Genomic DNA, 105,352 nt, shown 5'->3' with positions numbered 1-105,352 from the left:
GTCCCAGAGATCTCGTGCCTCCGCACATCTCCATCCACCTTAATTATCTGGAGTAGAATCGATGTCCTCATCTCGCAAATCTGCGCCTGCACGCGAACCGCTCGACATAAATCTCGACTGCAAAGAATATATGATCGATTATCTGAAGACTGCCTTCCCGACTCGCATGCTGCGGGTGTTCACGGGCACTGATGGCGAACCCCGCTCGGAACTGATGTGCGATGACGCCGGAAACCCCGTTCATTCGCAGGAAGCGATCCGCGCCCGCGATGACCTGATCGAACGATTGTGCGCGATGCCGGCGATTCCATGCGCGCTCGACGCGCTCATCCGCCATTTTGGTCCCGACGATGTCGCCGAGGTCACCGGCCGCACCCAGCGCTTGCTCACGGATGCCGGTGGCCGACAGCGGGTTGAGCGCCGCAGCCCGCGATCCAATCTTGGCGAAGCCGACGCCTTCATGTCCGGCCGCAAGCAGGTGCTGATATTCTCGGACGCCGGAGGTACCGGCCGCAGCTATCATGCCGACCGTAATTGCGCGTCGGCTAACCGTCGCCGCGTCCATTTCCTGCTTGAGCCCGGCTGGCGCGCATCGAGCGCAATACAGGGGCTCGGACGATCACACCGAACCAATCAGGCCAGCGCCCCGATTTTTCGGCCGGTGACAACCGATTGCCGCGGCGAGCGGCGCTTCATCAGCACGATCGCGCGCCGGCTCGACAGCCTGGGTGCCCTGACCCGCGGTCAGCGCCAGACGGGTGGGCAGAACCTTTTCGATCCGGCGGACAATCTGGAAAGCGACTATGCGCGCGACGCGCTGACGCAGTGGTATCATCTGCTTCACCGCGGCAAGCTGATGAGCACCAGCCTTGCCGAATTCGTCGAGATGACTGGCCTCAAGCTGGTGGAAAGTGAGGGTGGCGCGCTGCTCGATAATCTTCCGCCGATCCAGCGCTGGTTGAACCGTCTGCTGGCGCTCCGAATCAACACGCAGAACGCCATTTTTGAGGAATATCTGGCGCTAATCGAAGCGCGCATCGACGCCGCGCGGGAAGCGGGGACGTTCGATGTCGGTGTCGAGACCATCATCGCCGAGCGGGTCTCCGTCCTCGAAGAGCAGTTGTTGCGGCGCGACCCCGTGACCGGCGCTGAGACCAAGCTGTGCCGGCTCGAGCTTCATCAACGCCGGCGCGCAACGCCGCTCAAGCGAGTCCTTGCCGAGTGCGCGGGCATCGCCAGCATTGCATATCTGCGCAACGAGCGCTCGGGTCGAGTGGCGCTACGCGTGCCGTCCTGGTCGATCCTTGACGACGAGGGGCGGTCAATCCCGGTCTGGCGCCTGGTGAGGCCGAACGGAAGCGAGCGCGTCAGGGATGAACGGCTTGCCGAGTCAAGCTGGCAGGAGGTTGGGGAGGACTTGGCGCAGCAGCTATGGCAGCGCGAATGCGAGGAGATCGTCGCGCATCTGGACGTGCAGACGATCAATATCGCGACCGGACTGCTGCTCCCGGTCTGGAACCGTCTGCCCGATGACGATGTAAGGGTCTGGCGCATTTCCGATATGCAGGGCGCGGCCATTATCGGTCGCATCGTGACGCCCGCTGGGTTCGAGAAGCTGGCGGCAGCCTTTGGCGTGTCGATGGCGATCAAGCTGTCCCCGGCGGAGATCGTCGCCGCCGGCCAGAACCGCGAAGGCGTTGCGATACCTGGCTTGGAACTCGCGCGGCTCGCACGCTCCCATGTGAATGACGATGTGCGATTGGAGATCAGGGACTTTCCGCCCGAGCGCCGGGAATGGCTCAAGTCGCTCGGATGCTTCACCGAGATCATCGCCTACAAGACACGGCTGTTCGTGCCGGCGCAGCGCGCGGAGGCGATCGTTACCGCCATCATGGATGCGCATCCAGCAGTTGGGGCCGCATGATTCTTGTCTGTGTGACAGACCTGGTTATATTGCACACAAAGGAGTCGAATATGGCAGCCCATGCAGCACCCCCCGCAACGGCCCGCAAAGCGTCCAAGGGTCACCCGGCGGCAAGTGGCCACATTTCGAGCGCGTCGGTCATTATGGAAGACGCGCGAAGGGCCGGGCTGCTCGATGGAGATTCGACGGAGCATGTGAGCTTCCGGGCCCCCAAGGCGTTGCTCGAAGCGGCAAAGCGGGAAAGCGGTGCGACCAGGCCAACCGAGCTTGGCCTGCTTGCCCTGGCTATGCTGGCCCAGCCAGATCCGGCGGCGAGCTTCCTGAAGAAGACTCGCGGTAAGCTCGGGGCGGATCATCAGCTTGACTATTGATCTGCGATCGCATCTGCGGCGCATTAAGTCAGAGAAGACGATCCGGCAGTTCTCGCGGCGGCCAGAAGATGAGCTTGTCGCCGCTGCCGACCTTGCTGGTGAAGGCCGTGCGGCGATCATGGCCGATACCAATGTCTATATCCGCTCCGCGGCGGGCACCTTGCCCGCTGCGGCCGAGGCTCTTGTTGAAAGGGGCCTGTTGTTTCACTGCACAGTCTGCGTCGCGGAACTGAGCACCGGCGTAGCAAATGCCGACCCTGAGCATTCTGGATGGAAGACCCTCCGGGATCACTATGCAGGCCTAATCGCCAGTATCCCGGCCACGCGGCTGCTGACGCCCGACCCGGAGATATGGGTCGAAGCTGGACTCATCGCCGGCACGCTAGCGCGGATCCAAAATTACCAGCGGCACCAGCGCAAGGAAGCGTTGAACGATGCGCTCATTTTTCTCACCGCTGCCAAAGCGGGGCTGCCGGTGCTCACTTCGAACCGCGACGAATTCGATCTTATCCAGCAACTCGCTCCCGGCGGCCGGTTCATCCATTTCTAGCACTCATTGTCGCATGCGACTATTCGTTCGCGCTGCCGCATAGAGCACACCCCGCTCACCTGTGGCTCGACTTGAACCATCATTTGGATCAAACTAAATCACATATTGGAGTTCGGGGATGAACGCGTGCAAGTGCCGCTCAGCGATGCCGAGAGCCAGCTAACCGAACTCGTTCGCCGTACCGAGGCGGGTGACGACGTCATCCTCACGCGTCACGGGCAGGCGGTGGTGCAGCTGGTACCGGTTAGCAAGGCCAGGAGCGAAATGGCTCGCCGGGACTTGATTGAAGCGGTTCGTCGGTCGGGTGGGGCAAAGGCGATACCGGGGCCTGACGCCGCCCACAGTCAGGACTTTCTCTATGGCTAGTCATCACTAATGCGCAATCACCCGGCACAAAACGCAGCCAGAAAGAACGGTCGCTTCATTCAGCGCGGGCCGATCCTTGTAAAGCCGGCGGGAGACTCCAAGGTCACCGCAGGAGCCGCCGATGCGGCACTTGAGGCGGTTCGTGAACGTGACGATGAAGGCTGCCGCAGCTCGAAAGCACGGAGCGCTTAAGCTGCGCTACGATGCGTGTGTCGCGCCCACGGAGCCGCTTGCCCCTTCGGAAACACTATCGTTGCGCGAACGCTGTCCGGGCTGAACCGCTTGCCGGCGGAGAACCTGCTTTGTTGCTCAATTCCAGCGCTCGCCGGTGGGTCGCCTGACACAGTCCGGCGGACGACGGCGTTTCCGCTGTCCCTCATCCAGCAGCCATCCAGACCTGTTTCACATCCGGTCACATCGTGATCGAGACGTCGGCAGCACGCTATAGAATGCCTCAGGATGCGTTTCTCGGTGGAACGATCGCCGCCGCCCCCACCATATGTTCGCCGCGACGACCAGAGGGGAGGGGGAAGGAAGGATGCGAGGTCCGGCGTGTGGATCTCATGACATTCAGGAGATCCTTCCATGAACATGCTCGCTCCCGTCGGCCACCCCGCCTCAGCGCCGTACAAGGTCGATATCAGCCGTGGCCACAATGTGAGCCGCGTTTCGTCTGAATGGTTCTCGCGGCCCGATGACGAGCGTTTCCTCTCGCTCGACAGCTTGTACGACCGCGTTCGCGCCCGTGCGGAAAGCGCCACCACGCGCATTGTCGAAAGCCGGGCAGTGCGGGTCGAGGCGCGCAGCGACGACCCCGAGCGGCTGACGCTCCATGTTCCCGACCGGGGCGAACCGATCGCGCCGACCAACTGGTCGTTCGGCCAGCTCTGCAGCCTCGTCGGCGCGCCGGCTTCCTATCTCCGAACGCTCCCTGCCGCGCTCGCCGGCATCAACATGCAGCATGGTCTCATCGCGCATCGCGGCGAGCAGGTGAAGCTGCTCGAGACGAGCGATGGCCGGGCCGAGCTGCGGGCGGTGACTGGGCCCGACTATGGCCGCATCTGGGACCATGAGCTCGTCGCGGCGGTGATGCGCATTGCCGGCAATGGAACGGGCGACACGCGCTGGAAGGTGCCCGGCGTGCTCGACTGGAGCACGATGCACTATAACCCGCATGTCGATGTCTCGCGCGACACCACCACCCTCTATGCATCCGACCGCGACGTGTTTCTGTTCCTCGTCGACGACACGCACCCGATCGAGGCCGGCAAGCTGCCGAATGGCGACCCGGATCTCTACTTCCGCGGTTTCTACTCTTGGAATTCGGAGGTGGGCTCCAAGACGCTTGGCATCGCTACCTTCTATCTCCGCGCGGTCTGCATGAACCGAAATCTGTGGGGCGTCGAGAATTTCGAGGAAATCAACATTCGTCACTCGAAGTTCGCGGCGAACCGCTTCGCCCATCAGGCCGAGCCGGCGCTGGCCCAGTTCGCGGACTCCTCGCCGGCGCGGTTCATCAGCGGGATCAAGACCGCCCGCGAACGCATCGTCGCTCGTACCGACGAGGACCGTTCAGTCTTTTTGCGCAATCGCGGCTTCTCCAAATCAGATGCCGGCAAGGTGATTGCCACAGTGCTGGCCGAGGAGGGTCATCCGCCGGAATCGCTCTACGACTTCGTTCAGGGCATCACGGCCATTGCCCGCGGTAAAGCACATCAAGATGACCGGCTCGATCTTGAAGGCAAGGCCCGCAAGCTGCTCGAGCGCGCCAACTGACGCCTTCGGGCGTGGTGGCTGGCGGCGCGGCACGGCTGAGCTGCCATTATTTCGGGTGCCTGGATCATGGAGAGCGACATGCAGGTCGGCCATTACGTCGTGCTGGGCACCATGCATGTCCGTTGCGCCACGGCTGAGCAACTGAGCGAGTGGGCAGGGTGGCCGGCGGTTGATCAGCCGCTGGCGGTTTCCATAACGCCTTGCGGCTGGTTCCTGCCGACCCGGGTGCCTGGGCGGGGCGACCCGCTGCCGGCCGAGCTTCATGCGATTCTCGCTTTCGGCCGGCGGCACGGCTGCGCCTATGTGCTGCTCGACTGCGACGGACCGCAATCCAGCGCACTTCCGGTCTTTCCGTGGTGACGGCGTCAGCTGGCGGAATGGTGCCGGCAGTCGGCTGATCCGTGCGGCGGTGACCCAGTAATGCCTCGGGCGAGCGCATTGAGTCGAGCCTGGCGCGGCAATCTGCCCCTCCCTTGTGGATAGTGTGATGAACCGTGATGACATTGCGGCGCGCTACCGCGCCGCGTTCCAGGCGTTGCCCGCCCGTACCAGGACGGTGTTCTGGCTTCATTGCATGCTCGGCCGGAAAATCTCTGTCGTGGCGCAGGAATTGACCATCCCTACTGTAGAGGTCGAGGACCACCTGGCTGCGGCCCTGGTGGCGATCGGTAGCGCACTGGACGCTCAGGCTGTTGATGCGCCTGTTGGAGAATAGGGACATGCCCACGTCGTACTTCTCGCCCTTGCGAGCGCGCCTTGCATCTTTCGAGCACGCTTATGCTGTCGCCACACGGCTGCGTCTCGCGACTGGCAAGGACCAGTTTGTTCTTCGGACCGGCGATCCGATACAGCCGGTGCGCGTCTCCGATACGTCACCGATGACGTCAGATGAGCTGATCGCGCGGGTGTTGTGATGGCGGCGCGTGGTGCGGACGGGCTGGACCTTGCGGACTGAGGCGCCGGCGTCGACTCGGCGGTGCTGATCTCGAAATCCTTCGCGAGCTGCTCCAGCGCCTGTTGGTTCCAAGCCACGCCATGCCGTCCTGTCTCAGGTGCGCGCTGGCACTCCGCTCGCGCTTGCGCGTGAGACCGCCGACGGCCCAGATCGCCGCTGCGTCCATCGGGCGGTTATATCGCGCTAAACCGCTCTGCCCGGTTTGGTGCGGGGTGGAGGAAAGGCGGGAAAAAGTGGCGTACCGCCGGGTCGTGCGGCACGGGACCTTTCGTGTTCGCACGCCGGATCTGGTGAAAAGCTGCAGCAGGACGCGCCTGAACGGGAAGGAGGGCGTGCCCCACCATCCGCCGCCGCGCCCCTGGGCGCGGCCGCCCCGGCTTTCACTCGGCGGTACATCGGGCGCGTGGAAGCGTCGCGCTGCAGCCATCGGCGTCGCGGCGCGGGCGAGGGCAGGCAGCAGAGGAGAGAGGAATCTTTGCGGGTGTCGCTTCGGATTGGCCGAGGTGGCGAACGTCAAAGGAACTGAGTCATGAACATCGGTGAGTTCAAGCAGAGCAATGGCCGTTTGATGGGTTCAATCGCGACCCGGACGATCGACCTGCCGCGTCTGGGGCTGCGCCCCGTCGAAAGCAGCAACGAGCGGGCCCCGGTTTTTGAGATCCTCGCGCTCAATGTCGGCAATCGCTGGGTGCAGGTCGGGGCACTGTGGCAGGCGGTGGCGAAGCACACCACTGGCGAGGTCTTCTTTCAGGGCACGATCGACGATCCGAGCCTCTCCGAACCGCTGCCGGTCGCGCTCTTCGGCACGGACGAGGAAGGCTATCGCGTCGCTTGGCGGCGGCCGCAGCGACGTGACGATTTCGGGACGTCGGTCCGGGGCAGCCGGGCAGACGACGCGCCGGATGGCCAGGGCGGGTTCGGCGAAAGCACCGCTGGCGGCGATGGCGGGCTGATGGACGCGGGCCCGGATCTCGACGACCACGTGCCCTATTGAACTGGGCTTGCCGGGCCGGGGGCGCTTGCCGTCCCCGGCCCATTTTTCGTCCATCGCGTTCGAGGAGCAGGATCATGTCCCGCCAGACCAGCAGCGTCGGCCGCTTCGCCGATTTGAAAGCGCTTTACGCCGAAGCCATCGCCACCCCCGAATTCCAGGCCGCCTTTGGCGAGCCCTTGCCCTTGTCGATCGTCGAGCCGGGCGAGGCGCCTGGCGAGCATGAAATGCCCGAGCCGATCGCCGCCCAGGCTGATTGTGCCGGGATCGTCGCGACGATCTTCGACCTGTTCACCGGCACGCGGCTGGAGCCGCTCGCCGCCGAGATCGCTTGGGGGTTCGTCAACTCCTTCCACTTCGTCGCGGGCAAGCTCGAGCGCCGTGAAGACGTGGTCGCGCAGGAACTTGGCGAGCTGGCGCGCGCGCCCGATCTCAGCGAAATCTACACACTCGAGGTCGAGGAGAAGCAGCTGCTCTGTCAGTCGTTCGCCGAGCAGCGCGAGGCGATCGAGTGCATGCGTGACTATGCCGCTGAAATGTACCGCGCCTGTTCCGGCTGGCCCTGGTCGCCGGCGCGGGGCACGCGAGCGTCCTCGGCCTCGTCGGCGAGCCAGATCGCAGCGCAGGATTTCCTGCGCGCCCGTGCCCTGGCCCAGCGCGAGCGGCACTTGCCGCAGGCTCCCATCGTGGTCGTGTCGGGACCGGCGCAATGGCATGACTGGGAGGCGATCTGGGCGCGGCTCGACCAGATCAAGGCACGGGTGCCGCATATGACGCTGGTCACCACAGGGCAGCGCAAGGGAGTCGATGCGATTGCCGCCGCCTGGGCGGCGAGGCCGGGCACCCATGTGCCGGTGGTCGCCTATGGGCTCTATGGGACGGGCAAGAAGGTCGCATTCACGCGTAACCGCAAGCTCGCCGAGCTCAAGCCGGTCGAGGCGCTGTTGTGCGAAGGATCGGGCCTGCAGGCCAATCTTTACCAGCTGCTGCGCCAGGTCGGCGTACCGATCCACGCCTTCAAGAAGGCCGATCAGGCGCAAGCGCCCGCAGCTGTGCTGCCGCGCTCGCGCAACGCGGCCTGATGGGAGACATGAGATGGCGATTCCCGAAGCCTATATCCGCAACTTCCGGACCATGATGCGTGCCGCCGCGAATGGCGACCTGTCGCTGATGGAGTGCACCGATGCCGCTACCGGCGTGCCGCGCTATGTGCTGTGCGCCGTGTCGCTGCAGGGCAATGATTATGTGATGACCCCGTTCGGGCATCTCCACGACGGCAACCCGTATGAGGCCTATGTGCCACCGGGCGGATCGCGGCTGGAGGCGCCGGCGCTGCCGGGCGGGTGATATGATCGGACGAGAAGCGCCGACTTGCCTGACGTGCAGCAATGAGCGACAGGATGGGCGGGCCCAAGGTCGGATTGTATGGCGAGCATCACCATCCGCGAAATCGATGACGCGCTAAAATCCCGTCTGCATCTCCAGGCCGCTCGGCACGGACGCTCGATGGAAGACGAAGCGCGCGATATTCTTCGTTCGGCGCTGTCGTCGGGATCAGGTCAAGGATCTCATCTTGTGGATCGGATTCGGGCGCGGGTCACGCGCATTGCCGGTGTCGATCTCGAGGAAGTTCCGCGCCAGCCGATTCGGGGACCCGTCGATTTATCGTGATTGTGCTCGACGCCAGCGGCGTCGGAACAGCTGACTATTCGGTGAGGAGCGCCAGTTTGCGCAGCGAGCTCGCCATGCCCGCCTCGTGATCGGCCTGCTCGATCCCCGGCGGGACATGGTCGGCAACCATCGTCACCCTGGTGCCATCCGCGACAGGGGCGAAGGTGGTGGTGAGGCGCATCTCACGGTCGAAGGCGGGATCGTCGCTGCGGAACTTGACAAGCTCGACGATTCGCTCCTCGGCAACCAGTTCGGCGAACCGGACTTCAACCGAATCGCTGTCGGGCGCAGTCTTGCCTCGGCCCGGCTCGGGGTAGCGCAGCACCATGCGATAACCGCCACCAGCACGCGGATCGAAGGCCGAGAGCGTCGCGCTCATGCCTTGCGGTGCCCGCCAGGAGGCGAGCATTTCGGGATCGATGAACGCCCGGAACAGGTTCCGCGGCGAGGCGAGGATCACGCGCGAGGCGCTATGCGCCTGCGCTTCGACTTCGATGGTCACGCAAACACCCCTGTTACGCGTGCGGCGGTCTGGCCGTCCCCTTCAGCTTCTGAGAGAACATCGCCTTCGCGGCAATGTGATTCGCGGGGGAGGGCAACGGTTCGTCGCAACAGGCTTCTCGCGCGAGCGAGGAGCCTGTTGTTATGTGGTCGAGAAGCAGGCGCGTGCGTCGCCTGGAACGATGGGCTGACGGGGGCATCGAGCCCCCGCCAGCCCAGCCTCTTCTCTTCTCTCAAGTCTTCTAAGGGTGGCACGGGGACGCGGCGGCCTCAAGGACGGCGGGGCCCCACCATTTTCCCTGGCGGATCGGGCGGCTGGACAGAGACCGCGAGCAATGTAGCCGCCAGAGAAAATCGTGACCCCCACCGCCGCTGCGCGGTCGGGCTGCGCCCGATCCTTGACCCCGCCGCTCGGCGCCCGTGCCGGGAAAATGACCTCTTATGAAAAGGAGGTTCAAATGACCAAGCTTGCACGATCCATCCGCTCTTTCACGGAGATTGCCGACCTTATCATCGCCGAGACAGCAGCGCCCAGCGACGGCTTCGCGACAGCCTTCACAGAAACCATCGACGGGTTCCGGATCGATGCCGGAACCGACGTGACTGATGCCGGTATGCCCGACGCGCGAGAGGTTGAACTGGCGACCGAGATGCTGGTCCGCACGCTGTTCGACGTGCTGCGCGACTCGCGGCTGGAAAGCCTTGCCGACCGGTTCGCCTGGGGGATCGTCCACAGCTTCCACCGGGTGTCCGGACAGCTCGACGGTGAGGCCGACAAGGCGGCCACCCGGATCAAGGCGCTGATCCGCGATGCCGATGGTAGCGAGGTGATGATGGCCGAGCTCGAGGAAGCGCAATTGCACTGTCAATCGCTCGACGAGGCCCGTGACGCGGCGGCCTGCATGCGGGATCATGCCGCGGCGACCTACCATGCCGAAACCGGACGCCCCTGGTCTTCGCCACGGGGGTCGCTGGTATCGAGCAAGCGTACCGCCTCGGTGGTGGCGGCAGCTGACTTCCTGGCCGCGCGACGCCAACGCAAAAACGAGGCACACGCTCCGCAAGGGCCGGTGGTGATCTTCTCTGGCGGACAGGCCTGGGAGGATTGCGGCCAACTCATCGACGCCCTGGATCAGGTGAGGGCGCGCATCCCGTCGATGGTCCTTGCGACGACCGCGCAGGACAAGGGCTGCGATGCGATTGCTGCGGCCTGGGCTGCACGGACGGGGACGCCGCTGATCGCGTTCACGCTCAACCGCAAGCTTGGACAACGAGCCGGGTTCGCGCGCAACGAACAGCTGCTGGCACTCAAGCCAGTGGAAGCGCTGGTCTGCGAGGGGTCGGGGTTGCAGTCGCATTTGGCGCGACTGGTGCGGGCCGCAGGGGTTCCGGCGCGATTCTTCCGGCTGGCGGGGCAGCGGCGCCACGCAGGATGATGGCGGGGACCGGTTCGGGATTTTCCGGACCGGTCCCCCATTTTTTGTGAGCGGTGGAGGTCGCTTCGCTCAGGGACCCCTGGCGGGGTCCGTCGCGGAGCGATGCTGCATCCCCTGTCGGGGATGCAGGCCTCCTGCGCGCGGCTCCGCCGTGCTCGTCGCAGGGACGCCCCTTCGGGGCGGCGAACGTTCAAATAGGCGCTGCGGGCAGCGCCTTAAGGGCGGCGATGGCGGGGCTGCCGCCAGCACGAATCGCATGGGTGAGGAGGTCGCGAAACTCCTTCTCGCTGATCCGTTCGACGGGGATGTCCGTAAGCATTGCGCCATAGCGGGCGCGAAGGCTTCGGCGCACTGACTCGGCCTCCTCGGACAGCGCGCGCTGGCGCTTGTCGAGTTCGGCCAGCTTTTCGCGGTCGGTCAGTTTGGGCATTGCGATCTCCTTCTGGATCGTCTGCCCGCCAGCGTCAGTCTCGCATCGCCTGGTGGAGTCTGCAATGGGCGCGATAGAAGGCCGGCTGTCGCCGGCGTCCCCTAAAAGAATCCCCTTGCGGGGAGCCCCGCGCCTTCCGGCACGAGGCTGCGCAGCGCAGCAAGGCGCTGCGAAGGCAGGACGCACGCCGCAAGGGCGTTTGTAATGCACCGTACGCACGGGTGCTGCGCAATATTTCGCAGTCATTGCAGCTCGTTATCGGAGACTACATGTCATCGGTTATGAAGTGAAAAGCGACTACACATCGTCTGCTCTCCAGCTCGTCCTGCGTAAACAGTTCTCGGGAAGGGATATTTGACCGACGACACGTCGTCGGCGCGAGCGCGCCTCGCACAGACCACGCCGTCTGTGTGCGTTGTATGCGCCGAACCGGCACTTCAGCGCCCCGACCCGTGCACCGCCATCGACGGGCGGCTAATACGGTCTTCGCCATGGCGGGCAGCTGAGACGGAGAGTTGCATGCCCGTGGTCTCGATCCGAATGGATGACGAGCTTTATCGACGGCTGAGGCTGCGCGCATATGGCGGCAATCTCAGCTTGTCCAAGTTTCTGCAACCGGTTCTCGAAGAAGCCGCTACCCCGGGCGGCAGATATCCGTTCACTGCGAACGACGAGATCCTCGGAATTGCCATCCAGATCTTCGCGCTGCTCTCCGAGGTCGCGCTCCACCAGTCGCCAGACCTCTGCAACAAGGCGCTCGATCGAGCCCGTGTGTTGCTGGCTGAGCGCGGCCTGCTTGATGAGATCGGCCGATGAGCATCTTCCGCAACGATACGCTCGGTTCCTGGACGAGGGGCGGGCAGGCGATCGTCCACAATGTCCGCATGACCACTCAGGTCTTCTATCAGACGATGCTGGCCGGGCTGGTTATCTGGGTGATTGGCACCGGCTGGTATGCGTTCGAGCAATCGTCGCCCTATGAGCGGTTCGTCCTCGCCAAGCTTGGCCAGGCCGCGGTGATGGGGGACGCGGTACCAGGCAACGCCACGCCGATCTTGTTCGAGACCCCGACCGGCCAACGCTACTGGACCAACCCGGAACTGTTGCTCAAATCGAGCCTTGCTCGCACGACGCTGCGGCGGTTGGAAAGAAACCTCCTGCGCGGCGCGCTGATCGCGGGCCTGTTCACCCTCGCGATGCTTGCCTGGGCTTGGTTCTACTTTACTCAGATGGGTCGCGGGCTCGGGTCCAACCAGTTCCTCCGAGGCGCCCGGTTCGGCAGCGCGCGGCAGGTTAGGCGGGCGCTTTGGCGGCATGCGCGCGGCAGCTTCGCGATCGGTGGCGTGGCAGTGCCCGAGAGCTTCGAGCCGGAACATATCCTGATCTGCGGCGCCCCCGGAACGGGCAAGACCAACATCATCGTCAAGATGCTGGCCGGCATCCGCGAGAAGCGCCGTCGAGCGATCGTCTATGACACCGCCGGGACCTTCGTCGAAAAATTCTACCGCCCCGGGATCGACGTGATGCTTAACCCGCTCGACGTGCGGTCCGACCGCTGGAGCCCCTGGGTCGATGTCCCCCGGGAATATCACTACGACCAGATCGCGGAATCGACGATCCCGGACAAGTCGGGAGACCCGTTCTGGGCGAAGTCTGCCCGCGGCACCTTGGTCGCGGTGCTGCGCAAGCTCGCTCGGCAGGAACGCATGCTGGTATCGCAGCTGCTCGACACACTGGTGCGTTCAAAGCTCAAGGACCTCGCCGCTTTTGCGCAGGGGACAGAGGCTGCTGCGTTCATCAGCATGGAAGGGGAGCGGACCTCGGCCGGCATCCAGGCTGAACTGGCTTCGGTGATGCGCAGCTTCTCCTATCTGGACGACACCAAGGACGGGTTCTCGATCCGCGACTGGGTCGCGAATGAGAAGGACGACAGCTGGCTGTTCGTGACCGTGAAGGCCGACCAGCTGCCCTCCCTGCGGCCGCTGATCACCGTCTGGCTCGATATCGCGATCAGTGCGATCATGAGCCTCTCTGCCGACCGCAACCGGCGTCTCTATTGCGTGATCGACGAGCTGCCGAGCTTGCAGAAGCTGCCGTCGCTCTCGGACTTTCTCGCCCGCGCCCGCAAATATGGTGGCTGTGGTATTCTCGGCTTCCAGAGCTATCCCCAGCTTGAAGCCACCTACGGCATTCAGGATGCCGCGGCAATCACCGGCTATTGCTCCACCTGGGTGGCGCTGCGCGCGAACGACACGCCGACCGCCAAGCATGTCAGCGAGAATCTGGGCCAGGTCGAGCAGATCGAAGCCAATGAGGGCATGTCCTATGGCGTGAACGACATGCGCGACGGGGTGAACCTGTCGCGGATGCAGGTGACGCGGCCGCTCGTGCTCCACACCGAGGTCACCAACCTCCCTAATCTCACCGGCTACCTCCGGTTCGGGCGCAATCTCCCGGTGGTCCGGTTCCAGGATATCTATCATGCCATGCCGTCGATCGCGGCGGCGTTTCAGGAGCGGACCGACCCGCCGCATCGGGTTGATCTGGCAGACGAACGACTCGCTTCCGCTTCAGTCCCGGCTCCATCCGGCAAATCCCGGCGCCGGGCTCCTCGCCCTCGCAGCGAAAACGTGAGCCCCGAACTTCCGCTGGAATGGGATGCGCCGACCGGGGATACCCCGCCTCAAGGCCCAGCTGAAGACGAGATCACCGAACCCTCTGAGGTGCCTGCCGCAGTGCAAACCGATTCAGCATCGGTGCCGCTGCTCATGCTCCATGGCAATCCCAACGGGTTCCGGCTGCGGCAGCATGGGCGCCAGGACGGCGCGCGTGGCCCGGCGAGGCCGGCATGATCCATCCGCGCCGCCTCAAGGGCACCGCCGCCAATATCGCCCGCTATTATTCGGTTGGGGACTATTACACCAAAGGCGCTGACGAGGGGTCGGCCTGGGGCGGTGCGCTCGCGGCCGATCTCGGGCTCGAGGGAACCGTCGATCCGGCGCTGTTCCAGCAATTGCTGGCTGGCAAGATTGGCGACCAGCAGCTCGGCCGGCACGGCAAGGCTGGCGTGATCGAGCATCATCCCGGCTGGGACTTCGCGGTCAGCGCACCCAAATCAGTGTCGGTCATGGCGCTGGTCATGGGCGACGACCGCATCGCTCAGGCCCACGAACGCGCTGTCAGCACCGCGCTCGGCTATCTTGAAGAGCATGCGATGCTGCGCCACCGGATGGCTGGCGAGATCGTCCATGAGACGACCGGCCGCCTCCTGTTCGCGCGCTTCACCGAGCATGCGTCGCGCGAGCTCGATCCGCATCTCCACACCCATGTGGTCGTGTTGAACATGACCAATCGGGAAGCTGACGCGCCCATGGCGAGCCTCGAAACGCGCGCGATGTACGCCGAGCAGATGACCGCGGGGCAGGTCTACCGCAACGAGCTGGCACACGGACTGCGGGAATTGGGCTATGGCATCGACCGCGATCCGCGGACCGGGCTGTTCGAGATTTCAGGTGTCCCTCAAGACTTGATCACGACGATGTCGCAACGCGCAGAGCAGATCGATGCGCATGCGGCGGAGAACGGCCTTACCGGGCAGGCAGCGCGGCGCATTTCATTTTACGAGACCCGAGGCGCGAAGGAGAAGCTCGGCCACGAATCGCTGCAAGCGCGATGGGCCGCTCGCTCGGCAAATCACCGCGAGGCACTGGATGTCGTTCGCACCGAGGCTTCGAGTCGGGAAGACGAAATGGTGGTGCCACACCGCGCGACTTCAGCTCGGGCGATGCTGTTTGGACTTCGTCAGGCGGAAGGGCGCGAAGCGGTCAGCAATCTTGGGCAGATGCTGCGCCTCGCCCTGTCATCGCACTTAGGAGAGGTCCGTCTTGCGGATATCCGCCCTTTGGCGGACGTTCACCTCGCGCGCCGCAAGCTTCTGGAGACACACGAGCAGACCGGTGACGCCGTGCTCACGCGCGGCCGGACCACGCGACGGGCAGCGCGTCTCGAACTCGCGCTTTCCGAGCATCTCGCCTTGGCCATCGATGACGCCAGGCCATTGGCGTCGCGCGAGCGGCTGCAGGAGGTGAGCGCGGATGCCGGCCTCACGCCGGCTCAGCGAGGCGCGCTGGTCCATCTCGGCTTGTCCAGCGACAGAGTGCTAGGGGTTCATGGGGTGGCAGGGGCGGGGAAGTCCACGCTGATCCGAGCGCTCCGCGAAGCGGCCGGTGAAGATACCGAATTGATCGCGCTGGCTCCGACCTCTTCTGCATCCGCCAATCTCGGCGCCACCGCGGGTATCCCATCACGCACCGTCGCAAGCCTTCTCGCGACCGGCGGACGAGGCATCGACGATCGCCACGTACTCGTGCTCGACGAGGCCGGACAGCTCGGCAATCGCCAAGCGCAGCGCATGCTGGAGATCAGCCGGATGACGGGCGCGCGTCTGGTCCTGCTCGGCGACAACAAGCAGACCGGCGCGATCGAGCAAGGCAAGCCATTCTGGCTGATGCAAGAGCTTGGGCTTTCGAAGGCAACACTCACCGAGTCAGTTCGTCAGGAAACGCGAGCGATGAAGGCGGCGGTGACCCAGGCGCGGGCCGGCGAATATGCCGCCTCGCTTGCCAGCCTGGATCGTGTCGTCAGTGGCAGCACCGCGGGTGACCTCGCCAAGGCGCTGGTTCACGAATGGACGCGGCTCAAACCCGAAAATCGGGCCAATACCAACATCCTTGTTCTCGAGAACGCGACTCGCCTGATCGTGAACGTTGAAGTGCGTAAGGCGCTAAAGGCGGAGGGTGCGGTCGCCGCGGAAGACAGCCGACTCGAGGTGCTGACGCCGGCGGGCATGACCGCGCAGGAGAAGTATTTCGCGCGCTTCTACTCCGGCGGCCAAGTAATTACTTTTTCCCGTGACAATGCCGGTCTCGGACTCACCCGAGATGCCGAATATCGTGTGCTCGGGATTGGAAAAGGACCCGGCGGGCGGCAGCTTGTCCAGCTCATCGACGAGCGTGGTCGGACAATCCGTTGGGATCCGCGGCTCGGGCGAGCGTCGCAGGTCAATGTCTTCCGGACCGAGCAGCGCGATCTTTCACAAGGCGATCGCATTCAGTGGCGTCTGGTAAGTCACGAGCTCGGCGTCAGGAATGCCGAGCGGGGGACGGTCGAGGCACTGCGCGGCCCCGTCGCGACGATCCGCTGGGACAGCGACGGAAGGGTCCAGCAAGTCGATCTCAGCCAGCACAAAAGCTGGGATCATGGCTATGCGGAGACCGTCTACTCGGCTCAATCCAAGACCTACGATCGCGTCTACGTGCTCGCGCCTGTTAACTCGCCGCTGGTGACCGGACAGAACTACTACACTGCGATCACGCGCGCCCGGTTCGGCGTCAAGCTGTGGACCGAGGACGAGAAGCGCCTCGTCGACAAACTGGAGCGGCGAACCGGCGAGAAGACCTCGGCGCTCGAAGGCTTGGGTCGCCTCGATCGCAGTTCGGTGCGTCAGCGCGAAGCACACCATGGTGACCGCTGGAACCGAATTCGCAGCGAGGACCGGGCGGCCCGCAAGGCCCGGAAGGCGGAGCTCGCAGCGATCCGCGAGGCCGAAGAGCGCGGAGACCAGTCGCTTGCCACGGTATTGGCAGGTCGAGCGGCAACTGTGGTCGGCGCTCTGGACCGATGGCTGACCTCACTCGCGGAACGGTCGCGGCTCGCTGGTCATCGCGAAGGCCAACAGTCCGCTCAACCTCATTCGGCCAACCCTGAACGAACGAACGGAGTTGGTGATCATGATCGCTAGGTTTCGCACCCTCGGCGCTGTGGCTGCCCTCGTAACGAGTACGGCTGCTGGCGCTGAGAAAAGCCAAATGTCCAAACATCGTGCGGCGCAAGAGCAATTGATCGGCCAGTGCATCAAAGCAGCGTCTGGTCATCATGGCTGGCTCGAGAAAACCCTGTGGGGACTACGTGATCAGGAAGGCGGCTGGATCGGGGCGAAAATCGCGAACCGTGACGGCAGTCACGACCTGGGACCCTTGCAAATCAACAGCTGGTGGATCTCGAAGTTCGCCGCCGCAACAGGGAAGCCGGCGCCGAGCATCCGTTGGTGGTTAACTCACGACGCCTGTTTCAATGTCAGTGCGGCACGTTGGATATTTCTGTCGGGCCTCGCCCTGACGAGCGACTATTGGAAGGCCGTCGGAACCTATCATAGCCCAACGGCCTGGCGGCAGCGGCGTTACGCCCTGAGCGTCGCTGCCAGACTCCGCAAACGATTCGGGCTGGATGTTTTCAAGCCTCGGCAAACGATACGAATCAAAGAAAGGACTGAGCTGTGAGGGCGCGGATCGTCGATGCCAGAGTAGAGCCGCTAGCCGTGCGGATCCCCCAAGCGGCCCAGATGCTCGGGATTGGAAAGTCAAAGCTCTACCAGTTCATCGCGGCCGGCGAGATCGAGACGGTTAAGGTTGGGCGCTCGACGCTTGTCCCGACCGATAGCTTGAAAGCATTCATTTCGAGCCGCCGGCGATCCACATAGCTGGTCAATGTGCTGAGGTGGGCTCTCCAGGTCCACGTTCAGCCGAGCGACTGACTATTCTCTCGCAAATCTCCCAAACGGCCCGATGCCAGCAAGGTCTCGCTTGCTGCATCGTGTCGCCGTGTTGACCCGGCCATCACGGATCTGTCGGTCGCTCCGACCAAATTAGCCGGAGAGAGGGGGGGGGGGCGGCTTAGTGGATCCTATAGGGAACCTATAGCAATTTCTAGGTTCCAGCCTCTTCCAGAGAAGGTTGCTTAGTCACCTATGCCATTGAATTTACTAAGGATTTTGGTGGACGCACTTGGGCTCGAACCAAGGACCCGCTGATTAAGAGTCAGCTGCTCTACCAACTGAGCTATGCGTCCATTCCGGAGCTTCGAGAAGTGCCGAGTGGCGCTTCCCGTCGTCGGGAGCGGCGCGCCTAGCACCCGGTTTTTGCGATTGCAACACCCTTCGCGCGGAAAATGCATTACCAGCCAGATGCGCTGGTCGCCTGGCGGTTGCGGCGGTCGATCGCCATGACGATGCCGAGCGCGATCATCACCGTCATCATCGACGATCCGCCATGGCTGATTAGGGGCAAGGGGATGCCCGTGACCGGCGCCAAACCCATCACCATCAGCAAGTTGATCGCGATGTAGAGGAAGATCATCGCGCCAATGCCTGCTGCCGTCAGTCGTTCGAACTTGCTCCGCGCGGCGACGCCGACGCTGATCGCCCACAGGCACAGCGCGATCAGGCCGGCAATCAGCGCCACCCCGCCGACCAGGCCAAACTCCTCTGCCACCAGCGCGAAGACGAAGTCGGTATGGCCTTCGGGCAGATAATCCAGATGCACCTGCGTGCCGTTGAGCAAGCCCTTGCCGAAGGGGCCGCCCGAACCGATCGCAATCTTTGACTGGGTGATGTGATAGCCGGCGCCGAGCGGGTCGTCTTCGGGGTTGAGGAAGATCAGCACGCGTTTGCGCTGATATTCCTGCATGCCGAAATTGACGGCGAGCGGGATCGCGATCGCGGCGGCAAAGCCCGCGCCGATGAACAGGCGCAGCGGCAGTCCCGCCAGGAACAGGAGGATGCCGCCGCCGGCGATGATCATCATCGCTGTGCCGAGGTCGGGCTGGACCAGCACCAGCGCGGCTGGGAGCAGGATGATGATTCCGGCCGGCCAGATCGCAGCGAACTTGCGAAGCTCGCCCGAGGGCAGCAGTTCGTAGAAGCGGGCAAGTGCGAGCACCAAGGTCAGTTTGGCCAGCTCGGACGGCTGGAGCCGGATAAAGCCGAGGTCCAGCCAGCTTTGCGCGCCGCCCGCGACGTGGCCGATCGCCTCGACCAGCAAGATCAGGGCAAGGGTGACCACATAGGCGGGAAAGGCCGCGATGCGGTACCAGTCCATCGGGATGCGCGACATGGCGAGCGCGACGGTGAAGAATGCGCCGAAGCGGATGCCGTGGCTCAACGACCAGGGCTGGAGCTTTCCGCCTGCGGCTGAATAGAGCATCAGCGCGCCGAACCCGCCAAGTGCGAGGATCAGCAGCATTGCTGGCCATGGCAGGCGCAGGACAGGCGCGGGGACCACGCCGGGGCTGATGCGGTTCATGCTGGGATTCCCGGCGATGGAGACGGCGATGGCGTCGCGGTGGGCGCTGGTGCGGGCGTTGCGGCGGGTGAGGGCGCTAGCGTCGGTGTCGCACTTGCGCCTGGCGTGGCTGAAGGTGCGATCGGTGCGAGGCCGTTCGAAGCGCGGAAGGCGGCTTCCTTTGCCGCCATGCGCGTGCGGATGTCACCGCCCCAGGCCCGTTCAAAGGCAGCGAGCGAATCGAGTGCCTTCTGCTTGTCGAACAGCCAGGTCAGCACATCCTTGGCGACCGGTGCCGCCGCGCGTGCGCCGCCCATGCCGTGTTCGATCACCACCGAAGCGGCGTAGCGCGGATTGTCGACCGGGGCGAAGCAGACGAACAGGCCATGGTCGCGATACTTCCAGTCGCCGCCCTGGCCGCGGTTGCGGTCCATGATGCGGCGGACCTGCGCGGTGCCGGTCTTGCCCCCCATGCGGATACCGTCGAGCTGAAGCTTCGAGGCGCCGGCCGTGCCGCGGCCGTTGACCACTTCGTCCATGCCGCCGCGGACGATCGCGAGATGCTCGTCCGGAAAGGCGAGATGCGGCGCCTGGGGGCGCTTGCCGGCGATCAGCGCGGGCAGCAGCGCCCGGCCGGAGGCGAGGCGAGCCGCGGAGAGCGCCAGCTGAAACGGACTGACCAGCACATAGCCCTGGCCGATCGACGCGTTGAGCGTGTCGGCCTGAGTCCAATCCTGTTTGTACCGTCGCATCTTCCAGGCCGTATCGGGAATGGTGCCATAGCGTTGCGAGGGCAGGGGCAGGTCGAACTCGGCACCGAAGCCGAGTTTGCGCGCGGCGGCCGCAATCGGTTCGATCCCGATCTCGCGCCCCAGCGTGTAGAAATAGGTGTTGCAGCTGCGCGCGATCGCGGTGTGCATGGTCATCGGCCCGTGCCGACCAAGGCAACCGAAGCGGCGGTTCCCAAGCGTATAACCGCCATTGCAATTGACGGTACGCCTGGGATCGATGCCGGCACCCAGGATCGCCAGCGCGGTCGCCGGCTTGAACGTCGAGCCGGGTGGATAGAGGCCCTGCAGCGTCTTGTTCATCAGCGGCAGATGGTCGTCCTGCGACAGCATCTTCCACTCGCTGCGGCTGATACCGTCGGAAAACGCATTGGGGTCGTAGGACGGCATCGACACCATCGCCAGGATGTCACCGGTCAGCACGTCAAAGACGGTGCACGAACCCGATTCGTTGCCGAGCCGTCGCGCGGTAAACTCCTGAAGCCCGGCGTCGACGGTCAGGCGTACCGTCTGTCCCGGCTCGTCGGGCCGCGTGGCAAGTTCGCGCACCAGCTTGCCGCGCGCGGTCACCTCTACGCGCTTGGCCCCGGCCTTGCCGCGCAGCTGGTCCTCCAGCATCTTCTCGAGCCCGTCCTTGCCGAGCTTGAAGCCGGGCGTTAGCAGTAGCGTGTCTTTTGTCGCCTTGAACTGTTCGGCCGTCGCCGTGCCGACATAGCCGACCAGATGGCCGACGGCAGCGCCCGCCGGATAGCTGCGGGCGAAGCCGCGCGTGGGCGCCACGCCGGGCAGTTCGGGAAGACGAACGCTAACGGCGGCGAACCGCTCCCAATCGAGGTTCTCGGCGACGGCAACCGGCTGGAAGCCTGACGCGCCCTTGAGATCATCCTCGATCCGCGCGACGTCCTCAGCCGTCAGCTTGAGCAGCTGGCTGAGCTGCGCAAGGACACGGCCCTTGTCCTCGAGCCGGTCGGGGATGATGTCGACGCGAAAGTCGGTGCGGTTGTTGGCGATCGGCGCGCCATGGCGATCGACGAGCCACCCGCGGCGCGGCGGGATCAGCGTCAGGTTGACGCGATTGCTCTCGGCCAGCAGGCGATATTTGTCATTCTCGTACACGGACAGATAGGTCATCCGCGCGGCGAGGATCGCGCCGAGGCCTGCCATGCTGCCGCCCAGCACGAAGGCGCGGCGCGAAAAGCTGAAGCCCTGTTGCGGTTCGGTGATCAGGCGGATCGGACCGCTCACCGTGCGCGCCCTTTGCCGTCGAGCCGCGCGACAAGACGCGAGAGCACTGGGAACAGCGCGATCGAGATCAGCACCTGCACCAGCAGCACAGTGTCGACGTGCGCGGTCAAGGGCGCCGCGACCAGCCGTCCGCCGATCAGGCAGAAGCCAATCGCGCCGCCCGCCAACAGCCAGTCCTGGAAAAAGTCACGCCACACGATGCGATTGTCTAGCACATCGATGAGGATGCACGACACCGTCCAGAACAGCATCCCGCTGCCGAGTGGCTGGCCGCTGACCAGATCGTCGGCAAGGCCCAGCAGCACCGGCGCCCATGGCTTGAGCAGATCGGGGCGGTGCAGCCGCCAGGCAAGCAGCATCATCAGCCCGAATGGCGGCAGGATCGGGAAGGACATCTTGAACGGCACCAACGTGACCAGCGAACCGATCACGATGCTCAACGGCGCGAGCCAGTTGGCGCGGGCCGAGACATCGGGCTTGCCCAACCCGGCAAAGGGCGATCCGCTCACCGTGGCGCCGCTTCCGGCGCGCGGACCTGGCCTGCTTCAGGCAGGAACATCTGCTGCACCAGCGCGAAGTCGAGCGTATCGGGGCTGGCGAGCGGCGCAGCCTCTGCCAAGTCGCGCGCGCGCCTACTGACGCGGCCGACCGCGATGTTGGGTGGGAAGACGCCGCCGACGCCTGAAGTGACGAAGGCGTCGCCCGCCTCGAACTGCGCCTGTGCCGCGCTGGCCGAGCGGATTTCGAGCAGCCCGTCGCCACGCCCGGCGGCGATGGCGGGCAGACCGTCGCGGACGCGACGAACCGGCACGATGCTTTCAGGATCGAGGATCAGCAGGACTCGCGCCGTGTTCGGGCTGACCTCGACCACCCGGCCGATCAGGCCGTTGGGGCCGCGCACCGGCATGCCGGTGCGCACGCCTTGCCACGAGCCGGCATTCAGGACCGCAAAGCGCCGCGTGCTGGAGGCCGAGGAGTAGACCAGCCGCGCCGCGACGACCGGTTCGGCGGTGCGATCGCGCAGCCGCAGCATCGCGCGCAAACGGCGATTTTCGTTGGTGATGGCGCGCGCCTGGTCGACCAGTGCGCGATCACGTTCGACCTGCGCCCGCAATGCGGCATTCTCGCTGCGAACGCCGAAATAGCTGGCGATGCCGCCGGGTATGCCGGAGACGCCCCGTCGCGTCCAATCCAGCCCCGAGGCGATCGGCGTGACGATCTCGGAAAAGAAGCCACGCACGGCGGCGAAGGCGGGCGGGTTGAACGTCGAGAGCAGCAACAGGCAGGCGCCGACCAGCGCGCCGCCGACCGCGACGACATAGCTGATGAACAGCCCATATTGCGCCCGCCGCGAAAATCCGGGGCGCCGATTGGGTGGCGGCGCCATCGTCCCGTCGCCTCAGACCGCGAGGAGAACGCCGGCGAAAATCGGATCCTCGAGCGCGCGACCGGTGCCGAGCGCCACGCAGGTCAGCGGATCCTCGGCGACCGTCACCGGAAGGCCGGTCTCGTCGCGCAGCACTTCGTCGATCCCCTCGAGCAGCGCGCCGCCGCCGGTGAGCACGATGCCCTGATCGACGATGTCGGCGGCGAGTTCGGGCGCGGTATTCTCGAGCGCGATGCGCACGCCCTCGACGATCGTGCCGACCGGTTCGCTCAGCGCCTCGGCGATCTGGCCCTGGTTGATCTGGATTTCCTTGGGCACGCCGTTGACGAGGTCGCGGCCCTTGATGTGGATCGTCTGGCCGATGCCGTCCGCCGGCGGCTTGGCGATGCCGACTTCCTGCTTGATCCGCTCGGCCGTGCTTTCGCCGATCAGCAGGTTATGGTTGCGACGGACATAGGAGACGATCGCTTCGTCCATCTTGTCGCCACCGACGCGCACGCTGGTGGAATAGGCGAGGCCACGCAGCGACAGGACGGCGACCTCGGTCGTGCCGCCGCCGATATCGACGACCATGCTGCCGATCGGTTCGGTCACCGGCATGTCGGCACCGATTGCAGCCGCCATCGGCTCTTCGATCAGCATGACCTGCGACGCGCCCGCATTCGACGCAGCGTCGCGGATCGCGCGGCGCTCGACACTGGTCGAGCCCGATGGCACGCAAATCACGATCTGCACCCCGAACACGCGGCGGCGGCCGCCATGCACCTTGCGAATGAAGTGCTTGATCATCTCTTCGGCGACGTCGATGTCCGCGATCACGCCATCGCGCAGCGGGCGAATCGCCTCGATGCTGCCTGGCGTTTTGCCCATCATCAGCTTGGCGTCGTCGCCGACCGCCTTTACCTTCTTGATCCCGTTCAGCGTTTCGACCGCGACGACTGACGGCTCGTTCAGCACCACGCCGCGCCCGCGCAGGTAAACGACCGTGTTCGCGGTGCCCAGATCGATTGCAAGATCATGGGACATGAACTTGAAGAGGCGGGAGAAAACCATTGTGTCGCACCGTCCTGTCGCGGCAGGGCCCTGGCCGCGGTTCGCACTAAAAAATAAAATCCAGACCCGCCCTGGACGGATCGACTCCGGCCTGGAGAAAATGGCGGATACGGGTCGCGGAATGCCGCCGATTGGGCTAGGCTGACGGCCATGTCAATACGCCGCTTGCCGGAGCATCTTGTCAACCGGATCGCCGCCGGAGAAGTGGTGGAACGCCCTGCCAGCGCGCTCAAAGAACTGGTCGAAAACGCGATCGATTCCGGTGCCAGCCGAGTCGCCGTCCGGCTGGGCGGCGGTGGGGTCGAGTTGATCGAGGTCACCGACGATGGCTGCGGCATGGACCGGGGTGAAATGGCGCTGGCGCTGGAGCGGCATGCGACGTCGAAGCTGCCCGATGACGCTATCGAAGCGGTCGTCACGCTGGGCTTTCGCGGCGAGGCGCTGCCTTCGATTGCAAGCGTCGCGCGGCTGACGATCGAGAGCCGGGTGCGCGGGGCCGAAGGCTGGTCGCGCGCCGTGGACAATGGCGCCGTCGTCGCTGAAGGGCTGGTCGCGCTTCCGCCGGGCACCCGTGTGCGCGTCGAGGGCCTGTTCGAGAAGGTGCCCGCGCGGCGCAAGTTCCTGCGCTCGACCCGCGCCGAATATGCCGCGTGCCTCGACGTCGTGAAGCGGCTGGCGATGGCGCGCAGCGATGTGGGCTTTTCGGTCGAGCATGACGGTCGGCGGGTGCTGCAGGTGCAGGAAGGCATGGGCCGGCCCGAGCGGGTCGCGGCGCTGACCGATCGCGACCTGGCGGCGAACAGCGTCGGCGTGGATTTCGAGCGGGAAGGGATCGTGTTGGGCGGCGTGGCGGGGCTGCCGACGTTCAACCGCGGGGTGGCGGGTCACCAGTATCTGTTCGTCAACGGACGGCCGGTGAAGGACCGGCTGCTGAATGGCGCGGTGCGCGGCGCTTATGCCGAGATGCTGGCGCGCGACCGGCATCCGGTCGTCGCGCTGTTCCTTGACGTGCCGCCGGACCAGGTCGACGTGAACGTGCATCCTGCGAAGACCGAGGTTCGGTTCCGCGACCCGCAGCTGGCGCGGGGACTGATCGTCAGCGGCCTGAGGCGAGCGCTGGACGAGGCCGGGCATCGCAGTGTGCAGCGGGCGGATGCGGCCGTGATGGGGCTGTGGCAGTCAGAGGCGGATCAACTCGGCCGTCATCCCGGCCAAGGCGGGAATCTTGGGCTGTATCCGCCCTCGACTGAGATCCCGGCGTTCGCCGGGATGGCGAATTGGGCGGGAAGCAGCCATTCGGTGCAGGAGCGCCGACCGACCTTCTTCGCGCCGCCGCCGCAAGCGCGGGCGGAACCGGCCGCCGCGCCGGTGCCGGGCGTCACCAGCTTTCCGCTGGGCGTGGCGCGGGGGCAGGTGGCCAAGACCTATATCGTCGCGGAAGCGGAGGACGGGCTGGTACTGGTCGACCAGCATGCCGCGCATGAGCGGCTGGTGCTGGAGCGGATGCGGCGGGCGATGAGCGATGGCGGCGTCGCGTCGCAGGCGCTGTTGCTGCCGCAGGTGGTCGAGCTGGACGAGCCGGCGTGCGACCGATTGGAGGCGCGAGGGGCGGAGCTGGCCGAGTTCGGGCTGGAGCTGGAGCGGTTCGGGCCGCGCGCGATGCTGGTGCGCGCAACGCCGGCAATGCTGGGCGGGGGCGACGTGACCGCTTTGGTCACCGACATCGCCGACGAGCTGGCGGCGTTCGACGAGGCGCTATCGCTGAAGGAGCGGCTCGACCATGTTGCGGCGACGATGGCGTGCCACGGATCGGTCCGCGCCGGCCGCGTGCTGTCGGTCGCCGAGATGAACGCCCTGCTGCGCGAAATGGAAGTGACGCCGCATTCGGGGCAGTGCAACCATGGCCGGCCGACCTGGGTGAAGCTGGCGCATGGCGATATCGAGAAGCTTTTTGGAAGAAAATGAGCGGCTTAAATGCGCGATGCGGCTGCGTTGCAGCTAAACCGCCCAAAAGTGATTGAATGACGGCTCACGACGCCATCGCTGTCGTTCAGCGCTCAGGTCTGACGGTAGATGGCACATAGCTTGTGCCCATCAGGGTCCCGCACATAGCTTAGATGCATAGGCCCCATTCCACCCTCGCGCACGCCTGGCGGGTCTTCGATAGAGGTGCCGCCATGGGCCACGGCAACGTCGTGAAAGTCCCTGACTTGCTCCGGACTGTCACAGGCAAAGCCGATCGTCGCCCCGTTTGCTGAGGTTGCAGGCTGTCCATCGATCGGTTGCGTAATCGCGAGCAAGCCGCCGCCATGGCGATAGTAGAGCCGCTGATGACCGCTTTCCGCAGTGTACGGAATAGCTTCCTTCGTCATCCCGAGGACGCCCAACACCTGGTCGTAAAAGCGTTTGGACCGCTGAAGATCATTCGATCCGATCATGATGTGGTTAAAGATGTCCGTCTCCTTCGCCTCAAGCTTGCCGCTTCTCAATATCAGTGTGCCGTTGCATCCGGATCAGTGCAACGTCTTCTTTCCACCCATTCCGGCTGTTCATTTCTATGGGTTGACCTTCGTGAAGCTGGCGCATGGCGATTTACGGAAGCTGTTCGGGCGGAAGTGAGGGGTAGGGTTTTGGTTGCCCTCACTCTTCTGCCGACTTCGTCGGCTGCCTCCCTCACTCGGTAGGAGAGGGATTGGCTTACCGCGCGCCGGTCTCGTTTCGCGCGAAGGTGACGACGCACATGATCTTGTAGCGTTTGTGCGGGCCGCAGGCGGCGCCGGCGTGAGTCCATTGCGGGTCGTAGAGGGTGCGGCGATGGCCACGCGTCGGCACGGCGTCGTCGACGATGAACTGGCGGACGACTTCGGTCGCGCTGGGCGGGCCGTAGGTGATGACTTCGGCAACATAATCGCCGCCGCCGCGCCGGACGAGGCGCTGGCGCGCGCGGTCGCCATTGGCCGAGGCGTGGCCTGTTGCGCCGCGTGGCCCCTGTTCAGTGACGTGATCGCGCGCGGCCCGGGCGAGGAGCGGGGCAGGGGCAAGCCCGGCGAGCGGGGCCTTTTGCCGGAGGCCCGCGATGGCTTCATCGACCGCCGCTACCCCCTCGGCGGTGCGCAAGCCGTCCGGGTTGCCGGGATAGCGCACGATCTTGCCGCTGAACTGGCCGCGATAGGTGACGAGGCCAGCCGCGTAGCGGGCCGGATCGGCGCGCGCGCGGTTGATCTCGGCGATGATGGCGCGTTCGAGCGTTGGGTTGGCCTGCGCCGGGACGGCGGGGGTGAGGACGGCGGCCGCGAGGGCGATTGCATCGCGGATCGGGTGCTGGCGTTTTTCATGTCGTTTTTCGATGTGCGGCATAGTGTTCTTATAACCATATCGGTTCGTGTAGGAAAGTTTGGTCATAAAGCGGTTTGTTATCAGTGCGTTGGGTAACGGCGATCGGGCGGGGCCGTGGCTTAAGGCCGGTACTGCGCGCAGGATCGGAATCCAACGAAGGGCGACCATGCCGACCAACTTCGTACGGTGGAGCGATGCGACGGTGTCGCGATTGCGTGGGCAGATGTCCACGATCGACACGGTCGTGTGCGACAAGCCGGCATCGACCGGCGCAACCATCGGCAGCGCGGCGCATTGTTAGCGATGAATGGAATTTTTTAAGTGAGGTCATGATGAGCAAGGTTGTGCCAGTGGTCCTGGCGGCTGCGCCATTGCTCGTGTTGCTGACGGCGATGGTTTCCGGTTAGATCGATCCCCCTTCGCGAGGGATGAAAGGCCGTCCGGCGCGATCCGGGCGGCCTTTTCTTGTGGCGGATGCGAGGGGATGGCGATGGCTTGCGCGTTCGCCCGGTGAACGTCGCTGGCATTGCTCGCCGCTCGGTGGACCCCGGTACAAGGGCGGGGTGACGGATGAAGGGCGGGGAGCGGGTCGAGGCCGGGTCGGGCCGACGACGCGCGATGCCGTCCGTGATCCCGCGGGGCCGGCGCCTTTCGTCAGGCTGCGCAATGTCGCCACCGTGGCAGGGCGGCATAGAAAAGGCCGCCCGCGGTTGCCCGGGGCGGCCTGTTCTGGTTGCCGGAACGGCGTAGGGGTTTAGCCCTGCGCTTCGTCCTGGGCGGGTTCGTCGCGGACTTCCGCGCTGGCACCCGGTTCGGCATTGGGATCGTAATCCTCGGTGAAGCCGGCTTCGTCCTTTTCGAACATCGCCTCCATCACGTTGACGCCCTGCGCCTGCATCTCGGCCTCTTCCGGCGAGCGTGCGACGTTGACCTTGACGGTCACGGCGACTTCGGCGTGGAGCGCGACGCGAACTTCGTAGAGGCCGATCGCCTTGATCGGCTTGTCGAGGACGACCTGCGCCTTGTTGACCTTGTGGCCATCGGCGTTGAGCGCTTCGACGACATCGCGCACCGCGACCGAGCCGTACAGCTGGCCGGTGTTCGACGCCTGACGGATCAGGGTGACCGAAACGCCGTCAAGGCCCTTCGACTCCTTCTCGGCGTCCGCGCGCTTGGCGGCGTTCTCGGCGACCAGGCGTTCCTTGTTCGCTTCGAAGACCTTGCGGTTGGCTTCGTTCGAACGAAGCGCCTTCTTGTTCGGCAGCAGGAAGTTACGGGCAAAGCCGTCCTTCACACGCACCACGTCGCCGATATGGCCGAGCTTTTCGACCCGTTCGAGCAGAATGACTTCCATGGGTTCCGCTCCTTACTTAACGATGAAGGGCAGCAGGCCCAGGTGACGGGCGCGCTTGATGGCGACGGCCAGCTCGCGCTGCTTCTTGGCGCTCACCGAGGTGATGCGCGACGGGACGATCTTGCCGCGTTCGGACACGAAGCCCTGAAGCAGACGAACGTCCTTGTAATCGATCCGGGGCGCGTCCTTCGCGGAGAAGGGGCAGCTCTTGCGGCGGCGGAAAAAGGGTCGTGCCATGATACTTTCTCCTTACTCGCCCTGCGCGCCGAAGCCGGTGCTGGTGTTGCCACCTTCTTCGCGGTCGCGACGCGGGCCACGGCCACGCTCACGCTCTGCACCCTTGCGCATCATCACGGTCGGGCCCTGCTCGAGCGCGTCGACACGGACGGTCATGTAGCGGATCACGTCTTCGTTGATCTGCGTCTGACGCTCCAGCTCGGCGACGACGCCGGCGGGCGCATCGATTTCGAGCATGACGTAGTGCGCCTTGCGGTTCTTCGCGATCTTGTAGGCGAGCGAACGAAGACCCCAGGTTTCGGTCTTCACGACCTTGCCATTGTTGTCCTCGACGATCTTGGTGGCGGTTTCCGCCAGCGTGTCCACTTGCGCCTGTGCCAGGTCCTGGCGCGCAAGGAACACATGCTCGTACAGAGCCATGCGTCTTTTCTCACTGTTGGCCGATCGCTGACGCCCGCACCATGCGAGACGCCCCTCCGGCTGTCGTTCATGCACTTGATCGCGGCAGGCGGACCTGTCGCGAAGCGGGGGCCATTACGCGGGATCGACCCGAAAGGCAAGCGGCGGCGCATCGCTGCGCCGCCGCCCGGAGGAAGCCTCTGGAAGGCTTAGCGGATCACGTTGGCGAGGACTGCCGCGATGATGCCGCTGGTGATGCCGACCAGCACCGCATCATTGCCCGACTGGACGTAGCGGTAGCCACGCGGCGGAGCCTTGAGCCCGCGATACTGGCGGTAGTCGATCTGCCGGTAGTTGCGGGCATAGCGGCTGTCGAAACGCTCACCGCGCTTCCAGTTGCGATGCTGATAGCGAACCGGGGTCTGCCGGACCGTCTTCTGCTTGATGACCGTGCGGCCGTTCGGCTTGTGCTTGACCACCGTGGTGGTGTGGCGCTGAGCCGCCGCGGCGGGGGCTGCGGCCAGGATCGGGCTGGCGACCAGCGTGGTGGCGAGCGCGGCTGCGATGAACTTCTTCATGGACTGTCTCCTCGTTGAACTGCTGCCCTGTGACTGGGCGACGAGTGCAATTTGGGGGCGGGGTGTCGCGAAGGTTTCCCAACGATACGGCAGAATGGTCGCGCTTTGTCGCAAGCCGTTCAGCTTCGTTCAGCTTGCGAGCGGCAAATCCCGGTCCTAGTGCGGCTGCCTGATTTCACGGGAGCCGAGTTCATGCGTGCATTCATCTTTCCAGGGCAGGGGAGCCAGTCGGTCGGCATGGGCCTGACCCTGAGCCAGGCGAGCGCGACGGCGCGCGAGGTGTTCCAGGAAGTGGACGAAGCGCTGGGCCAGAACCTGTTCAAGCTGATGAGCGAGGGGCCGGAGGATCAGCTGTTGCTGACCGAGAATGCGCAACCGGCGATCATGGCGCACGCCATCGCGGTGCTGCGCGTGCTGGAGCAGGAAGGCGGCGTGCGGCTGGCGGACAAGGCGGACTTCGTCGCCGGGCATTCGCTGGGCGAGTATACCGCCTTGTGCGCGGCGGGGGCGCTGGACCTGTCGACCACGGCGCGGCTGTTGAAGCTGCGCGGGCAGGCGATGCAGGCGGCGGTGCCGGTGGGCGAGGGCGCGATGGCCGCGCTGTTGGGCGCGGACCTCACCAAGGCGCAGGCAATTGCCGACGCGGCGGCGGAGGGCGAGGTGTGTTCGGTCGCGAACGACAACGATCCATCACAGGTTGTGATTTCGGGCGCGAAGGCGGCGATCGATCGTGCGGTCGGGCTGGCCAAGGACCATGGCGCCAAGCGTGCGGTGCTGCTGCCGGTGTCGGCGCCGTTCCACTGCCCGCTGATGCAGCCGGCGGCGGAGGCGATGGAGGCCGCGCTGGCGGATGTGGCGCTGCGCGCGCCGCTGGTGCCGGTATATGCCAATGTGACGGCGGCGCCGGTGAGCGATCCCGACACGATCCGCACGCTGCTGGTCGAGCAGGTCACGGGCATGGTGCGGTGGCGCGAGTCGGTGAGTGCGATGTTCGAGGCAGGCGTGGGCGAGTTCGTCGAACTGGGCGGCAAGGTGCTGGGCGCGATGGTCAAGCGCATCGCGCCGGACGCGGGCGTGACGAGCGTGGTGACGATGGATGACATCGAGGCGCTGGAGAAGGCGCTATAGAAAGCGAAGGTAAATGGTTCACGCAAAGGCGCAAAGGCGCGAAGATGGACGAGCTTGAGGCAGCGGCGGCCGATGTCATCGATGCAGCGCTTTTGCTGCATCGGCAACTTGGGCCGGGTCTGCTTGAGAGCGTCTACGAAGCGGTGCTCGCCGCCGAACTGCGTCGCCGTGGCCATTCTGTCATTCGGCAACAGCCGATCGACTTTACCTTCAACGGCATGCAGTTCGACGGAGCTTTCAAGGTAGATCTGATTGTTGGACCCGGATTGATCGTCGAGATCAAGTCGGTCGAGCGAGTGGGCGGCGTTCACGTCAAGCAGCTGTTGACCTATCTGCGTCTGATGGAGCAGCCCCTTGGGCTGCTCGTTAATTTCGGCGGCGAAACCCTGAAGGAAGGCGTGCGCCGCGTCATCAACAGCCACAACGGCTTTGCGTCTTAGCGCCTTTGCGCGAACCATTTTCTTCTTTCTCTATTTCGGAGTGTTTCAATGTTCGACCTTACAGGCATGACCGCGCTGGTGACGGGGGCTTCGGGGGGGATTGGGTCCTCGATTGCGAAGGCGCTGGCAGGGCAGGGGGCTCGGCTGGCGGTTTCGGGATCGAATGCCGAGAAGCTGGAGGCGTTTCGCGCGGAACTGGGCGGGGAGCATGTCGCGCTTGCCTGCAACCTGTCAGACGGGGCGGCGGTCGATGCGCTGGTGCCTTCGGCCGTGGAAGCGCTGGGGAAGATCGACATCCTGGTCAACAATGCCGGCGTGACGCGCGACAACCTTGCCATGCGGATGAAGGACGAGGAGTGGGATCAGGTGATCCGCGTGAACCTGGAGGCCGCGTTCCGCCTGATCCGCGCGGCCGCCAAGCCGATGATGAAGGCGCGCTATGGCCGGATCGTCTCGATCACCTCGGTCGTCGGCGCGACCGGCAATCCGGGGCAGGCCAATTATGCCGCGTCCAAGGCAGGGCTGGTCGGCATGTCGAAGGCGCTGGCGCAAGAGCTGGCGAGCCGCAACATCACGGTGAACTGCGTCGCGCCGGGCTTTATCCGGTCGGCCATGACCGACGTGCTGCCCGAGGCGCAGAAGACCGCGTTGCTCACCAAGATTCCGGCCGGCGATCTGGGGTCGGGCGAGGATATTGGGGCGGCGGTGGTGTATCTGGCCAGCAAGGAAGCAGGCTATGTCACCGGACAAACGCTGCACGTGAACGGCGGGATGGCCATGATCTGAGCGAATTTCTTCTCCCTGTGGGAGAGGGAGGAAGCGCCGCAGGCGCGGAAGGGTGAGGGTGATCGAGAGGCCGGTCGCCCTCACCCCTCCCACTCGCTGCGCGAGCGGGTCCCTCCCCTCTCCCGATGGGAGAGGGGGATTCCGCCTCTTGCGCAGGGCCGATTGCCGTTCTACCTGCGTTCAGGAAATTCCAAAAACGTCTCAATCTAGAAGGAACAGGGTATGAGCGAGACCGCCGATCGCGTGAAGAAGATCGTCGTCGAGCATCTCGGCGTCGAAGCCGAGAAGGTGACCGAGGACGCGAGCTTCATCGACGACCTGGGCGCGGACAGCCTCGACATCGTCGAGCTGGTGATGGCGTTCGAAGAGGAATTCGGCGTCGAGATCCCCGACGATGCCGCCGAGAAGATCACGACCGTCAAGGACGCGATCACCTATATCGACGAGAATCAGGGCTAAGCGGCCTCGCCGCCATGCCGGCCCGGCTGGGCAGGATTTGACGAACGGCTTCCGGTCCCGGAAAGGGGTTGGGAGCCGTTTCGTTGTGCAGAAGAGTTCGGAGAGAAGATATGCGCCGCGTCGTCGTGACTGGCCTTGGCCTCGTGACCCCGCTGGGTGCGGAGGTCGAAACCGCGTGGAAGAACATCATCGCGTCGAAATCCGGCGCGGGTACGATCACGCGATTCGATGCGACCGATTTCCAGAGCAACTATGCCTGCGAAGTGAAGCCGGCCGACCACGAATATGGCTTTGACGCGGGCAAGCGGGTGGATCACAAGATCCAGCGCCAGGTCGATCCGTTCATCGTCTATGGCATCGATGCCGCAGGTCAGGCGATCGAGGACGCGGGCCTCGTTGACATGACCGAGGAACAGCGGCTGCGCGCCGGTTGCTCGATCGGATCGGGCATCGGCGGACTGCCGGGGATCGAGAGCGAATCGCTGGTGCTGGCCGAGAAGGGGCCGAAGCGGGTTTCGCCGCACTTCGTCCACGGGCGCCTCATCAACCTGATCTCAGGCCAGGTTTCGATCAAGTACGGCCTGATGGGGCCGAACCACGCGGTGGTGACGGCATGCTCGACCGGCGCGCATTCGATCGGCGACGCCGCGCGGATGATCGCGATGGACGACGCCGACGTGATGCTGGCGGGCGGCGCGGAAAGCACGATCTGTCCGATCGGCATCGCGGGCTTCGGTCAGGCGCGCGCGTTGTCGACGGGGTTCCGCGACGAACCGTGGCGCGCGAGCCGGCCGTGGGACCAGGGCCGCGACGGCTTCGTCATGGGCGAAGGCGCGGGCATCGTGGTGCTCGAGGAATATGAGCACGCCAAGGCGCGCGGCGCGAAGATCTATGCCGAGGTCGTCGGCTATGGCCTGTCGGGCGACGCCTATCACGTGACCGCACCGCATCCGGAAGGGTCGGGCGCGTTCCGTTCGATGCAGATGGCGATGAAGAAGTCCGGCCTGGCGCTGAGCGACATCGATTACATCAACGCGCACGGCACCTCGACCCCGCTGGGCGACGAGTTGGAGCTGGGCGCGGTGCGCCGCCTGTTCGGCGACGCGATCGGCGGGCTGTCGATGAGCTCGACCAAGTCGGCGATCGGCCACCTGCTGGGCGGCGCGGGCGCGGTGGAGAGCATCTTCTGCATCCTGGCGATGCGCGACGGGATCGTGCCGCCGACGCTGAACCTGGACGATCCGAGCGAGAATTGCGCGGGCGTGGACCTGGTGCCGCACACCGCCAAGGAGCGGAAGGTGAAGGCCGTGCTGAACAATTCGTTCGGCTTTGGCGGGACCAACGCGTCGCTGGTCATGAAGGCGGTCGACTGACCCGATCGGGAGGGCCGGAGCAGTGGTGCGTAAACTCGGCTGCTTCGGTGTCCTCGTCATGCTCGCGCTGGCGGGTGCGGCGTTCTGGGCGGTCAGCCAATGGGGCGGAGCGGGGCCGGCAAAGGCGAATGTGACGGTCGAAGTGCCGGCCGGTGCGACGCTGTCGGCCGCGGCGCAGGCGATGGAAAAGGCCGGCGCGATCGGCGATGCCACCACCTTCCTGTGGATGGCGCGCATCTTTGGCGACGATGCGCCGATCCAGGCCGGCGAGTACCGCGTTCCGGCGGGGATCAGCCAGTCGGACGTGCTCAAGATGATGCAGGGCGGCAAGACGCTGCAACGCTTCGTCATGGTGCCCGAAGGGATGCCATCGATCATGGTGCACGAGCGGCTGATGGCCGCGCCGCACCTGGACGGGTCGGTCGCGGTGCCGGCAGAGGGATCGGTGCTGCCCGACAGCTATGCCTATGCGCGCGGCGACACGCGGGCGAAGGTGCTGGCGAGCATGCAGGCGGCGATGACGAAATATCTCGCGGCGGCGTGGGCGAAGCGGAAGCCAGGGATCGCGGTGAACACGCCGGAGGAGGCGATCATCCTTGCCTCGATCGTCGAGAAGGAAACGGGCAAGCCCGAGGAGCGGCGGATGGTCGCGGGCGTCTATTCCAACCGGTTGAAGCGCGGGATGCCGCTGCAGGCCGATCCGACGGTGATCTATCCGGTGACCAAGGGCAAGCCGCTGGGGCGCCGCATCCTGCGGTCGGAACTTCAGGCGAAGAACGGGTATAATACCTATGCCAGCGCCGGATTGCCGATCGGGCCGATCGCCAACCCGGGCCGGGCGAGCATCGACGCGGTGCTGGACCCCGAGCAGACGAACGCGCTGTATTTCGTGGCGGACGGCAGCGGCGGGCATATCTTTGCCGACACGCTGGAGCAGCATAATGCCAATGTGCAGAAATGGTATGCGCTGCGGCGAGCGCGGGGGGAGATGTAGGGTTTTGGTTCGCGGCGCTGGGTGTTCGGGATGGAGCCGCATGAGATCGCGGCTTTCGCCGGGATGACGAACAAGGGCCGAGTCCGTCATCCCGGCGAAAGCCGGGATCTCGGGCCACGAGCGCGACGGTAGGGACGACGGATGGCGCGCGGCGGTTGGGTGTATATCATGACCAACAAGCCGCGTGGGGTGCTTTACACCGGCGTCTGCGCCGATCTGGCAGCGCGAGTGACGCAGCATTGCGCGGGCGAGGGATCGAACTTCTGCAAGCGGTACAATCTGACGCGCTTGTGTTCGCGGAGCCGGCTGAGCTGATCGTCGATGCGATCGCTCGCTAGAAGATGATCAAGGAGTGGAAGCGGGATTGGAAGATCGCGTTGGTCGAACAGATCATCCCATCCCGGGTTGATCTGTTCGAGCGGATCAATGGGTAGCCGGCGAGGGCGGGTGTTGGCGGCCTGAGATCCCGGCTTCCGCCGGGATGACGGCTGGCTGGGATGGAGCCGCCTGAGATCCCGGCTTTCGCCGGGATGCCGGCTTACCTGAGTGCTGCGGCCGCGCGCGCCAGCTGCTCGACTTCCTCGTAGCTCGCGCCCTTTGGCGTGACCCAGCTGCCGCCGACGCACAGGACGGGGTCGAAGGCGAGCCAGTCGAGGGCGGTGGTCGGTGATACGCCGCCGGTGGGGCAGAATTTCGCTTCGTAGAAGGGTGCTGCGAGCGCCTTCAGCGATTTGAGGCCGCCGCTGGTCTCGGCGGGGAAGAATTTGAAGTGGCGCAAGCCCATGTCATAGCCGCGCATGATGTCGCCGGCGTTCGCGATGCCGGGGAGGAAGGGGACGCCGCTTTCGACGATCACGCTGCCCAGGCGTTCGGTGAGGCCGGGCGAGACGATGAATTCGGCGCCGGCGTCCATCACCTGCGCGAACTGGTCGGTGTTCACGACCGTGCCGGCGCCGACGATGGCACCGGTTACCTGCTTCATTTCGCGGATCGCATCGAGCGCGGCGGGCGTGCGCAGGGTGACTTCGAGCACCTTGAGGCCGCCGGCAACCAGCGCTTCGGCGAGGGGGCGCGCCGTGGCGACGTTGTCGATCACCAGAACCGGTATGACCGCGCTGGTCCGCATGATGGTTTCGATGTTCATTGTACATGCTCCTGCGCGAAAGCGGCCGCGGCGCCGTAAAGGCCTGGTTGCGGATGCGTGATGAGTTTGACCGGAATGCCGGCCATTAGCGACTGGAAGCGGCCCTTGGCAATGAAGCGCTGACCGAAGCCCGAGTCGAGCAAGCGATCCTTGAGCCGCAGGCCGAGGCCACCGGCAATGACCACGCCGGTCGGACCGTGTGCGAGTGCGAGATCGCCCGCGACCGAGCCGAGGGCGAGGCAGAAGCGGTCGAGCGCGGCGGCGGCGAGCGCGTCCTTGCCCTCCAGCGCCAGGGTCCAGATCGCCCTGTCGTCGAGGCGGGCAACCGAGCGCCCCTCGATCTCGGCAAGCGTTTCGTAGATGCCGACGATGCCGGGTCCGGCGACGATGCGCTCGGCCGAGACGCGGGTGTAGCTGGGGCGAAGGTGGCGGACCAGGCGATCCTCGATCTCGTCATGCGGGGCGAAGTCGATATGCCCGCCCTCGGTCTGGATGACGTGATAGCCGGCGCCCGGGCCGGGGCGGAACACCTGCGCGACGCCGAGGCCCGTGCCGGGGCCGCAGACGGTGATCGAGCCTTTTTGCGGGAAGGGCGTGTCGGGGCCGCAGAGATGGACGAAGTCGCTGTCGGGCAATTGGCCGACGGCATGGCCGACCGCGCCGAAATCGTTGACGATGGTGAAGGCGTCGACTTGCAGCCGCTCCTTCACCAGCAGCGGGCGGATGATCCAGGGATTGTTGGTGAGCTTGATCAGCTCGTCATTCACCGGCGAAGCGACGGCGATGGCGGCGGCACGAGGCAGGGGACGGTCGGCGATTTCCGCAAAGGCCTGCCATGCCAGTTGCAGGCTGGAGTGTTCGGCGGTCTTTTGCGTGACCGGCTCGCCGAGCGCGACGACGCGGCCAGCCTCGACCGTGGCGATGGCGAAGCGGGCGTGCGTGCCCCCGATATCGACTGCGACGACTTCCATTCGACCTCTAGCCCGTCATCCGGCGAACGCCGCGATCTGGTGCCGCAAGCGCGACGATGGAGCCGCCCGAGATCCCGGCTTTCGCCGGGATGACGGCTGTTGGGCGCGGCCGTTCACAGCCCCGCAGCGGCGAGCATGGCCGACGCGCCGGCTTCGGCCTCGCTGGCGGTGTGGCGCATGAGGGCGAACAGCTCGCGGCCGATGCCATGGTGCGCCGGGGGGGCCACGGCCTGCTCACGCGCGGCCCACTCGACCGGATCGACCAGCGCTTCGAGCACGCCCGCTTCGGCATCAAGTCGGACGAGGTCGCCGTTACGCAGCTTGCCGATCGGACCGCCGCCCAGTGCCTCGGGCGAGAGGTGGATCGCGGCCGGGACCTTGCCCGAGGCGCCCGACATGCGCCCGTCGGTGACGAGCGCGACCCGGAACCCCTTGTTCTGAAGCACGCCGAGCGGCGGGGTGAGCTTGTGCAGTTCGGGCATGCCGTTGGCGCGGGGGCCCTGGAAGCGGACGACGACCACGACGTCGCGATCGAGTTCGCCGGCCTTAAACGCGTCCTGCACGCCCTGTTGGTCATCGAACACGCGGCAGGGGGCTTCGATGATCCAGCGGTCGCGCTGCACGGCGCTGACCTTGATGCAGGCGCGGCCGAGATTGCCGGCGAGGATGCGGAAGCCGCCTTCGGGCGAGAAGGGCGCGTCGATGGTGCGCAGGATGCTGTCGTCGCCGCTGGTCTCGCCATGGTCGCGCCAGACCAGACGGTCGCCGTCGAGATCCGGCTTGCGCGTGTAGTCGGCGAGGCTGTCGCCGGCGACCGGGACGATATCGCGATGCAGGAGACCTTCCTTGAGCAGCTCCCGGATCACGAAGGTGGGGCCACCGGCATCCTCGAACCCGTTCACATCGGCCGAGCCGTTGGGATAGACGCGGGCGAGCAGGGGCACGGTGCGCGAGAGGCGGTCGAAATCCTCCCAGTCGATCAGGATTCCGGCGCAACGCGCGATGGCGGGCAGGTGGATCAGGTGGTTGGTCGAGCCGCCGGTGGCGAGCAGGACGACCGCGGCATTGACGATCGCACGTTCATCCACGGTGCGAGCAATCGGGCGGTAGTCATTGGTATTCCAGCCGATTTCCGGCAGGCGCTGAACCGCGGCGCGGGTAAGTTCCTGACGCAGCTTCGTGCCCGGATTGACGAAGGAGGCACCCGGCATGTGCAGGCCCATCGCCTCCATCATCATCTGATTGGAGTTGGCGGTGCCGTAGAAGGTGCAGGTCCCCTTGCCATGATAGGCCGCGATTTCGCTGTCGAGCAGTTGGTCGCGCGTCGCCTTCCCCTCTGCGAACAGCTCACGCACGCGTGCCTTGTCGCTGTTGGCGATGCCGGTGCGCATCGGTCCGCCGGGGATCATCACCATCGGCAGATGACCGAAGCGCAGCGCGCCCATCAGCAAGCCTGGCACGATCTTGTCGCAGATGCCGAGCAGGGCGGCGCCCTCGAACACATTGTGGCTGAGCGCCACGGCCGTGGAGAGCGCGATGGTGTCGCGGCTGAACAGCGAGAGTTCCATGCCGGCATAGCCCTGCGTCACGCCGTCGCACATCGCGGGCACGCCGCCTGCAACCTGCGCGGTGGCGCCTGCCTCCAGCGCCCAGACCTTCATCTGTTCGGGATAGCGATAATAGGGCGCATGGGCCGAGAGCATGTCGTTGTACGCGGTGACGATGCCGATGTTCATGCTGCGGCCGTCCTTCAGCCGCTCGCGCTGCTCGTTGGTGCCGGCAAAGGCGTGGGCAAGGTTGGCGCAGCCGAGGCCCGGCCGGCCGATGCCATGCTCGCGCTGTTCGTCCATGAGCGCGATATAGGCGGCACGGCCCGGGCGCGAGCGTTCGATGATGCGATCGGTGACGGCGGCGATTTCGGGATGGAGTGTCATACGCGGCCCTGCATTCTCATGTTGTCGCCCTCACCCTTCCGCCGCTGCGCGGCTCCCTCCCTCTCCCGGTGGGAGAGGGAAAGAAGGTTGGTCATTCGTGCCAGTGGATATCGACCGGCAGGTCGGTCTCGGCCAGTACGCGGCCGATCGGGTGGCTGGACGAGGGGCCTTGTTCGGCGGCCTTTTCCAGCACCTTGCGCTTTTCCGCGCCGGTGATCGCGATCATCAGCGACTTGGCGTTCGCTATGGCGGCGGCGGAGAGGGTCACGCGGGCGAGGGGTGCTTCCTTGGGCAGGGGATCGGGCATGACGCCGAGCGCGCGGCGCTCCTTGGGGCCGGCGAGCGCCTCGTCATAATCGGGGCCGGGGAAGATCGAGGCGGTGTGGCCGTCCGCGCCCATGCCGAGCAGGACGAGGTCGAGCGGCCAGTGCAGGTCCTGAAGCCGTGCGTCCGCGGCGCGGCCGGCGGCCTTATAGTCCTCCGCCTTGTCGCTGATCAGCGGGATGACGCGCGCGCCCTTGGGAATGAAGGTCTTGCCCAGCGCGGTGACGTTGGACAGCGGGTCGCCGAGCGGGACCAGCCGGTCATCGGTCGGGACGATCGTCACGCGCTTCCAGTCCAACTTGGCACTGGCGAGCTTGGCATAGATCGGCGCCGGCGTGGTGCCGCCGGGCAGCGCGATCACCGCGCCGCCACGCGCGTCGATCGCGCTTTCGATGATGAAGCCGATGTCGCCGGCGAGCGCTTCGGCCCATTCCTCGGCGTCTTCATAGTCCCACCATTCGATTTCTTCGGCCATCATTCACTCGCTTGTCTTGGGATATCGGTCAGCGCCCGAGCGCGCTTACTCGTTCCACGTTACACCGTCGCGTTCGGTCAGTCCGGCGGCAGCGGACGGGCCCCAGGTGCCCGCGGCATAGGGCTTTGGCTTGACGTCCGCGGCGTCCCAGCCGGCGCGGATTGCGTCGATCCAGTGCCATTGCGCCTCCACCTCGTCACGCCGCACGAACAAGGTAGGATCGCCCTCCAGCAAATCCAGCAACAGGCGTTCATAGGCGATGCGCCGGCGAGTGCTGGCAAATTCATGGTCGAGGCTCAAGTTCAGCGGCACTTCGCGCAGCCGCACGCCTTCCCGGTCGAGGCCCGGCTCCTTGGCCATCACTAGCAGGCGGACATATTCCTCAGGCTGGATGCGGATGATGAGGGTGTTGGATTGCAGCACCCCGCCGCGCTCGGCGAAGATCGAATGCGGCACCGGCTTGAACTGAACGACGATCTCGGACCGGCGCTCGGTCATGCGCTTGCCGGTGCGCAGATAGAAGGGGATGCCCTGCCAGCGCCAATTGTCGACATGCGCCTTGATCGCGACGAAGGTTTCGGTGCGCGAGGGCTTTTCCAGCTCCTCGGCATAGCCCGCCACGATCTTTCCGCTCGACGCGCCGCCGGTATATTGGCCCGTAACGGTGAGGTTGGCGGCGTCCTTCCCGACGATGGGCCGCAGCGAGCGCAGCACCTTCACCTTTTCGTCGCGGATCGACGTGCCGTCGAAGCGGGCGGGCGGCTCCATCGCGATCAGCGCGAGCAGCTGGAGGATATGGTTCTGCACCATGTCGCGCAGCGCGCCGACATCGTCATAATAGCCGGCGCGGCCTTCCAGCCCGACGGTTTCGCTGACCGTGATCTGGACATGATCGATGCCGGTCGCGTTCCACACCGGCTCGAACAGCGAATTGCCGAAGCGCAGCGCGAGGATGTTCTGGACGGTTTCCTTGCCCAGATAGTGATCGATGCGGAAGGTGCGGTTTTCGGGGAAGACGGCGGCGACGGCGTCGTTGATCTCGCAGCTTGAGGCAAGGTCGAAGCCGAGTGGCTTTTCAAGGCCGATGCGGACATTGTCGCCGGCAAGGCCAGCCGAGGCGAGACCCTGAATGGTCGGTTCGAACAGGCTGGGCGCGGTCGAGAGGAAGATGGCGAGGCCATCGGAAATGTCGCCGAGCTTTTCCGCGAGCGCACCAAAGCCGTCGGTCTTCGACGCATCGAGCGGCTGATATTGCAGACGATCGAGAAAGCTCGCAATCCTCGCCTCGTCCTTGCGATCTTCGGGCAGGTGCGTGGCCAGCGCCTTTGCGGCAAAGTCGCGATATTCGGCATCGGACAAGCTTGACCGCGCCGTGCCAGTGATCGTCAGACCCGGCGACAAAAGCGCATCGGCGTGCAGGCCGTAGAGCGAGGGCAGCAACATGCGCTGCGCCAGGTCGCCGGTCGCGCCGAAAAGCAGCAATTTGCCGAATGGATCCCGCATCGTGCCTCCGTTGAACGTGGCCGATCCCTAGCGGCCGATCGTCGCAGGGCAAGCGCGCTTTGGCTTTTCGAGCCTAAAGCACCAGGCCTGCGGTCTGGTCGAGCCCGGCCATGATGTTGAGGTTCTGCACCGCCGCGCCGCCGGCGCCCTTGCCCAGATTGTCGAGCGTCGCGACGAGGCGGGCGTGGCCGCGTTCCGGGTTGCCGAACACGCGCAGGTGCATGCGATCGGTGCCGGCGACTTCCTCGACGGTCAGCGCCGCCACGCCTTCTGTGGGCAGGACATAGACCACGGGAGAATCGCGATAGGCGTCGGCCAGCGCTGCCTCGATCGCCTGGACCGACGGCTTGCGCGGTAGGGCGTGGAGCGCGAGCGGCACTTCGATCAGCATGCCGCGATAAGCGCGTGCGACGGCGGGTTGGAAGATCGGCGCGTGTTCGATGCGCGCGTGCTTCTGCATTTCGGGCAGATGCTTGTGTTCAAGGCCAAGGCCATAGGCGCGGAAGGCGGTGTCGGTGCCACCGGCGTCGCTGGCGTTTTCGAACTCGGAGATCATCGCCTTGCCCCCGCCCGAATATCCCGACGCGCCGCTGGCCGATAGCGGCCAGTCGGGCGGGATAAGGCCCGCGCGGACCAGCGGGCGGACGAGCGCGAGGAATCCGGTCGGCCAGCAGCCGGGGTTGCTGACCAGCCGTGCGTCGTGGATCGCCGCAGCCTGCGATGGCTCAAGCTCGGCAAAGCCATAGGTCCAGCCGTCGGCAATGCGATGCGCCGTCGAGGCGTCGATGATGCGAGTGGCGGGGTTGGTGGTCAGCTCGACCGCCTCGCGCGCGGCGTCGTCGGGCAAGCAGAGGATCACGAAATCGGCAGCGTTGAGCGCTTGAGCGCGCTTCTTCGCGTTCTTGCGATCCTCGTCGGCGAGCGCGATCAGCTCGATCTCGGCCCGCCCGGCGAGCCGGTCGGCGATTTCGAGGCCAGTCGTCCCGGCGGCGCCGTCGATGAAAACGGTGATGGTCATGACAGCGGCTTCAACCGATCCGCCGCGACATAGCCCACCAGACCAAGCGCGGGCGCCCGGCCCCAGGCGATGCCTGCGGACAGTTCGAGCACTTCGAAGCGATCGCCCGTGTCAAGCTGGGCCAATGGTGCGGCGTCGGTCCCACGGCTTTCAAGCAGCGGGGCGGGGGCGGCCAGAACATAATCGACCGGCGCGGCATAATGCGGCGCGAACACGCGGTCGGCGAGGCGGACATCGGCCAGGTCGCGACGGGCCGCATCGTTGCGCGGATCGATCCGCACCGATCGCCCGGTCAGCGCGAATCGGCTACGCGGCGCCCCGGACCGCGTGGCCTGCGCCGAGTTCGCCGGTGACGAATTGTCCGAATTCTGCAAGAAACTCCGCCCCTTCCGATGTGCGCGCGACGAAGATGTTGCGTTTGTCGGTGTCGTCGCGCTGGCGGCGCAGATAGCCGAGGCTGCCCAATCTGTTCAAGGCGCGCGTCACGACCGGTTTCGAGACATTCAGCGCCTTCGCCAGCCCGCGTACCGTGTGCGGTCCCGAATCGAGATAGACCAGCAGCATGAGCGCCATCTGGCGGTTGGTAAGGTCCGGCTCGCCCGACCGGACATAGTCGATCAGCGTCGACTTCCAGTTGTACAGCGAATGGTCGCTCATCGCGTTCATCGCACGGCACTCGCGTTTTTGGTTGCAGTTCCGCAAGAAGCGGGGCTTTCGGGGACATTAACGTCCCGATAGGCAACGAGTTTCAGGCGCTTGGCGAAATGTTGCGCCAAGGTGACGATGCAGGCCCGAGCCGGTTCAGGCCCGCGCGGCGACGGACGGCGCATCGGACGCAGGGCGGCGTGATGCAGCATCACCCGGTTGATCCTTGCGCGCCGCTCCCCTATGTCGCCGCTTTCCCGCGAAAGACCGACATGCTGTTCACCTTCCTCCTCGTCGTCCATGCCATCATCGCCGCGCTGCTGGTGACGGTGATCCTGATGCAGAAGTCGGAAGGCGGCGGCCTGACCACCGGGGGCAGCCCGTCGGGGTTGATGTCGGCGCGCGGCGCGGCGAATCTGCTGACGCGTGCGACCGCCGTGCTGGCCGGCCTGTTCATCGCGATGAGCATCACGCTGGCCGTGATCGCGGCGACGCGCGGCGGTGACGAGATCGACACCAGCCGCGCGACCACGCCGACGCAGAGCGTGCCGGCGAGCGGCCCGCTGCCGGCCACGCAGCCGACCGGCGTTCCGGCAGCGCCGGCCGACAACAGCGCCGTCCCGCTCGCCAACTAACGGCGACACCGATCATTTAATTTGGCGGCGTCCGGAGTCGGGCGCTTGCCCCAACTTGTGCATAGAGGATAAGCGGTGACTCCCATGACGCGGTATATTTTCATCACCGGCGGCGTGGTCTCCTCGCTTGGCAAGGGCCTGATGGCCGCCAGCCTCGCCGCGCTGTTGCAGGCGCGCGGGTACAAGGTGCGCATCCGCAAGTTCGACCCCTATCTGAACGTCGATCCGGGCACGATGAGCCCGTATCAGCATGGCGAAGTCTATGTGACCGACGACGGGGCGGAGACGGACCTGGATCTGGGCCATTACGAACGCTTTACCGGCGTCGCGTCGCGCCAGTCGGACAACATCACGTCCGGCCGCATCTACAAGACGATCATCGAGCGCGAGCGGCGTGGCGATTATCTGGGCGCGACGGTTCAGGTCATCCCGCACGTGACCGACGCGATCAAGGATTTCGCGCAGGCCGAGACCGAGGGTCTGGATTTCGTGCTGTGCGAGATCGGCGGGACGGTGGGCGACATCGAATCGCTGCCGTTCATCGAGGCGATCCGCCAGTTGAAGAACGAGTTGGGCCGGGGCCGGTCGATCAGCGTGCACGTGACGCTGGTGCCGTACATCGCCGCGGCAGGCGAATTGAAGACCAAGCCGACTCAGCACAGCGTGCGCGAACTGGCCTCGCTGGGCGTGGCGCCGGACGTGCTGGTGTGCCGCGCGGAAAAGCCGCTGCCGGCCGGCGAGCGAGCCAAGATCGCGCAATTCTGTAACGTGCCGGCGAGCGCGGTGATTCCGGCGCTGGATGCCCGGAGCATCTATGCCGTGCCGATGCAATATCATGCCGAGGGGCTGGACCGCGAAGTGCTGCGCGCGTTCGGGATCGAGCCGGGCGCGGACCCCGACCTTAGCCGCTGGAGCGAGATTACCGAGCGGCTGTTCAACCCGGAGGGCGAGGTGACGATCGGCGTGGTCGGCAAATATGTCGGCCTGCCGGACGCGTACAAGTCGCTGCAGGAAGCGCTGGTGCATGGCGGCATCGCCAACAAGGTGAAGGTCAACCTCGAATGGCTGGACGCCGAATTGTTCGAGAAGGACGAGGCGGAGATCGCCGCGACGCTCGAGCCGATGCACGGCATTCTGGTGCCGGGCGGGTTCGGCGAGCGCGGCAGCGAGGGCAAGATCGCGTCGGTGCGCTTTGCCCGCGAGCGGAATGTGCCGTTCTTCGGCATCTGCCTTGGCATGCAGATGGCGTGCATCGAGGGCGCGCGGAACACGGCTGGGATCGGTGAGGCGTCCTCTACCGAATTCGGGCCGACGAGCGAGCCGGTGGTCGGCATCATCACCGAATGGATGAGCGAAGAGGGCATCCAGACGCGCGAGGAAGGCGGCGACCTGGGCGGCACGATGCGGCTGGGCGCCTATGACGCGAGGCTGGCCGGGAACAGCCAGGTTTCGGCGATCTATGGCTCGGGCGAGATCAGCGAACGGCACCGTCATCGTTACGAGGTGAACGGGTCGTATCGCGAGGCGCTGGAGCAGGGCGGCCTCATGTTCACCGGCATGTCGCCCGACGGGCTGCTGCCCGAGATCGTCGAACGGCCGGACCATCCGTGGTTCATCGGCGTGCAGTTCCATCCGGAGCTGAAGTCCAAGCCGTTCGACCCGCACCCGCTGTTCGCGAGCTTCATCGAGGCGGCGGTGAAGCATTCGCGGCTGGTGTGAGGTTTTGCGCCCGGCGTGAAGAAGAAATGGTTCGCGCAAAGGCGCTAAGGCGCGAAGAAGAAAGAAGTAGCTGGTTCACGCAGAGACGCGGAGGACGCAGAGATGCTGTATCCGGTGCGCAACGCTCACTCTTTTAACTAGCGTCGCGACAAGCTTAGCCGTTGCATGAATGGATGCCGCTAACGCGGCGGGCCACATCTCTGCGCTCTCCGCGTCTCTGCGTGAAAATCTCTTACTTCTTTGCGCCCTTCGCGCCTTTGCGTGAAACGACCTTCTTCTAAACGCTCTCCAACGCCCGCGCCTTCGCCTTCAACCGCCAGGCGTGCAGCAGCGGTTCGGTGTAGCCGTTCGGCTGCTCAAGCCCTTCGAACACCAGTGCGCGGGCGGCTTGATAGGCGAGGCTGTCGGGGTTGCCGGCCATCGGCTGGTAGAGCAAATCGCCTGCGTTCTGCGCATCGACCTTGGCCGCCATGCGCTCGAACGCCGCGTCGATCTCTTGCGCCGTGGTGACGCCGTGGAGCAGCCAGTTGGCCATGTGCTGCGAACTGATGCGCAGCGTCGCACGGTCTTCCATGAGGCCGATATCGTGGATGTCGGGCACTTTCGAGCAGCCGACGCCCTGGTCGATCCAGCGCACGACATAGCCGAGGATCCCCTGGGCATTGTTGTCGAGTTCGTCGCGGATCTCCTGCGCGCTCCAGTTCCGGCCGTTCGCCAGCGGGATGCTGAGCAGCGCGTCGAGCGAGGCGGCGTTGGCGGGTGCGACGTCCTGACGGCGGGCAAAGGCGTCGACGCCGTGATAGTGGGTGGCGTGCAGCACGGCGGCGGTGGGTGAGGGGACCCAGGCGGTGTTGGCACCGGTCTGCACATGGCCGACCTTCTGTTCCAGCATGTCGGCCATGCGATCCGGGGCGGCCCACATACCCTTGCCGATCTGCGCCTTGCCATCCAGGCCGCAGGCGAGGCCGATGGCGACGTTGCGCGCCTCGTACGACTTGATCCAGTCGGCGTTTTTCATGTCGCCCTTGCGCAGCATCGCGCCGGCGCGCATCGCCGTGTGCATCTCGTCCCCGGTGCGATCGAGGAAGCCGGTGTTGATGAACATCACGCGGTGGCGCACGGCGTGGATGCAGGCGGCGAGGTTGGCCGAGGTGCGGCGCTCCTCGTCCATCACGCCGACCTTCAGCGTATGGCGATCGAGGGCGAGCAGATCCTCGATGGCGTCGAACAGGTCGTTAGTGAAGGCGGCTTCGTCGGGGCCGTGCATCTTGGGCTTGACGATATAGACCGAGCCGGTGCGGCTGTTGCTGAAGCGGCCGTTGCCCCGGAGGTCGTGAAGCGCGATCAAGCTGGTGACGATGCCGTCCATTATGCCTTCGGGGGCCTCGGCGCCGTCAGGCAGGCGGATCGCGGGTGTGGTCATCAGGTGGCCGACATTGCGTACCATCAACACGCTTCGGCCGGGCAAGGTGAAGGGGGTGCCGTCTGTGGCGGTGTAGTGGCGGTCTTCCTCCAACGCGCGGGTGAGCGTCCTGCCGCGCTTGTCGAAGCTGGCGGTGAGGTCGCCCTTCATTAGCCCGAGCCAGTTGGCATAGGCGGCAACCTTGTCATCGGCGTCGACCGCCGCGAGCGAATCCTCAAGGTCGACGATGGTCGAGAGCGCCGCTTCGAGGATCACGTCGGCCAGGCCGATCGAGTCGCTGCTGCCGATCGGGTGCGCCCGGTCGATGACGAGTTCGATGTGCAGGCCGTTATGGCGCAGCAGGAGGTTGTCGCCGTTGCGGGCGACGAGTTGCGACGGGTCGGCGAGGGTGGGTTCGCTGGTCAATTCGGCCCAGCTGCCGCTGGCGAGCGGGGCGGCGCGGTCGAGGAACGCCTTGGCCCAGGCGATGACCTGCGCGCCGCGCGCGGGGTCATAGCCGTTGCCAGTCGGGGCGCCCGGGATGGCGTCGGTGCCGTAGAGCGCGTCGTACAGGCTGCCCCAGCGCGCATTGGCGGCGTTCAGGAGGAAGCGAGCATTGAGGACCGGGACGACGAGCTGCGGCCCGGCGGTGGTGGCGATTTCCGGGTCGACATTGGCGGAGGTCACTTCGAACGGCGCGGGTTCGGGGACGAGATAGCCGATGTCCCGCAGGAACGCCTGATACTCGCCCGCGTCGATGGGCTGGCCGGCGCGGGCCTGGTGCCAGGCGTCGATCCGCGCCTGAAGATCGTCGCGCGTGGCGAGAAGCTGTGCGTTGCGGGGGGCGAAGCGGGCGAAGATGTCGGCCGCGCCGCGCCAGAAGGCGGCGGGATCGATGCCAGTGCCGGGCAGCGCCTGCGTTTCGATGAAGTCGGCGAGATTGTCCGCGACCTGAAGCCCAGCCTTGTCGATCATGTGTCACCTGTCCGTTTGGACCGAGTGTAGCGATTGCGCGGCTGTGCGGTAGCGGATAAAGAGGCAAAACTCTTTTGCCGAAAAGGAACAATTGGTGGACCCCGACTATGCGCTGTTCGCAAGCGTGGTGGAGGCGGGGAACCTGTCGGCGGCCGGGCGCATGCTGGGCATGTCGCCGGGGCAAGTGTCGAAGCGGCTGGCAAGGCTGGAGGCGCGGCTGGGCGTTCGGCTGGCGCATCGCACCACGCGCGCGCTGACGCTGACCGAGCAGGGCGCAGCATTTCATGCCGAGATCGCCGATGTGCTGGCGCGGCTGCGCGCGGCGGAGGCGCGGCTGATGGGATCGCGCGACGTGCCGGCGGGGCGGCTGAAGGGGACCGCGCCGACATCGTTCGGGCGGCTGCATGTCGCGCCGCATCTCGACGCCTTCCTGCGCGCCTGGCCTGAGGTGCAGCTGGAGATCGAGCTGTCGGATGGCTTTGCCGACATCATCGCCGCCCGCATCGACGTCGCGATCCGCATCACCGCGACGCCCGACCCGCGACTGGCGGCGCAGCGGCTGGCGACGAGCGCCCGCATCCTGTGTGCCGCGCCCGACTATCTCAGCGCATGGGGCGAGCCGCGATCGGTGAACGAACTCGCCAGGCATCGGCTGCTGGCGGCAGACGGGCAGTTGCCGTGGCTGTTGAGCGCCGGTGGCCGCCGCGTGACGGTGGCGGGGACGAGCCATGTCCGCACCAATTCGAGCGAGCTGGTGCGCGAGCTGGCGGTGAGCGGGGTGGGGATCGCGCTGCGGTCGCTATGGGACGTGGCCGAGTTGATCCGGGACGGGCGGTTGGTGCGCGTGTTGCCGCAGCTGGCCGGATCGGACGACGTCGCAATCTATGCGATGCATGCCCCGGCACCCGCGCTGACAGCCGCGGCGGCACGGTTCGTCGAGCATATGCAGGTGGCGCTGGCGCGACCTGCCTGGGGCTAGAAGCTGGCGGTCAGGTTGAACGAGTGATAGCGCGTCGTGCCGCCGCCAGGCGCGTTGGGCGCGTCGCGCAGGAAGCGCCCCTTGGCGAGGATGAGACCGTCATATTCGAAGCGCAGTCGCGTGGGGATGAGCCAGTAGCGCAGCCGCCCCTCGATCTGATGGCCGGCAAAGTCGCCCGCTTGGCCCGATGCGTCGCGCACGCCGGTGGTCGAGAAGCTGTCGCGCCGATCCGCCAGCCAGAGCGCGCGATAGGCGGCGAAGAGGTCGAGGCGCTTGCCCGGCGTCGCTTCGAAGCGAAGGCCGGCGGCGGCGATGTTGGCGCGGCCGACCGCATTGTAGAGGCCGGATGGCGCCAGTTCGGCGCGGCGCATACCGAACAGCGGGTCGAAACGGCCGTAGCGACCGCCGGGGCGATCGCCGCTGGCGCGGTCGAACTCGGCGGAGAGACGCGGCTGCCAGGATGAGGCAAAGGTGTAGCCGAGATCGGCGTGGACGAAGCTGGCGCTGACGCGTTGGCGCGCGGCGGTGGGCGCAAGCGAGGCGCTGATGCTGCCGGCCTGATAGAGCGCTTCGACCTCGACATCGAACTTGCCGGGGCGCGGATCGGCGAGGATGCGGCCGCCGAACGTGTCGAGCGAACGGTCGCGCGTCGGCCGGCCGGGCGCGTCGCGCTCGCCAAGGTGGAAGTAGGTCGCCTCGAGCATCGCAGGGCCGATCGTCTTCGCGCGGGTGATCTGGCCGCCCCACAGGACGAGATCGAAGCTTTCACGGTCGAGGCGCAGCCTTGCGTCGCGCACCGCGGCGGGATCGTCGGGCCGGCGCTGTTGCGGGAGCATGTAGATGAGGGTCGCCTTCCAGCCCATGGGAGCCGATAGGTCGGTGCGCAGACCGGTATAGCTGTTGGTGGTGTTGCGATAATCGTCGGCCGCGACCAGGCGGCGCGAGCCGAGATTGAGCATCATGCGCCCGGCGGTGAGCGTCAATTTCGTCCTGGGCCCGAACGCATTGCCGAAATCTGCGGCGGCATAGGCCTGAACGGGTTCGAGCGCGTTGACTTCGTTGGTGGTGATCGGCGTGCCTGCGTCACCGCCCCACACGCGGCTGTCGTACAGCTCGACGGCGACGCGCAGGTCGACCTTCCGATATTCGGCAAGGAACGTGGTGCGCAGATTGAGCAGGTCGTCGCTGCGGTTGAACCCGACGCGCGGCTGGTTCTCGATCACTTCGTAGCGCAGTCGGCTGGAGCCGGTGAGCGTCAGGCCATCGACTTGTGCGCAGGCGAGGGTCGGGGTGACTGCGCCGAGCACGATGGCGATGAAGGCAGCGCGAGTCATGATACAGCTGTTCCAAACGTTCAAATCGTATGATACATATGAATCATGAAACCGGCAAGCACTGAACCTTGGCTGGCGTTGCTGCACCAGCTGCCGGCCAAGCCGCCCTATTTGCGCGTGAAGATCTGGCGGCGGTTGCAGGCGATCGGGGCGGTGCCGCTGAAAAATGCGGTGCATGTGCTGCCAGCGAGCGAGACGAGTGAAGCAGCTTTGCGCGAGGTGATGGACGAGATCGTCGATGGCGGAGGCGAGGCGACGCTGATCCGCGCCGCGCTGATCGCGGGCCAGTCCGATCGCGAGGTGCGCGCGCTGTTCGATGCGGCACGCGACGCGGATTATGCGGAGATCAGCGATACGGCGCGGCGGCTGTTGGCCAGCGGCCCGGCGAGCGGGGGCGAGATCGCGCGGCTGTATCGACGGTTGGAAGACACTGGCCGGATCGATTTTTTCGGCGCGTCGGGACGGCAGATCGCCGAGGCTGCGCTCACCGAACTGGTGCGCCTGCGGCACGTGCATCCGGACGTGGCGCGGAACGAGCCGGGACCGCTGCTGACGCGCGAGGCGCTGACCGGACGCGTGTGGGTGACGCGGGCGGGGGTGCATGTCGACCGCATCGCCAGCGCGTGGCTGATCCGCCGCTTCGTCGATCCGCGCGCGCGGTTCCGCTTCGTCGATGCACGCACCCATGAACCGGTCGCCGGCGAGCTCCGCTTCGACATGGCGGACGGGGAGTTCACGCACGAGGACGATCGCTGCAGCTTCGAGACGATCGTGCTCCGCGCCGGGCTGAGCGACGATGCAGCGCTGACCGCCATCGGCGAGATCATCCATGAGCTGGACATTGGCGACGGCAAGTTCGCGCGGCCCGAGGCGCCCGGCGTGGCCGCGATGCTGGCGGGGGTGTGCGCGTCGAGCGAGGACGATCTGGAGCGGATCGAGCGCGCCGGTGGGGCGCTGGACCAATTCTACAGTTTCTTTGCCAGCAGGAAGCAGGGCGGATGAGCGTTCCGGATCATGGCGTCAGCTTTGGCGACGCGGTGAAGGTGTGGGCACGGATCGCCGCGCTCTCGTTCGGCGGGCCGGCGGGGCAGATCGCCGTGATGCATCGCATCCTGGTGGACGAGAAGCGCTGGATCGGCGAGGCGCGGTTCCTGCACGCGCTCAATTACTGCATGTTGTTGCCCGGACCCGAGGCGCAGCAGCTGGCGGCCTATATCGGCTGGCTGCTGCACAGGACCAAGGGCGGGCTGGTGGCGGGCGCGCTGTTCGTGCTGCCGGGGTTCCTGGCGATCCTGGGGCTGAGCTATGTCTATGTGCTGCTGGGCAAGGTGCCGCTGGTCGAGGGAATGTTCTTCGGCCTCAAGGCCGCGGTGCTGGCGGTGGTCGTGCAGGCCGTCGTGCGGGTCGGATCGCGCGCGCTCAGGAACCACGTCATGCGTGGTATCGCGGCGGCGGCGTTCGTGGCGATCTTCTTCCTCGATGCGCCCTTTCCGTTGATCGTGCTGACGGCGGGCGCGATCGGCTTTGTCGGCGGGCGCCGCGGCATTGCGGCGTTCCTTGGCGGAGGCGGACACGGCTCGGCCGGCGGCGCGGTGGTGCAGGATCGAGACACGGCGCTGGGCGAGGGGTTGCCGGCGCACGCCTCGCCCGGGCTGGGCTGGTCGCTGCGGATCAGCGCGCTGTTCCTCGTCTTGTGGCTGGCGCCGGTGTTCGCGCTGCTCGCGCTTCTGGGGCCGGACCATGTGTTCACGCAGATCGCGAGCTTCTTCAGCCAGATGGCGGTCGTGACGTTCGGCGGCGCCTATGCCGTGCTGGCCTATGTCGCGCAGGCGGCGGTCGGAACCTATGGCTGGGTGACGCCGGGCGAGATGCTGGACGGACTGGGGCTGGCCGAGAGCACGCCGGGGCCGCTGATCATGGTGACTCAGTTCGTCGGGTTCCTGGCGGCGCTGCGCGAGGCGGGGGGCATGAACCCGCTGGTGGCGGCGACGCTGGGCGCGGTGCTGACGACATGGGTCACGTTCATGCCGTGCTTCCTGTGGATCTTTGCCGGGGCGCCGTACGTCGAGCGGCTGCGCGGCAATCGCGCGCTGTCGGCGGCGCTGGGCGCGATCACCGCGGCGGTGGTGGGCGTGATCCTCAACCTGGCGCTGTGGTTCGCGATCCATACGCTGTTCGGCGAGGTGCGGGCGGTGGCAATGCCAACGGGGTCGTTCGAGGTGCCGGTGCTGGCGTCGGTGAACTGGCCGGCGCTGGCACTGGCAGTCGGCGCGGGAATCGCGGTGTTCCGGCTGAAGATCAGGATGATCCCGGTGCTGCTCGGTTCGGCGGCGCTTGGCGCGATCTATGTCGTGGCCGGCTGACGGGCGAGCTGAGCGAGCGCGGCGCGTAGATCGGCCTGGCGGAACGGCTTGGCGAGTTGCGGCAAGCCGATGTCGAGGTCGCCGCCGGCATAGCCAGTCACGACGAGCACCGGCAGCGCGGGATGGCGTTCGCGGACATGCGCGGCGAGTGCGGCGCCGTCCATGCGCGGCATCATATAGTCGGTGACCACGATGTCGAAGGTTGCATCGTCGGCCAGCCGGGCAAGCGCTTCGCCGCCGCCGCTGGCCTGCGTGACGCGGTGGCCCATGTCGCGCAGCATTTCGGCCGTGCCGGCGCGGACCAGTTCCTCGTCATCCACCAGCAGGATGGACAGCGCCCGGAAGGATTCGTCCGTTGCGGTGACAGCGCGACGATCGGTGGCGTCGGCGGCCGCATCGGCGACAGGCAGCGCCAGATCGGCGCGCGTGCCGTGGCCGGGCGTGCTTTGCAGATCGAACGTGCCGCCCAGCTGCGCGGCGAGGCCATGCACCATCGAGAGGCCGAGGCCGGTGCCCTTGCCCAGTTCCTTGGTCGAATAGAAGGGCTCTACCGCGCGGGCGAGCGTCGCGGCGTCCATGCCGATGCCGGTGTCGATCACCGAGAGGCGCACGAAGCCGTCGGCCTGGTCCAGCGCCAGCGTCAGCGTCCCGCCATTCGGCATGGCATCGCGCGCATTGACGCACAGGTTGAGTATCGCGAGTTCGAGCTGGTTGGGGTCGGCGAGCGCGGCGGGCAGACCGGCAGGCGCGTCGATCACGAGCTCGATCGCCGGGCCGATCGAACTGGTGATGAGGTCGCGCATGTCGCCGATCAGCGCGGCAAGATCGACGGGACGGGTTTCGAGCGCCTGACGCCGGGCGAAGCCGAGCAGGCGCTGGACCAGCGTCTTGGCGCGTTCGGCCGATTGCAGCGCGCCATCGAGCAGCCGGGCCGAGCGCGGATCGTCGGCATAGCGGCGCCCGAGCAGGTCGAGCGCCCCGGTGATCGGGGTGAGGAGGTTGTTGAAATCATGCGCGACGCCGCCGGTCAGCTGGCCGATCGTCTCGAGCTTTTGCGCCTCGTGCAGCTGGGCCAGCGCGTTCTCGCGCTCGCTGACGGCGGCGGCAACGCGACGTTCGAGGCTTTCGTTGAGTTCGCGCAACGCGATCTCGGCCCGCTTGCGCTCGGTCACGTCCTGAAAGATGACGGCGACCTCGCGCCGCTCCGGCGGCTCGACGCGAAAGGCGGCGAGGTCCAGATGGCGGCCCGTCGCCTCGAGTTCGCGGCTGAAGCGGATCGGCTCGCCGGTCAGCAAAACCTTACGATAGAATTCGACCCAGGCGTCCGCTTCGTCGGGCACCATCTCCTGCACCTTTTGCCCGACGACGAAGGGAATGCCGGTATGGCGTTCATAGGCGGGGTTTGCCTGGACATGGATATAGTCGGTCAGCGGCCCCTTCGAGCTGTCGAGGAACTCGATGACGCAGAACCCCTCGTCCATCGTGTCGAACAGCGTGCGGAAGCGCGTTTCACTGTCATGCAGCGCGGCGAGTCGGGCGCGCGCATCATATTGCCGCCGCCGCGCGCGCAGGGCGGAGCGGGCGAGGCTGACGAGCGTGGTCGGGTGAAACGGCCGTTCGAGGAAGGTGACGTTGCCCAGCACTTCGAGATGGCGGGCGGCGGTCGGGTTGCGCTCAAGCCCGCCACCGCGCGTGGTGAGCAGGATAAACGGCATGTCGGACCATTCCTCCTGATCCGCAAGCCATCGCGCGAGCGGCTGCAGGTCCGCGCCCAGGATCGCCTCTTCGGTCACGATGATGAAGGCCGCGCCGCGGTCGAGCTCGGCCAGGATCGCCGGGAGCGAGGCGCATGGTTCGGCCTCCAATCCCGCTTCGCGAAGCATGGCGACGGCGATCGCCGCGTCGCGGCCGCGCGGCGCGAGGATCAAGGCGCGTTCGGAAACCGTGGTACGCTTCACGCGTCCTCGCGGCTGAGCAGATCGGCATCGCCGACAATCGTCGGCACGCCCCGCAGAATGCCCTGGAACCGGTCGAGCGGAGGCCCCAGCGTCACGCCGCGTGTGCCGATCTGATACTCGCGGATCGAATGCTCGTGTGCGCCGGTCCGCTTCTTGATGACTGAGACGGCGCGGCGGACGCGGCCGAGCGCCTCGAAATAGCGCAGCAGGATCACCGTATCGGCGAGGTAGGTGAGATCGACCGGTGACTTCATGTCACCGACCAGGCCGTGTTGCGCGACGTTGAGGATCGTCGTCGCGCCCTTGCGATTCAGATATTGCAGCAGTTCGTGCATGTGCAGCACCAGTGCGTGCTCGCCAGGCATTGCCGCCTGATAGCCGTTCAGGCTGTCGATCACCACGGTCCGGGCGCTGTTCACCTCGACACAGTGGCGCACGCGTTCGGAGAATTCGCCCGGAGTCAGTTCGGCGGCATCGACCTGTTCGAGGATCAAGTGATCGGCATCGATCATGGCCTGCAGATCGATGTCCAGCGCACGGGCGCGCTGGATCAGCAACTGTCGCTCTTCATCGAAGATGAACATCGCGGCGCGTTCGCCGCGCTGGATCGCCGTCTTGATAAAGGTGAGCGCGAGGATCGACTTGCCGGTACCGGCCGGACCCAGGACCAGCAGGCTGGATCCGCGGTCGATACCGCCCCCGAGCAAGGCATCGAGTTCCGGCGAGTCGGTCGTCAGCAGCGTTCGATCGAACGATGTCCTGTGCTCGGCGGCGATAAGGCGGGGGAACACGCGCACGCCGCCGGTATGGATCGCGAAATCGTGATAGCCGCCGCGATAGCGACGGCCGCGATACTTGATCACCCGCAGGCGGCGACGTTTGGCGCCATATTCGGGTGCGAGTTCTTCCAGCCGCAGCACGCCATGCGCCACCGAATGAACGGTCCGGTCGTTCACTTCAGTGGTGAGATCGTCGAGCATCAGGACCGTCGCGCCGCTGGTCGCGAAAAAATGCTTCAGCGCCAGGATCTGACGGCGATAGCGCAGCGAGTTTTGCGCAAGCAGGCGGATTTCGGAAAGGCTGTCGAGCACCACGCGATCGGGCTTGACCCGCTCGAACGCCTCGAAGATGCGGCGCGTGGTTTCCCCAAGCTCGAGGTCGGACGAATAGAGCAGGCTCTGCTGCTGTTCGTCGTCCAGCAGGTTTTCGGGCGGGATCAACTCATAGAGTTCGATCCCGTCGAGGGAGATGTCGTGCGAGGCGGCCGAGGCGCGCAGCTCCGCAGCGGTTTCGGACAGGGTGACATAAAGGCATCGCTCGCCAGCCTGTGCCCCGGCGACGAGGAACTGCATGGCCATGGTCGTCTTGCCGGTCCCCGGACTGCCTTCCAGCAGGAAGGTGCGGCTGCGTTCGAGGCCGCCCCCAAGGACTTCATCCAGGCCGGTTATCCCAAATCGGGCATCATGGGGCGTGGATTGCGTCATCGGGATGCTTTCGGGGTTCGAGTTCGGGCCGCGTTATAGCAGGTTGCGCGGCGTCGTCAGCCAATTCCGCGCGTGCCCATCGGGGCAACTGGCGGGGGGGGGGGCAAGGGCGTGCCGGGATCGATGGCGAGCGACCAGGGCGCGGGCAGGTAATCGAGCGACATGTAGAAATAGAAGGCGCACGAGCCGTCGCGCCGGAAGGTCGCCCCCTTGACGATGCCGAAGGCGGTCGTGCCGCTGAACACCGGGCCGCCGCTGTCGCCACCCTTGCAGGTCGGTCCGGCGACGGCGATCCACGTCGGCAGGCAATAGCCGCCGCACAGCTGGCCAGCCGGCGCGAAGTCGAGCAGTTCGACCTCCGCGCAGCTATAGCCGGTGCTTTCGCCGCGATGGCACACGAAGTCGCCGGCGCGCGTGCTCGCCTTCGTGCGCTGCGCTTGGACGGGACGAAGGCGTGAGCGATCCTTGTCGGCGTAGAACAGCGCACGATCCGGGGTCGGGCCGGTATGGATCTGGACGTCGTGATAGCCCCAGCCCCATTGGCCGACAAATGCGAGCGGTGTGGCCTGGCGATCGGGTCCGATATCGCTCAGCTGATCGAGGCAGTGGGCGGCGGTGGCGATGCCGTGCCGCACCCCGTCGGTAACGGCAAAGCCACCGGTGCAGCGATAGCGCTTGCGGCTTTCCGGATCGACGCCATCGAGACGCCCGCCGCCGGGCACCGACAGGTTGCGATCGACGCGATCGAATACGCGGATCTGCACCGGCACGCCGGTCAGCGCCTCGATCCGGGCGTCGAGCGTATCGGCGCCGCCCGCAGCCCTTGCCGCCGCATTGCCGACCACCACGACGAGTTCGCCGGTACGCGGATCGATGCCCAGCGACGGCTCGATCCCGCTGGCCTCGCGGATCGCGGCCTGATGATTGGTGAGGGCCCAGAGCACGCGTTCGCGCGTCGCCGTCGCGCCACTGCGAAAGGTGACCGGCACCAGCGATGCGCCGGCGCGGATCAGCGTGGGGGCCGGCGTCGTGGTGCCGGTGAGGACGATGACGAAGCGATAATCCGGGCGATGCTGGACGAAGATGCCGGCGAGGCGCGCGCGATAACGCGCCGCAAGTGCGTCGATCGCGGGCACGCTGTCGCCTTGCGCGGCGAGGCGGCGGACCGCTTCGGCAAGGGGAACGTCATAGCTGCGGGCATATTCGCCGGCGTCCTGCAGCAGCGCCGCCTCGCGGGTCTGGATGCCCGGTTCGTCCCGCGCGAACGCCGCCGGTGCGGAGAGCAGCAGGCCGATCAGAACGGAAAGCATCCAGCGCAACATTGCGAACGATCTAGGGGCGCAGGCCGCCGCCGCAAAGGCCCGGCGCAAACGCCCTCAGCCGGACAGGTCGCCGAGCGCCATGAGGCGCGCGAAATCCCCCTCGATCCAGCCCATCGGGTCGCTGCCGGTCCCGGGCAGCACATCGTCGACCGTGCCGATCAGCAGGTCGTGCGTACCGAACGGCTGGGTGTGAGCGATGGTGCAAAGGATGCTGACGAGTGCGCCGGGCAGATAGGGCAGCCCGTCAGTTTCGGCCCAGCGCGCGTCTTCGAACCGGGCGCCGCGCCGCGCCGGATCGGAGAACAGCGCGACGAGATCGGCCTGGCTGTTGCAGAGCAGGTTGATGCAGTAGCGGCCCGCGCGCACGATCGTGGCATGTGCGCTGGCGTTACGGTTGACCGCGACGAGCATGGAGGGCGGGTCCATCGACACCGGGATGACCGCGGAAGCGGCGAGGCCGGCACGGGCGCCGGTTTCCGGATCGGTGCTGGTGATGAGCGCGACCGGCCCCGGCATGCGGCGCATGGCTGCCTTTAGCTTCGTTGCGATCGCTTCCTGGTTCATTGCCACGCTCCGTCGCTGCAGCCCTTAAAGGGCAGCGACGCGGGTGCAAGCCCCGTGCGCGCCGCGGACGGTTGGCGGGACCGGGTGCGGGAGGTCGATAGACAAGCAAAATAGAAGATCGATCGGCTGATTCGGGAGATCACGGAAAGTTCCATCGAGTTTGACGAATGTCGGCTGTGATCTCAATCGAGTATGTTCGATCAACAATCGTTGAACAGGCTGGGGAAGCGCGGCGTATCTGACTTGTCCATTACATCGGTTATGATTGAAAAATCTTGTTTGAGCGCGTGGCCGGGCACCATGACGCGGCCGGCCAGTTGGTGCCGGGATTGGAGGTGCCGACATGTTCATGCACAACAAGCGTTTGCAATATACCGTCCGTGTGGCCGAGCCTAATCCCAAGCTCGCCTGCATGCTGCTCGAGCAATTCGGCGGGGCCGATGGCGAACTCGCCGCGGCGATGCGCTATTTCACGCAGGGGCTGGGCGAAGAGGATCCGGGCCGCAAGGACATGCTGCTCGACATCGCGACCGAGGAGTTGAGCCATCTCGAAGTGATCGGATCGATTGTCGCGATGCTCAACAAGGGCGCGCGGGCGCAATTGTCCGAGGCGCAGCAGGCCGAGGCCGAGCTGTTCGCGATGGTCGGGCAGACGGGCACGAGCGCCAAGGAGTCGATCCTGTTCGGCGGGGGACCCGCGCTGATCGACAGCGCCGGCGTGCCGTGGACTGCCGCCTATGTCGATACGCGTGCCGAGCCGACCGTCGATCTGCGGTCGAACATCGCCGCCGAGAGCCGCGCCAAGATCGTGTACGAGCGGCTGATCAACATCACCGACGATCCCGGCATCAAGGACGCGCTGGGATTCCTGATGACGCGCGAGGTGGCGCACCAGAAATCGTTCGAGAAGGCGCTGTATTCCATCGAGAACAATTTCCCGCCGGGCAAACTGCCGGGGATCGAGGAATATGCCAATGTCTATGTCAACGCCTCGCAGGGCGAGGGTGACATGCAGGGGCCGTGGAACTCGGGCGAGCAATGGGACCGCATCGACGATCTGGAGCAGGCCATGCCGATCGACGGAAGCACCGGCAATGCCAGCGTCGACCTTCCCGAAGCCGATGCGCAGGCATTGTCGCAGATGATGGCGCGCAATGCGTCCGATCCGACGCAGGACCCGACCACGGGCGCCGAATTAGGCGCTGGTCCGGGTGCGGGGCGGATCAAGGATATCGCGATGAAGGAATTGTGAGGACCACTGCCGCTGCGGGAGCGGGTCGCGGCCGTTGAGCGTTCGGCGCTGAATGGACCCGATCGTTTCCGCCGGGCTGCTGGGCAGCCTGCTTGCGGGGATGGCGACCGGCATCGGCGCCATCCCCGTCCTGTTCATGCCCAAACCAAGCGACGGGCAACAGAATCTGCTGCTTGGCTTTGCCGCCGGGGTCATGCTGGCCGCGTCGTTCTTTTCGCTGATCCTGCCAGGGATCGAGTTCGCGCGTGAGGCCGGCGCGTCACGCTTCATGGCCTCGGCACAGATCGTCGCCGCAGTGCTGCTGGGCGGGCTCGCGATCGCCAAGCTCAACGACTGGCTTCCGCCGCTCGACCGCATCGGCGTGGGGCCGCCGGGCATTGCGAGCGCGTCGGTGCGGCGCATCTGGCTGTTCGTCGCTGCGATCACCCTGCATAATTTTCCCGAAGGCATGGCGGTGGGCGTCAGCTTTGGCAGCGGCGACATGGATCAGGGGCGGGTGACCGCGCTGGGCATCGGGCTGCAGAATATTCCCGAGGGGCTGGCAGTCGCCGTCGCGCTGGGCAGTATCGGCTATCGGCGCGCGCATGCGGTGGCGATCGCGGCACTGTCAGGTCTGGTCGAGCCGCTTGCCGGGGCGATCGGCGTCACGCTGGTGAGCGTCGCCCATGCCTTTCTGCCATGGGGCCTGGGCCTTGCGGCCGGCGCGATGATCCATGTCGTGGCGAGCGACATCATTCCCGATGCGCACCACCGCATCAAGGGCGGGGGTCGCGTGACCACCGGGCTGATGATCGGGCTGGGTGCGATGATGTTCCTCGACACGACGCTGGGGTGACGGGCGAGCGGCGGGAAGGGCGTATCGCGGGCGATCAGCTTCCCTTGAGCTTCGCCGCCAGGAACGAGAGCACATCGACCTCGGTCGCTGCTTTTGCCGCGGCATTGGCGGCGACCGACTGGCGTGACCTGGTCGGCGTGTCGTAGCTGTGCGTCGCGCCGTCGAACATGCGCAGGTCGATGTCGCCGCCCATGCCCTTACTGCGCCCGATCAGCGTCTGGCACAATTTGGGCGAGACTTCCTCGTCCGCGGTGCCCATGAACACGCGAACGGGGTGATAGGGTTTGTAGCCGACCTTCTCGAACCGCTTCTGCATGCCGCAGCCGGGATAGAGCGAGACGCCGGCGGCAAAGCCGATCTTGCGCATGTCGCCGGGCTTGTCGTCGGCCATCGCCGCCAGCGTCGTGCTGCCCCCGTTCGACCAGCCGAGCAGCGCGACGCGCGTCGGTACGACGTCCGCGCGCGACTGAAGGAAACGCAGCGCGCCATAGGCATGGAGCGGGCGGTACTTCACCTCGTCCACCGTCTCGGGCCGGTCCTTGTAGGTGCCTGCCGCAAAGCCGGTGGGATAGCCCACCGCGCCAAAATCATCGACCATCAGCGCGGCATAGCCGTTGCGCGCCAGCAGCTGGCCCCACGCCTTGTGCCGGCTCGACAGGGTGGCCGCGTCGTACTTGCCCTTGGCAAGCGTGGAGTAGGCGCCACCCCGGCCGTGCATCATCACGACGGCGGGGACGCGGCCGGCCGCGTTCGCCGGCTTGAACAGATAGCCCTTTACCTCGGTCTTGCCATCGCGGCTGAGGAAGCTGACCGCCTCGACCTGTACCTCCTGCGCGGTAGCGGGGGTGGCGACGACAAAGGCGGTGGCGATGGCTGTGGCAAGGCGGTAGCGCATCTCAGTTCCTTGCCGGCAGGGTGATCGTGCGGGCGACGCCGTCGCGACGCGGATCCGCGCCGCCATCAAAGCCGCCGTTGCGGAGCATCACCCCGTGAAGCCCGGAATTCTCGCCCGATCCGCCGCGCACGGTGACGCCGCGCGCGCTCATCGCTGCGGCGAGCGGCGGCGCGAACTTGCTCGCTTCGCCATTGAACGCGGTGCCACGCGCGACGAGGTTGGGCAGTGCGAGGGCATCGGCGACGGGCATGTTCCATCCGACGATGCCGACCAGCGTCTTGGACACATAGGCGAGAATGGCGTTGCCGCCCGGCGAGCCGATCGCCCCGGCGAGGGTGCGGTCCGGATTGAGGATGATCGTCGGCACCATCGAGGATCGCGGCCGCTTGCCCGGTGCGATCGCGTTCGGCCCATCGGGAACGAACGAGAAGTCGGTCATCTGGTTGTTGAGGAAAAAGCCGTCGACCATCCGGCCGCTGCCGAACAGGCTCTCGACCGTAGTGGTCATCGACACCGCATTGCCATCGCCGTCGACGATGACGAAGTGCGAGGTGCCGGCGACTTCCTGCGTCGCGTCGATCCGGGCGGTGACAGCACCGGGCGGTGTGCCCGGTTGCGGCGCGGCACCGGCGCGCTCGCCGACCAGCGCGGCGCGGCTGGCGACATAAGCGGGATCGAGCATCCCCTTGACCGGCACCGTGGGCACGTCGCCGACATACGCGTCGCGGTCGGCGTACATGACGCGGCTCGCCTCGGCATATTTGACCCAGGCGACTGGATCGTTGGGGCCGCGCTTCGCGATGTCGGTCCGCTCGATCATCGCCATCAGCTGAAGCAGGCCGACGCCCGACGAGGGCGGGGGCGGGGCGCACAGGATATAGACGCGGAATGGATTGCAGACCGGCTGGCGCACGATCGGGCGATAGGCGGCGATGTCCGCTTCCGTCATGCTGCCGGCAAGGTCGCCCTGGCGCACGCGCGCGACGATGCGCCGGGCAGTTTCGCCCTTGTACATCGCATCCGGCCCCTCGCTCGCCAGTCGGCGGACGAAGGCGGCGTAAGCGGGATTGCGCAGCGTGTCGCCGGCCTTGATCTGCTGCCCCTGCGCATTGCGGAAATAGGCGACGGCATCGGCACCGCGCGCCTGGGGCGCCCGGCTGTCGATCAGCTGGGCGAGCCGATCGGTGACGGTGAAGCCCTGATCGGCGGTGCGCACGACGTCACCGAACAGATCGCGCCAGGCAAGCTTGCCCGCGTTGCGATGCGCTAGGCCAAGCATGGCGACGACGCCGGGAACGCCGGTCGCACGTCCCGAGACAACCGCCGTGCCAAAGGGCAACGGCTTCCCATCGGGGCCGAGCAGCATGTCGGGCGTTGCGCCGGCGGGGGCGACCCCACGCCCGTCATAGACGGTGATGCCCTGGGTCGCGCGATCGTAATGGACCAGGAACGCGCCGCCGCCGAGCCCGCTGCTCTGCGGCTCGACCAGGCTCAGCATCGCCTGCACCGTCACCGCGGCATCGACGGCCGAACCGCCGCGGCGCAGCACGTCCAGCCCAGCCTCGACCGCGATCGGGTGCGCGGCGGCGATGAACGCCTGACGCGGCGTGGCGCTTGAGTCCGGCGCGGGCGCGACCGGCGCCGGCGCGGCGGCGGGCAGGGTGGCGCGCGGCGCGCAGGCGGCGAGTGCGGCGAGGGCGACGGCCGCGACGAGCGGCTTGAACACCGGCTTCATGGCTCGACCGCCCGGGCGCCGGGACGGCGCGGATCGGCCGCGCCGAGGAACAGCTTGTCGGTAATCATGATCGACTGCGCACTTCCCATCGTTTCGTCCATGTCGATGCGATGCCCCTTTGCCTTCAGCGCGGCGACCGTATCGGGGTTGAAGTTCGGTTCGACGCGAAGCGCGGCGGTCGTGCCCTGATAGATGCGCGGCTGATGAGTCGCTTCCTCGACGTTCAACCCGAAATCGACCGTGTTCACGACCAGCTGCAACATGGTGGTGATGATCGTGCTGCCGCCCGGCGTGCCGATGATGAGCCATGGCTTGCCGTCCTTGAACACCATCGTCGGCATCATGGTGGACAGCATGCGCTTGCCGGGCGCCATCGCATTCAGCGGGGGTGGGGTGCCCTTACGCCGCGCCTGCCATGCCTGTTCATGGCTGAAGTTGTTCATCTGGTTGTTGAGCAGGATGCCCGTGCCGGCGATCATCACGCCTGAGCCGAAGTCCGATCCGAGCGTATAGGTGGTCGATACCGCATTGCCCTCGCTGTCGGCGACCGAGAAGTGCGTGGTCGAGGGGCTTTCGAACTTGAGCGGATCGCCGGGCTTCAGGTCGCGCACCGGCGTCGCCTTGCTGGGATCAATCAGCTTCACGCGCTGGGCGGCATACGCCTTGGACGTGAAGCCGCGCACGGGCGCGGTGACGAATGCCGGGTCGCCGAGTGACTGGTAGCGATCGAGATAGGCGAGCTTCATCGCCTCGGCCATCACGTGGAGCGACGCGGCGGACCCTGCCCCCATCCCCTTCAGGTCGAAATGCTCGAGCATGTTGAGCATGTTGATGAGCGTCGCGCCGCCCGCGCTGGCCGGCGGGGTCGTATAGACTTGCAGCCCGCGATAGGTGCCGACGAGCGGGTCGCGCTCGACCGGGGCGTAGCTGGCGAGATCCGCGCGGGTGATGAGGCCGCCATTGGCCTTCATGTCGGCCTCGATCCGGCGCGCGATCTCGCCGGTATAAAAGGCCTTGGCGCCGCCCTTGGCGATCTGTTCCAGCGTCCAGGCAAGGTCCGGCTGCCTGAGCAGTTCGTCCTTGGCATAAAGCGAGCCGTCGGGCTTGTAGAAGACCGCCTTGCCCGACGCGCTGCGGGCGAGGCGTTGGCGGCCCCAGCCGAACACGAAGGCTTCGTCGGCGGTCAGCTTCACGCCATCGCGGGCAAGGCGGATCGCCGGCTCGACAAGCTTCGCCCAAGGCAGCTTGCCCCATTTGCGGTGTGCCTGCTCCAGCCCCGCGACGGTACCCGGCACTGCGGGTGCGAGATAGCCATAGGAGGCGATGCCGCGCTCCTCGCCCTTTTCATCGACGAACATCGCCGGCGTCGCGGCACGCGGCGCGATACCGCGGAAATCGAGCACGCGAACCTGTTTGGACTTCGCGTCATAGACGGTCATGAACCCGTCGCCGCCGATATTGCCCGCGCGCGGCAGCGTGACGGCGAGCGCGAAGCCGACGGCCACCGCGGCATCGACCGCGTTGCCGCCCGCACGCAGGATCTGCGCGCCGACATCGCTGGCGATGGCGTTCTGGCTGACCACCATGCCGCGCGTGCCGACAGTGGGCGAGTGGATCGACGGGTATTCGAGCAGGTGCCGGCTCTGCGCCGCGACCGGCATTGGCAGGGCAAGGGCGAGCGCCGACAGCGCGAGGGTAAACTTACGGAACATCATGGTGCTCACACGTCCTTGGCGGAATGATAGACATCGACGTCCATCTCCTTCTCCCAGCGCGCCACGGCAGTGGCGATGGCGAGGTCGGAGGTGACGTTGGGAATCGTGCGGGTCATATCGAGGATGCGGTCGAACGGCAGCACGAAGCCGACCACCAGCGCGGTCTGTTCCGGCGTGATGCCGATCGCGTGCAGCACCGCCGCCAGCACGAACAGCGAGCCGGACGGGACGGGGGCCACGCCCATCGCCACGATCGTGGTCGTTGCGGCGATGATGGCGTAGTCGGCCCAGCTCAGGTCGACGCCGAACGCCTGCGCCGCGAACAGCGTGAGCATCGCGACGTACATGGCGGCACCATCCATGCCGATCGTCGCGCCCAGCGGCAGCACGGTCGAGGCGACCGGTTTGGACACACCCAGATTGCGTTCGGCCACGCGGATCGCGACGGGCAGCGTCGCCGAGCTGGACGAGGTCGAGAAGCCGACCATGATCGCGTCCGCAATGCCGCGGAAGAAGGGCAGCGGGGAAAGCCAGGCCATCAGCCGCACGACGATGAGACCGTGGATCAGCAGCGTGACGATCGCCGACCCGATAACGACGCAGATCGCGAGCTTGAGCACGGCAATGAAGCTGGACGGGCCGCTCGTGCCCATGACCACGGCGATCAGCGCGAAGACGCCGAACGGCGCGGTTTCCATGACGAAGCCGACGATGCGCAGCATGACTTCGGAGCCGGCGCTGAGTAGCTGGCGCACCGGCTCTGCACCCTTGCCCGCCGCGATCACGCCGGCGCCGACCAGCACGGCAAAGAAGATCACCGCAAGCGTCTTGCCCTCGGCCATCGCGCCGACCGGGTTGTCAGGAATGATCTCAAGGAACATGCGCGCGGTGTCGGGCGGCGTGCCCATCGCCTTGGGCACCGCATCGGCAAAGGACGCGCCGACGCCCGGGCCGATCAGCGTCGCGACGGCAAGGCCGGTGGTCACCGCCAGCGCGGTGGTGAAGACATACATCGCCAGCGTCTTGACGCCGATGCTGCCCAGCCGCTTGGGATCGGCCAGGGCGGCAACGCCCGAAGCGATGGTCAGGAACACCAGCGGCACGACCAACATGCGGATCAGCCGCACGAACACGTCGCCAATCCAAGCGATCGAGGTCGCGCCCTCACCCCAGGCAAGGCCGACGACCGCGCCGATCACCAGCGCCAGGAGGATGCGCTTCCACAGCGCGATGCGGAACCAGGCACCGAGCGTTCGGCGGATCGCTCCCGGTCGGCGCGCCGGGCTTTCCGGCGAGGACGAAGTCATGTCGGTCATCGCGGGCAATTCCAGTGCGGTTGGCGCGGCTTGGGCAAGGGGCGACCGGCGAATGCGCCGGTCAGCTGCCCATTGTCGACCGCGAGCGTGCCGTTGACCAGCACATATCGCACGCCGGCGGCGGGACGGTCGGGGGCGTCATAGGTTGCCTGCTCGCGATAGGCGGCGGGGTGGAACAGCGCGATGTCGGCGAAACTGCCGGGCGCGAGGGTGCCGCGATCGCGCAGGCCGAGCAGCTGTGCGGTCTGCGCTGACGAGCGCTGAACGAAGCGGGCTGGGGTCATAAGCCGCTGTTCGCGGACGAACAGGCGCCAGGCACGCGCGAAACTGCCCATCCGGCGGGGATGACCGTCGGTGGCGTCGGATGACCCGACGACCCAGGGCTGCCGGGCAAACGCATCGATGTCGCGCGCGATCATGTTGAAGCTGGCGATCTTGGCACCGGGCTCGGCGATCAGCAGGCGGATCGCGGCGTCGAGCGGCGAGATCCGCCAGGCGGCGGCGATGGCGTCGAGCCGCTGGCCCTTGTGTGCGCCGCTGACCAGCAGGATGGCGTTGGCGCCGCCACGAATGCGCAACTGCTCGGTCATTTGCTCGCGCAGCTTCGCGTCGGCGGCCTTGAGCTTGGCGACCATCGCGGCGTTGCCGCCATCCTGCGCGTGGCGCGGGACCAATGCGGCCGACAGCCCGGTGCTCGACGCCTCCCACGGATATTGATCAGCGGTGATTTGCATACCGCTCGCCCGAGCCCTGGCGATGCGAGCGATGGCTTGCGGCGCCATGCCCTGCGCATCGACGCCCAGCGCCTTGATATGCGCGACGTGCAGCGGAAGCTGACCCTGGCGGGCGATGTCGATGGCCTCGTCGATCGCTGCCATCAGGCCGATCGACGCGCTGCCCTCGTCGCGCAGGTGCGTTTCGTAAAGCCCGCCATAACGTCCGGCGACGCGGGCCAGTCCGGCGACCTCACCCGCCTTGGCGAAGCTTTGCGGCGCATAATAAAGGCCTGCGGAAAGGCCGAGCGCGCCGTCGCACATCGCCTGTGCCACGAGCCGCGCCATGCGCGCCTGTTCGGGGCCGGTCGGGACGCGATCGCGCTGGCCGACGACGGTGCCTCGCACCTCGCCGAAGCCGACGAAGCTCGCGACGTTGACGCCGGCCGGCTGCGTGGCGAGCCGGTCGAACAGCGCCTTGCTGTCGACGTCGCCGCCACCGTCATTGCCGATGACGATGCTGGTGACGCCTTGCAGGAGATGGTTGGCGAGGATGCGGCGCGCAGGCGCAGCGGCCAGCGCGTCGCCGCGGCTATGGGTATGCGGATCGATCAGGCCCGGCGCGACGATCAGGCCGCTGGCGTCCATCGTGCGGCGCGCAACCACGCCGGGCGACTTGCCGATGAAGATGATGCGGTCGCCGCGGACACCGATATCGGCGATCCGCGGCGCACCGCCGGTGCCGTCGATCACTTGCCCTTTCGCGATGAGCAGATCGACGGCGATGGGACGCTGCTCCTGCGCCGCCGTCGCAGGCAGGAGCAGGAGGGACGCCGCAATGAGGGGTGCGGCGTACCGCATCAGAAGCGCTTGTTGACCGAGAAATAGATCTGGCGGCCGCGATTGCTGTACAGATCGCCGATATAGCCGTTCGAACCATCGGCGATCGGTGCCAGCTGGTTGAACAGGTTGCGCGCCCCGACGCGCAGACGAAGATCGTCCATCGGCCCGCCATCGACCGTATATTGGGCGTAGAGGCTGTGCGACAGATAATCGTCGACCCGGAAGCGCGTGCCGTCGGCCAGCAGCGCCGACGTATCGTCGACCTCACCCACATAGCTTGCGAAATAGCCCAGGCCGAAGCCGTTGTAGCGCCACGTCACGCTGGCGCTGCCGCGCCACTTGGGACGACCGTTTTCCTCGACAATGCTTTGCGCGCCGGTGACGTTGATCGTGCGATCGATCGTTCCGGCCGCCTGCGCATCGATCAACGCCTGAGCCGCGGCCCCTGGCACCTGATAGAATTCGAGCAGCCGCGCGGCGTTCAGCCGGACGCTGAAGTCGCCGATGCCGGTATTCTTGACCTGATAATATACGCCCAGATCATAGCCGCGCACGTTGCGGGGCGAGAGATTGGTGTAATTGTCGATCACCTGAATGACGCGGCCGACCGGCGCGATGCCCGTGCCGGCAAAGTTGGCGATTTCGTCCGCGGTCGGATCCGCGCGCTGCACATTGGGGTTCGACGAACCGTTGAGGCGCAGCAGATAGTCGAGCACCAGCGCATTCGCGTCGCCGAACAGGCCGATGACGTTCTTTTGCCGGATTTCCCAATAGTCCGCGGTGAACGTGAGGCGCCCCGCATTGCCCATGTTGAGCTGATAGGTCGCGCCGACCGAGAGATTTTCCGATTCCTCAGGCGTCAGATCCTGGCTGCCCGAACGGTTGCTGACCACGCCCTGGCTGCGGGTGCAGTCGTCGAAGGCGACGAGCCGGCCTGCACGGCGATCGGCTTCGCACTTGACCCAGTCGGTGCGTGTGTTCGACCGCTGGATGCCGTTTTCGAACAGCTGCGGCAGGTTGGGCGCGCGGAAGCCCTGCGACCAGCTGCCGCGCAGCTGGAAGCCGGCGACCGGGAACCACGATAGCGCGACCTTCGGCTTTGCGACGGTGCTGAAGCCCTGATAGGATTCGACGCGACCGGCCAGCTGCAGATCGAGCGAGTGGATCAGCGGCACGTTCATGTCGCGATCGACCAGCGGCACTGCAAATTCCAGGAAGCCGGAAATGGTATTGCGCGCGCCGCCGCTGTCGGGAGTGGGGCTGGCGCCCATGGTGTCGCTGCCGTTGGACGAACCGTCGAGCGCCACGAAGCGGAGCGTGCCGTCGAGCCGTGCATCGCGGTCGTCGAAGAAGGTCTCGCGCCGCGCCTCGACGCCGGCCGCCATGCCGACCCGGCCCGCGGGCAGGGTGAACAGGTCGTTCTTGCTGAGCTTGAAGTCGGCCATCATCAGCTCGGTCGTGCTGATGCGGCCGATGTTCACCATGAACGTGTCGATGATGCTCTGGGCATTCGGGGTGCTGTCATAGCGGCTGGGGTTGAGCGGATCGCCGCCGTTGAACGGATTATAGGCGCTGGCATCGGTGCGCGAGAGCGCTTCCTGGAACTTGGTCAGGCTGACCGTGCGCATGCTGTCACGCGTGCGGGCCCGAGAATAAAGTGCCGCGCTGTCGAAATCGAAGCCGAGCAGCTTGCCGCGCAAGCCGCCCAGGAAACGCATCGTGTCGTTGCGCACGTTGACGACCAGGGGGCCGGCATCGACCGGGCGGTAGTCGATAAGCTCGATCGGCACGCCGGTGGTTGCGACGCCGGTAAGCCCGGGGATGCGGTAAGCGCTGCCGACCGGTCCGAACGGGTTGTAATAGCCATTCGCCGGGATGATCACGCGCTGGCTGGCGAGCGGGGTGTCCTGCTCACGCTGCGACTGATAGTCCGCGCGATACCAGCCTGCCTCGGCAACGAATTCCAACCCGCTGTCGAATTCATGGTTGAAGAAGCCGAACAGGTTGAGGCGATCGTTGCGGCCCTGGATAGTGCGGACGTCGTTCAGGTCGTAGCGCAGGTTGTTGTCGGTCGATGCGGTCGACAGCGAGCTGTTGTCGAAGCAGGTGCCGGCATAGCCGCTGGCGACGATGCAGCCCTCGTTGGTGTTGGGCTGAATGTGGAAGATGCCGCTGCTGGTGAGCGTGGTGCCGTTGACCGACGCCGCAGTGGTCGATGCGGCGTAACTGTTGGTGAGCCGCTGGAATTCGCCCCAGATCGTATCGTTGGTCCGATTGTCGAAATCGGTGTCGTTGGCAAAAGGCGTGCCGGCGACCAGCGGGCGCATGTCGGCCGAGCGCGAATTGCGCCGTTCGCGCGCCCACAGCGCATCACGATGGTTGTACGATCCGAACAGCGAGATGTTCGACTTGCCGCCGTTGAAGCGGTGGCCGGCCTCGAACGCGAATTCCGCTTCGACCTGGCCGCTATTCTCGGTGAAGCCGATCTCGGCGGTGGTGCGCAGGCCCTGGAAGTTGTCGCGAAGAACGGTGTTGATCACGCCGGCGACGGCGTCCGAGCCGTAGATGGCGGCCGCGCCGTCAAGCAGTACCTCGACGCGGCGGACGCCCAGCACGGGGATCGTGTTGGTGTTGACGCTTTGCACCGGAACCAGGTTTTCCGACTGTGTGCCAGGGTGCAGGACCATGCGGCGCCCGTTGAGCAGGACCAGGGTGTTGCCGGTGCCCAGTGCGCGCAAATTGATCGAGGCGGTATCGCCGCGCGCGTCGTTGATGCCGCCGGCATCGCGGCTTTCGTTGAACGCCACGTCGCCCGCCTGGGGGATCGCGCGGAACAGTTCATCGCCGGTGGTCGCGGCGGTGGCGGCGATGTCATCCTCGTTCAGCACGGTGACCGGCAGCGATCCCGCGACATCGGCGCCACGGATCTGCGATCCGATGACGACGATCTCGTCGCCGCCCTGCGCGGCGACGTCGGCCCCGGTCTGTGGTTGTTGGGCGGCCTGTTCCTGCGCCAGCGCGGCGCTGGCCGTGGCCAGCAGCGAGATGCCCGTCAACAGTGTGGCCGAGCGAAAAACGGTCTTCATCGGTCGTAAACCCCCTTTAAAACCCCTGATCCCAATGCTGCGGGCTGGTTTCCCGTCAGCCGTCCCTCTCCATCAATTGCGCCACGCGCCTTGCCGATCCGGCGGCATAGGTCCAGCCCAGCCCGCCATGTCCGGTATTGGCGATCACCCCCTGCGCGATGACGCGCGTGATGGGCAGCGAATCCGGCGTCATCGGGCGCAGCCCGGCCCAGCTGGTCTCGATCCGGCCGTAGTCGGCCGCGCCCGGCAATGCGTCGCGCGCGCTGGAGACCAGCGTGGCGAGGCGCGCCGGATCAACCGTGCGGTCGCGATTGCCGAGCTCAGCCAGGCCCGCGATGCGCATCCGATCGCCCAGTCGGCAGAAGACGACGCGATTGGCCACGTCAGTGATGCTGACCGTTGGCGCGGCGGTGCCGGGCGGTGCGGTGATCGAATAGCCCTTCACTGGCTGGATCGGCAGCGATGTGCCGAGCGCGCGCGCCAGGCGGGGCGATTGCGCGCCGGCGCACAGCACGATGCAGTCCGCGCGCCAGGTCTGGCCGGAGGGTGCGATGGCGCGCGGGTCGCCATCCGCCTCGATCCGGTCGATCGCGATATTGCCGATGACTTCCTGTCCGGCGCGCACCAGCGCGTCGCGGGCGGCAAGGCAGAACAGCTGTGGATCGCCGGATTCTTCGTCCGGCGTATGCAGCGCGCCGATGATCCTGTCGCCGATCGGGGCCAGCGCAGGCTCGACCGCCAGCGCCTCGTCAGGGGTCAGTGCCTGCTGAACGACCGAGACCGCCGCCGCCTTTGCCGCCGCGAGCGACCGGGCGGCAGCGAAGCTTTGCGGCGTCCGGTAAAGATGCAGCTTGCCCGGCGTGGCATGATCGAAGCGCAGGCCATGGCGCGCGATCAGCGCGTGCAGCGCGTCGCGCGACTCGCTGGCCAGCGTCAGCCCGGCCACGGTATTGCGCATGAACGCGTCGCTGCTGGTGTTGCGCAGGAAGGCGAGGCCCCAGCGGATGAAGTCGGCGTCGATCTGTGGCTTGAGCCGAAACGCCGGGTCCAGCGCCAGCAGCAGCTGCGGCAATTGCCGCCGCACGCCGGGGCTGGCCAGCGCGTCGGTATAGGCATAGCTCAGCTGCGCGCCGTTGGCGAAGGAGGTGCCGCGGCCCGGGGCCGGTTCGGCATCGAGCACGGTGACGCGGTGGCCGCGATCGAACAGCGTGAGCGCAGTGGCCATGCCGACCACGCCCGCCCCGATCACGATAATGTCCTGCCCGCCCATATGGACAAGCTATCGGCCGGCTACGTCACGAACACTATGGAATGCTTTGTTGCTCCATAGACGGAGGTTATATCCTTCCTTCTTCGATCGTGGCGTCGAGCGTGCGCAGGAACTGACGCATCGCGCGCGAGGGATGACGGTTTTCGAGCGTCACGTGCGACAGGGTGAAGCGCAGCGCTGGCTCGACCGGAAACCAGCTGAAGCCGGGCGCGGCGAAGGCGCGCGCGGTGAATTCGTCCACGACGGTAATGCCCCGTTCCAGCTGCGCCAGCCGCGCCGCGATGAAGAACGTCTGCACCGCGATGCTTTCGCGATAGGCAATGCCGCAGGCTTTGGCAGCTTCGATGAAGATGTCGCCAATCGGGCCGGTGGCGGAAACGCCGATGACGTCGCAATCGGCCAGCGCCGTGATCGGCAGCCGTCCCGCGACCGGCCCGAAATGTCCGGTGGGGGCCAGCACAACCAGCTCGCCCTTGGTCAGCAACTCGTTCTGAAGGCGGGGATGGGGCGGGGGCGTGAAGGCGATGGCGAGATCGGTCTCCCGCTCGATCAGCGAGCGGGAGAGATCGTCATGCTGGTTGATATGAACCTCGAACGTCACGCGCGGCCACTCGCGTCGGAATCGCGCCAGCGCGCGTGGCACCACGTCGAGCGCCAGACTGGGCACCGTGCCGAGCCGGATGTGACCGCCGCCGGCCTGGCCGAGATTGCGCGCGGTGTGCTGAAGCGACTCCAGCCGTTCGAATACGTCGCCCGCCTCGCGCATCAGCACATGCGCTTCGTCGGTCGGTACCAGGCGCCCGCGCGCCAGCTGGAACAGGGGCAGGCCCAACTGGTCCTCGGCATGCCGCAGCATCTTGGAGACCGACGGTTGCGATACCCCGAGCGCCCGGGCGGCCGCGCTAATCGAGCCGTGCGTGTAGACGGCGTGGATGATTTCAAGCTGGCGAAAGCGCATGATCGCTTCCCCTAACCGATTGCGGCGCACCCGGCGACATGGCTGTTCGCGTGGGGGCGCCGCGCCGGGGCGGCAGGTGCCGCCAGCGGTGAGCAGGGCGGGCGGCTCAGTCGCCCTTCGAGAGCTCTTCCCAATCTTCGTTGGTGCGGCGGATCAGATAGGCATGGACCGCATCGGTATCCCCCTCTGACAGCACATCGGCGAAGCTGACCATGCCCTTTTCCATCCGGGTGCCCTTGAGCACGATGTCCTTGAACTCGGCATGGGTCGCGCGGCTCATCCGGCGAAGATCCTTGACGCCGCCACGCGCGCGCTCAGCGTGGCAGCTGGCGCAATTCTGCGCGTAAAGCTGCTCGCCGCGTGCGATCACGGCCGCGTCTGCCGTGGTGTCGGCCGGCCGCTCAAGCTCGACTGCGGCGTTCGCCATGGCGGGCAGCTTGGCCGTCCCGCCAAGCTTGAAAACCAGCAGGCGTGGGGAGGCCAGTGCGAAGCTGAACGCCTTTGCACTGGCGGCGTGCCCCAGGCCGCCGCCCCATCCAGCATTGACGGCGATATATTGCACGCCGTCGATCATGTAGCTGATCGGAGCGGCGATCGGCACCTGGTTGACGGGCATGTCCCAAACCTTTGCGCCTGTGTCCGCGCGGTAGGCGGCCAAAGTGCCGTGGATCGTGCCCTGAAAGACGAGGTTGCCGGCCGTCGCCAGGATGCCGCCGCTGCCGCGCAGCGGATAGGGGACGCGCCAGCGTTCCTTTTGCGCGACCGGATCCCAGGCCGTCAGCCAGTATCGATTGTTCTTTGCGGCGTAATCGGCAGCAGCCTTTCGGGTGAGGTCGTACCCCGTGGTCGAGATACCGAGCTGGCTCATATTGCCGGGCGTCTGCTTGAACGCCGGGTTGATCGAGAACGCCATGTACATTTCGCTGACCGGAAAATAGGCAAGGCCGGTCTGCGGGCTATAGGCCATCGGATGCCAGTTGTGGCCGCCGCCCGGACCCGGGGTGATCAGCACCGGCACCTCGCCATAGCGCGCTTCGGGGTTCTCGATCGGGCGACCCGTCGCCTTGTCGATGCCGGACGCCCAATTCATCGTGACATAGGGTTCGGCCGAGATCAGCTTACCCGTCGCGCGATCGAGGACATAGAAGAAGCCGTTCTTCGGCGCCTGCATCAGCACCTTGCGCTTGCGACCTTCGATCGTGAGGTCGGCAAGGATCATCGACTGGGTGGCGGTATAGTCCCATTGTTCGCCCGGCGTGGTCTGATAGTGCCAGACATATTCCCCCGTCTTGGCGCGCAATGCGACGATCGAGGAGAGGAACAGATTGTCGCCGCCGCCCGGGCTGCGATACGCCTGCGGCCAGGGACCGCCATTGCCGACGCCGATATAGACCAGGTCGAGTTCGGGATCGTAGACGATCGAGTCCCAGACGGTGCCGCCGCCGCCGCGCCTCCACCACTCCCCAGTCCAAGTTTTGGCCGCCATGTCCATCGCCTTGTCGGCCTGCGGCTTGGCCGGGTCGCCCGGTACGGTATAGAAGCGCCACAGCTGCTTGCCGGTTTCGGCGTCATAGGTCGTGACATAGCCCCGCGCCGCGCCCTCTGCGCCGGCATTGCCGATGATGACCTTGCCATCGAACACGCGCGGCGCGCCGGTGATGGTATAGGGCCAAACCGGTTCGAGCGTGTCGACGCTCCAGGCCTGTTTCCCGGACTTGGCGTCGATCGCGATCAGCCGCCCGTCGAGCGTCGCGATGATCACCTTGTCGCGCCATGCCGCAAGGCCCCGCGTGACGATGTCGCAACAGGCGAGGCGCCCCTTTTCGCGATCCACCTTGGGATCGAACCGCCACAGCTCCCGCCCGGTCGTCGCGTCATAGGCGACCGTCACGTTCCATGGTTCGATGTTGTAGAGCACGCCGTCGATCATCAGCGGCGAGGCTTCGACTCCGCGATCGACCTTGATGTCCGCGAACCAGGCAAGGCCGAGCTTCGCGGCATTGTCGGCGTTGATCTGGTCGAGCGGACTGAAGCGCTGTTCGCCATAGGTGCGCCCCGGCGCCATCCACTCGCCGGGCGTCCGGTCCGCCGACTTGAGCCGCGCATGATCGACACCGCGCGCCGGCTTCGGCGCGGTCTGGCTTACGCCTTGAGCGGCGAGCGGCAGGCACGCCAACAACATCAGGAAGCGACGCACGCTGCTCATTCATCCACTCCAGGCTACCGCATCAATTGCATGTCGAATCGCGTTCCCCAGGGCCGCTCACCAGGCGCTGGCGCAAGACCTTGAGGTCGCGTTGGGAAGTCACCCCCAGTTTTTGATATGCCCTGCGCCGATAGGTGACCACCGTCGAAACGGACAGTTGCTTTGCCGCGGCGATGTCCGCTTGCGTTTCGTCCATCATCAGCGCGGCGACGACCTCCGCCTCGCGCATGCTGAGGCCGTAATCCAGCGCGACCAGCCGAGCCGCCAGCGTGGTCTCGTCCCGCGGGCAATCCATGGTGAGCGTTACCCACAGATGCTGGCGGAGCGCAGCAAGGAGCACGGGCGCGCATCGCTCAAGCTGCGTGACGTCGTCAGCGGAGAACGGCGCGCGGCCGGCGCTGCGGTAACCGTTGATGATGAAGCAGGGCCGTCCCGGCGACAGGATCGACACGCGACCGACGACGCCGGCCTGGTCGTAGCAGGCCGTGCGGTAGGCGGGATCGGCGATGTCGCTGGCGCGGCGTCGGACGACCACCGGCGTTCCGGGCAGGGTCCGACTGAGTTGGGCCAGCTGACGATCCGACTGCCAGTAGGTGCGGAGATAGGCCAGCGAAGCCTGCTGCGCGAAGCCGGGCCTGGCCGGCAGTTCGCCATGCGAGAAGATAAGCTCGATCCGCTGACCATTATGTCGCGCGAAGACCGAGCAGAGTTCGACATCCGCGAGGAATGACAGCGCGTCGAGCAGACAGCCCGGAAACGCAGCCGTGCCAATCGCGCTCACCAGATCGCCGAGCAGGCGGCCCGTCAGGGCATCCATTTCGCCGCCAAAGCCGCCCTGAACGGGCGGGCGTCGGTCGCGATGATCAGCGGATGCCAAGCTGAACCTCATGGGGAAAGCAGCCCCTTGCGTTTGCTCCAGTCGATGACAGACCCGATGCAGCGGGCGAGCAGCTCGGGTTGGCCGAGATAATAATGCGTCGCGCCTTCCAGCCGGACATATTCCTTGTCAGGCGTGGCAAGGGCGCCGAAGATCGCCGGGTTGTGGGTCGAGGGAACCGCTTCGTCGGCCGTGTTCTCGATCAGCAGCACGGGGCTCTTGTGAATTTTGGCGGCGTTCAATGGCCCCTTGGCATTGGATTCGTCATAGCTCCACTGGCTCAGCCACGATCGCAGCGTGGTGTAGCGCGCGAGGCCGACCGGCCCGACATTCACCGCGCGTGGATCGCCCATATAGGACCAGCCGACCCGCCGATCGGAAGGATCGACCGCAGGATCGAACCAGCGCACGTCGCACATCGTGCGGTGCACGACGAAGGCGCGCTCCTGCTCGACCCCGCCGGCGGCCTTCAGTTCGGCCAGCTTGGCATGAGCCCAGCGGGTGATGCGGCGATTGCGCTCCACTTGCGCCGCCCGAAACCGCGCCACGAATTCGGGTGAATAGGGCGGCTGGTTGGGGCAATCGGGTGAATAGATATCGAGTTCGGGATCGCGATTGTCAGGGTCCAACTCGTCGATGACCGACGGATCGAGCCATTCGGTCAGCGTTTCCGCGCGCGACAGATGCGCGGCGATGAAGATGACGCCGTCGGCCGGCTGAAGCCCGGCATTGACCAGATCGGCCGGATCGCCCGCCGGGGTATGCGTGATCGTCGGGGTCTCCGCCTGCGCTTGATAGAATAGCGACAGCGAGCCGCCGCCGGACCAGCCGAGCAGCACGACCTTTTCATAACCCAGCGCCTCGCGCGCATGTGCGATCCACTTCCCAAGGTCTATCGCGACCTTTTCCTGGATCAGCGCGGCGTCGTTACGCGGATAGCGGCTCGCGGCGCACAGCACGTCGAGCCCGGCATCGGCGAGCGCGACCGGCATCGGCAGCAGATGCAGCACCGAAGTCGGATGCATGAAGATATAGACGGTGCGTGACGTGGAGTCCGGGCTGCGCATCAGCTGGCCCTCCAGATTCACATGACCGGAGTTGCCGGCAAATCCATAGGTTTCGGTGAACTTGGGATTGTCGGGAAAGGAGAGGATCAGCGGCGTGCGCGTCCACTGCGTCTTGGTTTGGGTAGCGGTCATGCGTCTATCTCGAAACGGGGTCAGGCCGGCATCGCGAGCGGCACTCGCGTCGGATCATATTCGAACAGCCATTCATAGCGTTCGACCACCTTGTCGTGGGCCCATTGTTCGCGGACATAGATCTGCGCGCCCGCCGGGTCGGCAAGGGTGGGGTTGTGGAAGCGCTCGGCATTGGCGTTCGCACCTTCGACCGCGCGCGTGGTACGCGGGATGCGCAGGCGCTGATAGCTGTCGAGCGCTTCCTCGATCGTGTCGAACGCCTCGAACGTCCGCGCCAGAATGCATGCATCCTCCAGCGCCTGGGTGGCGCCCTGCGCGAGGAACGGCAGCGAGGGATGGCAGGCGTCGCCGAGCAGCGCGACACGTCCGTTGACCCATTCCGTCATCGGCGGCCGCGCGATCAGTGCCCATTTGAACGGCTGAGGGATCGCTTCGATATAGGCGTGAACATCCTCGTGCCAGCCGGGATAATCGTCGTGATATTCCTGATTGGTGCCCGCCGAAGTCCAGGATTCAGTCTTCCAGTCCTGCCGCTCGATCACGCTGGTGAAGTTGATCAGCTCGCCGCGGCGGATCGGGTAGTGGATCACATGCCCGCCCGGCCCGATCCAGTTGGTGCCGATCGGGCGAACCAGCCTTTCGGGCAGCAGCTCGGCCGGGATGACGCCGCGCCACGCCACGATGCCGGTGAACTTGGCCGGACCGGCGCCGAACAGCAGCTCGCGCATCTTGGAATGGACGCCGTCCGCGCCGATCACGGCGTCGAACGTCGCGTCCGGCTTGTCATGGAACGACAGCACGACCTTGCCCGCGCGTTGTTCGACCGCGGTGAACCGATGGTCGAGCCGGATCGCGCCGTGCGAAGCGGCTTCGACCGCCTTGACCAGCAACTGGTGAAGGTCGTTGCGGTGCACCGTAATGTAGGGAACGCCATAGCGTGCCTGCGATTCAACGCCGAGGTCGAAGAGCTTCCAGGTGTCGCCGGTGTTCCACAGCCGGATTTCCTTGCCCTCCGGCTCGAAGCAGATGCCGCGCACGGCCGTTTCCAGGCCGAGATCGAACAGCACGCGCATGCCGTTGGGACTGATCTGTAGCCCGGCGCCGACTTCCTGAAGCTGCGCGGCCTGCTCGAACACGGTCACTTCGTGCCCCTTGCGCAGCAGCGCCAGCGCAGCGGTCAATCCCCCGATGCCACCGCCGACGATGCCGATCCCCGGATTTTGCCTCAACTCCGATCCTCTCCATCAATGTCATCATGACGAACGGCATTTGTTATGTTCGTATAAGCCAGGCTGATGCTTTGTCTACCGATTTTGCGACCGGTGCCTGTTGCTTCGGCTCAGATCGCGATCGCGACCGACTTCGTCTCGGTATAAGCCTCGATGCCCTCGCGGCCGTTCTCGCGGCCCCAACCGGATTGCTTGAAGCCGCCGAACGGCAGGGCAGGGTCGAGGCCGCCGCCATTGACCCGCACCGTGCCCGCCTTGAGCTTGCGCGCCAGGCGATGGGCTGCCGAGAGATTGTTGGTCCACAGCACCGCGCCGAGGCCGTAAGCGGTGTCGTTCGCTTCGGCGGCGATGCGCTCGAGATCCGCGTCGGCGAACGACATGGCACAGAGCACCGGGCCGAAGATTTCCTCACGGCGGACGGCCATGTCGGCGCTCGTCCCCGTCAGCACGGCGGGGGATACGAAATAGCCGTCCCCGTCGATCGAGCTGCCACCCGCGCGCAGTGCGGCGCCTGCCTCGACACCCTGTGCGACATAGCCGCGCACGCGGTCGCGCTGCTGCGCCGAGATGACGGGGCCCATCTGGGTTTCGGCGTCGAGGCCGGAGCCGAGCTTGATCGATTCGGCGATGCGCCCGACGCCTTCGACCACTTCGTCGAACAACTGGTCGTGGATGAACAGGCGCGAGCCGGCGTTGCAGACCTGACCGGCATTGGTGAAGATCGCGCGGGCGGCACCTTCGATCGCGCGCGGGACGTCGGCATCGGGCAGGACGATGACCGGCGTCTTTCCGCCGAGTTCCAGCGTCACACGCTTGAAGTTGCCGGCCGCCGCGCGGAGGATCAGCCGGCCGACCTCGGTCGATCCGGTAAAGGTCACCTTGTCCACCCCGGGATGCGCGGTCAGCGCCGCGCCGGCGCTTTCGCCAAAGCCGGTGAGCAAGTTGAAGGCGCCGTCCGGGAAACCGACTTCCGCGATCAGATGGGCGAGCCGCAGCGCGGTGAGCGGGGTTTCCTCGGCTGGCTTCAGGATCACGGCGCAGCCGGCGGCGAGCGCCGGCGCGATCTTTGCCGCCGCCATAGCCATCGGCGCGTTCCACGGCACGATCTGTGCCACCACGCCGACCGGCTCGCGCAGCGTATAGGCGTGCCAGTCGCCCATGCCCGACAGGGCGATCGTCTCACCGGTCAGCTTGGTCGCCCAGCCGGCATTGTAGCGGATCGTCTCGATCGCATGCGCCAGATGGAAATGCCTTGCGTCGCGCAGCGGCATGCCGTTGTCGAGCGTCTCGAGCGCGGCAAGCTCGTCCGCATTCGCCTCCAGCGCATCGGCGAGGCGAAAGAGCAGGCGCGCGCGCGCCGCCGGCTTCATGCCCGCCCAGTCGCTGCTTTCCATCGCGCGCCGCGCCGCCGCGACGGCGAGGTCCACATCGGCTTCGCGCGCTTCGGCCACTTCGGCCAGTTGGTCGCCGGTCGCCGGATTGTGGGTTGCGAAGCGCCGCCCGTCCTGCGGTTCGACCCACTGGCCGCCGATGAACAGCTGATGCCGGCTTGCTGCAAAGGCCAATGCCTTGTCGAGCGATGCGATCCGGGGCCGCTCAAGCGTCGCCGCGTCGTTCATCTTCCTGTTCCTCTCGATCGTCTTCGTTCATTCGTGGACCGGCCACGCTGCCGCGACATGCATCATAACCAACGGCATTATATCTTGTCGAATGATATTTGACATGTCACAACGTGGTTGCCGGATCGCGGGAGCAACAATGCGGAATTCAGGAGAGGGGCCGCTGGTATCGCGCGGCGGGGCGAGGCGGCGCTGATGCAGGACGAGTTCGACTATATCGTCGTCGGCGGCGGATCGGCCGGCTGCGTCTTGGCCAACCGGCTGAGCGAGAGCGGCGCGGACTCGGTTTTGCTGGTCGAAGCCGGGGGACCGGACGATAACTGGCTGTTCCGCATGCCGCTGGGTTTCATGATGAACGCGGCCAACCCGGCCTATGACTGGGGCTATGCCAGCGAGCCGGACGACAAGCTTGCCGGCCGGTCGCTGCCAGTGCCGCGCGGACGCGTGCTGGGCGGCTCGTCGTCGGTCAACGGCATGATCTATATGCGCGGCCATTCGGGCGATTACGACGAATGGCGTCAGCTCGGCGCGGCCGGCTGGAGCTATGCCGACGTCCTTCCCTATTTCCGCCGTATGGAGTCGAGCTGGCGTGGCGGCGACCGCTTCCACGGCGATCAAGGACCGCTTGCCGTCACGCGCGTGCCGGGCGAGCATCTGCTTTCCGATCCCATCCGTCGGTCCGTTCTGGCCGCCGGGTTCGCGGAAAGCGCCGATCTGAGCGGCGAAGCGCAGGAAGGCTTTTCCGAGTGCGAAGTGACCGTCGACTCGCGCGGGCGTCGATCGAGTACGGCGGCGGCCTATCTGCGTCCGGCCATGAAGCGACCGAACCTGACCGTCTGGTCGCATACCCATGTCGGGCGTGTGGCGATCGCCGACGGGCGTGCGACGGGCATCGAATATCGGCGGGACGGCCGCGACGGGACTGCCCACGCGCGCAGGGAAGTGATCCTGAGCGGCGGCGCCTATAATTCGCCGCAGCTGCTGATGCTGTCGGGCATCGGGCCGGGCGATCAGCTGGCGGCGCACGGCATTCCGGTGATTCGCGACGTGCCGGCGGTGGGCCGCAACCTCGCCGAACATCCGCTAGTCTATATGAGCTATGCCGCGCGGGAGCCGACCACCTTCCTGCGCGCCCTGCGGTCGGACCGTGCCGCCTTGTCGGTGCTGCGCTGGGCGCTGACCGGCAAGGGTGCGTTCGCCAGCCAGATCACCAGCGGCGTGCTGATGCTGCGGACCCGGCCCGAACTCGAGCGCCCGGATATCCAGCTGGTCTTCCTGCCGGTCCGGCTGGACGCCAAGATGTGGCATCCCTTTGGACCACAGCAATCGCATGTCCTCTCGGTCATGGTCATGCAGCTTCATCCCGAAAGCCGCGGGCACGTCGCGCTGCGCTCGGCCGATCCGATGGCCGCGCCGCGCATCGACCTCAACCTGCTTTCGACCCCACGCGATTTCGCCGACATTCGCGGCGGGATCGAGGCGGTTCGCAGCATCTTTGCGCAATCGCCACTACGCGACATGGTGACGGACGAACTGGCGCCGGGCGAGGGCGCGGATCTCGACGACTTCATCCGCCGCAATCTGAAGATCACGCAGCATCCGGCCGGGACCTGCCGGATGGGCGACGACGCGGCAGCCGTGGTCGACAGCATGTTGCGCGTGAAAGGCGTCGCGGGGCTGCGCGTTGTCGACGCCTCGGTGATGCCGAGCGTGCCGGGCGCCAACATCAACGCCGCGGTCATCATGGTGGCAGAGCGCGCCTCCGACCTGATCCGCGGGATCGCGCCGCTGCCACGGGACGACTGATGGAACTGCGCTTCACGCAGGAAGAGCGGCTATTCCGAGACGAAGTGCGCGACTATCTGCGCGCGCATATGCCGGAACGCATCCGGCAGGCGGTGCAGGATGAATTGCCGTTGCCGCGCGCGTGGATGGTCGAGGCTCAGCAAATCCTCAATCGCGCCGGCTATGCCGTGCCGCACTGGCCGGTGGAATGGGGCGGCCGCGACTGGACGCCGGTACAGCGCGCGATCCTGACCGAGGAGATCGATCGGAACGCCTGCCCCAAGCCGCTGGCGTTCAACACCGCGCTGGTCGGGCCGGTCATCGCCGCGTTCGGGGACGACGCACAGCGGCGGCGATTCCTGCCGGCGATCGCGAACCTCGACATCTGGTTCTGCCAGGGCTTTTCCGAACCGGGGTCGGGATCGGATCTGGCCAGCCTCAAGACCGCGGCCGTCCGCGAGGGCGACAGCTATCGCATCAACGGCCAGAAAATCTGGACCACCTATGCCCAGCATGCCGACTGGATCTTCTGCCTCGTCCGCACCGATGGCAGCGGCCGCAAGCAGCAGGGAATTTCGTTCGTGCTGATCGACATGGCGACCCCGGGCATTTCGGTTCGCCCGATCCACACCATCGACGGCTATCATCACGTGAACGAGGTGTTCTTCGACGACGTGCGCATCCCGATCGAGAACCTTGTGGGCGAGGAGGGGCGCGGCTGGGACTATGCCAAATATCTGCTGGGCCAGGAACGGACATCGATGGGCAATGTCGGCTTCGTCCGCCGCCGGCTGGATCGCGTTCGCGCGATGGCGACCCAGTCCGGGCTGATCGCTAATCCCGCATTCCGCCGCCGACTGACGCTGGCCGAGGTCGAGCTGAAGGCGCTGGAGGTTACCCAGATGCGGGTCGCGACGGCGGATCGCGGACCGGGGGCAGGCGTGGATCCCACCGTGTCCGTGTTGAAGATCAAGGGTGCCGAACTGCTTCAGGCCGCGGCGGCACTGCTGCTCGAAACCTTGGGACCCGAGGCGCTGACTGCCGGATTCGACGAAGCGCCGGATGCGGCGTTCGACGGGCTGGACCCCCATTCAGCGATGCTGTCGGCCTATTTCAGTTCCCGCAAATATTCGATCTTCGGCGGTTCGGACGAGGTGCAGCGCAACATCCTGGCCAAGGCCGTGCTGGGGCTGGGGGGCGCGGCATGAACTTCGAGTTGGACGAGGGGCAGGCGCTGTTGCGCGAGAGCGTCACGCGCCAGTTCGAGGCGCTGGGACAAGCTCCAGCCGACGCGCAGACATGGCGCGCCTTTCACGATCTGGGCCTGCTTGCGCTGCCATTTGCCGAAGTATGCGGCGGTCTGGAACTGGGCAGCGAAGCGTTGATGCTGGTGATGGAGGCATTTGGCCGAACGCTCGGCCAGGCACCTTATCTTCAAGCGGTTGTTCTTGCCGGCGGCGTGCTCGCCGCGTGTGAAGGCGAGGCGGCAGAGGACGCGCTGGCCAGGTTGATCGCGGGCCAGTCGTGTCCCGCCTTATGCCTGTACGAGCCCGGCAGTCGCTATCGTTGGGACACGCCGAGCACGCGTGCGACGCGCACCGCTAACGGGTGGCGGCTGTCGGGCAGGAAGCTCGCCGTGCCCGATGGCGGCGAGGCCGACCTGCTGATCTGCCCCGCCGCGAGCGAGGACGGCCTGACCCTGTTGCTGGTGCCGGCGGATGCAGCGGGCGTGACGCGGCACATCCGACCCACGCCGGACGGGCGAACCGCCGCAGACATCATGTTCGCCGATGTCGAGTTGACCGTCGCACAGGCGATCGGCGACGTCAGGCGCAACCACGCGGTGCTGGCGGCAGCCATCGATCACGCGATCGTCGCAAGCTGTGCCGAGGCGGTGGGCGCTATGGCGCGGTTGATCGAGATCACCAGGGACTATCTTGCCGGCCGGTCGCAGTTCGGCGTGCCGTTGGGGTCGTTCCAGGCGTTGCAGCACCGCGCTGCCGACATGCTGGTCGCGATGGAGCAGGCCCGCTCGATCACCTTTCATGCCGTTGCGACGCTCGATGCGCCGGCTGCCGAACGGACCTGCGCCGCAGCTGCGGCAAAGGCGCTGGTCAACCGCGCCGCGCGCTTCGTCGGCACGCAGGCGGTGCAACTACACGGCGGCATGGGGCTGGCGAGCGAGTATCCCGCCGGGCGCTATTTCCAGCGTTTGACGGTGATCGAGACGCTGTTCGGCGATACCGATCACATGCTCGCGCTTGTCGAGGCGGGCGGCGACTGGCGCAAGTGAGTGGCGCGGGGGACGATGCCCCCGCGCGCTTAGTCGGCGGCGTCGCGCTGGCGGTTCACCACGTCGAGCAACATGCGCGATGCGGTCACCGATGCCGGCCATGACGCATAGAAGGCGAGGTGAAGCAGCGCCTCGCCCAGTTCCTCCTGCGTCACGCCGTTCTTGAGCGCGAGGGCGAGGTGCGCCTCAAGCTGCTGGTGCCGGTTGGCTGTCATCAGCGCCGCGACCGTCAGCAACGAGCGGTCGCGCTTGGACAAGCCGTCGCGCTCCCACACTTCGCCATAGAGAACGCGGTCGGTCATTTCGACAAAGGCGGGAACGACGCTGGCCAGTTCGTCGCCCTTCGCGGCGCTGGGACGCTTCATGCTTATTCGCTCCCGCGCTTGTAGGTGCCGTGGCCGGGCTTGTAGGTCTTTTCGTCGAGGAACTGGACCATGCCCTTTTCGCGGCCCTTCTCCTTGTCGACGAAGGTCGTCTGGTCGCCCTTGGCCGTCAGATATTCGGCCGCCAGCTCCCAGTTCATCTCGCGCGCATATTTATAGGCCATGCGGGCCTGACGCAGCGTGGTGGGGTTCTTTTCGAGCAGTATCTTCGCCAGCTCGCGCGTGCGGTCCTTCAGCCGGTCGGCCGGCACCGCTTCGTTGACCAGGCCCAGTTCCTTGGCGCGTTTGCCGTCGAACTTCTCGCCGGTCATGACGTAATAGAGCGCCTCACGATCGCCCATCAGCGTCGAGATCGCCTTCGACACCACGCCACCCGGGATGATGCCCCAGTTGATTTCGCTCAGGCCGAACGTCGCAGCCTCGTCGGTGACCGCAAGATCGCAGCAGATCAGCGGGGTGAAGGCGCCGCCGAAGCACCAGCCATTGACCATCGCGATCGTCGGCTTGGCGTAATACATCAGCGTGCGCCACTGCCACGCGCGGGTTTCGCGATAGGCGCGGTGACGCTCGACGTCGCTGACTGCATCGGATGCGCGGAAAAAGCCCTGAAGGTCCATGCCGGCCGAGAACGCCTCGCCCTTGCCCGTCAGCACGATGACGCCGCAGCGATCATCCAGCTCGAGCGCGTCGAGCACCTGGTTCATCTCGCGCGCGAGCTCGATGCTCATGGCATTGCGCTTTTCAGGCCGGTTGAGGTGCACCCAGGCGATGCCATCCTCGAATTCGACCAGCACATTGTTGCCGCCCGGAACGGGCTTGCTCTGCGTTGCTTCCATCGTCTGTTCCATTTCCTGTCCTTGGATCATGCGGCAGTGACGATCAGGGCGTCGAGCGCGATCGCGCCTTCGCCCACGGCCATCACCATCAGCGGGTTGATGTCGATTTCCTCGATGCCGATGCCGGCGCGCATGGCAGCGCCGACCTTGACCACCACGTCGGCCACGGCATCCACGTCGCGCGCCGGCCGGCCGCGGAATTCGCCGAGCAGCTTTGCCCCGCGCAGGTTGCGGATGCGTTCGACCGCGCGGGCGTGTGAGATGTCGGCGGGCAGCAGTTCGGCGGCGTCCAGCGCCTCGATCAGCACGCCGCCCAAGCCGACCATGACCGATGCGCCCCATTCGGGATGGTGCCGGGCGCCGACCACCATCTCCAAGCCCGGCGCCGACATCTGTTCGACCAGCACGCCGTCGATCGGTGCATCGCCGATGTTGCGCATCAGCGAATCCCATCCGGCACGCACCGCCGCCTCGTCGCGCAGGTTCAGCATGACGCCGCCGATGTCGCTCTTGTGGCTGAGCTGCTCGGCCTGCACCTTGAGAACGACGGGGAAGCCGATTTCGGCGGCGGCGGCGACGGCCGCATCGGCGCTGACCACCAATTCGCCATGCGGCACGCGCACGCCGATCTCGCGCAGGAACTGCTTGCCGACATATTCCGGTTTGACGCCCGCCGTCGCCCAGCCGGACAGGGAGCCGGCAGCAGGCGCGCGATCGGCGACGCTGGCCAGCGCGCGGGCATAACGCCGCGCGGCGCCGAACGCGCGCATCGCTCGCTCGGGCGAACGGAACAGCGGGGTTTCGCTGTCGCGCATCGCCGCCAGGAAATCGGGATCGAGCGTCGAGCTATCCCCGGTGATCGCCACGACCACCGGCTTGTCCGAGGCGAGCGCTTCGGGAATGATCGCCTCGGCCTTGGCGCGCTGTTGCGACGGGCCGCCGCCCGCCATCGGCAGCAGCACGCCGCCGACGGCCGGATCGGCGAGCATGGCGGCGGTCGACAGGCCGAAAATGTCCGCCTTGGCAAAGCCGGTGGTGCCGACATCCAGCGGGTTGTCGATCTCCATGCCGGCGGGCAGCAGCGCGGCGAGGCGCTCGAGCGTCTGGGGGCTCACCTGAGCGATCGGCAGGCCGATATCCTCGGCAAAGTCGAACGCCGTGCCGCGCAGCGCGCCCGAGTTCGTGACAACCCCGAGTTCGCCCGTCACCGGCCGCGGAAAACGGTGGAGGATCGCAACGGTGTCGAACAATTCGTCCATTGTGTCGACCATCACGACCGCTTCATTCTCGACCGCGACGCGCATCAACGCATAGTCGCCGACCATCGCGCCGGTGTGCGACTGCGCCGCTTCCTGGCCGCGCTTGCTGCGCCCCGGGTGCAGCACGACGACCGGGATGCCGGCTTCCCGCGCGCGGCGGGCGGCGGCGAGAAAGGCGAGGGGGTCGCGGATCTGTTCGATATACAGGGCGATGGCGGCCGCCTGACCGTCGGTCACGATCTGGTCGATCATGTCGGCGGCGCGGACCACGGCTTCGTTCCCGGTTGCCGCCTGCAACGCGACGGCGATACCGCGCCCCTGCATCGCCGCGCGGATGCTGGAGGCCATCGCGCCGCTCTGCGCGACCACTGCGACGCTGCGGCGGGTGCCGAGCGGCTGAGGGTGCGCCGGTTCGAACGTCAGCGCCATGCCGCCGGCATAGTTGACATAGCCCATGCAGTTCGGGCCCATCAGCGCCATGCCTGCCGCGCGGCAGATGGCGGCGATTTCATCCTGGTCGCGGCGGCCTTCATCCCCCGCTTCGGCAAAGCCCGAGGCGAAGACAATGATGCCGCCCACGCCCTTGCGCGCTGCCGCCTGGACGGCCGGCAGGATCGCCGCGCGCGGCACGTTGAGGACCAGCGCATCGACGCCGTCCGGCAAGGCATCGACCGAGGTGACGCAAGGCCGCCCGCCAATCTCGCTGCGCGTCGGGCTGATGAGGTGCAGATCGCCGGCAAAGCCGAATCGCTCGCAATTGGCGAGGATGACGCCGCCCATCGTTGCACCGTCCGGAGACGCGCCGGCAATCGCGATCGAGCGCGGCTGAAGCAGCCGTGACAAGCCGAGCCGCGGCGTTTCAGCCCGTTCGCGCCCACCCTCGTCCAGGCGTACCTCGATGCTCTGCGACAACGTCACCCTCCCGCTCGACCTATATCAGCTTGCCTGCTATCTTGGCGCGGTTCGGCAATGGGTCCAATGCTTATTTTGGGGTCTTACGATAGGATCACGATATGGGTTCGTTACGCGCCGATCGATGCCGTCGCGGCATCATTGGTTCGATGACAAGGAATTAGACGCGAGCTTTGCCGGGCAATTAAGTTGGACGAAATGCCGCAACTGTTCCGCGGCCGAGGGAGGGCCGATGTACGGGCGCAACGATCTCAGGGCGACGCTCGCCCCCAAGTCCGGCAAGCCGGCGCCGACCGCGTTCAAGCGGGCGAGCTATGCGGCCTTTTACGACACGCCGCCGCAGCAGGAGACGGCGTCGGCGCGAACCTGGCTGGCGCGAGGGCAGACGCTGATCGTCGCCTATAGCGAGGTCCAGCCGGGTGCCGTGTTCGAGCGGCGCGGGCAGGTCGACGAATATGCGGTCGTGCTGACCGAAGACGGCGTCGAGGTCGAGATCGAAATCCCCGAAGGCACGGTGACGGCTAGCGACAAGAGCATCGCCTTTGTGCCGCCCGGCGACAGCAAGGTCACGGTGGTTAAGGGCGGCCGTATCCTGCGGCTGTTCACGGTCCGCTCGGAAGACCTGGCGGCGCAATGCAGCAACGCGGACGCCTATGCCGAACCGGACCCCAATGTCGCGCCGTTCGAAGCGTGGCCCGATCCGGTGGGCGAGCGAAAGGTGCGGGTCTATTCCGGCAATGTCGCACCCGAGCAGGGACGGTTCGGCCGCATCTACCGCGGTTCGACGATCATGGTGAATTTCGGCGATGGCCGGGTCGGTCCCCGCGCCGCCGACAACCTGTCGCCGCATCATCACGACGATTTCGAACAATATTCGATCGCGCTCGACGGCGATTATATCCACCATCTGCGCTGGCCGTGGATCAGCGACTCCACGCAGTGGATCGACGACGATCACGAACGGATCGCTGCCCCTTCGCTTGCCGTGATCCCGCCGCCGTCGACGCATACGTCGCAAGGCGTGTCGGAGGGGCTCAATCGCCTGCTCGACACCTTTTGCCCGCCGCGTTTCGATTTTTCGGCCAAGCCCGGCTGGGTGCTGAACGCGGACGATTACCCGATGCCTCAACCCAAGGATGAAGCGCAATGAGCGACCGGATCACTGATCTGCTGAAAGGCGCGATCGACCTGCATTGCCACAGCGGCCCATCGGTCATGCCGCGCCGGCTGAACCATGTCGAGGCGATCAAGGAAGGCGAGGCAGCGGGGCTGCGCGCGATCCTGTTCAAGGATCATTATTATTCGGTCACGCCCGTCGCGGCGCTGCTGGACGAGATCATGCCCGGGCAGATCAAGCTGCTGACCGGCGTTCCGTGCAACAATACGACGGGGGGGATCAATCCTTATGCCGTCGAGCATGGCTTCAAGCTGGGTGCGCGGCTGGTGTGGATGCCCACCTTCTCGGCCGCCAACCATATCCGCCATTCGCATCGCCAGCAGTTCCTGCCGACCAAGGACAAGATGCTTGCACCCACGATGCTGACCGTCGTCGACGAACGCGGGCGCATCAGGGACGAGGTGCTGCCGGTCCTCGACCTGATCGCGGAATATGATGCGGTGCTGTCGGCCGGTCATCTCCACATCAGCGAGATCTGGCCCTTGTTCACCGAGGCCAAGAAGCGCGGTATCACGCGGTTGCTGGTCAACCACCCCACCTTCCTGATCGGCTGCACGCCGCCCGACATGGCCGAGCTTGCCAAGATGGGCGCCTATCTGGAGCATAGCTGCTGCATGTGGGCGGGCGTGCAGGGGCGCAATTACAGCCACGACAGCCTGAAAATGTGCATCGAGGCCGGCGGCGTGCCCAACACCATCATCGGATCGGACCTGGGCCAGGTCGGCAACCCGACGCCGGTCGAGGGACTGCGCTATGTCATCCAGATGCTGATCGACCTCGACTATGGCGACGACGATATCCGCGCGATGATCGGCGGCAATGCGAGCAAGCTGATGGGGCTGGACCAGCCAGGCGCCATCGTCGCGCCGGAATTGCAGGCGATTGCATGAGCGAGGCGCGCGGCTTCCACCTGCTGATCGACGGCGTGTTGCGTCCCGGTGTGTCGACCTTCCCGGTCATCAACCCGGCAACCGCGCAGCCCTTTGCCGATTGTCCGAAAGCTGACGAAACGCTGCTGGATCAGGCCGTCGCAGCAGCGGGGCGTGCCTTTCCGGCCTGGGCGGCCACGCCGGCCGGGGAGCGCGCTACGCTGGTCGCGCAAATCGCCGACGCGCTCGAGGCGCGAGTCGATGAATTCGCCGCGCTGCTGACCGCCGAACAGGGCAAGCCGCTGGATCAGGCCGCGCGCGAAATCCGAGGTTCCGCATTCGTGCTGCGCGCTTTTTCCACCATGACGATCGAACCCAAGGTGCTGCGGGACGATGGCACGAACCGCGTCATCGAACATCGCGTGCCATTGGGTGTGGTCGCTGCGATCACCGCGTGGAACTTCCCGCTCGTCCTGCTCGTCAACAAGGTCGGGCCGGCGCTGGTCGCGGGCAACACGATGGTGTGCAAGCCCGCGCCGACAACGCCGCTCACCACCTGTCTGTTCGGCGAATTGTGCCAGAAAATCCTGCCGCCCGGGGTGCTCAACGTCATCTGCGACGAGAACGAGCTGGGACCCATCCTGACCGGGCATCCCGACGTGGCGAAGATCGCCTTCACCGGATCGACCGCCACGGGCAAGCGCGTGATGGCGACCGCAGCGCAGACGCTGAAGCGCGTCACGCTGGAGCTGGGCGGCAACGACGCCGCGATCGTGCTGGACGACGTCGAACCCGCATCGGTCGCGGCAAAGATATTCGACGGGGCGATGCGCAACGCCGGCCAGATCTGCTTTGCGGTCAAACGGACCTATGTGCCTTCGGCGATCTACGACGAATTCTGCGACGAGCTGGCTCGACTGGCGGAAGCGATGGTGATCGATGATGGCGCGAACCAGGGCGCACAGATCGGCCCCGTGCAGAATCGTCAGCAGTTCGACAAGGTCGCGGCGCTGATCGAGGCAAGCGGTGGCGAGGGGCGGATCATCGCGGGCGGTCCGCCGCTCGACCGGCCGGGATACTTCATCCCGCCGACGATCGTGCGCGATATTCCGGACGAGGCGGAGTTGGTGCGGGAGGAGCAGTTCGGGCCGGTCCTGCCGGTTCTGAAATACGACGACATCGACGAGTTGATCGATCGCGTGAATGCGACCGACTATGGCCTGGCCGGCAGCGTGTGGGGCCGCGACGTGGCAAGGGCGACGGCGGTTGCCAAGCGAGTCGCCAGCGGCACCGTTTGGGTCAACCAGTTGACCTCGCTCGATCCGCGCATTCCGTTTCGTGGCTGGCGTCAGTCGGGCATGGGGACCGAGATGGGGCAGGAGGGGCTGGAGGAATATACCCAGGCCCAGGTCATCAACGCCGTCCCGCTGGATTGAGCAAGCGCCGCCGACGGGCGGCGCCGCGTACGGCCCTGGCCTAGAAGAAGTAGAAGCGCAGCGCCGCGTCGGACATCCGCCGGCGCACGCGTGCGTCGGGAATGATGCGGTAGAGCGTCTGGAGCGTGTCGGCATAGGACACGCGGTCCTCCGCCCCGACATAGGGCGCGTCGCTGCCCCAGAAGAGCCGCTCCGCACCCGCTTCGGCCAGCAAGCGCGCGGCATAGCTTTCCAGGCGATCGGCGGGCAGGCGGAACCCGGCCGAGATCTTGACGAAGGTGCGACCGAGCGCGATCGAGCGCAACATCGCCGTAAAGCCGGCGCCCGCCATCTCGCCCTCGCTGCGCAGCAGGCCGAAGTGATCGACCACCACCGGAATGGGGTGGTCTGCCAGTGCGGGCAACATCTGCGCCAGCTGCGGCCCGCTGAGGTTGAGCTCAAGATGCATGCCGGCATCGGCCAGGCGGGTCACGAACCGGCGGAAGCGATAGCCGGTCAGATCCGGCAGCGCAGCCGTCAGCGGGATCTGGAAGCGAACGCCGCACACGCCCTGCGCGCGCAGCGAAGCCAGTTCCGACGCGCTCGTATCGGGGTCGAGCATCACCGTCGCGCGCAGCCGCTTGTGCTGCGCCAATGCCGCCAGCGTATAGTCGTTATACTCGCCGAACAGGCTCGCCGCCGTCACCACGCCGAAGCTGACACCATGCACATCCAGGTCGGCCAGATAAGCTTCGACCGGATAGTCGTAATCCGGCCGGGTCCAGGCCGTGTCGGTAAACGGCATGGCGCGCGTGAAGATATGCGCGTGCGCGTCGACCACCGGCGCTTGCGGCATGTCGGTCATCCGCGCTTGCCTCCGAACAGTCGGGCGCCATTGTCGTGCAGCACGGCCGCGCGATCGGCATCGTCCAGCAGCGCCGTCGCCGCAATCGCCTGCTCAACCATTTCGGCATAGCTGTTTTGCGTGTTGCCGTAATCGGACCCCCACATCACGCGCGCCGCGCCGTACGTGTCGACCAGGCGCTTCACGAACGCCGCGGCATCGATCCCCGTTTCGGCGAAGCGGTTGAAATTGATCTGCGTGAACTTGAAGTGGATGTTGGGCACATCGACCAGTTCGAGATGTTCGGCGCCGATCGTGCCAGCATCGCCCTGTTCCACCCCGGGCCAGCCGCAATGATCGAGCGCGATCACCGTCTGCGGGTAGCGGCGGGCGAGCGCGATGATGCGGCGCAGTGCCGCGTGCGACGGCTTGCCGGGCGCGTACATCACGACCATGGCCAGTCCATGCGCGGCGGCGACATCCCATGTCGCAAGCGCCGCCGGCGAATCCAGCCACGGGTAATTGCCGTCGGCATCCGGATAGCCGAACAGCCGCAGTCCGCTCACGTTGCGCGATCCGGCAAGCGTGTCGAGCAGCGCGGGCGCGCCTGCCTCGTTCGCGCGCAGGATGAGGACGGCTGCTACGCGATCGGGATGCGCGTCCGCGACATCCAGCGTGTAGCTGTTATCGGTCTTGTACACCGTATTGTACTGTACCGCCGCCCCGCCGGTGACGCCGCATTCGTCCCATAGCGACAGCACGCGCGCCGCCGTCGAAGGATCGCGGTTCAGCCGTTCCATCAATGCTTCGGGCGTCTCGCGCGCGCCGGTCACATCGACCGGATAACGTTCGATGTCATTGGTAAAAAAATGGGCATGAGCGTCGAAAAGCTGGATCGATGACGGCGGCATCCCATTCTCCTGAAGCTGGCCGGTGGGTGATCGCATGGATAGAACCAGCCGGCACGGACGTATGTTGATATCTAATAAGGTTCGTCAATATGCGATTTTTCGCTTGTCTGCCAGGTTGGAGCGTCGCACACTCTGTTCCATCCAATTCGGGAGAGGCATGTGTTGCGTATCGTCATCGCCACAGCAATCGCGGCAGGGTTGCCGCTTATCGGGATTGCCGCGCCGGCGACCGGCAACGCGCCTGAGCCGGCGGCCGCCGCTCAGCCACCCGCTTTCGCTCAGTGCAAGGCGTGCCACAGCGTTGATCCGGCGGGGAAGTCGGGCATCGGGCCCAATCTCTATGGCATCGCCGGCAAGGTCGCCGGTGCCAAGCCGGACTACAGCTATTCCCCGGCGATGAAGGCTGCGCGCAAGAAATGGGATCGGGCTGGTCTCGATGCGTTCATCAAGGATCCCAAGGCAGTCGTGCCTGGTACCAAGATGATGGCGCCGCCCGTCGCCGATGCACAGAAGCGCAAGCAGATCGTCGATTACCTGCTCGCGTTGAACTAGGCCGACCGGCGTGGCCAGCATGCGGAGATATTCGATGAACCATGTGATCGCGGCGACCTTGGCGCTTGTTCTGGCGCAGCCGGTGCAGGCGCAGACCGCGCGACCGGCGCTGGATTATGCCAGCGCCGCGACGATCCGCGACACCTGCGTCAAATGGGCGCAGGCGCGGGGCATGAAGATGACGCTGGTGGTGCTGGACGCGCGCGCCATGCCGGTGACGCTGGCGCATATGGACGGCGTGTCGATGGCCGGCGGCGAGATCGCGCAGTGGAAGGCGAACGCCGCCGCCAAGTTCGGGCGGGCGACGGCCGATTTCGCGGCCACCCCGCCGCCGCCCGGCGTGCCCAATGTCGCGGCCATGCAGGGCGGGGTGCCGATCTATACGACCGCCGGCGTGCTGCTGGGTGGTGTGGGGGTTTCGGGTGGCAAGCCGACGGATGACGCCGCCTGCGCGGCAGCCGGTATCGAGGCGGCGGGCCTCACGCCCGCACGCCCCGTGCAGCCAGCTCAATAGGCATCGATTTCCTTCAAAGCCTCGGCTGCCAGCGCCCAGCTTTCGACGCCGCCGGCAACGCCGATATACATGGTCGTCTGTAACAGCGTCTCGCGGATATCCTCCTTGGTCGCGCCGTTCTGCACCGCGCACTTCACCAGCCGCTTGAGCGGGGTGTGGCGATTGAGGGCAGCGCAGATCGCCATCGTGATCAGGCTGCGCTCACGCACCGTCAGGCCGGGCCGCGTCCAGGTTTCGCCGAAGCAGGCCGAGGTCACGTAGTTTTCCAGCGGCTCGTGGAAATCGTCGGTCGTCTCCAGCCGCTCGACGCTCGCCGGGCCGAAAAGCTGCTTGCGCATGTCGCGTCCCGCCTCGAATGCCGGATCGCCGTTCTTGAGTGCCATGGTCAGTTCCTTGTTGATCGGTCGTGGTTGCGGAATGCCTCGCCAAGCCAGCGCATCTCGTCCCGCGCGGGTTGCGACATGCCGACAGCGCGCAGGAAGCCGTGGCACATCGCCGGGGCGATGCGAGTTTCGACGGATATGCCCGCCGTTCGCAGCCGGGCAGCATAGTCGACACCCTCGGCGAGCACGGCATCATGTTCGGCGCCCAGCATAATGGCGGGCGGCATGGCGGACAGGTCGGCGATCTCGATCGGCGGTGGCAACGGCTCCGCGTCGCGTGCCTGGCAGCTGTGATAAGTCGTGATCATCGCGCCGATGATCGGGCGGGTCAGCAGCGGGTCACGTGCGCTGAGATATGCCGCCCGCGCGCCGTTGAGGTCGTAGACGCCATAAAGCAGCAGCTGGCAGATCAGTGGGGGATGACCGGTGCGGGTGGCGCGCGCGGCAAGATGCGTGGCGATGAATGCCCCCGCGCTGCCGCCCGCCACCGCGATCCGCGCCGGATCGATGGCCAGTGCGCCCGCCATGGCATGAAGCCAGTCGAGCACGTCGAAAGCTTCGCGCACCATGCCCTGCGGCGTGGCTTCGGGCAGTCGCATATAATCGACGCTCACCACCACCGCGCCGCTCGCCTCGGCCAATGCCGTCGCCAGCCCGTCATAGCTTTCGACGCTGCCCTGGGTGAAGCCGCCGCCATGGAAGTAGAGGATCGCGGCCTGCGCGTCTGCAACGGGCCGATAGAGCCGCACGCGCGTTTCGCGCCCCTCGCTTACCACGTAGCTGTCGCAGACCGTCATGCCGGCTGGGCGCGGATAGGCGATGCGGTGCGCGTCGCGATCGGCCATCAGCCTTGCCGTTTCGAGCGACGGGGCAGGGCCGGGGGGCCTGCGCACCGTTGCCAGATATTGGGTCAGTCCATCGGCCAACTGTAGCGGTTCGGTCGGGAGCGGGATCGGCCCGTGGGTCACTGACGCTCCTATCGTGGCAGTCGGCTGACATGCTATCAACGCTTGGCTTATATCAATTGTGGTGCCATGTTGAACGGCATTTGTAAATAGCAACTGGATTGGAGAGGGCATGTTCAACTCGGCGGTGAAGCGGAAGCTGACGGCGGGGGAAACGGTGTTCGGCAGTTTCTTCAAAGTGGATTCGCCGGCGATTGCCGAGCTATATGGGCTGGCCGGATTCGATTTCCTGATCCTCGACGCCGAACATGGCTGCCTCAGCCATGCACAGATCGAAAATCTCGTGCGGACCTGCGAGCTGATGGGGATGAGCAGCGTGGTGCGCACGCCCGATGCGGAGGAGGCAAATATCCTCCACGTGCTCGACAGCGGCGCGAGCGGCATTCAGGTTCCGTCGCTGAAAAGCGCGACGGAGGTGCGGGAGGTCATCCGCAAGGCCAAATACTGGCCGCTGGGCGAGCGCGGATCGGCGCGCGCCTGCCGCGCGGCCGGCTATGGCACGATGGATGATTATGAGCAGCGAGCGAATGCCGAGACGTTGGTCAGCGTGCATGTCGAGAACAAGGAGATGGTGGAGGATATCGAGGCGCTGTGCGCGATCGATGAGCTCGACGTGCTGTTCATCGGCCCGGGCGACTTGAGCGCCTCGCTCGGCCACCCCGGCAACGCCAGCCATCCCGATGTCGTCGCGGCGATCGATCGGGTGATCGAAGTCGCCGCGGGGCGCAAGCATCTTGGCACCGTAGTCGGCAATGCCAAGGCGCTGGAAACCTATGTCGCGCGCGGGGTGCACTATATCGCCTGGCTTTCCGACCTGGGGCTGATGCGCGGCGCACTGGCGGGCGCGGCGGCGAACTTCACCACCTATCGCGGCGACAAGGCATGAAGCGCCCCGCCGGCGGCAAGGGCCGCGAACTCGCCAGCGTCGCGCCGCTGCTCGACCAGCTGACGCAAGAGGTGCTGTACGATCGCGTGTGGGAGCGCAGCGAGCTGTCGCCGCGCGACCGCAGCCTCATCACCATCACCTGCCTGATCGCGCTCAATCGCGACCAGACGCAGGGGCATATGGAACTGGGCCTGGAAAACGGACTGACGGTCGAGGAACTGGGCGAGGCGATCGCGCAGATCGCCTTCTACGCCGGCTGGCCGGCCGCGGTCAGCGCCGCGCGCAAGCTCAAGAACCTGGTGGATGCGCAACCGGCACAGGAATAGGCGAGGGGGCGTTTACCCCCGCCCGAGGAACGGAATCTTGTTCTGCACGACCAGCGCCTCATAGAAATTGAGGTGGTCGGGCAGGTCCGCCATGTGCACGATGACGTCGGCGGCATCTTCGGGCTGCGCCACCAGATCATCGGGCAGGCTGCTCAAGCCCCCGCCCAATTCCGTCGCGACGATGCCGGGATGGAACACCGAAACCGCGATATTGTCGGCGCGGCAGTCGATCGCCAGCGCGCGGGTCAAGCCGTCCAGCCCCCATTTGCTCGCGGTGTAGGCCGGGCTGTTGGCGCGCGGCACCTTGGCCGAGATCGACCCGACATTGATGATCCGGCCATGCCCCTGCCGCTTCATGATCGGGATCGCGGCGCGCGCGCAAAGAAAGGCGGAGGTGAGGTTCGTGTCGATTACCTTGCGCCACAGATCGAGCGGCATGGCGTCGGCCGGCGTGCTGTCGGCGATGCCGGCATTGTTGACCAGCACGTCGACAGTATCGAACCGGGTTTGCGCCGCATCGAACAGCGCGGCGACCGCCGCTTCGTCGGTCACGTCGGTCGAAACGGCGAGGGCCTGACCGCCGCCGCTTTCGATCCGCTCGACAAGCTGCGTCAGCCGCTCGGCGCGTCGCGCAGCCAGCACGACGCGCGCGCCCTTTGCCGAAAAGGCCAGCGCACAGGCCGCGCCGATGCCCGAGCTTGCGCCCGTGATGACGGCGACGCGGCCGGCCAGGATGCTCATCGTGCGGCGCGCTCCGCCTGGTTCGACACCAGCGCCAGCGGATCGTCGGCCACCACCGCGAGGCCGCCGCCACGATCCGAGCGGACATTCTCGAATGTCCCGGCCTGCTTTTTGCGAAGACCATAGGATTGGGTGGGCGCGATATCCTCCTTCGCGATCGGCGCCATGCGCGGCTTGCGCGCCAGTGCCGCCTCGATGAAGGGTGCGAGCTCGGCCTGCTTCTTCGCCAGCCGCTCGTCCTCGCCTTCCTTGAGGCGCGGCATCACCTTGTCCGCGAACAGGTTCAACGACTCGCAGATATGCTCGTGGTTCGCGGGGCCGGTCTGTTGCACGAAGATGATCTGGTCGACCCCGACATCGGCATAGGCCTTGCAATGTTCATAGACCTGATCGGGCGTGCCGATCCCGCCATTGCCGTGATTGTCCTCGATCCCCGCTTCGGCCTTCTTGAAGCCTTCCCAGATAGTCGAGTGGCCGGGCGTATGCGCGCCGAACGAAGCGTAGAAGCCGAGCGAGTAACCGAAATATTTGAACCCTTCGGTGCCGCGTGCGATCGCTTCCTGCTCATCCTCGTTCACCGACAGGGCGGTGACGATCGCGAAATTGGCGTTCACCGCATGGCCGATCGGCACGCATTCTTCCGACCGGATGATGTCGTAATATTCCTGCACCCATTTGCCCGCCTGTTCCGGCGCGGCAAAGCCGAACACCAGCGCGCCCATGCCGTTGCGCGCCGCGTGGAGGATCGTGTCGCGGCGCGAACAGGCGACCCATAGCGGCGGGTGCGGACCCTGGAGCGGCTTGGGCACGATGTTGCGCGTGGGCATCGAGAAATGCTCGCCCTCGAAACCGGGATAAGGCGTCATGGCCAGCATGTTGGCGGTCTGCTCGGTCGCTTCGCGCCACATGCCCTTCTTGTCGTCGGGATGGACGCCGAACCCTTCCAGTTCGATCGCGGTGCCGCTTTCCCCGGTGCCCCATTCGACGCGTCCGTTCGACAGGAGGTCGAGCGTCGCGATGCGTTCTGCGACTCGTGCGGGATGGTTGATCTTGGGCGGCATCACGCAGATGCCGTGGCCAAGGCGCATCCGCTTGGTGCGCTGGCTGAGCGCGCCGAGAAACACTTCGGGCGCGGAGCTGTGCGAATATTCCTCGAGGAAGTGATGTTCGACCAGCCAGGCGTAATCATAGCCCAGCCGGTCCGCCAGCTCGAGCTCGTCCAGCGCGTTGTGGAAGATCTGCCGATCCTTTTCCGCTGTGAACGGGGCGGGCGACTGGTGTTCGTAGAACAGGCCGAACTGCATGGGATTACCTCCGCTTCCTCTCCCGCCGCCCGACTTGTCGATGGGCCGGCGACAATGACAGCCTGGCTTATATCAGGGTCGCGCCGCCGTTCAAGGAAAAGCAGCCAGGCTGATAATATCGTGGCTCAGCGTGCCGCCTGGGCGAGGCGAAGCGCACGCGAATAGCCGCCGTCGAGGTAGATCAGCGGATCGGGGTCGCCCTCGATCACGACATGGCGGACGTTGCCGATGATCACGGCATGCGTGCCATGTTCGACATAGGTCGCATGGGTGCAGAAGAAGCTCGCCTGCGCGCCCTGCAGATAGGGGACGCCATCCGCGTCGGCCGACCAGCGCCCGGTCGCGAAGCGGTCTTCGCCCTTTGCGCTGGCGCAGGCGAGGGAGATGTCCAGCTGGTCGCGGTGCAGAATGTTGATACAGAACGCGGCGCCTGCGGTCAGCGGTTCGTACAGGCTCGCGCTGCGGTTAACGCAGGCAAGCAGCGAGGGCGGATCCATGCTCAGTTCGCTGACTGCCGTCGCGACCATGGCCCAGCGGCGATCCTCGTGCCACGCCGTGATCACGACCACCGCCTTGCCAAGCCGGCGCAGGCCCAGCTTCAGCTGGTCGGCGACGCTGGATTCGGCCGCCTTCAGTTCAGTCGTCATGGTCCAGCCCCTCTCGGCCGATAATGCGCAGGCCATAGCCTTCGATACCCGACAGCCGCGCTTCGCTGTCGGTGAGCAGCACCAGATCGCGAACGCCGAGATCGAGCAGGATCTGCGCGCCCACACCATAATCGCGGATCCGCTGTTCGCTGGTAGGCGTCAGGCCGTTGCTGCGCCGTTCGGAAATCGCCGTCACGGACGGGTCGCGGATGAACACGATGACGCCGGCACCATCATGCTGCCCAATCTTTGCCAGCGCGCGTTGGACGTAATGCCGGCGTTCGGTCCGCGGCCCCAGCATGTCGGACACGAAGTCGAGGCGGTGCATCCGCACGAGGGTCGGCTGATCGGGTTCGATCCGCCCGCGCCACAGGGCAACATGCTCGACATCGTCGATCGTGCTGCGAAAGACCGACAGGCGAAATCCGTCGCCATGCACACTGTCGAACGCTTCTTCGTGCACCCGCGCAACGCACCGTTCGGTGCGGCGGCGATATGCGATCAAGTCTGCGATCGTGCCGATCTTCAGCCCATGCAGCTGCGCGAAGGCAACCAGTTCGGGAAGGCGGGCCATCGTCCCGTCGTCGTTCATCACCTCGCAGATGACGCCGGCCGGGATCAACCCGGCAAGCCGCGAGATATCGACCGCTGCCTCGGTATGGCCGGCGCGGACCAGCACGCCGCCCGGCCGCGCGACCAGCGGGAACACATGGCCGGGCGAGACCACGTCCTCGCAATCCTTGGTCGGGTCGATCGCGACCGCCACGGTATGCGCGCGGTCCTGTGCCGAAATGCCGGTGCTCACCCCCTCGCGCGCCTCGATCGAGATCGTGAAGGCGGTGCCGTGGCCGCTGTTGTTCTCGGCCACCATCGGCGGCAGGCGCAGCTTGCGCGCGCGCTCGTCCGTCATGGCGAGGCAGATCAGCCCGCGGGCATGGCGCGCCATGAAGTTGATCTGCGCCGGCGTAGCGAACTGCGCCGGGATGATGACGTCGCCCTCATTCTCCCGCGCTTCGGCATCAATCAGGATATAGGGTCGGCCCTCTCGCGCCGCGTCGATGATGTCCTCGATCGACGAGATCGCGCCGTGCAGGGGCTCGTCGAACGCGGCGTTGTTCGGCTCAATATGCACCGGCGGCCTGCAAGGCTTCGCGGGCGTGGCGCCAGCTGTCGGAACCGGCGGGCAAGCCGACATAGATCGTCGCGTGCAGCAAGATCTCGCGGATCTCGTCCTTTGTCACGCCGTTGGCCAGCGCGCCGTTGATGTGGTTCTTGAGCTGATCGGGCCGCGACTGACCGATCAGCAGCGCGATCGTGAGCATCGAGCGCGTCTTGCGATCGAGTTCCGGCCGGCTCCACACATCGCCAAAGCACATGCGGGTGACCAGGTCCTGCAACGGTTCGTTGAAGTCGTCGGTCTTGTCCAGTGTTGCGACGCCCGGCTCGCCGAACATCTCGAGCCGCATCGCGCGGCCGCGGTCGTAGCTGTCGTCTTTCTTCATGGTTCGTTTCCTTTGAGGATGGCTTGCAGTGCGCCGGCCGCTTGACTGAGTTCGATGCGCGCCGCGTCGGACACGGCGAGCGCGCGCAGGAAGCCGTGGATCATGCCCGGCGCGACGCGGAGGGTGGCCGGCACGCCCCCCGCCTTCAGCGCCGCAACCAGCGCCTCTGCCTCGTCGCACAAGGGGTCGAGTTCCGCAGCGACGACGTGGGTCGGCGGCAATCCGCCAAGATCGGGGCGATCGACGGGCGCGGGATGCGCGACCAGGCCGCCCTTGTCGCGAAACAACGCGATGTACTGCCGCACGCGCTCGCCGGTGAGCAGCGGGTCGTGGCTGCGCGCATAAGCCGCGCGGGCGGGGTCCATCGCGAACGTTCCATAGAACAGCAGTTGGAAGGCGGGCATCGCGTGCCTCGCGTCGCGCTGATTGGCGGCGCAGCACAGCGCGAGCAGCGCACCGGCACTGTCGCCGGCGACACCGGTGCGGGCAGGGTCGATGTCCAGCACCTCGGCCTGCCGGATGGTCCATGCGAAGGCCGCATCGCAATCCGACTGGGCGGCGGCATAGTCCGCTTCGGGCAAGCGGCGATATTGCACGCTGACGACGACAGCGCCGCACTGTTCGGCAAGCGCCGCGCCGACCACGTCCAAACTCTCGATGCTGCCCATCGAGAAGCCGCCGCCATGAAAGTAGCAGATCGCCGGCCGGGCACCGGAATCGCCGGGATCGTAAACGCGCACGGGAATGCTGCGGCCACCGGCAGCGATGGTGGTGTCGAAACGCCGCGCTGTGGATGGCGCAGCGAATCGCCAGGCGCCAAGGTCGCCGTTCAGCCGCAGCGTCGCCAGATCGGACGCAGGCGGCGTGCGGCGGAACAGTTCGATATAGTGCGAGATGCCGCTGGCCAGCGGCGGCGCATGGCGGTCCGCCCCGCCGTCCGCTTCAGCCGACGGCCTCATACCGGATCTCGAACGGGATTTCGGGCAGGTCGGCGAGGCGTGGCGCGACTTCGCGCGCGACTAGGGTCAGGTTGTCGGCCGTATCGGCATGATCCAGTTCGCCGGCCTGACCCATCATCAGCAGGTTGCCGAACCCACCGGTCTCGCCATGGAACTGCGCGAGCTGTTCGTACACGTCGTCGGGCGTGCCGACGAAGAACAGCCCGGCATCCATATACTGCTCGATCGTACCATCGACTGGAAGCGGCTGGCCGTTGCGCATGCGCGGGCGCATCGCCGACGGGCCGGCCTGCAGCATCCGTACATTGGCCTCAACCGCGTTGAAGCCCCATGGATTGCGGAATTGCGGATCGAGCCGCGCCGCCGTCGTAAAATAGCTCTTCATCTGCTCGGCGCGGCGGAACGCGGTCGCGCGGTCGTTCGCGCAGGCGACGAGCGCCAGATAGGCGAGCTTATCCTGCGAGGCCTGGCGGCCATGCGCCTCCAGATAGGCTTCGCGGTAGCCGGTGAAGACGGACCGCGCGACGGCGCCGGACAGGAAGGTCGCACAGGTATAATCGCGCCGGCCATATTCGCGCGCGCTCGACGCGCTGGACGCCGTGCCCCACATCGGCGGGCGCGGCTGCTGGATCGGGCGCGGCCAAAGGCTGGCGGTGCGATAGTGGAAATGTTCGCCCTCCCAAGCGAAATTGTCGCCAGTATTACCCAGCGCATCGAGGATGAGGTCGTGCGCTTCCCAGAACCGGTCCATGAACCCGGTCGGCTGGCGGTTGGACATGAACAGCTCATACGCCGCGCCCTTGACCAGCCCGACCTCGAGCCGCCCGCCCGACAGGCAATCGACCATCGCGATCTCTTCCGCGACGCGCAGCGGGTTGGAACGGTTGGCGAGCGGAATGCCGAGCGCGAGAAGCCGCGCCTTGCTGGTCTGCCGCGCCAGAATGGCCAGCGTCGTCATGCACGAGGTCGACATGCAGGTTGCGGCGGCATGGTGTTCGTTCACCATGATGTTGAGGCCGAGTTCGTCGGCGAGAAGATATTCGTCCAGGTAGCGGTTGAGCAGTTGCCCCGCCTCGGCCGGATCGCAATGGTGCTGAGGCAGCGTCACGCGCATCGCCCCCGGCACCTGAAAGGCGGGGTGATATGCCTGTTCGCTGAACTGCCAGATCTTCATATCGTCTCTCCCGGAGGGGTCAGCGCGCGGCGAACTGTGCGACGCGATTGGCAAATGCGCCCGGCTGATCGGCGTGCAGCCGGTGGCCGGCATCGGGCATCGTCTCGACCGCCGCCTGCGGCATCGCATCCGCCCACGCCGCGCGATATTCGGCGCTGACGATGGCGTCGTCGCTGCCCCAGAGGATCAAGGCGGGCGGGGCGATGCGGTGCAGCCGGTCGCCCAGCTTGGGGTTGGCCATATAGGGCGTCCAGCCATACAGGCTCGCCGCCTCGTCATTGCGCATCAGGCGGCGGATGCGTTCTTCCGGCAGTCGCGTCAGCACGGCCATGTCGCTGCCGGGCGTCGGGTCGCCGAGCTGCATCCGCGCGCCCAGCTCCTGGCGGGAAAGCATAAAGATGTCGGCGACATGCTGTTCGCGCCGGTTCGCTGTCGGAAGGCCGAGCGGGGAGGCGAGCACGAGGTGCGCGGCGCGGCCCGGCTCCTTGGTGAGCATCTCGGCCGCGGCCCAGGCGCCGAACGAGACGCCGGCGATGACTGGCCGGTCGAGCGCAAGCAACGTCAGCAGGTCGAGATAGAAATAGCCGAGATCGTCGACCCGATCGAGCCGCGCGGGACGTTCCGACCCGCCAAAACCGGGATGTGACGGTGCATAGACGGTGAAATGCCGTGCCAGTTCGCGCAGTACGCCGGCCGATCCCTCAAGCCCGTCCAGGCCGTGCAGGAACAGGAGCGGCGCGCCGCTTCCAGCGGTCAGCATCTCGATCGCCGTGCCACGCACGCTGACTGTGGAGAGAGTGCCGAAATCAAGCTCGTCCAGGCCGCCGGTATCCATCATGCTCCACTCGTCTTGGGTCGTCCTGTCGACAGTGTTTCCGCACGACTGATAGGTCCAATTCTTTGTTCTTGAGCGATCGATGCCTGCCAAGTATGGGTTGGGCATGGAGCTCAGACATTTGCGGTATTTTCGGGCGATCGGCCGCGAGGAGCATTTCGGGCGCGCCGCCATTGCGCTGCGCATCGCGCAACCTGCGCTGACGCGGCAGATCCGCGATCTCGAGGCCGAACTGGACGTCGAACTGTTCGAACGCCTGCCGCGCGGGGTGCGCCTGTCCAACGCGGGCGGGGCGTTCCTGGAAGATGTCGAGGAGATCCTGCGTCAGGTCGATCGGGCAGTCGATCGCGCGCGGCGCATGGGCAGTGGGCATCTTGGCACGATCCGCGTCGGGTTGAGCGAGATCATGGCGACCTATGACTTCATCTCGCGCGGGCTGTTCGATTTCCGCGCCAACGAGCCCTCAGTCGAACTCGATTTGCGCTCGACCGGCTCACTTGCTCAGATTGCCGCGCTCAAGGATGGCGCGCTCGATGTGGGGATCGTCTACGACGCGCATCTGGAAGAACGCGATCGCGAGGCGCTGAGTTCGACAGCGATCGGCGCGGGCGAAACCATGCTGGCGGTCCATGAGAGCCATCGCTTCGCCCAGCGCGAGTCGGTCACGCTGGCGGAGATCGCCGACGAACCGGTACTTGGGCCGGCGCGCACATTGGCCGCGGGCTATTACGACCGGGTGGTCGGCGCGCTCATCCGCAACGGCAACGCGCCGCGGTTCGTTCAGGAGTGCACGACGAACTCGATCCTGTTCAGCCTGGTATCGGTGGGCATGGGCGTCGGTATCGTGACGACGGCGGGACCACATACGCCGGGCCACAATATACGACTGGTGCCGATCGCCGACCTGGGCCTCACGTTTGAGGTCATGCTGGTCTGGCGGACGCGGGACCGGTCGGCCGCGCTGCAACGCTTTCTCGACAAGATGCTGGAACACGCGTCCTTGTCATCCCGGCGGGAGGACAAGGACGACTGAACGCCGTGCTATAGGCTGGGCCGAAAGGAATTGCGCATGACCGATCCGCGACCGCTGAAGGGGCTTTACCATTTCGCCTATCCGTGTCGCGATGCGGAGGAAACGCGGCATTTCTACGAGGATATTCTCGGCCTTCCGCTCGTCAATTGCATGCTGTCGGAGCGTGTGCCGAGCACGGGCGAAGAGACGCCGTACGTCCATTTCTTTTTCGAGATGAGTGACGGCTCATACATCGCCTTTTTCGATCTGGGCGGGGACGAATTGCCCGCGCCGTCGCCGAACACGCCGGACTGGGTGCAACATTTTGCCATCGAGACCGACTCGGTGGAGAGCGTCGAGGCGATGCGGCAGCGGCTGGCAGCACATGGCGTGAAGACGACGCCGCTGGTCGATCACGAATTCGTCCGCTCGATCTATTTCTTCGATCCCAATGGCTTGCGCCTGGAAATTGCGGCCCGGACTGAAGCGCCCGGCTTCCTGGAACAGGCCGCTAGCGAGGCGCATCAGACCCTTGCGACGTGGAACCGGCGCAAGCACGGCTGAGTTTGGTCCAAACTCGCGTGGACAGCGCGAGCGCCGCTTGGCAGGAAGATCGCTGGATCAACGGCGGTCGAGGACCCAATGGCAGATACTGAGCAATCCAAGCGACGGGTTCAGTCGATCGAGGTCGGCTTTCGCGTGCTGCGCGTGCTGCGGATGGCAGAGGGGCCGCTGCCCCTGCGCGAGATTGCCGCGCGCGCCGCGATGCCGCCCAGCAAGGTGCATCTGTACCTCGTCAGCTTCGTGCGCGAGAACATGGCCTATCAGGATCCCCAGAACGGCCATTACGGCCTGGGGTCGTTCGCGATCCAGCTGGGCCTAGCCGCGGTTCGGCAGCTCGACGTCGTCTCGCTCTCGGCCGAAGCGCTGACCAGCTTGCGCGACAGCACCGACTGTGCCGTTTACCTGTCCCTGTGGGGTGATCGCGGGCCGTGCATCGTCGCCAAGGCGGACGGCACGCTGCAAGGCGCATTCTCGCTGCGACTTGGCTATATCCTGCCACTTACCACCAGCGCGACCGGCCTGGTGTTCCTGGCCCATCTCCCAAGTTACGAGTCCGATCTCGCCCGCGCGGCGCTTGCCGCGTACGAGGCCGATCGCGTCCCCAACGGCCCGGCAGCCGACGATGTCGCCGCCAGCGTGGATAAGGTGCGCAAGCTGGGATACGCCTCCACGGTGGGCAGCCTCAACCGCAACTTCGCGGGCATCGCCGCGCCGATCTTCGATTACAGCAACCGCATCGCGGCGACGCTGACCATTTTAGGTCCCAGCGATTATATGAGCCGCGGGCGGCACAAGGAGTTCGCCAAGCTGCTGCTGAAGGCTGCGCAGGACGTGTCGGAGAGGATGGGCGCGCTCGGCACGCAGGCTAGCTGAGGCGCTGGACCCCGGCGCGACGATATTCGGGCGCCAGCTCCTCGATTTCCCGGCCCTCGCTCGCTTCGTCGGTCTGATCGAGCGACACCAGCAGACGATGGAGATGGTCGCGCAAGACGTCCTGTTCGCCCTCATCCAGCGCGCTCAGCAATTGCCGCTCGAGCGCCCGCGAATCCTTTTGCACCTGCTTGAGCGTAGTGGCGCCGCGTTCGGTCAGCCGCACCTCCAGCAGGCGCTTGTTCGAATCGCTGACCCGCCGCTCGATCAGCCCCTTCGCCTCGAGGAGCGC

102 protein-coding genes and 1 tRNA gene (1 of these 103 cut by a window edge) are annotated in these 105,352 nt (G+C 66.1%); 46 read left to right on the top strand and 57 right to left on the bottom strand.

Annotated features, from left to right (window positions below; all coding sequences use genetic code 11):
• Window positions 1-61 precede the first annotated feature (61 nt).
• The 11 genes from BFL28_RS18300 to BFL28_RS18245 all read left to right on the top strand — a co-directional run bounded on the left by BFL28_RS18300 (window position 62) and on the right by BFL28_RS18245 (window position 8,604).
• Window positions 62-1,924: a strawberry notch C-terminal domain-containing protein gene (locus BFL28_RS18300; RefSeq protein WP_079247289.1), complete on the top strand. Its 1,863-nt coding sequence runs from the start codon at window positions 62-64 to the stop codon at window positions 1,922-1,924.
• Between the two features lie 194 nt (window positions 1,925-2,118).
• Window positions 2,119-2,295 carry a hypothetical protein gene (locus BFL28_RS18295; RefSeq protein WP_206599149.1) on the top strand — a complete coding sequence of 59 codons (177 nt, stop codon included), beginning with the start codon at window positions 2,119-2,121 and terminating at the stop codon, window positions 2,293-2,295.
• The gene (locus tag BFL28_RS18290) at window positions 2,285-2,845 is read left to right on the top strand and encodes a type II toxin-antitoxin system VapC family toxin (RefSeq protein WP_241527397.1); all 561 of its coding nucleotides are present in this window, start codon (window positions 2,285-2,287) and stop codon (window positions 2,843-2,845) included. Before BFL28_RS18295 ends, BFL28_RS18290 begins: the two co-directional genes overlap by 11 nt.
• A gap of 126 nt (window positions 2,846-2,971) precedes the next feature.
• Window positions 2,972-3,211: a type II toxin-antitoxin system Phd/YefM family antitoxin gene (locus BFL28_RS18285; RefSeq protein ID WP_069321968.1), complete on the top strand. Its 240-nt coding sequence runs from the start codon at window positions 2,972-2,974 to the stop codon at window positions 3,209-3,211.
• A 585-nt stretch (window positions 3,212-3,796) separates the two neighbouring features.
• Window positions 3,797-4,987 (top strand): DUF932 domain-containing protein, encoded by a 1,191-nt coding sequence (locus tag BFL28_RS18280; protein ID WP_069321933.1) that lies wholly within the window; start codon window positions 3,797-3,799, stop codon window positions 4,985-4,987.
• 78 nt (window positions 4,988-5,065) lie between these two features.
• Window positions 5,066-5,347, top strand: a complete 282-nt coding sequence (locus tag BFL28_RS18275) for a DUF5983 family protein (protein ID WP_069321967.1) — start codon at window positions 5,066-5,068, stop codon at window positions 5,345-5,347.
• Between the two features lie 127 nt (window positions 5,348-5,474).
• Window positions 5,475-5,702, top strand: coding sequence for a sigma factor-like helix-turn-helix DNA-binding protein (locus BFL28_RS18270; protein ID WP_131818690.1), 228 nt, complete (start codon window positions 5,475-5,477; stop codon window positions 5,700-5,702).
• A 769-nt stretch (window positions 5,703-6,471) separates the two neighbouring features.
• Window positions 6,472-6,936 carry a DUF736 domain-containing protein gene (locus tag BFL28_RS18260; protein ID WP_069321931.1) on the top strand — a complete coding sequence of 155 codons (465 nt, stop codon included), beginning with the start codon at window positions 6,472-6,474 and terminating at the stop codon, window positions 6,934-6,936.
• 74 nt (window positions 6,937-7,010) lie between these two features.
• Window positions 7,011-8,015 carry a DUF2493 domain-containing protein gene (locus BFL28_RS18255; RefSeq protein WP_069321930.1) on the top strand — a complete coding sequence of 335 codons (1,005 nt, stop codon included), beginning with the start codon at window positions 7,011-7,013 and terminating at the stop codon, window positions 8,013-8,015.
• A 13-nt stretch (window positions 8,016-8,028) separates the two neighbouring features.
• Window positions 8,029-8,280, top strand: a complete 252-nt coding sequence (locus BFL28_RS18250; protein WP_069321929.1) for a DUF6117 family protein — start codon at window positions 8,029-8,031, stop codon at window positions 8,278-8,280.
• A gap of 78 nt (window positions 8,281-8,358) precedes the next feature.
• Entirely contained in the window at window positions 8,359-8,604 is a 246-nt protein-coding gene (locus BFL28_RS18245; protein ID WP_069321928.1) for a FitA-like ribbon-helix-helix domain-containing protein, read from the top strand.
• Window positions 8,605-8,638: 34 nt separating this feature from the next.
• On the opposite strand, the gene BFL28_RS18240 is transcribed toward BFL28_RS18245, so the two are convergent.
• Complete coding sequence (locus BFL28_RS18240) at window positions 8,639-9,106, bottom strand: SRPBCC domain-containing protein (RefSeq protein WP_069321927.1); 468 nt, start codon at window positions 9,104-9,106, stop codon at window positions 8,639-8,641.
• 457 nt (window positions 9,107-9,563) lie between these two features.
• Between BFL28_RS18240 and BFL28_RS18235 the strand changes: the two genes are divergently transcribed.
• Window positions 9,564-10,541: a DUF2493 domain-containing protein gene (locus BFL28_RS18235; protein ID WP_069321965.1), complete on the top strand. Its 978-nt coding sequence runs from the start codon at window positions 9,564-9,566 to the stop codon at window positions 10,539-10,541.
• A gap of 190 nt (window positions 10,542-10,731) precedes the next feature.
• Here the strand turns inward: BFL28_RS18235 and BFL28_RS18230 are convergent, their stop codons facing one another.
• Window positions 10,732-10,971 carry a hypothetical protein gene (locus BFL28_RS18230; protein WP_069321926.1) on the bottom strand — a complete coding sequence of 80 codons (240 nt, stop codon included), beginning with the start codon at window positions 10,969-10,971 and terminating at the stop codon, window positions 10,732-10,734.
• 540 nt (window positions 10,972-11,511) lie between these two features.
• On the opposite strand from BFL28_RS18230, the gene BFL28_RS18225 reads away from it, so the two are divergent.
• The 5 genes from BFL28_RS18225 (at window position 11,512) to BFL28_RS18205 (ending at window position 17,509) form a co-directional block, all read left to right on the top strand.
• Complete coding sequence (locus BFL28_RS18225; RefSeq protein ID WP_131818689.1) at window positions 11,512-11,787, top strand: CopG family transcriptional regulator; 276 nt, start codon at window positions 11,512-11,514, stop codon at window positions 11,785-11,787.
• The gene (locus BFL28_RS18220) at window positions 11,784-13,823 is read left to right on the top strand and encodes a type IV secretion system DNA-binding domain-containing protein (protein ID WP_069321924.1); all 2,040 of its coding nucleotides are present in this window, start codon (window positions 11,784-11,786) and stop codon (window positions 13,821-13,823) included. Before BFL28_RS18225 ends, BFL28_RS18220 begins: the two co-directional genes overlap by 4 nt.
• On the top strand, window positions 13,820-16,771 hold the full coding sequence (mobF, locus tag BFL28_RS18215) for a MobF family relaxase (RefSeq protein ID WP_069321923.1): 2,952 nt from the start codon (window positions 13,820-13,822) through the stop codon (window positions 16,769-16,771). The genes BFL28_RS18220 and mobF overlap by 4 nt, the downstream gene beginning before the upstream one ends.
• 67 nt (window positions 16,772-16,838) lie before the next feature.
• Complete coding sequence (locus BFL28_RS18210) at window positions 16,839-17,309, top strand: lytic transglycosylase domain-containing protein (protein ID WP_069321964.1); 471 nt, start codon at window positions 16,839-16,841, stop codon at window positions 17,307-17,309.
• The gene (locus tag BFL28_RS18205) at window positions 17,306-17,509 is read left to right on the top strand and encodes a helix-turn-helix domain-containing protein (RefSeq protein ID WP_069321922.1); all 204 of its coding nucleotides are present in this window, start codon (window positions 17,306-17,308) and stop codon (window positions 17,507-17,509) included. The genes BFL28_RS18210 and BFL28_RS18205 overlap by 4 nt, the downstream gene beginning before the upstream one ends.
• A 292-nt stretch (window positions 17,510-17,801) precedes the next feature.
• Here the strand turns inward: BFL28_RS18205 and BFL28_RS18200 are convergent.
• The 6 genes from BFL28_RS18200 to BFL28_RS18175 form a co-directional block, all read right to left on the bottom strand.
• Window positions 17,802-17,877, bottom strand: a tRNA-Lys gene (locus BFL28_RS18200).
• A gap of 104 nt (window positions 17,878-17,981) precedes the next feature.
• Entirely contained in the window at window positions 17,982-19,109 is a 1,128-nt protein-coding gene (gene rodA / locus BFL28_RS18195; RefSeq protein ID WP_173655797.1) for a rod shape-determining protein RodA, read from the bottom strand.
• Complete coding sequence (mrdA, locus tag BFL28_RS18190; protein ID WP_069321921.1) at window positions 19,106-21,121, bottom strand: penicillin-binding protein 2; 2,016 nt, start codon at window positions 21,119-21,121, stop codon at window positions 19,106-19,108. The genes rodA and mrdA overlap by 4 nt, the downstream gene beginning before the upstream one ends.
• The gene (gene mreD / locus BFL28_RS18185) at window positions 21,118-21,630 is read right to left on the bottom strand and encodes a rod shape-determining protein MreD (RefSeq protein WP_241527396.1); all 513 of its coding nucleotides are present in this window, start codon (window positions 21,628-21,630) and stop codon (window positions 21,118-21,120) included. Before mreD ends, mrdA begins: the two co-directional genes overlap by 4 nt.
• A complete protein-coding gene (mreC, locus tag BFL28_RS18180) occupies window positions 21,627-22,508 on the bottom strand; it encodes a rod shape-determining protein MreC (RefSeq protein WP_069321919.1) in 882 nt (293 codons plus the stop codon). Before mreC ends, mreD begins: the two co-directional genes overlap by 4 nt.
• A gap of 12 nt (window positions 22,509-22,520) precedes the next feature.
• Window positions 22,521-23,561 (bottom strand): rod shape-determining protein, encoded by a 1,041-nt coding sequence (locus BFL28_RS18175; RefSeq protein WP_069321918.1) that lies wholly within the window; start codon window positions 23,559-23,561, stop codon window positions 22,521-22,523.
• Window positions 23,562-23,711: 150 nt separating this feature from the next.
• On the opposite strand from BFL28_RS18175, the gene mutL reads away from it, so the two are divergent.
• Window positions 23,712-25,526, top strand: coding sequence for a DNA mismatch repair endonuclease MutL (gene mutL, locus BFL28_RS18170; RefSeq protein WP_069321917.1), 1,815 nt, complete (start codon window positions 23,712-23,714; stop codon window positions 25,524-25,526).
• A gap of 92 nt (window positions 25,527-25,618) precedes the next feature.
• Here the strand turns inward: mutL and BFL28_RS18165 are convergent, their stop codons facing one another.
• Window positions 25,619-25,999 (bottom strand): VOC family protein, encoded by a 381-nt coding sequence (locus tag BFL28_RS18165; RefSeq protein WP_241527395.1) that lies wholly within the window; start codon window positions 25,997-25,999, stop codon window positions 25,619-25,621.
• Between the two features lie 13 nt (window positions 26,000-26,012).
• Between BFL28_RS18165 and BFL28_RS21340 the strand changes: the two genes are divergently transcribed.
• Window positions 26,013-26,180: a hypothetical protein gene (locus tag BFL28_RS21340; RefSeq protein WP_206599152.1), complete on the top strand. Its 168-nt coding sequence runs from the start codon at window positions 26,013-26,015 to the stop codon at window positions 26,178-26,180.
• Window positions 26,181-26,258: 78 nt separating this feature from the next.
• Here BFL28_RS21340 and BFL28_RS18160 read toward each other — a convergent pair whose 3' ends face one another.
• The 5 genes from BFL28_RS18160 to BFL28_RS18140 all read right to left on the bottom strand — a co-directional run bounded on the left by BFL28_RS18160 (window position 26,259) and on the right by BFL28_RS18140 (window position 29,465).
• Window positions 26,259-27,137, bottom strand: coding sequence for a CAP domain-containing protein (locus BFL28_RS18160; protein ID WP_206599148.1), 879 nt, complete (start codon window positions 27,135-27,137; stop codon window positions 26,259-26,261).
• 514 nt (window positions 27,138-27,651) lie between these two features.
• Complete coding sequence (gene rplI / locus BFL28_RS18155; RefSeq protein ID WP_069321916.1) at window positions 27,652-28,251, bottom strand: 50S ribosomal protein L9; 600 nt, start codon at window positions 28,249-28,251, stop codon at window positions 27,652-27,654.
• Window positions 28,252-28,263: 12 nt separating this feature from the next.
• A complete protein-coding gene (rpsR, locus tag BFL28_RS18150; RefSeq protein WP_069321915.1) occupies window positions 28,264-28,488 on the bottom strand; it encodes a 30S ribosomal protein S18 in 225 nt (74 codons plus the stop codon).
• 12 nt (window positions 28,489-28,500) lie between these two features.
• Window positions 28,501-28,908, bottom strand: a complete 408-nt coding sequence (gene rpsF, locus BFL28_RS18145) for a 30S ribosomal protein S6 (RefSeq protein WP_069321914.1) — start codon at window positions 28,906-28,908, stop codon at window positions 28,501-28,503.
• Window positions 28,909-29,096: 188 nt separating this feature from the next.
• Window positions 29,097-29,465, bottom strand: a complete 369-nt coding sequence (locus BFL28_RS18140) for an RcnB family protein (protein WP_069321913.1) — start codon at window positions 29,463-29,465, stop codon at window positions 29,097-29,099.
• 192 nt (window positions 29,466-29,657) lie between these two features.
• Between BFL28_RS18140 and fabD the strand changes: the two genes are divergently transcribed.
• The 7 genes from fabD to BFL28_RS21900 all read left to right on the top strand — a co-directional run bounded on the left by fabD (window position 29,658) and on the right by BFL28_RS21900 (window position 34,960).
• Complete coding sequence (gene fabD / locus BFL28_RS18135) at window positions 29,658-30,593, top strand: ACP S-malonyltransferase (RefSeq protein ID WP_069321960.1); 936 nt, start codon at window positions 29,658-29,660, stop codon at window positions 30,591-30,593.
• 44 nt (window positions 30,594-30,637) lie between these two features.
• Window positions 30,638-31,033 carry a GxxExxY protein gene (locus BFL28_RS18130; RefSeq protein ID WP_069321912.1) on the top strand — a complete coding sequence of 132 codons (396 nt, stop codon included), beginning with the start codon at window positions 30,638-30,640 and terminating at the stop codon, window positions 31,031-31,033.
• A 48-nt stretch (window positions 31,034-31,081) separates the two neighbouring features.
• On the top strand, window positions 31,082-31,819 hold the full coding sequence (gene fabG / locus BFL28_RS18125; RefSeq protein WP_069321911.1) for a 3-oxoacyl-[acyl-carrier-protein] reductase: 738 nt from the start codon (window positions 31,082-31,084) through the stop codon (window positions 31,817-31,819).
• Between the two features lie 222 nt (window positions 31,820-32,041).
• On the top strand, window positions 32,042-32,278 hold the full coding sequence (locus tag BFL28_RS18120; protein ID WP_066575645.1) for an acyl carrier protein: 237 nt from the start codon (window positions 32,042-32,044) through the stop codon (window positions 32,276-32,278).
• A gap of 110 nt (window positions 32,279-32,388) precedes the next feature.
• Window positions 32,389-33,651 carry a beta-ketoacyl-ACP synthase II gene (gene fabF, locus BFL28_RS18115; RefSeq protein WP_069321910.1) on the top strand — a complete coding sequence of 421 codons (1,263 nt, stop codon included), beginning with the start codon at window positions 32,389-32,391 and terminating at the stop codon, window positions 33,649-33,651.
• A gap of 25 nt (window positions 33,652-33,676) precedes the next feature.
• A complete protein-coding gene (gene mltG, locus BFL28_RS18110; RefSeq protein ID WP_069321959.1) occupies window positions 33,677-34,645 on the top strand; it encodes an endolytic transglycosylase MltG in 969 nt (322 codons plus the stop codon).
• A 168-nt stretch (window positions 34,646-34,813) separates the two neighbouring features.
• Window positions 34,814-34,960 carry a GIY-YIG nuclease family protein gene (locus BFL28_RS21900; RefSeq protein ID WP_420911779.1) on the top strand — a complete coding sequence of 49 codons (147 nt, stop codon included), beginning with the start codon at window positions 34,814-34,816 and terminating at the stop codon, window positions 34,958-34,960.
• Window positions 34,961-35,183: 223 nt separating this feature from the next.
• Here BFL28_RS21900 and eda read toward each other — a convergent pair whose 3' ends face one another.
• The 8 genes from eda to BFL28_RS18065 form a co-directional block, all read right to left on the bottom strand.
• A complete protein-coding gene (eda, locus tag BFL28_RS18100; protein ID WP_069321909.1) occupies window positions 35,184-35,789 on the bottom strand; it encodes a bifunctional 4-hydroxy-2-oxoglutarate aldolase/2-dehydro-3-deoxy-phosphogluconate aldolase in 606 nt (201 codons plus the stop codon).
• Window positions 35,786-36,760, bottom strand: a complete 975-nt coding sequence (glk, locus tag BFL28_RS18095) for a glucokinase (protein ID WP_069321908.1) — start codon at window positions 36,758-36,760, stop codon at window positions 35,786-35,788. The genes eda and glk overlap by 4 nt, the downstream gene beginning before the upstream one ends.
• A 113-nt stretch (window positions 36,761-36,873) precedes the next feature.
• A complete protein-coding gene (edd, locus tag BFL28_RS18090) occupies window positions 36,874-38,694 on the bottom strand; it encodes a phosphogluconate dehydratase (RefSeq protein ID WP_069321907.1) in 1,821 nt (606 codons plus the stop codon).
• A 91-nt stretch (window positions 38,695-38,785) separates the two neighbouring features.
• Window positions 38,786-39,493 (bottom strand): 6-phosphogluconolactonase, encoded by a 708-nt coding sequence (pgl, locus tag BFL28_RS18085; RefSeq protein WP_079247299.1) that lies wholly within the window; start codon window positions 39,491-39,493, stop codon window positions 38,786-38,788.
• 45 nt (window positions 39,494-39,538) lie between these two features.
• On the bottom strand, window positions 39,539-40,996 hold the full coding sequence (gene zwf / locus BFL28_RS18080) for a glucose-6-phosphate dehydrogenase (protein ID WP_069321905.1): 1,458 nt from the start codon (window positions 40,994-40,996) through the stop codon (window positions 39,539-39,541).
• A gap of 73 nt (window positions 40,997-41,069) precedes the next feature.
• The gene (gene argC, locus BFL28_RS18075; protein WP_069321904.1) at window positions 41,070-42,014 is read right to left on the bottom strand and encodes an N-acetyl-gamma-glutamyl-phosphate reductase; all 945 of its coding nucleotides are present in this window, start codon (window positions 42,012-42,014) and stop codon (window positions 41,070-41,072) included.
• The gene (locus BFL28_RS18070; RefSeq protein ID WP_338152264.1) at window positions 42,011-42,295 is read right to left on the bottom strand and encodes an SH3 domain-containing protein; all 285 of its coding nucleotides are present in this window, start codon (window positions 42,293-42,295) and stop codon (window positions 42,011-42,013) included. Before BFL28_RS18070 ends, argC begins: the two co-directional genes overlap by 4 nt.
• A 25-nt stretch (window positions 42,296-42,320) precedes the next feature.
• Window positions 42,321-42,680 (bottom strand): MarR family transcriptional regulator, encoded by a 360-nt coding sequence (locus BFL28_RS18065; protein ID WP_069321903.1) that lies wholly within the window; start codon window positions 42,678-42,680, stop codon window positions 42,321-42,323.
• 254 nt (window positions 42,681-42,934) lie between these two features.
• On the opposite strand from BFL28_RS18065, the gene secG reads away from it, so the two are divergent.
• The gene (secG, locus tag BFL28_RS18060) at window positions 42,935-43,294 is read left to right on the top strand and encodes a preprotein translocase subunit SecG (protein ID WP_069321957.1); all 360 of its coding nucleotides are present in this window, start codon (window positions 42,935-42,937) and stop codon (window positions 43,292-43,294) included.
• Window positions 43,295-43,378: 84 nt separating this feature from the next.
• Window positions 43,379-45,013: a CTP synthase gene (locus BFL28_RS18055; protein WP_069321902.1), complete on the top strand. Its 1,635-nt coding sequence runs from the start codon at window positions 43,379-43,381 to the stop codon at window positions 45,011-45,013.
• 277 nt (window positions 45,014-45,290) lie between these two features.
• Here BFL28_RS18055 and BFL28_RS18050 read toward each other — a convergent pair whose 3' ends face one another.
• Window positions 45,291-47,390 carry a malate synthase G gene (locus BFL28_RS18050; protein ID WP_069321901.1) on the bottom strand — a complete coding sequence of 700 codons (2,100 nt, stop codon included), beginning with the start codon at window positions 47,388-47,390 and terminating at the stop codon, window positions 45,291-45,293.
• A 94-nt stretch (window positions 47,391-47,484) separates the two neighbouring features.
• Here BFL28_RS18050 and BFL28_RS18045 point away from each other — a divergent pair, with 94 nt between their 5' ends.
• The gene (locus BFL28_RS18045; RefSeq protein WP_119184642.1) at window positions 47,485-48,369 is read left to right on the top strand and encodes a LysR family transcriptional regulator; all 885 of its coding nucleotides are present in this window, start codon (window positions 47,485-47,487) and stop codon (window positions 48,367-48,369) included.
• Here the strand turns inward: BFL28_RS18045 and BFL28_RS18040 are convergent.
• Window positions 48,366-49,703 carry an alginate export family protein gene (locus tag BFL28_RS18040; RefSeq protein WP_079247286.1) on the bottom strand — a complete coding sequence of 446 codons (1,338 nt, stop codon included), beginning with the start codon at window positions 49,701-49,703 and terminating at the stop codon, window positions 48,366-48,368. The two genes, BFL28_RS18045 and BFL28_RS18040, sit on opposite strands and share 4 nt — an antisense overlap.
• Window positions 49,704-49,748: 45 nt before the next feature.
• Between BFL28_RS18040 and BFL28_RS18035 the strand changes: the two genes are divergently transcribed.
• Window positions 49,749-50,705 carry a chromate resistance protein ChrB domain-containing protein gene (locus tag BFL28_RS18035; protein ID WP_079247285.1) on the top strand — a complete coding sequence of 319 codons (957 nt, stop codon included), beginning with the start codon at window positions 49,749-49,751 and terminating at the stop codon, window positions 50,703-50,705.
• Entirely contained in the window at window positions 50,702-52,066 is a 1,365-nt protein-coding gene (chrA, locus tag BFL28_RS18030) for a chromate efflux transporter (RefSeq protein WP_069321899.1), read from the top strand. The genes BFL28_RS18035 and chrA overlap by 4 nt, the downstream gene beginning before the upstream one ends.
• Here the strand turns inward: chrA and BFL28_RS18025 are convergent.
• The 4 genes from BFL28_RS18025 to BFL28_RS18010 are packed head-to-tail and all read right to left on the bottom strand — an operon-like array spanning window position 52,048 to window position 57,394.
• Window positions 52,048-54,024, bottom strand: a complete 1,977-nt coding sequence (locus BFL28_RS18025) for an ATP-binding protein (protein WP_069321898.1) — start codon at window positions 54,022-54,024, stop codon at window positions 52,048-52,050. The genes chrA and BFL28_RS18025 overlap by 19 nt on opposite strands.
• Window positions 54,021-55,508, bottom strand: a complete 1,488-nt coding sequence (locus tag BFL28_RS18020; RefSeq protein ID WP_069321897.1) for an ATPase domain-containing protein — start codon at window positions 55,506-55,508, stop codon at window positions 54,021-54,023. The genes BFL28_RS18025 and BFL28_RS18020 overlap by 4 nt, the downstream gene beginning before the upstream one ends.
• 56 nt (window positions 55,509-55,564) lie before the next feature.
• Window positions 55,565-56,830: a chymotrypsin family serine protease gene (locus BFL28_RS18015; protein ID WP_069321896.1), complete on the bottom strand. Its 1,266-nt coding sequence runs from the start codon at window positions 56,828-56,830 to the stop codon at window positions 55,565-55,567.
• Window positions 56,831-56,884: 54 nt separating this feature from the next.
• Window positions 56,885-57,394, bottom strand: a complete 510-nt coding sequence (locus BFL28_RS18010) for a flavin reductase family protein (RefSeq protein ID WP_069321895.1) — start codon at window positions 57,392-57,394, stop codon at window positions 56,885-56,887.
• A gap of 343 nt (window positions 57,395-57,737) precedes the next feature.
• Between BFL28_RS18010 and BFL28_RS18005 the strand changes: the two genes are divergently transcribed.
• Both BFL28_RS18005 and BFL28_RS18000 read left to right on the top strand, forming a co-directional pair.
• Window positions 57,738-58,646, top strand: coding sequence for a manganese catalase family protein (locus BFL28_RS18005; RefSeq protein ID WP_069321894.1), 909 nt, complete (start codon window positions 57,738-57,740; stop codon window positions 58,644-58,646).
• 52 nt (window positions 58,647-58,698) lie between these two features.
• The gene (locus BFL28_RS18000) at window positions 58,699-59,481 is read left to right on the top strand and encodes a ZIP family metal transporter (protein ID WP_069321893.1); all 783 of its coding nucleotides are present in this window, start codon (window positions 58,699-58,701) and stop codon (window positions 59,479-59,481) included.
• Between the two features lie 34 nt (window positions 59,482-59,515).
• On the opposite strand, the gene BFL28_RS17995 is transcribed toward BFL28_RS18000, so the two are convergent.
• The 13 genes from BFL28_RS17995 to BFL28_RS17935 all read right to left on the bottom strand — a co-directional run bounded on the left by BFL28_RS17995 (window position 59,516) and on the right by BFL28_RS17935 (window position 79,142).
• Window positions 59,516-60,376 (bottom strand): dienelactone hydrolase family protein, encoded by an 861-nt coding sequence (locus BFL28_RS17995; protein WP_069321892.1) that lies wholly within the window; start codon window positions 60,374-60,376, stop codon window positions 59,516-59,518.
• Between the two features lies 1 nt (window position 60,377).
• Complete coding sequence (locus BFL28_RS17990; RefSeq protein WP_069321891.1) at window positions 60,378-62,111, bottom strand: gamma-glutamyltransferase family protein; 1,734 nt, start codon at window positions 62,109-62,111, stop codon at window positions 60,378-60,380.
• Window positions 62,108-63,823: a gamma-glutamyltransferase gene (ggt, locus tag BFL28_RS17985; protein ID WP_241527394.1), complete on the bottom strand. Its 1,716-nt coding sequence runs from the start codon at window positions 63,821-63,823 to the stop codon at window positions 62,108-62,110. The genes BFL28_RS17990 and ggt overlap by 4 nt, the downstream gene beginning before the upstream one ends.
• Before the next feature lie 8 nt (window positions 63,824-63,831).
• The gene (locus tag BFL28_RS17980) at window positions 63,832-65,142 is read right to left on the bottom strand and encodes a dicarboxylate/amino acid:cation symporter (protein WP_069321890.1); all 1,311 of its coding nucleotides are present in this window, start codon (window positions 65,140-65,142) and stop codon (window positions 63,832-63,834) included.
• Window positions 65,139-66,716, bottom strand: a complete 1,578-nt coding sequence (locus BFL28_RS17975; RefSeq protein ID WP_069321889.1) for an N-acyl-D-amino-acid deacylase family protein — start codon at window positions 66,714-66,716, stop codon at window positions 65,139-65,141. The genes BFL28_RS17980 and BFL28_RS17975 overlap by 4 nt, the downstream gene beginning before the upstream one ends.
• Window positions 66,716-69,784, bottom strand: a complete 3,069-nt coding sequence (locus BFL28_RS17970; RefSeq protein WP_069321888.1) for a TonB-dependent receptor domain-containing protein — start codon at window positions 69,782-69,784, stop codon at window positions 66,716-66,718. The genes BFL28_RS17975 and BFL28_RS17970 overlap by 1 nt, the downstream gene beginning before the upstream one ends.
• A 55-nt stretch (window positions 69,785-69,839) precedes the next feature.
• Window positions 69,840-71,033 (bottom strand): FAD-dependent oxidoreductase, encoded by a 1,194-nt coding sequence (locus BFL28_RS17965; RefSeq protein ID WP_241527393.1) that lies wholly within the window; start codon window positions 71,031-71,033, stop codon window positions 69,840-69,842.
• An 88-nt stretch (window positions 71,034-71,121) separates the two neighbouring features.
• On the bottom strand, window positions 71,122-72,012 hold the full coding sequence (locus tag BFL28_RS17960) for a LysR family transcriptional regulator (protein WP_069321886.1): 891 nt from the start codon (window positions 72,010-72,012) through the stop codon (window positions 71,122-71,124).
• A 106-nt stretch (window positions 72,013-72,118) separates the two neighbouring features.
• Window positions 72,119-74,218 carry a PQQ-dependent dehydrogenase, methanol/ethanol family gene (locus tag BFL28_RS17955; protein ID WP_069321885.1) on the bottom strand — a complete coding sequence of 700 codons (2,100 nt, stop codon included), beginning with the start codon at window positions 74,216-74,218 and terminating at the stop codon, window positions 72,119-72,121.
• 22 nt (window positions 74,219-74,240) lie between these two features.
• A complete protein-coding gene (locus tag BFL28_RS17950; RefSeq protein ID WP_158011683.1) occupies window positions 74,241-75,095 on the bottom strand; it encodes a helix-turn-helix transcriptional regulator in 855 nt (284 codons plus the stop codon).
• 8 nt (window positions 75,096-75,103) lie between these two features.
• Window positions 75,104-76,294, bottom strand: a complete 1,191-nt coding sequence (locus tag BFL28_RS17945) for an alpha/beta hydrolase family protein (RefSeq protein WP_069321883.1) — start codon at window positions 76,292-76,294, stop codon at window positions 75,104-75,106.
• A gap of 20 nt (window positions 76,295-76,314) precedes the next feature.
• The gene (locus BFL28_RS17940; RefSeq protein ID WP_069321882.1) at window positions 76,315-77,523 is read right to left on the bottom strand and encodes an FAD-dependent monooxygenase; all 1,209 of its coding nucleotides are present in this window, start codon (window positions 77,521-77,523) and stop codon (window positions 76,315-76,317) included.
• Window positions 77,524-77,633: 110 nt separating this feature from the next.
• Complete coding sequence (locus BFL28_RS17935) at window positions 77,634-79,142, bottom strand: aldehyde dehydrogenase family protein (protein WP_069321881.1); 1,509 nt, start codon at window positions 79,140-79,142, stop codon at window positions 77,634-77,636.
• A 195-nt stretch (window positions 79,143-79,337) separates the two neighbouring features.
• Here BFL28_RS17935 and BFL28_RS17930 point away from each other — a divergent pair, with 195 nt between their 5' ends.
• Genes BFL28_RS17930 through BFL28_RS17920 form a run of 3 tightly spaced genes read left to right on the top strand, consistent with a single transcriptional unit; the run spans window position 79,338 to window position 83,220 of the window.
• The gene (locus BFL28_RS17930) at window positions 79,338-80,948 is read left to right on the top strand and encodes a GMC family oxidoreductase (protein WP_069321880.1); all 1,611 of its coding nucleotides are present in this window, start codon (window positions 79,338-79,340) and stop codon (window positions 80,946-80,948) included.
• Window positions 80,948-82,135, top strand: a complete 1,188-nt coding sequence (locus BFL28_RS17925) for an acyl-CoA dehydrogenase family protein (protein ID WP_069321879.1) — start codon at window positions 80,948-80,950, stop codon at window positions 82,133-82,135. The genes BFL28_RS17930 and BFL28_RS17925 overlap by 1 nt, the downstream gene beginning before the upstream one ends.
• The gene (locus BFL28_RS17920) at window positions 82,132-83,220 is read left to right on the top strand and encodes an acyl-CoA dehydrogenase family protein (RefSeq protein ID WP_069321878.1); all 1,089 of its coding nucleotides are present in this window, start codon (window positions 82,132-82,134) and stop codon (window positions 83,218-83,220) included. Before BFL28_RS17925 ends, BFL28_RS17920 begins: the two co-directional genes overlap by 4 nt.
• A gap of 29 nt (window positions 83,221-83,249) precedes the next feature.
• Here BFL28_RS17920 and BFL28_RS17915 read toward each other — a convergent pair whose 3' ends face one another.
• The 3 genes from BFL28_RS17915 to BFL28_RS17905 are packed head-to-tail and all read right to left on the bottom strand — an operon-like array spanning window position 83,250 to window position 86,610.
• A complete protein-coding gene (locus BFL28_RS17915; protein ID WP_069321877.1) occupies window positions 83,250-83,585 on the bottom strand; it encodes a carboxymuconolactone decarboxylase family protein in 336 nt (111 codons plus the stop codon).
• Window positions 83,586-83,587: 2 nt separating this feature from the next.
• A complete protein-coding gene (locus BFL28_RS17910) occupies window positions 83,588-84,451 on the bottom strand; it encodes a p-hydroxycinnamoyl CoA hydratase/lyase (RefSeq protein WP_069321952.1) in 864 nt (287 codons plus the stop codon).
• Window positions 84,452-84,465: 14 nt separating this feature from the next.
• Window positions 84,466-86,610 (bottom strand): acetate--CoA ligase family protein, encoded by a 2,145-nt coding sequence (locus BFL28_RS17905; protein WP_206599147.1) that lies wholly within the window; start codon window positions 86,608-86,610, stop codon window positions 84,466-84,468.
• Window positions 86,611-86,842: 232 nt separating this feature from the next.
• On the opposite strand from BFL28_RS17905, the gene BFL28_RS17900 reads away from it, so the two are divergent.
• From BFL28_RS17900 to BFL28_RS17890, 3 genes are read left to right on the top strand one after another with little or no spacing between them, the layout of a single operon-like run.
• Complete coding sequence (locus BFL28_RS17900; RefSeq protein ID WP_069321876.1) at window positions 86,843-87,760, top strand: hypothetical protein; 918 nt, start codon at window positions 86,843-86,845, stop codon at window positions 87,758-87,760.
• Window positions 87,757-88,677, top strand: a complete 921-nt coding sequence (locus BFL28_RS17895; RefSeq protein ID WP_069321875.1) for a DUF6282 family protein — start codon at window positions 87,757-87,759, stop codon at window positions 88,675-88,677. The genes BFL28_RS17900 and BFL28_RS17895 overlap by 4 nt, the downstream gene beginning before the upstream one ends.
• Window positions 88,674-90,092 carry an aldehyde dehydrogenase family protein gene (locus BFL28_RS17890; RefSeq protein ID WP_069321874.1) on the top strand — a complete coding sequence of 473 codons (1,419 nt, stop codon included), beginning with the start codon at window positions 88,674-88,676 and terminating at the stop codon, window positions 90,090-90,092. The genes BFL28_RS17895 and BFL28_RS17890 overlap by 4 nt, the downstream gene beginning before the upstream one ends.
• A gap of 40 nt (window positions 90,093-90,132) precedes the next feature.
• On the opposite strand, the gene BFL28_RS17885 is transcribed toward BFL28_RS17890, so the two are convergent.
• Both BFL28_RS17885 and BFL28_RS17880 read right to left on the bottom strand, forming a co-directional pair.
• Entirely contained in the window at window positions 90,133-90,936 is an 804-nt protein-coding gene (locus BFL28_RS17885; RefSeq protein WP_069321873.1) for an amidohydrolase family protein, read from the bottom strand.
• On the bottom strand, window positions 90,933-91,862 hold the full coding sequence (locus BFL28_RS17880; RefSeq protein WP_079247283.1) for an amidohydrolase family protein: 930 nt from the start codon (window positions 91,860-91,862) through the stop codon (window positions 90,933-90,935). Before BFL28_RS17880 ends, BFL28_RS17885 begins: the two co-directional genes overlap by 4 nt.
• A gap of 123 nt (window positions 91,863-91,985) precedes the next feature.
• On the opposite strand from BFL28_RS17880, the gene BFL28_RS17875 reads away from it, so the two are divergent.
• A complete protein-coding gene (locus BFL28_RS17875; protein WP_241527392.1) occupies window positions 91,986-92,378 on the top strand; it encodes a c-type cytochrome in 393 nt (130 codons plus the stop codon).
• 34 nt (window positions 92,379-92,412) lie between these two features.
• The gene (locus BFL28_RS17870; protein ID WP_158011682.1) at window positions 92,413-92,892 is read left to right on the top strand and encodes a heme-binding protein; all 480 of its coding nucleotides are present in this window, start codon (window positions 92,413-92,415) and stop codon (window positions 92,890-92,892) included.
• Here the strand turns inward: BFL28_RS17870 and BFL28_RS17865 are convergent.
• Together BFL28_RS17865 and BFL28_RS17860 are read right to left on the bottom strand one after the other, a co-directional pair.
• Window positions 92,886-93,275 carry a carboxymuconolactone decarboxylase family protein gene (locus tag BFL28_RS17865; protein ID WP_069321871.1) on the bottom strand — a complete coding sequence of 130 codons (390 nt, stop codon included), beginning with the start codon at window positions 93,273-93,275 and terminating at the stop codon, window positions 92,886-92,888. The two genes, BFL28_RS17870 and BFL28_RS17865, sit on opposite strands and share 7 nt — an antisense overlap.
• Before the next feature lie 2 nt (window positions 93,276-93,277).
• Window positions 93,278-94,243, bottom strand: coding sequence for an alpha/beta hydrolase (locus tag BFL28_RS17860; RefSeq protein ID WP_158011681.1), 966 nt, complete (start codon window positions 94,241-94,243; stop codon window positions 93,278-93,280).
• Window positions 94,244-94,352: 109 nt separating this feature from the next.
• On the opposite strand from BFL28_RS17860, the gene BFL28_RS17855 reads away from it, so the two are divergent.
• Together BFL28_RS17855 and BFL28_RS17850 are read left to right on the top strand one after the other, a co-directional pair.
• On the top strand, window positions 94,353-95,126 hold the full coding sequence (locus BFL28_RS17855) for an HpcH/HpaI aldolase family protein (protein WP_069321869.1): 774 nt from the start codon (window positions 94,353-94,355) through the stop codon (window positions 95,124-95,126).
• Entirely contained in the window at window positions 95,123-95,452 is a 330-nt protein-coding gene (locus tag BFL28_RS17850) for a carboxymuconolactone decarboxylase family protein (protein ID WP_069321868.1), read from the top strand. The genes BFL28_RS17855 and BFL28_RS17850 overlap by 4 nt, the downstream gene beginning before the upstream one ends.
• Before the next feature lie 12 nt (window positions 95,453-95,464).
• Here the strand turns inward: BFL28_RS17850 and BFL28_RS17845 are convergent, their stop codons facing one another.
• The 8 genes from BFL28_RS17845 to BFL28_RS17810 form a co-directional block, all read right to left on the bottom strand.
• The gene (locus BFL28_RS17845) at window positions 95,465-96,193 is read right to left on the bottom strand and encodes an SDR family oxidoreductase (protein ID WP_069321867.1); all 729 of its coding nucleotides are present in this window, start codon (window positions 96,191-96,193) and stop codon (window positions 95,465-95,467) included.
• Window positions 96,190-97,497, bottom strand: coding sequence for an LLM class flavin-dependent oxidoreductase (locus tag BFL28_RS17840; protein ID WP_069321866.1), 1,308 nt, complete (start codon window positions 97,495-97,497; stop codon window positions 96,190-96,192). Before BFL28_RS17840 ends, BFL28_RS17845 begins: the two co-directional genes overlap by 4 nt.
• A 125-nt stretch (window positions 97,498-97,622) precedes the next feature.
• Window positions 97,623-98,144 (bottom strand): flavin reductase family protein, encoded by a 522-nt coding sequence (locus tag BFL28_RS17835; protein ID WP_069321865.1) that lies wholly within the window; start codon window positions 98,142-98,144, stop codon window positions 97,623-97,625.
• On the bottom strand, window positions 98,134-99,276 hold the full coding sequence (gene ribB, locus BFL28_RS17830; protein ID WP_241527391.1) for a 3,4-dihydroxy-2-butanone-4-phosphate synthase: 1,143 nt from the start codon (window positions 99,274-99,276) through the stop codon (window positions 98,134-98,136). The genes BFL28_RS17835 and ribB overlap by 11 nt, the downstream gene beginning before the upstream one ends.
• Window positions 99,266-99,646, bottom strand: coding sequence for a carboxymuconolactone decarboxylase family protein (locus tag BFL28_RS17825; protein ID WP_069321864.1), 381 nt, complete (start codon window positions 99,644-99,646; stop codon window positions 99,266-99,268). The genes ribB and BFL28_RS17825 overlap by 11 nt, the downstream gene beginning before the upstream one ends.
• Window positions 99,643-100,605: an alpha/beta hydrolase gene (locus BFL28_RS17820; protein ID WP_069321863.1), complete on the bottom strand. Its 963-nt coding sequence runs from the start codon at window positions 100,603-100,605 to the stop codon at window positions 99,643-99,645. Before BFL28_RS17820 ends, BFL28_RS17825 begins: the two co-directional genes overlap by 4 nt.
• Window positions 100,589-101,779: an LLM class flavin-dependent oxidoreductase gene (locus BFL28_RS17815; RefSeq protein WP_069321862.1), complete on the bottom strand. Its 1,191-nt coding sequence runs from the start codon at window positions 101,777-101,779 to the stop codon at window positions 100,589-100,591. The genes BFL28_RS17820 and BFL28_RS17815 overlap by 17 nt, the downstream gene beginning before the upstream one ends.
• Before the next feature lie 19 nt (window positions 101,780-101,798).
• Entirely contained in the window at window positions 101,799-102,617 is an 819-nt protein-coding gene (locus BFL28_RS17810; RefSeq protein WP_158011680.1) for an alpha/beta fold hydrolase, read from the bottom strand.
• 103 nt (window positions 102,618-102,720) lie between these two features.
• Here BFL28_RS17810 and BFL28_RS17805 point away from each other — a divergent pair, with 103 nt between their 5' ends.
• From BFL28_RS17805 to BFL28_RS17795, 3 genes are all read left to right on the top strand, one after another.
• Window positions 102,721-103,647 (top strand): LysR family transcriptional regulator, encoded by a 927-nt coding sequence (locus BFL28_RS17805; protein ID WP_069321861.1) that lies wholly within the window; start codon window positions 102,721-102,723, stop codon window positions 103,645-103,647.
• Between the two features lie 36 nt (window positions 103,648-103,683).
• Window positions 103,684-104,190: a VOC family protein gene (locus BFL28_RS17800; RefSeq protein WP_069321860.1), complete on the top strand. Its 507-nt coding sequence runs from the start codon at window positions 103,684-103,686 to the stop codon at window positions 104,188-104,190.
• Window positions 104,191-104,268: 78 nt separating this feature from the next.
• A complete protein-coding gene (locus tag BFL28_RS17795; protein ID WP_069321859.1) occupies window positions 104,269-105,063 on the top strand; it encodes an IclR family transcriptional regulator in 795 nt (264 codons plus the stop codon).
• Here BFL28_RS17795 and BFL28_RS17790 read toward each other — a convergent pair.
• Window positions 105,056-105,352 carry the 3' portion of a MarR family winged helix-turn-helix transcriptional regulator gene (locus tag BFL28_RS17790; RefSeq protein WP_069321858.1) on the bottom strand. It continues 216 nt past the right edge of the window, so the window shows 297 of its 513 coding nt (coding positions 217-513); its start codon lies beyond the right edge, outside the window — the gene reads right to left on this strand; the stop codon is at window positions 105,056-105,058. The two genes, BFL28_RS17795 and BFL28_RS17790, sit on opposite strands and share 8 nt — an antisense overlap.

It is taken from the genome of Sphingomonas turrisvirgatae (genome assembly GCF_001721295.1).
Classification (GTDB): Bacteria; Pseudomonadota; Alphaproteobacteria; order Sphingomonadales; family Sphingomonadaceae; genus Sphingomonas; species Sphingomonas turrisvirgatae.
Note: the sequence above shows the minus strand (reverse complement) of the source record. Positions and strands in the feature narration are given on the sequence as shown.

Coding starts and splice junctions, on each gene's coding strand:
- BFL28_RS18255 (WP_069321930.1), top strand. CDS start 7,011: ATGTCCCGCCAGACCAGCAGCGTCGGCCGCTTCGCCGATTTGAAAGCG.
- BFL28_RS17800 (WP_069321860.1), top strand. CDS start 103,684: ATGACCGATCCGCGACCGCTGAAGGGGCTTTACCATTTCGCCTATCCG.
- BFL28_RS17795 (WP_069321859.1), top strand. CDS start 104,269: ATGGCAGATACTGAGCAATCCAAGCGACGGGTTCAGTCGATCGAGGTC.
- glk (WP_069321908.1), bottom strand. CDS start 36,760: ATGGAAGTCGTCGCAGTCGATATCGGGGGCACGCACGCCCGCTTCGCC.
- BFL28_RS17910 (WP_069321952.1), bottom strand. CDS start 84,451: ATGGAACAGACGATGGAAGCAACGCAGAGCAAGCCCGTTCCGGGCGGC.
- pgl (WP_079247299.1), bottom strand. CDS start 39,493: ATGGCCGAAGAAATCGAATGGTGGGACTATGAAGACGCCGAGGAATGG.
- BFL28_RS18140 (WP_069321913.1), bottom strand. CDS start 29,465: ATGAAGAAGTTCATCGCAGCCGCGCTCGCCACCACGCTGGTCGCCAGC.
- BFL28_RS18015 (WP_069321896.1), bottom strand. CDS start 56,830: ATGTTGCGCTGGATGCTTTCCGTTCTGATCGGCCTGCTGCTCTCCGCA.
- rpsF (WP_069321914.1), bottom strand. CDS start 28,908: ATGGCTCTGTACGAGCATGTGTTCCTTGCGCGCCAGGACCTGGCACAG.
- BFL28_RS18065 (WP_069321903.1), bottom strand. CDS start 42,680: ATGAACGCGATGAGCGACCATTCGCTGTACAACTGGAAGTCGACGCTG.
- rpsR (WP_069321915.1), bottom strand. CDS start 28,488: ATGGCACGACCCTTTTTCCGCCGCCGCAAGAGCTGCCCCTTCTCCGCG.
- mobF (WP_069321923.1), top strand. CDS start 13,820: ATGATCCATCCGCGCCGCCTCAAGGGCACCGCCGCCAATATCGCCCGC.
- BFL28_RS17970 (WP_069321888.1), bottom strand. CDS start 69,784: ATGAAGACCGTTTTTCGCTCGGCCACACTGTTGACGGGCATCTCGCTG.
- BFL28_RS18000 (WP_069321893.1), top strand. CDS start 58,699: ATGGACCCGATCGTTTCCGCCGGGCTGCTGGGCAGCCTGCTTGCGGGG.
- BFL28_RS17825 (WP_069321864.1), bottom strand. CDS start 99,646: ATGAAGAAAGACGACAGCTACGACCGCGGCCGCGCGATGCGGCTCGAG.
- BFL28_RS17895 (WP_069321875.1), top strand. CDS start 87,757: ATGAGCGACCGGATCACTGATCTGCTGAAAGGCGCGATCGACCTGCAT.
- BFL28_RS17925 (WP_069321879.1), top strand. CDS start 80,948: ATGGAACTGCGCTTCACGCAGGAAGAGCGGCTATTCCGAGACGAAGTG.
- BFL28_RS17955 (WP_069321885.1), bottom strand. CDS start 74,218: ATGAGCAGCGTGCGTCGCTTCCTGATGTTGTTGGCGTGCCTGCCGCTC.
- BFL28_RS18225 (WP_131818689.1), top strand. CDS start 11,512: ATGGATGACGAGCTTTATCGACGGCTGAGGCTGCGCGCATATGGCGGC.
- mreC (WP_069321919.1), bottom strand. CDS start 22,508: ATGGCGCCGCCACCCAATCGGCGCCCCGGATTTTCGCGGCGGGCGCAA.
- BFL28_RS17880 (WP_079247283.1), bottom strand. CDS start 91,862: ATGCGATCACCCACCGGCCAGCTTCAGGAGAATGGGATGCCGCCGTCA.
- BFL28_RS18250 (WP_069321929.1), top strand. CDS start 8,029: ATGGCGATTCCCGAAGCCTATATCCGCAACTTCCGGACCATGATGCGT.
- rplI (WP_069321916.1), bottom strand. CDS start 28,251: ATGGAAGTCATTCTGCTCGAACGGGTCGAAAAGCTCGGCCATATCGGC.
- BFL28_RS18120 (WP_066575645.1), top strand. CDS start 32,042: ATGAGCGAGACCGCCGATCGCGTGAAGAAGATCGTCGTCGAGCATCTC.
- BFL28_RS17975 (WP_069321889.1), bottom strand. CDS start 66,716: ATGCGGTACGCCGCACCCCTCATTGCGGCGTCCCTCCTGCTCCTGCCT.
- BFL28_RS17930 (WP_069321880.1), top strand. CDS start 79,338: ATGCAGGACGAGTTCGACTATATCGTCGTCGGCGGCGGATCGGCCGGC.
- BFL28_RS17900 (WP_069321876.1), top strand. CDS start 86,843: ATGTACGGGCGCAACGATCTCAGGGCGACGCTCGCCCCCAAGTCCGGC.
- argC (WP_069321904.1), bottom strand. CDS start 42,014: ATGACCATCACCGTTTTCATCGACGGCGCCGCCGGGACGACTGGCCTC.
- BFL28_RS17855 (WP_069321869.1), top strand. CDS start 94,353: ATGTTCAACTCGGCGGTGAAGCGGAAGCTGACGGCGGGGGAAACGGTG.
- BFL28_RS18300 (WP_079247289.1), top strand. CDS start 62: ATGTCCTCATCTCGCAAATCTGCGCCTGCACGCGAACCGCTCGACATA.
- BFL28_RS17915 (WP_069321877.1), bottom strand. CDS start 83,585: ATGAAGCGTCCCAGCGCCGCGAAGGGCGACGAACTGGCCAGCGTCGTT.
- BFL28_RS18165 (WP_241527395.1), bottom strand. CDS start 25,999: ATGATCGGATCGAATGATCTTCAGCGGTCCAAACGCTTTTACGACCAG.
- BFL28_RS17870 (WP_158011682.1), top strand. CDS start 92,413: ATGAACCATGTGATCGCGGCGACCTTGGCGCTTGTTCTGGCGCAGCCG.
- edd (WP_069321907.1), bottom strand. CDS start 38,694: ATGACACTCCATCCCGAAATCGCCGCCGTCACCGATCGCATCATCGAA.
- BFL28_RS17850 (WP_069321868.1), top strand. CDS start 95,123: ATGAAGCGCCCCGCCGGCGGCAAGGGCCGCGAACTCGCCAGCGTCGCG.
- BFL28_RS17835 (WP_069321865.1), bottom strand. CDS start 98,144: ATGACGACTGAACTGAAGGCGGCCGAATCCAGCGTCGCCGACCAGCTG.
- BFL28_RS17885 (WP_069321873.1), bottom strand. CDS start 90,936: ATGACCGACATGCCGCAAGCGCCGGTGGTCGACGCGCACGCGCATATC.
- mutL (WP_069321917.1), top strand. CDS start 23,712: ATGTCAATACGCCGCTTGCCGGAGCATCTTGTCAACCGGATCGCCGCC.
- BFL28_RS18130 (WP_069321912.1), top strand. CDS start 30,638: ATGGACGAGCTTGAGGCAGCGGCGGCCGATGTCATCGATGCAGCGCTT.
- BFL28_RS17810 (WP_158011680.1), bottom strand. CDS start 102,617: ATGATGGATACCGGCGGCCTGGACGAGCTTGATTTCGGCACTCTCTCC.
- BFL28_RS18005 (WP_069321894.1), top strand. CDS start 57,738: ATGTTCATGCACAACAAGCGTTTGCAATATACCGTCCGTGTGGCCGAG.
- BFL28_RS21340 (WP_206599152.1), top strand. CDS start 26,013: ATGTCCGTCTCCTTCGCCTCAAGCTTGCCGCTTCTCAATATCAGTGTG.
- BFL28_RS18210 (WP_069321964.1), top strand. CDS start 16,839: ATGTCCAAACATCGTGCGGCGCAAGAGCAATTGATCGGCCAGTGCATC.
- BFL28_RS18175 (WP_069321918.1), bottom strand. CDS start 23,561: ATGGTTTTCTCCCGCCTCTTCAAGTTCATGTCCCATGATCTTGCAATC.
- BFL28_RS18245 (WP_069321928.1), top strand. CDS start 8,359: ATGGCGAGCATCACCATCCGCGAAATCGATGACGCGCTAAAATCCCGT.
- BFL28_RS17820 (WP_069321863.1), bottom strand. CDS start 100,605: ATGAGGCCGTCGGCTGAAGCGGACGGCGGGGCGGACCGCCATGCGCCG.
- BFL28_RS17995 (WP_069321892.1), bottom strand. CDS start 60,376: ATGCGCTACCGCCTTGCCACAGCCATCGCCACCGCCTTTGTCGTCGCC.
- BFL28_RS21900 (WP_420911779.1), top strand. CDS start 34,814: ATGACCAACAAGCCGCGTGGGGTGCTTTACACCGGCGTCTGCGCCGAT.
- BFL28_RS18035 (WP_079247285.1), top strand. CDS start 49,749: ATGAAACCGGCAAGCACTGAACCTTGGCTGGCGTTGCTGCACCAGCTG.
- BFL28_RS17990 (WP_069321891.1), bottom strand. CDS start 62,111: ATGAAGCCGGTGTTCAAGCCGCTCGTCGCGGCCGTCGCCCTCGCCGCA.
- BFL28_RS18010 (WP_069321895.1), bottom strand. CDS start 57,394: ATGAACCAGGAAGCGATCGCAACGAAGCTAAAGGCAGCCATGCGCCGC.
- BFL28_RS18275 (WP_069321967.1), top strand. CDS start 5,066: ATGCAGGTCGGCCATTACGTCGTGCTGGGCACCATGCATGTCCGTTGC.
- BFL28_RS17935 (WP_069321881.1), bottom strand. CDS start 79,142: ATGAACGACGCGGCGACGCTTGAGCGGCCCCGGATCGCATCGCTCGAC.
- BFL28_RS18230 (WP_069321926.1), bottom strand. CDS start 10,971: ATGCCCAAACTGACCGACCGCGAAAAGCTGGCCGAACTCGACAAGCGC.
- BFL28_RS18220 (WP_069321924.1), top strand. CDS start 11,784: ATGAGCATCTTCCGCAACGATACGCTCGGTTCCTGGACGAGGGGCGGG.
- fabF (WP_069321910.1), top strand. CDS start 32,389: ATGCGCCGCGTCGTCGTGACTGGCCTTGGCCTCGTGACCCCGCTGGGT.
- zwf (WP_069321905.1), bottom strand. CDS start 40,996: ATGCGGGATCCATTCGGCAAATTGCTGCTTTTCGGCGCGACCGGCGAC.
- BFL28_RS18280 (WP_069321933.1), top strand. CDS start 3,797: ATGAACATGCTCGCTCCCGTCGGCCACCCCGCCTCAGCGCCGTACAAG.
- BFL28_RS18260 (WP_069321931.1), top strand. CDS start 6,472: ATGAACATCGGTGAGTTCAAGCAGAGCAATGGCCGTTTGATGGGTTCA.
- rodA (WP_173655797.1), bottom strand. CDS start 19,109: ATGAACCGCATCAGCCCCGGCGTGGTCCCCGCGCCTGTCCTGCGCCTG.
- BFL28_RS17920 (WP_069321878.1), top strand. CDS start 82,132: ATGAACTTCGAGTTGGACGAGGGGCAGGCGCTGTTGCGCGAGAGCGTC.
- BFL28_RS17805 (WP_069321861.1), top strand. CDS start 102,721: ATGGAGCTCAGACATTTGCGGTATTTTCGGGCGATCGGCCGCGAGGAG.
- BFL28_RS17945 (WP_069321883.1), bottom strand. CDS start 76,294: ATGACCGCTACCCAAACCAAGACGCAGTGGACGCGCACGCCGCTGATC.
- chrA (WP_069321899.1), top strand. CDS start 50,702: ATGAGCGTTCCGGATCATGGCGTCAGCTTTGGCGACGCGGTGAAGGTG.
- BFL28_RS17840 (WP_069321866.1), bottom strand. CDS start 97,497: ATGCAGTTCGGCCTGTTCTACGAACACCAGTCGCCCGCCCCGTTCACA.
- fabD (WP_069321960.1), top strand. CDS start 29,658: ATGCGTGCATTCATCTTTCCAGGGCAGGGGAGCCAGTCGGTCGGCATG.
- BFL28_RS18055 (WP_069321902.1), top strand. CDS start 43,379: ATGACGCGGTATATTTTCATCACCGGCGGCGTGGTCTCCTCGCTTGGC.
- eda (WP_069321909.1), bottom strand. CDS start 35,789: ATGAACATCGAAACCATCATGCGGACCAGCGCGGTCATACCGGTTCTG.
- BFL28_RS17845 (WP_069321867.1), bottom strand. CDS start 96,193: ATGAGCATCCTGGCCGGCCGCGTCGCCGTCATCACGGGCGCAAGCTCG.
- ggt (WP_241527394.1), bottom strand. CDS start 63,823: ATGTTCCGTAAGTTTACCCTCGCGCTGTCGGCGCTCGCCCTTGCCCTG.
- BFL28_RS17890 (WP_069321874.1), top strand. CDS start 88,674: ATGAGCGAGGCGCGCGGCTTCCACCTGCTGATCGACGGCGTGTTGCGT.
- BFL28_RS17980 (WP_069321890.1), bottom strand. CDS start 65,142: ATGACCGACATGACTTCGTCCTCGCCGGAAAGCCCGGCGCGCCGACCG.
- BFL28_RS18270 (WP_131818690.1), top strand. CDS start 5,475: ATGAACCGTGATGACATTGCGGCGCGCTACCGCGCCGCGTTCCAGGCG.
- BFL28_RS18235 (WP_069321965.1), top strand. CDS start 9,564: ATGACCAAGCTTGCACGATCCATCCGCTCTTTCACGGAGATTGCCGAC.
- BFL28_RS17815 (WP_069321862.1), bottom strand. CDS start 101,779: ATGAAGATCTGGCAGTTCAGCGAACAGGCATATCACCCCGCCTTTCAG.
- BFL28_RS17865 (WP_069321871.1), bottom strand. CDS start 93,275: ATGGCACTCAAGAACGGCGATCCGGCATTCGAGGCGGGACGCGACATG.
- BFL28_RS17960 (WP_069321886.1), bottom strand. CDS start 72,012: ATGCGCTTTCGCCAGCTTGAAATCATCCACGCCGTCTACACGCACGGC.
- fabG (WP_069321911.1), top strand. CDS start 31,082: ATGTTCGACCTTACAGGCATGACCGCGCTGGTGACGGGGGCTTCGGGG.
- BFL28_RS18040 (WP_079247286.1), bottom strand. CDS start 49,703: ATGACTCGCGCTGCCTTCATCGCCATCGTGCTCGGCGCAGTCACCCCG.
- BFL28_RS18020 (WP_069321897.1), bottom strand. CDS start 55,508: ATGACGCAATCCACGCCCCATGATGCCCGATTTGGGATAACCGGCCTG.
- BFL28_RS18050 (WP_069321901.1), bottom strand. CDS start 47,390: ATGATCGACAAGGCTGGGCTTCAGGTCGCGGACAATCTCGCCGACTTC.